The sequence below is a fragment of the Acinetobacter sp. NIPH 542 genome (assembly GCF_000369825.1).
Classification (GTDB): Bacteria; Pseudomonadota; Gammaproteobacteria; order Pseudomonadales; family Moraxellaceae; genus Acinetobacter; species Acinetobacter oleivorans.
Genome location: NZ_KB850209.1, coordinates 88,122 through 203,464 on the forward strand (window position 1 = coordinate 88,122; position 115,343 = coordinate 203,464).

The window sequence follows — 115,343 nt, forward strand, 5'->3', positions numbered from 1 at the left end:
CAGCTCTATATCACCATACTACCCAAGATGTGACTAAAAATTATTCATTTGAAGAGGGCTTGCAGCAGATTGAGCAGTTAATCATACAGTGTAAGCAAGCAAACTTATTTTCGACTAATCAAGAAATTCAACTTAAAAAAAATAAGAAAAAAGCGCTGTTAAATATGGGTAAAAAGCAGGCTGTAAATGCGACCCAAACTGTTCAGACTCATGATCGTGAAAAGCAACGCTATGTACAGCAGGGCAATGCGTTTTTAAAAGAACTTGGTATTACCGATGAAAAAGGCCAAATCATTCCAAGCATGGCGCGTAAATGGAAACAGATTAATAAATTTATTGAAATCTTTGCGAGCGCTTATGAACAAATTGATGCATCTCAACAAGAATTACGGATTGTCGATTTTGGTTCGGGGAAAGGTTATTTAACTTTTGCTTTGTATGATTATTTGCAAGAGCAGCAGAAAACCCCATTGATTACTGGTGTTGAATTGCGCCCGAATCTGGTTGAGTTTTGCCAGAATATTGCAGACAAAGTGCACTTTAACCATCTAGACTTTTTTGAAGGTGACGTACGTAGTTATCAGCCAGAAAAACTGGACGTTATGATTGCCTTACACGCCTGTGATATTGCAACTGACTTTGCCATTCATACTGGAATTCGTTTAAACGCTTCAATGATTATGTGTGCGCCGTGTTGTCACAAAGAGTTACGCCCACAATTACATAGTCCTGAAGTATTACAACCAATGCTACAGTTTGGTATTCATGCGGGGCAACAAGCCGAAATGCTAACCGATACGTTACGTGCGTTACTTTTAAAAGCGTATGGCTATGAAACTAAAGTTTTTGAGTTTGTATCGCTTGAACATACCAGCAAAAACAAAATGATTTTGGCGACGAAACGCAAAAACGTTTCTGAACCTGATGCCAAGATTATGGCTCAAATTCAAGCATTGAAAGAAATGTACGGTATTAAAAAACAAACGTTAGAGTTGCTATTACAAGATCAATTGCCGATCGAAAATATTGGCTGCAAGTGCTAGGGCGGTGAGCGGATGTATAAAATTAAAGAGGGTGGTTGGGAACAGCTCGAGAAAGATTCGAAATACATCCGTGAACAAGTTTTTATTCAAGAACAGGGAATTGCACCTGAAGATGAGTGGGACGACTTGGATGCCACAGTTTTGCATTTTATTGTTTATGACAAAGAACAGCCTATCGCTACAGCACGTCTGTTGCCACAGCATAGCGTAGGGCGTGTTGCTGTTTTAGTGCCTTATCGAAAGCAGGGTATTGGTAAAATTTTAATGCAGCATATTATTGACTATGCGCACCATCATAAACTGCCTTATTTAAAGCTTTCTGCGCAAACTTATGTGACAGCTTTTTACGAAGCTTTAGGTTTTCAGGTGCAAGGTGAGGTTTACCAAGATTGTGGTATTCCACATATTGATATGATTTTAGAATTAACTTGAGACTTCTTTTTAGAAATCTCAAGTTGGATTTATTTCATTGCATTCCAGCTTTCAATTGCTTGTAGCCCTGTTTCTAAGCCGACTTCATAGCTATAACGAAGCTTTTTCGGGTTAGTAGTTAAACGACCAGCCATATTTTTAAGAGGGGGTGGACAAACTTCTAAAATTTGCTGTTCTGGATTTTCACCACGAACAAAATCGACCGAAGCGTTATAACGAGCACAACGGCTACGTAAGCTGTTTGCAAAACCATAATGATGTTTAAACGCATATTTCGCGAGGAATTGATCGCCTCGACTACTCGCCTTAAAGTAATTTTTCGGACGTGTGCGTAAAACCAATAGTTTTTTTACATCACTTTGCTGCGCCGTCCAGCGAACGGGTAGAGCATCTGCAACACCACCATCAAAATAAGGTTCCCCCATAATGTCGACGGGATGACGCGTTAAAACTGGAATTGAGCTAGAAGCACGAAGTGCATTTAGCAAATTATCTTTACCAGCACGGAGATATTCCGCATGACCTGTTTTGGCATGCGTCAACACCATATAAAAATCAGGATTTTTGGCAAAAAGACTCTGTTGGTCAAGCGGGTGGTCTTGCTCACCAATTTCCCACATCCATTTTAAATCAAGTAAATCACCGCCTTTGAAAAAGCGTTTGTAATCGATGAATTCAGGACGAAGTGAGTGATCAACATAAAACGTTAGAGTGCGGCCTTGCTGGCCTGCCAAGTAGTTAGCCACATTGGTTGAACCAGACGATACACCAACGTATAAGTCAAAAGGATTGAACTGTTGTTGTAAAAATGAGTCAAGTACACCACTGGTAAAGGCACCACGCATGCCTCCACCCTCTACAACCAATGCGTTGCGGGAAAGATCTGTCATTTGAAAAATATCTGATTACTGAGTTGAGTGCTTATGTTCTTGCATGTCCATTTCAGGCATATCGTCATGTTGAGCGTGTTGCTCTGTAGAGTGTTCAGCTTTTTGCTGCATTTGCTCTTGTTGTGCTTTGCGCTGTGCTCCTGGCATATAGTCAGGTTCATTACTCATTGCTAAATAGAAAAAGCCAAGGAAAATCGCACTTAAAACACCAACGATCAGAACAAATTTCCAGCCTAGAACTGCTGACTCGGAAGAATTTTTATCGGACATAAGGATTTCTCGAATGTGCTGTAGAAGCACAAAAATGAAGTCTATTTATAGCATATTTAGGCCTAGGGCTGAAATCTTAAAGGTCATAAAGAAAAACCCATATAAATAAAATATATTTATATGGGTAAGGTTTATGCAGTTTTTAAATATTCATTACGTCTAAGTTATTGAATATTTTGCTTCTGCTCAGCTTTGGTTTTTAGTAATGCTGGTGGTGTGAATCTCTCACCATATTTGGTAGCTAACTCTTCGGCGCGTTTTTCTGCTTTCTCAATACCATATTGATTGAGGAATTGAATTGCTCCACCCGTCCAAGGTGCGTAACCAATCCCAAAGATAGAACCGACATTGGCATCAATTACAGACTCTAATACGCCTTCTTCATAACAACGTAAGGTATCTAGCGCCTGTACAAACAGAATGCGATCAATCATGTCTTGTTCAGAAATATCATGATCTTTTTGCCAACGGTTCAAGCCTTCCCAAAGGTGCTTTTTACCATTTTCCGGATAGTCATAGAAACCAGCTCCAGCTGCTTTACCTTTACGGTTTAACTCATGAATCATGGTGTGAACCACTTCATCTACAGAAGTTTTAGGTAAATCTTTTCCTTCAGCTTGCAGGGCTTTACGTGCTTCACTTGCAACATGCTCGGTTAAGGTTAAAGACACTTCATCTTGAATAGCGAGTGGTCCAACTGGCATACCAGCTTTCAGTGCTGCCATTTCAATACGTGCTGGGTGAACGCCCTCTGCAAGCAAACGCATACCTTCTTGAATGAATGTACCAAACACGCGACTGGTAAAGAAACCACGGCTATCATTGACAACAATCGGTGTTTTTCCAATTTGTTGTACAAAGTCGTAGGCTTTAGCAAGAGTCTCTGCGGAGGTTTTTTTACCTTTAATAATCTCGACTAACTGCATTTTGTCGACAGGGCTAAAGAAATGCAGACCGATAAAAGCTTTATCATCCTTACTTGCTTGAGCTAAACCTGTAATTGGCAGGGTTGAGGTATTTGATGCCATTACGCCATTAAGCGCTAAATATTGTTCAGCTTCTTGAGTAACTTTCGCTTTGAGCTCTTGATTTTCAAATACCGCTTCAATAATTAAGTCACAGCCTTGAAGGTCTTGAGCTGAAGCTGTAGCCGTAATGAGCGATAAAACATGATCACGTTTTTCTGCAGTCATACGGCCTTGTGAAACACGTTTATCTAAGAGTTTCTGTGAGTAAGCTTTGCCTTTCTCTGCATTTTCAACAGATACATCTTTAAGTACAACTGGAATGCCTTTAATTGCGGTTGAATAAGCAATGCCCGCACCCATCATGCCTGCACCCAACACACCAACTTTAGTGGCTTGCCATTTTGCAACGTCGGCAGGGCGGCTCGCACCAGACTTAATTGCATTTAGACCATGCCAAAAAGTGCCGATCATATTTTTAGAAATTTGGCCTGTTGTAAGCTGAGTAAAGTAGCGAGACTCGATACGCAGTGCAGTATCGACATCAACTTGAGCGCCTTCAACTGCGGCAGCCATAATCGCTTCAGGAGCAGGGTAGCAACCTTTAGTTTTGTCTCTTAACATGGCTGGTGCAATTGCAAGAACTTGTGCAACTGCTGGAGTTTTGGGATCACCACCCGGGATTTTGTAGCCTTTTACATCAAAAGGCTGTTGAGATTTTGGATTCGCTTTTACCCAAGCAATTGCTTTATCTAAAAGCTCTTGTTCATTTTCAGCTGTGTCATGAATTAAGCCTAAAGATTTTGCTTTATCAACACCGAACTGTTTGCCTTCCATTAAAAATGGAAATGCATTTTGAAGCCCAAGCAGACGTACCATACGCACAATACCGCCGCCGCCTGGTAACAAACCTAAAGTGACTTCTGGTAGGCCAAATTTACTTTTCGGGTCATTAATCGCAATACGGTGATGGCAACTTAATGCGATTTCCCAACCGCCGCCAAGTGCAGTGCCATTTAATGCTGCAACGACTGGAATGCCTAGCGTTTCAATTGTGCGTAAATGACCTTTTAGCTTTTCAACCATATTGAAAAAGTCAGTCGCATGTTCCGGCTGAACTTGAATTAGCTCATCTAGGTCACCGCCTGCAAAGAAAGTTTTCTTAGCTGAGCGGAAAATAACACCTGAAAGTTCTGTTTCTGCTTTAAGTTTCTGAGTCGCCTCATCAAGCGAGTCACGAAACTCAGTATTCATGGTGTTCGCAGATTGACCTGTTGAATCAAGCGTTAAAATGACAATATTGTCGGTATTTTTTTCGTATTGAATTGCACTCATCTTTTATATCCCTAATTTTTATACGCGTTCAATAATGGTGGCAATACCCATCCCACCGCCAACACAGAGCGTCGCTAAACCGCGCTTTTTATCTTGTCGTTCAAGCTCATCAAGTAGTGTGCCTAAAATCATCGCACCTGTTGCTCCTAACGGATGGCCTAAAGCAATCGCACCGCCATTTACGTTGACTTTTTCAGCAGGGACGTTGAGCTCATTAATAAAACGCATTACAACTGCCGCGAATGCTTCATTGACTTCAAATAGGTCAATATCATCAATTGTGAGGCCAGCTTTTTCTAAAGCTTTACGTGCAGCAGGAGCAGGGCCAGTTAGCATGATGGTTGGGTCAGTACCGACTAATGCAGTCGCCAAAACTTTAGCGCGTGGTTTTAAATTTTGTTCTTTTACTGCTTTTTCAGAAGCCAATAAAACTACAGCTGCTCCATCAACAATGCCTGATGAGTTACCCGCATGGTGAACATGAGTGATTTTTTGTGCTTCTGGATATTTTTGCAAAGCGACTGCATCAAAGCCCATTTGGCCCATCATTTCAAAACTTGGGTTGAGCTTCGTTAGGCCTTCGAGTGTGGTATTGCCTTTAATAAATTCATCTTTATCTAAAATCACCACGCCCGCGTGATCTTTTACTGGTACGACTGAGTGATTGAAATAACCATTTGATTGAGCCGCTGCCGCTTTTTGTTGTGACTTTACAGCGAAATTATCAACATCTTCACGGCTATACCCATCTAAGGTTGCAATGAGGTCAGCGCCGATGCCTTGTGGAACAAATGATGATTTAAGATTCGTTTCTGGATCTAGCGCCCATGGTCCACCATCGGAACCCATTGGAATGCGTGACATTGATTCAACGCCACCTGCAACGACTAAATGTTCCCAACCAGAACGAACTTTCATGGCTGCCATGTTGACTGCTTCTAAGCCTGAAGCACAAAAACGATTGATTTGCACCCCAGCAACATCATCATTCCAACCAGCTGCAATCGCTGCGGTTTTGGCAATGTCGCCGCCTTGATCACCAATAGGCGTTACGCAGCCTAAAACAATGTCGTCGACTTTCGATGTATCGAGTTGATGGCGCTGCTGTAATTCATTTAATAAAGTGGTGAGTAAGGTAATTGGTTTTACTTCATAAAGAGAGCCGTCTTTTTTTCCTTTTCCGCGTGGTGTGCGAATGGCATCAATAATATAAGCCTCGCTCATAACAGTTCCTTTTTTATTGCTTAAAATTTATTTGTGTTTTGAGTGTACTGGTTTTAATAGCGAGTGCAATGACGATAAGCGCACCAGTCAGGTGATGATTTTTGCCAATAGAAATACAAAAAAGCCCAAGTTGAACTTGGGCTAAATGTGAAACTTAAATAGATTGAAGAGTTAGTGATAACCGTGTAGCTGGCGATATAGGCCAGGGGTTACACCCGTCCACTTTTTAAATGCGCGGTGGAATGTACTCGTTTCACTAAAACCAACTTGTTGAGCAACGTCTTCAAGTGTTAATTCAGGGTTGAGTAACAGGTGAATTGCAGCATCGCGACGTAAAGCATCTTTTACGCCTTGATAGCTTTTACCTTCGGCAGCCAAGCGACGACGTAAGGTTTGAGGAGATAAATACAACATTGATGCAACGTCATTAAGCGTTGGCATTTCTTCACCAATCTGGCTTTTGAGTACTTCACGAATACGAGAAGTTAGCGAGTTGGTATTTTTGAATTTTACTAAAAGCTGAGCAGGTGCCGCTTTTAAGAATTCTTCTAGCGTTTTTTCATCTTGACGGATTGGCAAATCAAGATAATCAGCCGCAAAAGTTATTTCAGTACGCGGTGCATCAAACTGCATGACTGGTGCAAAAAATAATGCATCATATTCATCTGCATGTGCAGGGCGTGGGTAGCTAAAATGGACGCGCTCTAATGGCAAACGTCGTTCAATGAGCCATGATGCTAGACCATGCCAAATCATAAGCATACTTTCAGTAATGAAATGATCTGGATCTAAAGTTTTTGGAATGAGTGGAACTAGACGTGCTTCATGCTTGTCACGCTCTAGGCTGACAGACCATTCATCGCCAAATAATTTGTAAAATTGAGATGAAAGTTCAAGGGCTTGGCCCAATGTTTTTGCGTGAATAATCAACTGACACATAATGGCAAAAGTGCCCAGACGACGTGGTTGTACGTCAAATCCAACGTGTTCATCCTGTGTGACCATCCACAACATTTTTATAAAACGAGTGTATTGTTCTGGTGAGATTCGAGCTTTAGGTTGACGTAATAATTCCGCTTCAATGCCCACATGTGAAAGGAGCATTTCAACATCCATGCCAAGGCGCTTTACGCCTGTCAAAGCCGCATTCACGAAGTGGATGCTAATCGTATCGCGACTCATATTGAATCCTTCAGTCTCTTTGATGTTCACTTTAAATTGACCTAAATGACCGTCTAAAAAAATAAATTGGCGATTTACAACAGAGTAAAAGCACTTTTTACATGTTAAATTGCCGAAATGATCAAGGTAAATGGCTGAACATGACATTGTTTTAGAATATTTGCTTAACTAATATAAAAGAAAATATGAATAATAGTGGTTAAAAAAACGATGACGACAGCATTAAATGGACTTAAAGTTCTCGATTTCTCGACACTCTTACCCGGACCTTTTGCCACAATGTATTTAGCCGATATGGGCGCAGAAGTCATCCATATCGAATCTCCATCGCGTCCAGATTTAATTCGGATCATGCCGCCCTACGCAAATGGGCAAGCAACGGCACATAGTTATTTAAACCGAAATAAACAGTCAATTGTTCTCGATTTAAAAGATCCGGCAAGTATTGAATTAATTAAAGCCAAAATTTCCGAGTTTGATATTGTCATAGAGCAGTTTCGACCTGATGTCATGCGCCGTCTAGGATTAGATTACTCAACACTTGCCGAAATTAATCCGCGCTTAATCTACTGCTCAATTACAGGTTATGGACAAACAGGAAGCTATAAGGATAGAGCTGGGCATGACATTAACTATTTAGCTTTAGCCGGTATTGCTGGGTATAGCGGTCGACAAGACAGTGGTCCACCGCCACTCGGTATTCAAGTTGCAGATATTGCAGGTGGTTCACTTCATGCAGTTATTGCTATTTTAGCGGCGGTGGTTGAACGCGGGCGTAGTGGTATGGGGCAATATATTGATATTTCCATGACCGATTGTGTGGCTAGCTTAAATAGTATGGCTGCATCAGCCACACTTGCTGCACAGGTCGAGCAGGCTCCAGAACATGGAATGCTCAATGGTGGTATTTTCTATGACTACTATATGACCCAAGATGGTCGTTATCTTTCAATTGGTAGTCTTGAACCACAATTTATGTCAGGTTTATCAATTGCTCTTGATCTGCCCCTATTATTGCAAAAGGGCGCTTCATTAGATGCCGAAGATCGGAAAGAAGTTAAACAAGCCATTCAAGAAAAAATTAAAAGCAAAACATTTAAAGAGTGGCATGAAATTTTTGCAAACCTTGATGTGTGTGTAGAACCTGTTTTAAGTCTCACTGAGTCATTAAATTCGCCCTTAGCACAACAACGTGGATGGATTGTGGATGTTCCTTTGCAGAATAATACAGCAGATACAGAACCACAGTTGGCTTGCCCAATTAAGTTTTCAAGATCAAAAATGAGATATTCCTTTATAGGTCAAAAACTTGGTGAAGGACAATGGTAAAGAGGTGAGGCCATTTCTTAGACACTGTGTATTAAGATTATTATTAGATTAATCAATTGATTAACATTTTGAATAATTTCTTTACATAAAATTAGCGTACCCTTTATAAACAAAGACATAAAAGGTATGTAAACATGAAAACACATAAATCCTTGATGGCTTCCTGTTTATCCGTTTTATCAATTACTCTTTTCATACAGCACGCACAAGCTGCTGCTGCATTCGACCCAAATAGTCCGTGGATGTTGGGTGATTGGAACGGTCAACGCACCGCGTTACAAGCACAAGGTTATGATTTTTCTTTCGGATATACCGGCGAATACGCCGGTATTTTAGATTCAAAAAATACATCAACGCATGGTAGTGCTTATACGGGGCAACTTGCTTTAGGAACTCATTTTGATTTAAACAAAATTTTAGGGTGGCAAGATACAGAAGCTCAAATCACATTAACTTATCGTGATGGGCAATCGCTTTCTGAACATTCACCAGCTTTAGCTGGGCACTTAAGCTCGGTACAAGAAGTGTGGGGGCGTGAGCAAACTTGGCGTTTAACCGATTTGTGGATCAAGAAAAAATTTCTTGACCAGAAGTTAGACGTTAAAGTGGGTCGTTTTGGTGAAGGTGAGGACTTTAATAGTTTTGACTGTGATTTCCAGAACTTGGCGCTTTGTGGTTCGCAAGTGGGTAACTGGGTTGGTGAACAGTGGTATAACTGGCCAGTCAGCCAATGGGCTATGCGTGTTAAATATAACTTGCAACCAGACTTATATACCCAAGTGGGTGTATATGAATATAACCCGGAAAATTTGGACCGAGGCAAAGGTTTTAACCTAAGCACTGATGGTTCACATGGGGCAATTATTCCTGCCGAAGTAGTTTGGTCACCTAAATTAGGCGCTCAAAGTATGGCTGGTGAATACCGTTTAGGTTATTACTACAGCACTGCTGATGCCGAAGAAATTACAAATAAGGCTCAAACATCTCATAAGCAAGGTGTATGGGTAACTGCAAAACAAAAATTATTCCAGCCTGCTGATCAAACAGACCGTGGTTTGACTGGATTTGTGAACCTGACGTTCCACGACTCTGATACCAACAAAATTGATAACATGCAAAATGTAGGCTTAGTCTATAAAGGTTTGCTCAATCAACGTCCTCAAGATGAATTGGCACTCGGTGTTGCGCGTATCCATATCAACGATGATTGGAACGATGTCCAAAATAAAGAATACGACACTGAATACAATACCGAGCTTTACTACGGTATTCATGCGACAAACTGGCTAACTATCCGTCCAAATGTGCAATATGTCCGTCATGTTGGTGCATTAAAAAATGGTGATAACACTTGGGTAGGCGGTATTAAATTCTCAACTGCATTCTAAGCGTAATTACTCTGAAAACGGATTGTCGAGGGCTAAATCATTGATTGAATAATCCTGACCTTCCGTTTTTTCTTTATGCCTGAGTTTTGTTTTAGATGTATTGATAGGCCGATTTTTGATGAAAAGCTTGGCCTATCTTTCCGATAAAAATGATGATTGATAAGAGGTGGTTTATGACTCAACCTACTTCAAGATCAGGTTTAACGACTTTTACCGTAATTATTATTGGGTTATTAGCGTTATTCCTGTTAATTGGAGGTATTTGGCTCGCTACATTAGGCGGTTCAATTTACTATATTATTACTGGTGTATTACTCCTGATTGTTGCATGGCAACTCTATAAGCGCGCATCTACAGCATTGTGGGTGTACGCTGCTTTAATGCTAGGTACCATTATTTGGGGTGTCTGGGAAGTTGGAACAGACTTCTGGGCGCTTGCACCTCGTTTAGATATTTTAGGTATTCTTGGTTTATGGTTATTGGTTCCAGCCGTAACTCGTGGAATCAGCAACCTTGGATCAAGTAAAGTTGCCTTATCTTCAACTCTAGCAATTGCAATCTTGTTGATGGTCTATTCGATTTTCAACGATCCGCAAGAAATTAATGGTGAAATCAAGACACCTCAACCAGAAACTGCTCAAGCAGTTCCAGGTGTAGCAGAGAGTGACTGGCCAGCGTATGGTCGTACTCAGGCAGGTGTACGTTATTCTCCGTTAAAACAGATTAATGATCAAAACGTAAAAGATTTGAAAGTTGCTTGGACTTTACGTACTGGCGATCTTAAGACAGATAACGACTCTGGCGAAACGACCAATCAGGTTACACCGATTAAAATCGGTAATAACATGTTTATCTGTACAGCTCACCAGCAGTTAATTTCAATTGATCCGGCTACAGGTAAAGAAAAATGGCGTTTTGATCCGAAGCTTAAAACGGATAAATCGTTCCAGCATCTAACTTGCCGTGGTGTGATGTACTACGATGCAAACAACACAACTGAGTTTGCAACGAGTCTTCAAAGCAAGAAATCTGACTCTACACAATGTCCGCGTAAAGTCTTTGTTCCTGTGAATGATGGCCGTTTAGTTGCGGTGAATGCTGACACTGGTAAAGCATGTACTGACTTTGGGAAAAATGGTGAAGTGAACTTGCAAGAGTTTATGCCATATGCTTACCCAGGTGGTTACAACCCAACATCTCCTGGTATCGTGACTGGTTCAACAGTTGTTATTGCTGGTTCGGTAACCGATAACTACTCAAATAAAGAACCATCTGGTGTAATTCGTGGATACGACGTTAACACTGGTAAACTCCTTTGGGTATTTGATACTGGCGCAGCAGATCCAAATGCAATGCCGGGCGAAGGTACGAATTTCGTTCATAACTCACCAAATGCGTGGGCTCCTTTAGCATACGATGCCAAACTTGATATCGTTTATGTTCCAACAGGTGTAGGTACTCCAGATATCTGGGGTGGCGACCGTACTGAGTTGAAAGAGCGTTATGCGAACTCGATGTTAGCGATTAATGCTTCAACTGGTAAATTAGTGTGGAACTTCCAGACAACCCATCATGACTTATGGGATATGGACGTACCATCACAACCATCTTTAGCTGATATCAAAAACAAAGCTGGCCAAACTGTTCCTGCAATCTATGTGTTGACTAAAACAGGTAATGCCTTTGTTCTTGATCGTCGTAATGGTCAACCAATTGTTCCTGTAACTGAAAAACCAGTTCCACAAACAGTTAAACGTGGACCACAGACTAAAGGCGAGCATTATTCAAAAACTCAGCCATTCTCTGACTTGAACTTAGCTCCACAAGATAAATTGACTGATAAAGATATGTGGGGTGCCACTATGCTTGATCAGCTCATGTGTCGTGTATCTTTCAAACGTCTAAATTACGATGGTATTTATACTCCACCATCTGAAAACGGTACTTTAGTTTTCCCTGGTAACTTGGGTGTGTTTGAATGGGGTGGCATGTCAGTTAACCCTGACCGTCAAGTTGCTGTGATGAACCCGATTGGTTTGCCATTCGTAAGTCGTTTAATTCCTGCTGATCCAAACCGTGCACAAACTGCAAAAGGTGCAGGAACTGAGCAGGGCGTACAACCAATGTACGGCGTACCTTATGGTGTTGAAATTAGCGCATTCTTATCTCCGCTTGGTTTACCTTGTAAACAACCAGCTTGGGGATATGTAGCTGGCGTTGATTTGAAAACTCATGAAGTGGTATGGAAAAAACGTATTGGTACAATTCGTGACAGCTTACCGAACTTGTTCCAGTTACCAGCTGTGAAAATTGGTGTACCTGGTTTAGGTGGTTCAATTTCTACTGCCGGTAATGTTATGTTTGTTGGTGCAACTCAAGATAACTACTTACGTGCATTTAACGTTACTAACGGTAAGAAACTTTGGGAAGCGCGTTTGCCAGCGGGTGGACAAGCAACACCAATGACTTATGAAATCAATGGTAAGCAATATGTTGTGATCATGGCTGGTGGTCATGGTTCATTTGGTACAAAAATGGGCGACTATTTAGTGGCGTATGCCTTACCAGATAACAAATAAAAAGCTTTTATAGAAAGGGCCTGGATTTATCCGGGCTTTTTTATGTCGATTTATATTAAAGCTTATCAATAAAACCGTTATTAAATATGCAAAAAAAGCATTTTATTGATGAATGAAAGCTCGCTATGCTATCCGCCTTAATAATGAATCTACTAGCCATACGCCATGTATTTATATACCGATTTCGACCAGCAGCTGGTTAATGAACGAGTTGCTCAGTTCCGTGATCAGACTGAACGCTATTTAGCTGGCAAACTTTCTGAAGATGAATATCGTCCGTTACGTTTGCAAAATGGTTTATATGTGCAACGCTATGCGCCTATGCTGCGTATTGCTGTGCCGTATGGCTTAATGAATTCTAAGCAATTACGTAAAGTTGCTGAAGTTTCAACTACTTATGACCGTGGTTATGCACACGTATCTACACGTCAAAACATCCAGTTGAACTGGCCTGCACTTGAAGATGTGCCAGATATTTTGGCTGAACTTGCAACTGTACAAATGCATGCCATTCAAACAAGTGGTAACTGTATTCGTAACACAACAACCGACCAATATGCAGGTGTAGTTGCTGGTGAAATTGCAGACCCACGTCCAACATGTGAATTGATTCGTCAGTGGAGTACATTCCACCCAGAATTTGCATTCTTGCCACGTAAGTTCAAAATTGCTGTTTCTGCACTTGAAGAAAAAGATCGTGCGGCAACTGCATTCCACGATATTGGTGTTTATATCGTGCGTAATGAAGCGGGCGAAATCGGCTATAAAATTATGGCTGGTGGTGGTTTAGGCCGTACTCCAATCATTGGTAGCGTTATTCGTGAGTTTTTACCACGTGAAGATTTAATTGCTTATTTAGAAGCGGTTCTACGTGTTTATAACTTGCATGGCCGTCGTGATAATAAATACAAAGCGCGTATTAAAATTCTAGTTAAAGCATTAACTCCTGAAGTATTTGCACAGAAAGTTGAAGCTGAGTTTGAACATACACGTGAAGCATTGAAAATTCAGCCAGAAATCTTGAAAAAACTGGATGAAGAATTCACCCCGTTTGATTATCAAGATTTAGCCGATGAAGACTTTACCGCTTTATTTGCTGAGCATCCAAAATTCAAACAGTGGTTCAATATCAACACACATGCGCATAAAGTGAAGGGCTATCGTATTGTTACGATTTCTCTAAAACGTGCAGGTATCGCACCGGGCGATATGACCACTGAAGAAATGAACTTTATTGCAGATCTTGCTGATAAATATACATTCGGTGAACTTCGTACGACTCACGAACAAAACATTGCTTTGGCAGATGTGCCTCAAAAAGATTTGTTTGATGTATGGCAAGCGCTTGAACAGCAAAATATGGCACGTGCACATATTGGTTTTATTACCGATATCATTAGTTGCCCGGGCGGTGATTTCTGTTCACTTGCAAATGCAAAATCAATTCCAATTGCTGAAGCGATTACGCGTCGTTTCGATGACTTAGATAAGGTGTATGACCTTGGTCATTTAGACTTAAATATTTCTGGTTGTATGAATGCTTGTGGTCACCACCACGTAGGTAACATCGGTATTTTAGGTGTAGATAAAAAAGGTGCTGAATTCTACCAAATTACATTAGGTGGTAATTCCGACCATGATGCATCAATCGGTGACATCTTAGGGCCATCATTTGCAGCAGATGCTGTTCCTGACGTAATTGAAGAAATATTAAATACTTATCTTGATTTACGTACTGAAGGTGAGCGTTTTGTTGACACATATCGCCGTGTAGGAATTCAACCATTTAAGGAGCGTGCATATGCTTAATACAGCTCTACCAGTGCTTTATAAAGATGGCACGATCGCTGACAATACTTATCAAATCATTGCTGAAGATGATGTTATTCCTCAGGGTGACGTTGTTGTAACAACAGCTCAACTAGACCAATTAGCAAACATTCAAGGCAAAAAAGCTTTGTATGTGACGGTAAATGATTCACCTGAAAATCATACATTCCCATTAAATGAACTTGATGCAATTTTCATTGAGTTTGCGGGTTTTGGTGATGGGCGAGGCTACTCATTTGCAGCACTATTACGCCGCCAAGGTTTCCAAGGTGAGTTACGTGCAACAGGTGATGTGTTTAAGGATGTTTTAAACTACTTAAAGCGTTCTGGTTTTGATAGCTTTGTCGTAAAAGAAGGCAAAGACGTACAAGAAGCTGCGGCAGGTTTGCAAGACTTTACCAACCCATATCAAGCTTCAACTGGTGTGCCAGAAGCGAGTTATCAAACAGGTGCTCAATAAATCCTGAAATAAAAAATCCCGCAATTTGCGGGATTTTTTATATTGAAAATTATGTATCAAGTTGGCAGTTAACCATCCACTTTATACCAAATTGATCGGTAAACGCTCCGTATAATGCACCCCAGAACGTTTTTTCTAGAGGCATTTCAATTTGACCATTTACAGATAGAGCATCAAAAAGTTGTTTAGCTTTTTCTTGCTCATCCTTTTCAAGGTTAATTGCGATGTAGTGATTATTGCCTTGGGTAAAAACACTGTTAGGCGCACAGAATTGATCATTTGTATCTGATGCCATAAGTACAGTGTATTCATTGATAGGTAGAGAAACGTGAAGAATCAGATTTTTGTTCGCTTCAGATAATGTCACACCTTCTGATGGTGGCATATCACCATAGCGACTCAACATGGCGAACTCGCCACCAAAAACTGATTTATAAAAATTAAAGGCTTGCTCTGCCTGACCTTGGAAATTGAGGTAGTGATTGAGTTGCATTGTTATTGTCCATTGTTGTTTTCGTTTAAAAGAATAAGTTAAAACTTAAAAGTGATTTTGTGGGTCATTTTTTGTAGTTTTTTCATAAAAAATCCCACCGAAGTGGGATTTTAAAATAGTTAATTTTAATTAAATAAGTTCAATCGCAACGGCTGTTGCTTCACCACCGCCAATACAAAGTGCTGCAATACCTTTTTTACCACCGGTGCGTTTCAGTGCATGAATCAGTGTGAGAATAATACGAGAACCTGTAGAACCTACTGGATGACCTAATGCACAAGCACCACCATTAATATTGACTTTTTCAGCATCAAGTTTGAAGTCATCAATTGGGCACATGGTAACCATGGCAAAAGCTTCATTAATTTCCCACAGGTCAACTTCTTGAGCATTCCAACCCGCTTTTTTAAGAACTTTTTCAATAGCGCCAACAGGAGCAATTGTAAATTCTGAAGGATGTTGAGAGTTTGAAGCTGTTGCAATAATTTTTGCCAGTGGCTGTAAACCACGTTGAGTAGCAACCTCACTTGAAGTTAATACTAATGCAGATGCACCATCTGAAATAGAGCTTGCGTTTGCTGCGGTAATTGTACCGTCTTTTGCAAAAGCTGGTTTAAGTGAAGGAATTTTGTCGATCTTTGCATTTAAAGGTTGTTCATCTTGATCAACAACGACATCACCTTTGCGACTAGGCACGGTAACCGAAACAATTTCATCTTTGAAATAACCTTCGGTAATTGCTGTTTGAGCACGTTTCAAAGAGCGGATCGCAAAGTCATCCATTTGCTCGCGTGTATAGCCACGAGTATTTGCCATATCTTGAGCAAAAGAACCCATTAAACGACCAGTTTCAGCGTCTTCAAGTCCATCAAGAAACATGTGATCCTTAATTTCACCATGGCCCATACGATAGCCAGCACGTGCTTTTGGTAAAACATAAGGTGCATTTGTCATAGACTCCATGCCGCCAGCAACAACAATTTCGGCACTACCAGCTTTAATCATGTCTGTTGCTTGCATCACGGCTTTCATGCCAGAGCCACAAAGCTTATTAATCGTCACAGCACCTGTAGAATCAGGTAAGCCAGCTTTGCGCATTGCTTGACGAGCAGGACCTTGTTTTAAGCCAGCAGGAAGAACACAACCCATAATGACTTCTTCGACATCAGTAGGTTGTAAACCTGCTCGTGCGATTGCTTCTTTAATCGTTACAGCACCTAGTTCAGGCGCTGTAAGTCCTGATAGTGATCCTTGAAAACCACCCATGGCAGTACGAGCACCATTAACAATTACGATATCAGTCATTGTTGTAATCTCCGATTGTTCTTTATCTCAAATTAAGAAAACATTAAAACTTAAGCAGTATATTGCAAAATGGGGGATAGCTTGGATTCTGTATTAGACTGGAGAGTTCTAACAATTTTGAAGTTCTTCTAGGCGTACATGCCCCATTTTGCTAAGAACTAATTTAAAATTTTTAAGCTGATTATAAGAACAATAAGTAAAACTGCCGTTAGACTCACGTGGAAGTCCGGTATCTCCCTGAAATACGATACTATTTAATTTTTTGCCAAATTTTTGAAATTTCAAAGAGCCATAACGATGATTAAGTTCAATATTGGTTAATATTTCTTCATAGCTTTCTCTTTGTAGATTATGATTTTTGTCTACAAAGCTTATAAGCCTTGTATCCCAATTACTATTACATGTAGACAAATTAACACTTGGGCAAAGTACGACACTCTTATGTCGTAGAATTGCGTCGTATTTGGCTTTTTGTATATGAATTGTGAGTAGTTGAGGCGTGTTTTTGAATTCCATTGAAGCCATAAATTGGTGGTATAAAGGAAGGGCTAGGGTGAACATAATCATAAGAATTGCGAGCGTTATAATGAGTTCCATCAATGTGAAACCGGGAGATTTAAACATTAAAATTCCTTAATATATAAATAAATATTTTGATTTTATGTGTTCTATCAATGATTTATATGGCTTTTTATAATGAGGAAACACAAAATTAAATAAAGGTTATCAGGACGCTAGAATACTGGTAAAATCACCCTAAGCGAAAGAAAGAAGTTGTTCATATTTGCTAGTTGAGTAAAAAATTACCGAATTACAACGGAAATTGTAAGTAATTTTGTCAATAATTTACTTGATTAAAATTATCAAGCACTTGGAAAGTCTATCAAGTGTTTGTATGATTCAAATGTGAATAGCTTAAAAATAATACTGGGGTAAAAATATCTCAGGGGCCAATAAATTTAGGCTGAGCTTGAACAACAATTGTTATCTCTGGAGGATATCCATGAAATTGAGTCGTATTGCACTTGCTATGCTTGTTGCTGCTCCATTAGCTGCTGCTAATGCTGGCGTAACTGTTACACCATTATTGCTTGGTTACACTTTCCAAGACAGCCAACACAATAATGGTGGTGATAAAGGTAGTTTAACAAATAGCCCTGAGCTTCAAAACGATTTATTCGTTGGTGCTGCACTAGGTATTGAGTTAACACCATGGTTAGGTTTTGAAGCTGAATATAACCAAGTTAAAGGTGATGTTGATCCGAGCTACGGTGAATACAAACAAAAACAAATCAATGGTAACTTCTATGTTACTTCTGATTTAATCACTAAAAACTATGACAGCAAATTCAAGCCGTATGTATTGTTAGGTGCTGGTCACTATAAATATGATTTTGATGATGCTCGTTTAGCTTACCATGATGGTGAAGAAGGTACTTTAGGTAATGCTGGTATTGGTGCTTTCTATCGCTTAAACGATGCTTTGTCTCTTCGTACAGAAGCTCGTGGTACTTATAACTTTGACGAACAATTCTGGAACTATACAGCTCTTGCTGGTTTAAACGTAGTTCTTGGTGGTCACTTGAAGCCTGCTGCTCCTGTAGTAGAAGTTGCTCCAGTTGAACCAACTCCAGTTGCTCCACAACCACAAGAGTTGACTGAAGACCTTAACATGGAACTTCGTGTGTTCTTTGATACTAACAAATCAAACATCAAAGACCAATACAAGCCAGAAATCGCTAAAGTTGCTGAGAAGTTAACTGAATACCCTAACGCTACTGCACGTATCGAAGGTCACACAGATAACACTGGTCCACGTAAGTTAAACGAACGTTTATCTTTAGCTCGTGCTAACTCTGTTAAATCAGCTCTTGTAAACGAATACAACGTTGATGCATCTCGTTTGTCTACTCAAGGTTTCGCTTGGGATCAACCGATTGCTGACAACAAAACTAAAGAAGGTCGTGCTATGAACCGTCGTGTATTCGCGACAATCACTGGTAGCCGTACTGTAGTTGTTCAACCTGGTCAAGAAGCAGCAGCTCCTGCAGCAGCTCAATAATTTGAGTTCTTGAACAGTAAAAAAGCGACTCGTTAGAGTCGCTTTTTTTATTGCGATTTTTAAAATATTTAGTCATTTCTATGTCTCCTTAATAATAATGATTTTCGATCTTGGTCTAAATTATTTACCAATCACCTTTTCTCAATTGCTGTTTAGCATCTTGTCTATCTCTACGATGTTGAGCACGAGGTTTCTCTGTTTCATGCATTCCACCTTTGTGAAGTAAAGGGGAAAGCGCCACTTGATTACGGACTTTGATTTTTGGCATTTCTTTAATTTTCATGTTTTAACCTTTAATACATAAAACTTGTTTAAGTGTGTGAACAACTTCAATGAGGTCACCCTGATTTGCCATGACTTCATCAATATCTTTATAAGCACTTGGGATTTCATCAACAATACCACTGTCTTTACGGCATTCAATACCTTGGGTTTGTTCAATAAGATCTTGCTGGTTAAAAAGAGTTTTTGCCTTGCTTCGACTCATCTTGCGACCTGCTCCATGAGAACAAGAACAAAATGACTCAGGGTTTGCTTTACCTCTGACGATATAAGAGCGTGCTCCCATTGAACCTGGAATAATGCCTAATTCATCTAAGCCTGCTCGAATTGCACCTTTTCGGGTAATTAATAAACTTTCACCGAAATGTGTTTCACGGCTTACATAATTATGATGACAATTAATAGCCTCTTTGGTCATTTGAAAAGAGGGTAGAAGTGGGCGAATCGCTTCTAAAATTAAACGCATCATTTCTTTGCGATTTTCAAAAGCATATTCTTGAGCCCACTCTACAGCTTCTACATAATCATCAAAACTAGTTGAGCCTTCGGCAAAATAACTTAAGTCTTTATCTGGTACGTGGCCAAAGCGATGCTGAGCTTCTTTCTTGGCTAATTCAATAAAATAACTGCCAATAACGTTACCCAGTCCTCGGCTACCTGAATGTAGCATTACCCATATGTCTTGATTTTCATCAATACAGAGCTCGATAAAGTGGTTGCCGCCACCTAAAGTGCCCAATTGTTTTTGCCATGTCGCATCAAATTGTCGAAGCATTCGAACAAGACCAGGATGCTTTTTGATAATCGGCTCTAAGCTTTTCTCAAGTGGAATAATGCTTGAAGCTTTTGCCTTGACCTGTTTATGTAAAGCAAATCCGACTGGTACTTTACGTTCGATTGTATCTCGTAAACGACTTAAACTATCTGGCAATTGAGAAGCCTTTAGACTTAAACGAATTGCATTCATTCCACAGCCAATATCTACTCCTACAGCAGCAGGAATAATGGCATGTTTCGTCGGAATAACACTGCCTACGGTAGCGCCTTTTCCGACATGAACATCTGGCATAACAGCAATATGTGAGTATATAAATTGCAGTTTAGCCATTTTCTTGAGTTGTTCGATACTTTCACTATCTATATCTTGAGTGAAAATTTTAACGGGGACACCATACAGTGCCTCCTCATTTAATATTTTTTGTGTGCCCATACTTTTTCTCTTATTTTTGTCCGAGCAGGCATAAAAAAACCTAGCGAATGCTAGGTTTTAAATTTGAGCATTCGGACAAGTGAAGTGAATTTGTACACTTGTCCGTGAGCTGACATCGTGCCAAATTATTTAGTCTGTTTTACCTTGTACTGTTGGCATGATGTCCTCCTTATTTAAAAGTGCCGTTGAAAATCTGAACGGCATTTTACGCTTTTTAAATCAAAGATCAAGCTTTTGATCTTTGATTAACTTTAAATTACCTATTGAAACCGATTTTTAATCTTGTTCAGGTTTGACGTTCATTTGATCATAAGGGATCAGTTTGGTTTTATTTTTCCACTTATAGCCTAACCAGATAATTAAGAACAATGGCAAGCTAATATAGGTTGAAAGTAGGCCTAACCAGTCAATTTTTCCACCTAAAATGGCTTGATAGTTTTGTCCCAAAATAATGATTGAACATAGGATAAATGCAAACCAAGGGGCAAATGGGAAAAATTTGGCACGGTATGCTAAATCTTCTAGTTTATAACCTTGAGCAATATAACCTTTGCGGAAACGATAGTGCGAAATAGCAATTCCTAGCCAAACAATAAAGCCACACATACCTGACATATTGAGTAGCCAGTTAAATACTTGCTTTTCACCAATAAAAGTCGTCAAGAAACAAAATGCGGCGATAAATGTTGTGGCATATAGTGCATTCATCGGAACGCCACGACCATCAAGTTTTGCAAACCACCTTGGCGCACGGCCTTCCTGAGCCATTTTAAACAACATGCGAGTTGAAGAATACATGCCCGAGTTACCTGCTGACAAAATAGCGGTAAGAATGACAGCATTCATCAAACCAGCCGCGAAAGCAAAGCCAACTCTTTCATAAAGTAAGGTAAATGGAGAAAGCGCAATATTTTCAGTGGTAGCAGCTTGCAACAAATTTGGATCATCATAGGCAATGAGAGTGCCGATAATGAAAATACATAGAATATAAAACAGTAAGATTCGCCAGAAAATCTGTTTGATTGCAAGTGGAATCGTTTTCTTTGGATCTTTTGATTCGCCAGCGGCAACGCCAACCATCTCAGTTCCTTGGAAAGAGAATCCGGCAATCATTGCAACACCAATCATGGCCTGCAAACCACCTACAAAAGGTGCTTCTTTATAGGTCCAGTTTCCAAAAGCTGCAACACCTGGAGTTAGCATAATCTTAATGATCATTGCTAAACCAATGATAATAAAGGCAACGATGGCGATCACTTTTACCATTGAGAACCAGAATTCGCTTTCGCCGAATCCCTTTACTGTCATGGCATTAATCATAAAGATAACGATAAGGAACAGGGCACTCCAATAGAATCCTGGTATATCAGGGAACCAGAATTTCATAATAAACTGAACTGCAACAAGTTCGAATGCAACCGTAATTGCCCAGTTATACCAATAGTTCCAACCTAAAGCGAAGCCAAAGCCTTCTTCGACATAACGACTACCATATGTAAAAAAAGCCCCAGAAGTTGGATTATGGGTTGCAAGTTCACCTAAACTGGTCATTAAGAAATAAATCATAATACCAATAAGAGAATAGGCGAGTAGTGCTCCACCTGGGCCAGCATTTGCAATGGTCGATCCAGAAGCAAGGAAGAGGCCTGTACCAATGGAACCACCAATGGCGATCATATTCAGATGACGAGCCCCAAGCTTACGCTGGAGTTTTTCAGGAGCATGTGTTTCGCTCATGGAGATTCCTTACATAGTTTGTTATGCACAGGCATATAACACCTTAAAGCCTTGAAGATCAGTTTTAATCTGGCACTGACCAAAGTGCTTCTCAATTAAGATCGGATAGTTTAAAAAACGGTTTGCTACAATCCATAGCTCACCTGATGCCTTTAAATGTTTTTTAGCGTTTTGGCAGAGTCCTTCACTTGCATCATAGTTGGTATGAATACCTTGATGGAAAGGAGGATTACTGACAATGGCATCGAGTTCTGTTGGAGCGTCTGCAATACCTATGACAGGCTGCAATCTCAACTGGTCTGAACCTATTCCATTTCGACTAAAAGTCATTTCCGTTGACCGTAAAGCGAAAGCATCAATATCTAGGGCATGAATAATATTACTTGAATTTATTTTTGCCAAATAGCAACTGATAATTCCAGCACCACACCCGAAGTCGGCAATTCTACCTGATTTCACCTGATTAAGATAAGGGAGTAAAACAGCAGTTCCGACATCTAGATGATTTTGGCTAAAAACACCGGGAAGGGCACAAATCGTAAGCTCTTGGTCATTAACCTGAACAGTATAGGTTTTAAGCCATTTTTCTAGAGGTTTAATTTGTTCTGTTTTCTCAATCTTTAAGTGCCATAGCTGACAGTGACGTGCACTATCAAGTTTTAGTACTTTGCCAAAGCTTTGTAATTGTTTGGCGGCTCTTTCTACGCCACCTTTTTTTTCACCGACTAAAAAAACAGATTGATTTGTTTTTAGATGACTCATCACTACATGCAAAATGTAATTTAAAAGCTCTTTAGATTTTGGAACAAAAATGATTGCTTGGTCGAATTCTTGTGAGGGAAACTCAACTGAGAAGTGAGCTTTTGTTCCACTATTTATAAATCCTTGATAGTCGGCATGGTTCCATGTCCAGACTGACGCATCAGTTCCAGCTGGTAATTGACTGACTAAGGCATCATTCGGTGCATTAATTAACAAGATACTACCTTTCAAATAGTCTTGCTGTCTTAATACCACTTCACTTCTAGGATCCATGTACATCTCTCATGAAGAAGAATGCCCAGTGGGAGCTGGGCAGTAATCAAAATTAAAAGTTAGTTATTTATGCGTTTCAGGAAGCACAACATTTAAAATTAATGCTGCTATACCACCTGTTGCCACGCCAGAGCTAAAAATATTTTTAAATAATTCTGGAAGATGCTCTAAAATTTGGGGAACTTGAGCAACACCCAAACCTAATGCAAGTGAGATGGCAATAATTAATAATGCTCGGCGATCAAGGTGAATAGATGAAAGTATATTAATACCTGATGCAGCCACGGCACCGAACATCACCATAACAGCGCCGCCTAAAACTGCTTGAGGAACTGCTTGTATAACACCAGCTACCGCAGGAAATAGACCTAATAAAATAAGTAATCCAGCAATCCAGATACCTACATAGCGGCTAGCCACACCAGTGAGTTGAATTACACCATTATTTTGAGCGAAAACAGAACTTGGAAAAGTATTAAATAATCCAGCGAGTAAAGAGTTTGCACCATTTACTAATACACCACCTTTAATGCGTTTCATCCATTCAGGACCATTAACAGGTTGGTTAGAAAGTTTACTGGTTGCTGTCACATCACCAATGGCTTCTAAAGAGGTCACTAAATAAATGAATGCCATTGGAATGAATAAGCCCCATGAGAAGCTCAAACCAAAGTGCATTGGTGTTGGAATTTGTACGAGGGGCGCATCTTTAATACTAGAGAAATCTAGATGTCCCATAAATCCAGCAAGAATGTAACCAATCACTAGCGCGATTAAAATAGCTGAGCTTTTAATCCAAACCACTCGAATACGATTGAGTACAATAATAATCGCAAGTACGGTACATGACATAATAAGGTTGTCTGCACTTGCAAAAGTATGATCTTGCATGGCTTGGTAACCACCACCCATACTAATCAAGCCTTCTTTAATAAGCGTTAAGCCAATTAATAAAACAACAATACCTGTCACCAAAGGAGTAATTAATCTTTTTACCCATGGAAGAATCTGAGAAACACCCATTTCAATGAAGGAGCCGGCAATGACTACACCAAATATTGCAGCCATAACTTGGTTGACTGGTGTTCCTGCGGCAACCATTGCACTACCAATACCAATAATAGGACCAATAAAGTTAAAACTTGTGCCTTGAACAATCAGAAGACCTGCACCAAACGGACCAACTTTTTTACATTGTAGAAATGTAGCAATACCCGAAATCACCAAAGACATCGATAGAATCATGTTGGTTTCAGTGCGTGAAACGTCTAAAGCTAAGCAAATTAAAAGGCCAGGTGTAACAATTGGTACAATAATCGCAAGCAAATGCTGGAAAGCTGCTAAAAAAGCGATCAAAGGTTTTGGTCGATCATTTAAACCATAAACAAGGTCTAAATGGTCTTGAGAGTGTTGATTGGACATGGGTGTAGGTCTGCCGCAATTTTGCAAATTGGCGCTATTCTAATCGAGATAACTATCTTTACAAAACGAAATACAGGCTATTGGAAATTTTTTTGTCAATGTCAATAAACTGTCACTACTAAAATCTATAATTTTTCTGTATAATTTGCCCTCAAGTTTCAGGCTTATCGAATTCTATGTCAGATATCAAAAATCTCCGCAATATTGCAATTATTGCCCACGTCGACCACGGGAAAACCACACTTGTCGATAAATTACTTCAACAATCAGGTGCTCTTGGTGATCGCGCTGGTGAGATTGAGCGTGTCATGGATTCGGGCGCTATTGAAAGTGAACGTGGTATTACCATTCTTGCAAAGAACACTGCAATTAAATGGACCGATGCTCGTACGAATACAGAATACCGTATTAATATCGTCGACACCCCGGGACACGCCGACTTCGGTGGTGAAGTTGAACGTGTAATGTCGATGGTTGACTGTGTATTGTTATTGGTTGACTCTCAAGAAGGTCCAATGCCACAAACTCGCTTTGTAACTCAAAAAGCGTTTGCTCGTGGTTTAAAACCAATCGTAATTATCAACAAAGTTGACAAGCCAAGCGCGCGTCCAGACTGGGTTATTGACCAAGTATTTGACTTGTTCGACAACCTTGGCGGTTCTGACGAACAGCTAGACTTCCCAGTTGTTTATGCATCTGGCTTACGTGGTGTTGCTGGTCCTTCTCCAGAAGAATTGGCTGATGACATGACGCCATTATTCCAAACAATCGTTGACATTGTTGAACCACCAGCAGTTGATGCAGATGGTCCATTCCAAATGCAGATCTCTTCACTTGACTATAACAGCTTCGTAGGTGTTATCGGTGTTGGTCGTATTCAACGTGGTTCAATTGGTTTAAATACACCTGTAACTGTTATTGATAAAGACGGTAAGACACGTAACGGCCGTATCTTAAAAATTATGGGTTACCACGGTCTAGAGCGTGTTGATGTTGATTCTGCTCAAGCAGGCGATATCGTATGTATTACAGGTATTGATGAACTTCATATTTCTGACACGATTTGTGATCCGAAAAATGTTGAAGCTTTACCACCATTGTCTGTAGATGAACCTACAGTAACAATGACTTTCCAAGTAAACAACTCGCCGTTTGCAGGAAAAGAAGGTAAATTCGTTACTTCACGTAACATTCGTGAACGTTTAGACCGCGAATTAATTCACAACGTAGCATTACGTGTAGAAGACACTGACAGTCCAGACCGTTTTAAAGTATCTGGTCGTGGTGAACTTCACCTTTCAGTTTTAATTGAAAACATGCGTCGCGAAGGTTTCGAAATGGGCGTATCTCGTCCACAAGTAATCTTGAAAGAAGTTGACGGTGAAAAACAAGAACCTTACGAAAACGTTACATTTGACGTTGAAGAACAGCACCAAGGTTCTGTAATGGAACAAATGGGTAACCGTAAAGGTGAAATGACAAATATGGAAGTTGACGGTAAAGGCCGTATCCGTATTGAAGCAACTGTACCTTCACGTGGCTTAATTGGTTTCCGTTCAGAATTCTTGACTATGACTTCTGGTACAGGAATCATGACTTCAAGCTTCTCTCACTACGGTCCGATGAAACAAGGTACTGTTGCGAAGCGTCAAAACGGTGTGTTGATTTCTATGGTTCAAGGTACTTGCCTTGGCTATGCATTGTTCAGCTTGCAAGACCGTGGTCGTCTATTCGCTAAACCACAGTTAGAAGTTTACGAAGGTATGATCGTAGGGATTAACTCACGTTCAGACGATATGGTGGTTAACCCAACTAAAGCTAAACAGTTAACTAACGTACGTGCTTCTGGTACAGATGATGCTTTAACTTTAGTACCTGCAATTGAATACACGCTTGAACAAGCGCTTGAGTTCATTGAAGATGATGAATTAGTTGAAGTAACACCTAAGTCAATCCGTATCCGTAAGCGCTGGTTGACTGAAAACGAACGTAAGCGTAACAAATAAGTTATTCTTATCTTCGGATTAAAAAAACCGCTGATTTCGATCAGCGGTTTTTTTAATCGTTCTATTTAAAATTAAACTAAGCTTAAAATCATATTTTTCTTATAAGAGAATATGTTGTTAAAGTGTGAGATAGTTTTCTTTTTTTTGATAAAAATATTAAATTATCAATATCATGGCGAGTACTATCTAATTCGATAAGATGCCATTGAAAAAGAAAAATATGACGTGTTTCGGCCCCCGACATCTGGAGATGTTTAGATGAGTATTATTCAAGAATTTAAAGAATTTGCCATTAAAGGCAATATGATGGATTTAGCCATTGGTGTGATTATTGGTGGTGCTTTTGGCAAAATCGTGGACTCCTTAGTAAAAGATATTATCATGCCAATTATCAGTGTGATTACTGGTGGTGGTGTTGATTTTTCACAGAAATTTATTGTTCTAGGAGCTAACCCAAACAATCTGGAATCTTTAGATGCTTTGCAAAAAGCAGGTATCAATGTTTTAACTTATGGTAATTTTCTCACCATTTTAATTAACTTCCTAATTTTGGCTTGGGTAGTATTCTTAATGGTGAAATTATTAAATAAACTTCGCCGTGATAAGAATGAGCCAGAAGCTCCAGCTGCAACTCCTGAAGATATTCAGTTATTGCGTGAAATTCGTGATGAGTTGAAAAAGCAAGCTTAACAATATTATGAATTAATAAGAAACGGTACCGAGAGTGCCGTTTTTTATTACTTAGTATTTCATGTTGGACTAAAGATATTGATAAAATAGAAAGGCTACCGATAGGCTCAACTACGTACATTGTAAAAAGGATATAAATAAATGAATCAGCTTTTTGTGTATGGAACCTTATGCCCAAATAAAGCAAATGCTCATATTTTAGAGCAGATTGGTGGAAGCTGGACAAAAGCTAGTGTACGCGGTGTGATTCATATTTTAGATTGGGGTCCTGACAAAGGCTTAAAAGCGCTTGAGTTAGATTCGCAAGCGGATTGGGTAGAGGGTTATTTGTTTAGTACAGAAAAACTTGCTGAAAACTGGCAAATGCTTGATGACTTTGAGGGTTTTCAATACCAGCGTGTCATCGCAGATGTGATATTAGAGTCAGGTGAGTGTGTTAAAGCCTGGACATATCAACTGAATGCACAGGCTCAAGCTTCTGAAAAAAATAATTAAAATAATGGAATCAACGTAAGCTGCCCATTCGGAATTTAACTTCTAAAAGATGATAGCCAAACTGGCTTTTGATTGGACCTTGTAACACACGTTCAGCAGCTGTAAAAACAACTTTGTCGATGACTGGCACAAGTTGTCCTTTTTTGACTTCGCCAAGTTCACCGCCACGTTTTGCCGAATTACAGGTGGAGTATTGCTTGGCAATTTTTGCGAAGTCGGCACCATTTTGTAGCTTCTTTTTTAGCTGCTCAGCTAAGTCTTTATCTTTGACTAAAATATGACGGACAATTGCTGTTTGCATGTTGTCTTTCTCCAAAAAATTAAGGCTTTCTCAGCTTTTTAAGTGGTTGGCACTGTGGACAAAATACGCTGGCACGCTGACCAAGTTTTAAGTTTTCTAATGTGGTTTCACAGTTAACGCACATTTCTCCAGCACGACCATAAGCAAGTAGAGTTTGCTGGAAATAACCATTTTCACCCATGGCATTGCTGTAGTCGCGTAAAGTCGAACCACCTAAATCAATTGCTGACTTTAGAATTCGTTTAATCTCAACCACCAACTTTTCAATCTGTTGCATGCTTAAATCACCAGCAGGTTGTGCTGGGTGAATGCCAACATTAAATAAGCTTTCAGTTGCATAGATATTGCCCACACCAACCACTACATGATTATCCATGAGTGCAATTTTTATGCCGACAGCCTTATTCTTGAGTTTGGAAGCTAAATATTCTGCATGAAAATCAGTACTTAAAGGCTCTGGCCCCAAAGTATCTATGAGTTTGCCTTGAGTTTCAGGGTTAAGCCAAAGGATGCAACCGAAACGACGTGGGTCATGGTAACGTAACTGCTGATCTTCAAATTGAATAATCAGGTGGTCATGTTTTCTTAGTTCGTCATTTGGTTGGCACAGGCGAAAGCTACCTGACATGCCTAAATGCCAGAGCATTTGATCTTGTTCAAACTCTGCCAAAATATATTTTGAACGTCGATTTAACCCAATGAGACGTTGCCCAACGAGTTTTTGAACATCATCTGGGATAGGCCAACGTAAGCTCGGATTACGTACTTCAACACTTAGAACTTTTTGATTCAATAGAGGAAATAAACTGGTTTTGGTTGTTTCGACTTCGGGTAACTCAGGCATGCCAACTCGCAGAATTAACAGATATACTGGATTAATCAAGTATAACGTGTGGTATGTAATATTTCAGAGAATACTATGTCAGATATTTTACCATTAAGCTGGTTTCAACGTGAAACCTCCGAAGTGGCTTATGACTTAATTGGCTGCGTATTATGTAAGCGACAACCTGATGGTCAAGTCATCCGTTGCACAATTAGTGAAACAGAAGCTTATTTGGGTGTTCGTGATAAAGCTTGCCACAGCTACAATGACAAGCGCACAGCACGAACAGATGTAATGTATCGCTCTGGCGGTACGATTTATGTCTACTTAATTTATGGCATGTATGAAATGCTCAATCTGATTACTCAGACAGAAGGCATCCCTGAAGGGGTCATGATTCGTTCTGCATTTTTAAATGGTGCTTCAACAAAAAAAGAATATAAGCTTCTAGCTGGACCCGGCAAACTGACACGCTATTTGGGTATTGATCGGACTTTAAAAGGTCAAACCTTGGGAGAGGAGTCTGGACTATGGATTGAAGCAGCTTCAACGCAGGCAGAAGTGGTATTGACGCCACGGATTGGAATTGATTATGCCGAAGAAGCAAAAGATTGGCCTGAACGTTATTGCTGGAAAGACCATCCATCTTTGAGTCGATAATTCTAATCTGGCAATCAATTTTAGATATCGATGAAGAGTGTTCTAGATTTACAACAATGCAGATCGAATTCAATATCCAGACAAGACACCGCTTTTTGTTATGATAACTACAATATAAATAAAGGAAATAAGCATGTCCTTATTACGCTTAGACCGACTTCACTACTGTATTTTAATGAGTATGGGCTGCATTTCTAGCCCATTTGTTTGGGCAGATGACTCAGCTCAAAACATTGCTGTATTGCCAACGTTACATGTGGAAGCAACTCGTACAGATACCACCTATTTGCAGACGCCGGCTTCGGTTTTTCGAATAGATGCACCTCAAGTCGATACTTCTTCACAAGTAAATTTAACTGAAGTTGTGAAGGGTATACCGAGTTTACAGCTTCGCAATCGTGAAAATTATGCACAAGATTTACAGTTATCTATGCGTGGTTTTGGTGCACGTTCAACTTTTGGGGTTCGAGGCATTCGCCTATATGTGGATGGTATTCCTGCAACGATGCCAGATGGACAGGGTCAAACATCTAATATCGATTTAAGTAGTTTGGACCATGTTGAAGTTCTAACGGGACCTTTTTCATCGCTATATGGAAACTCATCTGGCGGTACAATTCTAACGTCTACTAAAGAAGGTCAAGGGAAAGACTCAATTGAGCTGAGCTATTCGGGAGGTAGCCACGATAAAAGCCGAGCAGGACTCGTGCTACAAGGGGGAGCAAAGGGTGCGAATGAACCGAGTTATGTTATTAGTTCATCATATTTCGACACAGATGGTTACCGAGAACATAGCGGTGCAGAAAAAGTATTAAATAATGCAAAACTCAGTTGGAATCTTGATGATGGTAGCAAAATCAACTGGATAACCAACTATGTCAAAATTCATGCAGACGATCCAATGGGTTTAGAGCGTAAGGATTGGCAAGAAAACCCAAAACAAATTGCTCCTTATGTAAAAAATATGGGGTTTAACGCGCGCAAAGATATTGAACAAACTCAAACAGGGGTGACATGGTCTAAGCCGATTAATGATCAAAATGAACTTTATGCCATGGCATATTTAGGCAACCGCCAAGTCACTCAATATCAGGCAATTCCTAATGGAGCTACCTCTCAGAAGCTACCTACTCATGCCGGTGCTGTGATTGATTTTGAGCGTAATTATTATGGTGCTGATTTCCGTTGGACAGGTAAAGAATTATTACCAAATACTACATTTAGTGCAGGTATTGCTTTAGACAATATGGATGAAGACCGTCAAGGCTATAATAATTTTGTAATGGTAAATGGTAAAGAATCTTATGGAGTTAAAGGTAATTTACGCCGTGATGAAGATAATACGTTGTGGAATATCGATCCATATTTACAAGCTTCATGGCAGTTCTTACCAACATGGCGTTTAGACACGGGTGTACGCTATAGCAATGTCCATTACAAATCTAAAGATAACTATTTAAGTAATGGCGATGATAGTGGTAAGACAGATTATAATAAAGTTTTGCCTTCCGCTGCTTTAAGCTGGCAAATTTTACCTGAACTGATGGCTTATGTGAGTTATGCCAAAGGATTTGAAACACCAACTTTTACTGAAATGGCTTATCAAACTGATACCTTAAAGTCAGGTTTTAACTTTGATTTAAAACCATCTACAAGTGATACCTATGAAACAGGCTTAAAGACACAAAACCTTCTCGGTGATTTTACTTTGGCAGTTTTCCAAACAAAAACTAAGAATGATATTGTTTCAGCGGGGAGCTTAGGTGGTCGTTCAACGTTCCGTAATGCTGATAAAACTTTACGTGAAGGCGCCGAGTTTGCATGGAATAAAAAGTTGTGGCGAGATTTAACAGCGACTGCAAGCTATACATATTTAGATGCAACTTTTGATGCAAGTGTTCCTGAAAAGCTTGGTCAAGACGGCAAAGTTCTCGCTTCAGCAATTACATCAGGAAATGCCATTCCAGGAATTGCTAAAAACCAAGCTTATGCCTCTTTGGCTTGGCAACCATCGCACGGGCTCTATGGTGGTGTAGATGTACAGTATATGGATAAAGTATACGTGAATGATACCAACAGTGACGCAGCGCCAAGCTACAGTGTAACCTCAGCTAATGTGGGTTATGCATGGGTAATGGGCGACTGGAAAGTGAATAGCTTTGCCCGTGTTGATAACCTATTTGATAAAAACTATGCAGGTTCAGTGATCGTAAATGATGGAAATGGACGCTACTTTGAACCAGCGGATGGACGTAACTGGAGTGCAGGTTTACGTGTAATTAAGCAATTCTAGGAATTAAAAATGGCAAAATTATTTGAAACGGTTAACTTTGGTTCACTACAACTGATCAATAGAATTGTAATTGCTCCAATGTGCCAATATTCGGCAACAGATGATGGTGAAATTACCTATTGGCATGAACAGCAATGGGCGAATTATGCATTGTCTGGCGCTGGGCTTTGTATTGTAGAGGCGACTGCTGTACAACCTGAAGGTCGGATTAGCTATGCTGACCTTGGGCTCTGGAATGATCAGCAACGTGACCAAATCAAAGCGTTGTTAGCTAAGGTTCATACACTTTCACCGATGCCATTTGGAATTCAGTTAGCACATGCAGGGCGTAAAGCATCTACTGAAAAGCCATGGTTAGGTAAAGGTCAGATTGCAAAAGATCAGCCTCATGGTTGGCAAACGGTTGCACCAAGTGAAAGTACTTTTTCTGTTCATGATGCAGCGCCCCATGCTTTGACCATTGCTGAGATTAAACAAGTTCAACAAGACTTTGCAGCGGCTGCAAAACGTGCTGTAGAAGCTGGGTTTGAGTTGATTGAAGTTCATGCTGCACATGGTTATTTACTTCATCAATTCTTATCGCCAATTGCCAATCAGCGTACTGATGAATATGGCGGTTCTTTAGAAAACCGTATGCGTATGACCCTTGAGGTTCTTCAGGCAATTAAACTCGCTGTACCAGAAGGTTATCCTGTTGGGGTTAGACTGTCAGCGACTGATTGGTTAGAGAGCATCGAGCACTGGGATGTTGAATCTACAGTTGGCTTATCAAAAGCTTTAGAGCAGTTGGGTGCAACCTATGTGCATGTGTCTAGTGGTGGTTTGCACGAGCATCAATCTATTACGATTGGGGCAGGTTACCAAGTTCCATTTGCTGAACAAGTCAAAAAGCATGTGTCTATTCCGGTCATTGCTGTAGGGTTAATTACTGAGCCAGAACATGCCGAACAAATTTTGGAAAACCAGCAAGCTGATGCTATTGGTCTTGCTCGTGCAATGTTGTACGACCCAAGATGGCCTTGGCATGCAGCAGCGGCTTTAGGGGCAGAAGTTAAAATTGCACCTCAATATTTACGTTGCCAACCTCATGGATTAAAGCAGCTTTTTAACTCTTTTTAATTGTATTGGGCAAAGTCATCTTTGCCCATTTTTCTTTTGCTAAGTGAGGACGGTCGGTGGTTTTTCAGGTTATTTTACCTATCTTGATATTGCTATTGATGGGCTATGTTTGTGTCCTCATCAAATTGGTAATGCCTGAACAGATCAGGGCTCTTAGCGCATTTGTAATTAAAATTTCTTTACCAGCTTTTTTAATTCATTCTTTGGCAAATAAAAACTTACAAGACATTTGGCACCCAGCTTATTTTCTTGCTTATGGCGGTGGGTCTTTAATTTTATTTTTCTTGGCTTTCATTCTCTATCGAAAATATTTTAAAAATAGTTTAACTCATAGCGCCGTTATTTCGATGGGCGCATCTATGTCCAATACTGGATTTATGGGAACAGCTATTTTAACCATGTTGATAGGTAATCACGCTGCGATTTATATTTCTTTAACACTCATCATTGAAAATTTATTGATTGTGGCGCTGATGCTCATTCTGGCCGAAGCGGGTTTACATCAACAACAAAATCTTTTACCGCTTTTAAAACAGACTTTCTTAAACTTACTCAAGAATCCTGTCATTATCGCGATTTTGGTTGGAATGGGATGTATTCTTTTCGATGTTAATCTTCCTGCGACGCTTGATCAGTCTTTAGAGTTACTTGGACGTACAGCTTCACCTTTGGCCTTGTTTGCAATTGGCGGGAGTTTAGTGGGGATTGGAATCACAGCAGTAAATACAGAAAGTATTTTGTTGGCGATATTTAAAGTTATCCTCATGCCATCTGTTATTTTTTCTCTCTTTTTAATAACTCCAGATGTAAGTCGTGAGATGCTTTACGCAGGAACATTAATTGCTGCTTTACCAATGCCGATTGCTTTCGGAATTTTTGGACAAGCTTATGGATTAAATGAAAAAGCATTAACACCGCTTATGATTAGTACAGTTGTTGGTTTCATTGGGGTTAGCGGGCTTATTGCTTTGTGGTGGTAAAAGAAAAGCCCCTTACGGGGCTTTTCATTGACTATTTTTTTTGTGCTGGCTGTGCGGGAGCATTTGCAGCCTGTTTACTTTTTTCTGCAATAATCTTATCAACCGAGGCTAAAGACTCTTTAGCGTTAGGAACATTTTGATTGGCAAGTTCAGTAAAGATCTTTTTGGCCTCAGGTAAATTTTGCGGAATGATATTGCCATTCGCCATCATGGTCGCTAAAGCCATAGACGCAGGAGCGTAACCTTTTTGAGCAATCGATTGCAAAGCTTCGATACCTTGGCGTTTCATTAACGGATTTTTATTTTCCACACCTTGGCTAATATCATAAAGTGCTTTCACCTGAGTCGCTGGATAGTTACCCTTTCTAATTAAAGGCGCTAACTTTTGAAGGGCAATTTGATGTGACTGTGGTTTCTTCTGAGCAAATAAAATCGTCGCAATTTTCACAGTTGCATCATCAGAACCTTGAGCCGATGCTTTTTGAATATATTGACTGAATTTGTTGCTGTCTTTGGCAACCCCTAATTCACCAGTCTCATAAATTTGTGCCAGCGTGTAACTCGCTTGGGCGTAACCTTTATTTGAGGCATCTTCATAATATTTGAGGGCTTTAGAAGAGTCTTTTCCTGTACCTTGGCCCATTTGAGTCATATAGCCTAAGTTATAGATGGCTTGGGCATTCCCTGTTTGGGCTAGGCGTTGCATTTCTTGAAATGCGGCAGAGTAATTTTTTGCTGCGTAGAGTTGTTCAGCTTGTTTGAAAACATCGGTTTTAGCAGCAGTCGCCGTGTTATCAGCTGCAAAAATTGATGCACTTGAAAGGGTGATTAGGCTTGCGATTAGTAATTTCTTCATTTCTTTTTAACCTTTTACTTCGTAGCTACATCATTCCATTGATGCATTAAATAGTTTCATTTCTCATCATAAATATTGATTGCTGAAAGTAAACAGCCGATTTGTATATAAAGCGCTGCACTTTGGGCAAATTGTGGAGAAAAAAGACCCACTCACATTCATACAATGGAATGGGTAATATTATTATTTTGCTGACTGAAGTAATGCTTCAATTTGTTTGGCATCACTTGGAACACCAGAGAGTCTTTGGCCATCTTGCAAGAACAGGGTAGGTGTTCCATCAATATTTAATTTTTGACCTAAAGCGATATTTTTCTGAATTGGGCTTGAGCAACTTTTGCTATTAGTCGGCAATTTGCGGTTAAGCATGTAGTTTGTCCAAGCTTCTGCTGGATTTTTTGAGCACCAGATTTGATTTGAAACTTTTTCAGCATTTGGATGCAAACTAGTAAGAGGATAAAGGAACACATATACCGTTACGTTATCAACACCAACCATATTTTGTTCTAGGCGCTGGCAATATGGGCAATCTGGGTCACTAAAGACATAGATCGTACGTTCGCCTTTACCTTTTACATATTTAATGGCCTGATTTAATGGCAAACTTTTAACGTCAATTTTGCCCAGTTCGGCAATACGTTCTTCAGTCATATTTTTTTGTTGTTTGATGTCGACTAGGTTACCAACAAAAAAGTACTTAGCATCTTGGTTGGTATAGACAATGCGGCCGCTTGTGTACACTTCATAGATGCCTTGCACAGGAGATTGATAAACACCTTTTACAGGCAAATCTGGATAATTCGTCTTAAGATTTTGTTCAAGGGCTTTAACGTCAGCATGAGCAGAACCGAAAATAGCCAGACTCAACATGAGTGTAGCAAGTTTAGTTTTCATCTTTTTTCTCTTTAATTTCAACAGGGCTAATGATGGCATATAAAACTTAAAAAATTGACGTTCTAATCTAATGAAATCATTAGTGTTTTGTATCTATAAAAAAGCCCACTAACTTAGAAGTGGGCAGTTCGAGCTAATAAAAATTATTATTGTGGTCTTGCAACATCGCCACTTAAAGCTTCAGGTAACTCAAGAACTTGAAGCCCCAACTCTTGTAGAGCAGCAGGTTTAGCAACAACTAAAGCAAGATAGCCTTCATCATTTGCAATACTATTAACGACTTCAACATCGTTATTTAGTTGAGTTGCTGAAGCAGGTGCTTCACCTGTACCCTGAACCAGATGTAACCAGTGTTTTGGTTTTGCTTTAAACCAAAGACGCGCCACAATTTCCTGACCTAAGTAACAGCCCTTGTCATAATTGACACCTTCACGTTGATGTAAACGCAATTCTTGTGGCTGGAATTCATGTTCAGTTGCCTGTGTAATCCACGCTTGACCCGTCATAATGGCTTGTTTTTGCCATTCAGAAATATCAGTTTCAGTCGTATTGAACTCAGTTTGATGATTCACAACTTTTGGGAACACAGCGCCTTGTTCACTCAAGGTCATTTTCGAAAAAGCACCAAATTTTTTAATATGTTTGGTAAACTCTTCAGCTTGATCTTGAGCAACTACAATTTCAAAACTTTCAGGATTAATCTTTTTTAGCCATAAGCCAAAGTGAATACGACCTTTAAGATCACAGATCGCTGTATAGCGAGTTTCATTTTCAGCTAAACGTTCAGTATCTACAGTAACTTGGCCTTGTAAAAACTTCTGTGCATCTACACCGTTTAAAGCATATGAGGAGAAAGCGAGCAGACTCATGATTAATCTCAAATTCAATATGTTTCTTTATGATTGCTGACTATTTTGCTCCATTTTTACTAAAAAATCAGCCCTAGTTTTCGTAATTTGATTTCGCCTGAAAAAAGTATTTTGTTTGAAAAAACACCAAAAATATACGTTCGGATAAATCGGAAGGTTTAAGCTAATAAGCATAATTTCGATAATTTAAAAGAAATTAAAATAAGGAGAATATGATGGCAACAGGAACAGTAAAATTTCATCGCGTGTTTAAGGCTCCAGCCGAGCGAGTTTACCGTGCATTTTTAGACCCAGATGCTTTAGTCAAGTGGTTACCGCCGCACGGCTTTACTGCCAAGGTTCATAGTTTTGATGCAAGTGTTGGTGGCTCATACAAAATGAGTTTTACCAATTTTTCGACAGGTTCAACACACGCTTTTGGTGGAACATATGTTGAATTAGTTCCAAATGAATTAATTCGATATAACGATCAATTTGATGACTCAAATTTACCAGGCACTATGCAAGTTACTATTACATTAAAAAGCGTATTGGTAGGTACGGAAGTACATATTACGCAAGAAGGCATACCTGAAGTGATTCCTGTAGAAGCATGCTACTTAGGGTGGCAAGAATCCCTATCTTTGCTTACTTTATTGATTGAAGCAGATATCCCTGACCAATAAACCTTCTAAAATTTTAATGAAATATTTAAAAAGTGAGTGGAGTTAAATCTGCTCACTTTTCTTTTATAAGATCTATCTAAAATGTAAAACTTACGCAGAGAAAGATTATGGATATACACATTAAAAGAATTTATGAAAATGCTGAGCCTAGTGATGGAAAGCGAATTTTGGTTGACCGTTTATGGAGTAGGGGAATTAGTAAGGAGAATGCCCACTTAGATTTGTGGCTAAAAGAAATAGCACCATCGACCGAGCTTAGAAAATGGTTTCATGCTGCAACACCAGATCATTGGCAGGAGTTTAAACAGCGCTATTTAAAAGAGCTTGAGACCAATTCCGCAGTTCAAGAGCTACAACACATCGCAGTAGAACATACAGTTACGCTTTTATATTCAGCAAAAGATGTGGAAAATAACCATGCAATTATTTTGAAAGAATATTTATTAAGTAAAAACTCAAAATGAATGTATAAATTTTTTTTTGGTAAAAGTCTTTTATTTAAAACTTTAAAAAATGAATCATATCTCGCATAATATACTTTTTGAGATTTTTTTCATGTCTTTGCCAAACTGCCCACAATGCCAATCAGAATATACTTACCAAGATGGCGACTTATTGATTTGTCCTGAATGCTCAAATGAGTGGAAAGAAGGGGATACATCGCTTACTGAAGAACAAGAAATTATTAAAGATGCTAATGGAAATGTATTAGCTGATGGCGACAGTGTAACTGTCATTAAAGACTTAAAAATTAAAGGTTCATCTTCAGTCGTAAAAGTAGGCACGAAAGTAAAAACGATTCGTTTAGTTCCAGATGCAAGTGATGGCCACAATATCGATTGCAAAATTGATGGTATTGGTCAGATGAAGTTAAAATCTGAATTTGTAAAAAAAGCTTAAATTGTTAATTTTAATTACATTTCAGTAGAGATATGCACTTATATCTCTACTTTTTAAATTTCTAACATCATTATAATTTTATTACGAAAAAGTATAAAAAATGGGCTATTCAAAGAATGATAGCCCATTTATATTGTCATAAATAACAAATAACTTTCGTCCAGAATAATAACGAAAGTCATACCCACACCAACAAAAAAATGAGGTTTTTATGGCAGGATGGTACGAAATTTCACTAGCGAGTGATGGACAATACCGCTTTATTTTAAAAGCAGGAAATGGTGAACCTATTCTAAATAGTGAGCTATATAAGGCTAAAGCTTCTGCGGTAAATGGTATTGAATCAATTCAGAAAAATAGTGGTGATGACGCACGATATGAGCGTTTAACTGCAAAGAATGGGAAACCTTATTTCAATTTAAAAGCTGCAAATCATCAAATTATTGGCACAAGTCAATTCTATGCGAGCGAAGCTTCACGTGATAAAGGAATTGAGTCTGTTAAAACCAATGGTTCATCGACAACTATTAAAGACTTAACGGTTCAGGCATAAAAATTGAGTTAAAAAAGCAGCTTCTAAAAGCTGCTTTTTTATTTGTCTATTTATTAACGCGCTAACTTAGCTAAAAGTTCTTCTTTCGTTAAATTGCTCGCTTCAGCATCGCGGCGGCCTTTATATTCAAAAGTACCAGCATCAAGACCTTTTTCACCAATCACAATACGGTGCGGAATACCCATCAATTCAAGGTCAGAGAACTTAACGCCTGGACGTTCGTTACGATCATCAAGCAACACATCAAAACCTTGAGCTTGAAGTTCTGCATAAAGTGCTTCTGCTGCTTCAAGAGTGCGTGGTGATTTGTGCGCATTCATTGGAACAATTGCAATTTCAAAAGGTGCAATGGCTTGTGGCCACATAATACCTTTGTCATCGTAGTTTTGTTCAATTGCAGCTGCAACAACACGAGTTACGCCAATACCGTAGCATCCCATGGTTACTGTAAATGGTTTGCCATCTTCACCTAGAACTTTACAGCCTAAAGCTTCAGAGTATTTAGTACCAAGCTGGAAAATATGGCCTACTTCAATACCGCGTTTAATTTGTAGTGTGCCTTTACCATCTGGAGATGGGTCACCTTCAACGACATTACGCAAATCAAAAACTTCAGTAATTTGTGCATCACGTTCCCAGTTTACGCCAACAGCATGTTTATCAGCTTCATTTGCACCAGCAACGAAATCTGAAAGAACAGATGCAGCGCGGTCAACAATTACAGTTAAGCCTTTTTCAACTAAACCTTGTGGACCTGTAAAGCCAGCAGTTAAACCAAATGCTTGAAGTTGTGCTTCAGTTGCAAAAGTAAGAGGGGCAGCCACTAAAGGATGCTTCTCAGCTTTAATCTCATTCAGTTCGTGGTCACCACGTACAAATAGAGCAACAACAGGAACATTACCTTTTTCGTCAGCAACACCTTGAACCAATAAAGCTTTAACCGATTGCTTTGGATCAGCATTTAAGAACTGACATACATCATCAATCGTTTTCTGGTTTGGTGTTTCAATCAATTTGAATTCTTGTGTCGGTGCTGCACGTTCACCCACTAAAACAGCCTCAGCCATTTCAACGTTTGCTGCATAATCAGATTCAGTTGAAAATGCGATGTCATCTTCACCACTAGCAGCCAATACGTGGAATTCGTGTGAAGCTGAACCACCAATAGAACCTGTGTCGGCTTGTACTGGGCGGAAGTCTAGACCTAAGCGGGTGAAAATACGGCTATAGGTGTCGTACATTACGTCATAAGTTTCTTGTAGCGATTCTTGAGTTGCATGGAAAGAATAAGCATCTTTCATGATGAACTCACGTGAACGCATTACACCAAAACGTGGACGAATTTCATCACGGAATTTGGTTTGAATTTGATAGAAATTTACAGGAAGCTGCTTATAACTTTTAAGTTCGTTACGTGCCATATCTGTAATAACTTCTTCATGCGTTGGCCCAAGTACGAATGGGTTCGTATGACGATCTTTAAAACGTAATAACTCAGGACCATATTGTTCATATCGACCCGATTCTTCCCAAAGACTTGCGGGTTGAGTCACGGGCATGAATACTTCCATTGCGCCTGAGCGGTTCATTTCTTCACGAACAATCGCATCTACTTTTTTAAGCACACGTGTTCCCATCGGCAGCCATGTATATAAACCAGATGCCAATTTACGAATCATCCCCGCACGTAACATGAGCTGGTGTGAAATCACTTCAGCATCATTTGGGGTTTCTCTCAACGTTGCAAATAAAAAGCGGCTTGCGCGCATGGAAAAAGTCCTAAAAGTTAAGCGTTATAAAAACGCAGATTATACGATAATCGCTGCATTATGACATGAATCGTCGAGTTTGACGCAGCATAAAGTTTTTCAAGTCATCTAGATAAGTGAAAATGACGGGTACAACCACAAGAGTCAATAGGGTCGAGGTAATTACTCCCCCAATTACAGCGTGAGCCATTGGTGCGCTTTGCTCACCGCCTTCGCCAAGACCTAAAGCTAAAGGAACCATCCCCATCACCATGGCACTTGTTGTCATTAAAATTGGACGTAAACGAGTTTTGCCCGCTTGTAAAATAGCATCGTAACGGCTTGTCCCCTGATCCATTGCTTTTTTAATAAAGTCGATAAGCAAAATCGCATTTTTAGTGACGAGCCCCATCAACATAATAATGCCAATAATTGAAAATAGGTTTAGGGTACTTTTGAATAAGAATAAGGCAAGAAAAACACCAATGAGTGACAATGGTAAAGAGGTCATAATTGCAGCAGGATGAATAAAGCTATTAAACTGAGAACCTAAAACAATATAGATAAACACAATTGAAAGGGTGATGGCTGTTAATGCATATCCAGCAGATTCAGCCATGTCAGCATTTGCTCCTTGAGTATTAAATGTATATCCAGCAGGTAGTTTAAATGCCTTTTGCATTTTATCGATGTCTTGACCAATGTCGCCGCTAGGTCGTCCTGAGGTATTTGCCTCAATCAGTACTTCACGTTCAAGATCACGTCGGTTAATTTGTGAAGCACCGAGTTTTTCTTCGGTTGTTGCAACTGCGCTAAGTGGAACTAATATATTTTGCCCAGTCGCATTGGTCTTATTGGAATTGAGATATAGGTTCTGCACATCTTGTGGAAGCATACGTTTATTTTCATTTAAACGTACATTCACATCATAATTTTCGCCATCGCGATCTTCCCAAGTTGTGACATTGTCACCCGCAATTAATGGGCGAATCGCATTGGCAATTTGAGAAACTGATAAACCTAAGTCACTTGCCAGTACACGATTAATATGGACACCCAGAGTCGGCTTTGGTTCTTTCAATGAGCTTTCTAAATCAACTACACCTTTAATTTTTTCCATTTCAGCAATAAAACGATCTGAAATTTTCTGTAGCTCATTTAGGTCAGATCCTTTAATAGAGATCATGATTGGCTTTTGCCCGCCAGAGACAGAATCTTGTGCTGCGGCAACAGAAGTCACTCGAATACCTGCTACACTTTGCAAACGATCGCGGAACTCATTGTTGAGTGTATTCAAATCTGCGCTACGTTCTTGTTTTGGCTTTAAGGTCACACCTAAACCTGCATGGTTTTTACCAGAGTCTACTTCACTGTTGACCACGCCATAAGTAGAAACCACATCGGGAAATTGTCTAATAATTTTATCGACTTGATGTAATTTCGCTTGGGTATATTCCAAGGATGCATCTACAGGAGTTTCAAACTGAATACGAACTTCACCTTTATCTGGGGTAGGTACAAATTCAGTCCCAATGAGTTTAGACAGTCCTAGTGCAGCAAATAGTGAAACAATTGCAATAATGACTGTGATAAAACGGAAACGTAAAGCCAGCTTTAAGAGCTTTTCATAAACATGAGTCAGTCGATCTAACACATTAGAAATATGGTTAAAAAAGCGTTGTAGCCAATTATCTTTTTTCTTGATTGGATCTTTCCAGTGAGCAGAGAGCATTGGATCGAGCGTAAAACTAATAAACATTGAAATTAAAACGGCTGTACTCACCGTTACGCCAAACTGATAAAAGAAACGTCCAATCAACCCGCCCATGAAGGCAACTGGTAAAAATACGGCTACAATGGTAAGCGTAGTTGCGAGTACGGCTAAACCAATTTCTTTTGTGCCTTCTAGGGCAGCAGTCACATGATCTTTGCCAAGTTCAGTATGTCTTACGATGTTTTCCCGAACCACAATTGCATCATCAATTAAGAGGCCAATACTGAGCGATAGGGCTAATAACGTCATCATATTAATGCTGAAACCAAAAGCCCAAATGAAAGTTAAGGTTCCTAGCAAAGTAATCGGTAAGGTTAAGCCTGTAATAACGGTAGAGCGGAAAGAACCTAAAAATAATAGAACAATTAAAACTGCTAAGGCAGCACCTTCAATAATGGTACGGGTCACATCTTTAATTGAAGCGCGAATTCCTTTGGAGCTGTCGGCCACAACTTTGTAGTTTAAACCCGCAGGCATTTGTGTTTTTAATTTCTCTAAAGTTTGGTAGGTTTTATCAACAACCTGAATTACATTGGCATCAGAACTCTTTAAAATATCGACAGAGACTGCTGTTCTTCCATTATAAAATGCGCTTGATTGTAGTTCGGCTTGAGTATCTTCAATCGTTGCAACTTGCTTTAGAAAAATTGGTGAACCATTTTTATTGGCAATCACCAAATCACCAAAAGCAAGTGGATGAATGACCTTTGATTGAATCTGTACAACCAGTTCAGAATTCTTTTGTTGTAAGGTTCCTGCGGGAACTTCAATATTTTCATTTTTTAACGTATTGATGACCTGATCAATGCCAATGCCATAACTTTGCAATTGCTCAGGAAGAATTTTTATTCGTATTTGCCGTTTGGCATCCCCCAATAAATTCACATTACCGACACCAGACACTGTTTTAAGCTGCGGCACGATACGTTTATCTACATATGAACTTAATTGGGCCAAACTCATGCTATTTGATTCAAATACAACTGACATGATCGGGCTAGAAGAAGGGTCGTAGCGTTGTACAATCGGTGTATCAATTTCATCACGAAATTGGGCTGTGACTGGAGCAATTTTGTCACGAACATCTTGTGCTGCAAGGGCCGATGAAGTATCGAGATTAAACTCAGCCACAATCATCGAAAAACCTTCACTTGAGCGTGAAGTGATTTGTTTAATCCCTGAAATTGTATTGATCTGATCTTCGAGTTTCTTTGTAATATCTGATTCGACAGCTTCAGGTGAAGCACCAGCATATTGCGTAGTCACTACTACGAATGGGAAATCGACGTTCGGAAACTCTTCAACCGTCATACGTTTCCAAGAAGCTAACCCGAGTACCATTAAGCTGATCATCATCATAATAGTAAAAACGGGGTATTTCACACTGATTCGAGTAAACCACATATGCTATTTGCTACCTTATTTATTTTTTTCGGTTGTAACCGTCACTTTTTTATTAATGTCGGAATCTTCAAATTGAATACGGCTTACTAGATCTGTGCGTTGTAGGCCATCAATTAAAGCAATATTGTCGTTATAGCGCTGTTCAATTACTCGAATTTTAACTTTTTGAATGGTGTGATTACGTACCACCCATACAAAAGGATCATGTTGCATATTTTGAATGCTGTCTAAAGGAATCGTTTGGCCTTGCTGAGTGTCATTACGGAGAATATTTCCATTAATGAAAGCACCAATGCTTAACGAATCAATTTTTTCTTTAGGAACGGCAAAGAATTCGATTTGTCGGCTGTCTTGATCAGCAACAGGTGAAATACGCGTAAGCGTCGCATTTAATTGCTTAGAATTTCCTTGAATCTGATATTGAATGCTGCTACCGACTTTAAGAGCAGACTGCTGTTCAATTGGTAGCTTGGCTTGTATTTCAAGTTGGTCTGGATTTACGATTTCAAATAAGGTTTGACCAACTGATACGGTCTGACCAGGTTCGACTTGTCGTTTAGTAATGACGCCTGAAATTGGGCTGGTAATAATGCCGTCTTGATCAGCCTTACGAGCAATATCAACATTCGCTTGTTGGGCCTTTACACTTTCAAGTTGTCCTTTATAGTCAACCTGACTCTGTTCAAACTCGACACGAGCAATAAACCCCTGATTAAAAAGTCGTTGCTTTCGGTTCATTAAATTGCGTGCAAGTTCAGCTTGTGACTGAGCTGATGCGAGGTTGGCGCGCGCTTGTGCTAAACGTGCAACATTGTCCTGATTATTCAATCTCACTAAAACTTGGCCTTTTTGTACCTGTTGACCAACATTTGTAGTTACAGTCGTCGCTGTGGCGCTCACTTGAGCCTGAATTGAACTTTGCTGAACCGCACGGATGGTTCCCGTAAATGCAGTTTGAGAGTCAAGTGCTCCTTCTTTAACTGCAATTAGGTCTTGGGGAATGAGTTCAATTTTTGCTGGAGCTGATGCCGTTGTTTTAGTCGTTTCTTGCTGATTACATGCAGCTAAAATCAAACATAAACTAATAATACTCAGTTTAAAAATAGTGGAAGGGGTGAGATGCATCTTGTGCATACAGCATCATCCTATAATTCAAATTTTATTTTGCCCCTATTCTTGATAAACCTTTACAGTTATTCAAGCTTTTTTAAACGCTCGATAATGTTTTCATACTCGCTATTGGTACGTTTGTAAGTCTTGGAAAGTGTTTCAAGTGTCTGTTTGACTTTGTAAATATTATTTAGATTGTTTTCAATCAAAGTCTTATGTCGTTCAGGAATGACTTCTCGCTTTCTGAAATATTCCATTTCTTGACGCTTAAATAAAATTTTGTCTTGTTGTAACTGGTCGAGTTGTTCCTCTTGATAGTTAATTTGCTTCTTTATAGCAAGTAATGCTTGATCTCTTTTAAGCATGGCTGTCTTACTATTGCTATAAGCATTTTTTAATTTGATATCTAGTTCTCTATGCCGTGCCGATAATGCTCGTTGACCTGATTGATTTAAATCAGCCTCGGCACTATAAGAGTGATTTCTTTTAATCACTTGCATATTTTGATCTAGAACTTCATAACCGTAACGAATGTGAGCAGGAGTGACAGATGTACTGATATTGGCAGTACCGTGTTGATCATAATAACGATACCAGACCACTTTAGAAGTATCTGCTAGAGCCAAGGTTGTTGAAAAACAGAGCGAACCGAAGGAAATAATGCCTATAGATACAGACAAGCAGTTCCTATAAAAGGCATATTTCATCCGATTATTCATTGAAAATCCCCAAAAAAAGAAAGCTAAATCGCTTATTTTTAAATAATTAATCTTTAATATATTAGTTATTATTTAGCTGAATAAAAATATAGTCATTATAAAAAAAATGATAATTTTAATTAAAGTGTGATGAGGTTAAAAGTTATTGTTTATAAATGAGAAAGTAGACAAAAATGCCTCATTGAAAATAGACTGTGAGATATGTTAAAAATGCGTATAAATGCGTAAAAACAAATTTAAGTTAAATTGCATTTATATTTTATATTTATGGGGATGGAAGATTAAATGGAAGATGCATTCCAAAATCTGAAAGTAATGGTAATTGATGACTCAAAAACCATTCGCCGAACAGCCGAAACTTTATTACAGCGAGAAGGCTGTGAAGTAATTACTGCGGTGGATGGATTTGAAGCTTTGTCCAAAATTGCAGAGGCAAATCCAGATATTGTTTTTGTCGATATCATGATGCCTCGTTTAGACGGTTATCAAACTTGCGCTTTGATTAAAAACTCTCAAAATTATCAGAACATTCCCGTTATCATGCTCTCTAGTAAAGATGGTTTATTTGATCAGGCAAAAGGGCGTGTGGTAGGTTCAGATGAATACTTGACGAAACCTTTTAGCAAAGACGAATTGTTAAACGCGATTCGTAATCATGTAAGTTCATAATTAAGTAATTTAAGGGCAAAGAAATGGCACGTATTCTTATTGTTGATGACTCACCAACAGAAACTTATCGTTTTAGAGAAATTCTAACCAAGCACGGCTATGATGTACTTGAAGCATCTAATGGTGCAGATGGTGTAACTTTAGCAAAAGCTGAACAGCCTGACTTAGTGTTAATGGATGTTGTTATGCCTGGTGTAAATGGTTTTCAGGCAACACGTCAGATTACCCGCGATGAAGACACTAAGCATATTCCTGTTGTTATTGTGAGTACTAAAGATCAGGCAACTGACCGAGTATGGGGCAAGCGTCAAGGTGCGATCGATTATCTGATTAAACCTATCGAAGAAAAGCAATTGATTGATGTAATTAAACAATTTCTAAATTAACTCATCCATCCATAAAAACATAAATAACGGGATTATCTGCCCGTTTTATAGGATCGAGTATGGCAGCGAATGGATTTATCGAGTTACTTCGTTTGTCTAAACGGGGTAATAAGAATTACGCTTCAGTTCAAAATGAAGCACAGCGATGGTCAGGAATTGCTTTTGAAATGAGAGGGCAATACTTCGTCGCACCACTTGGGGAAGTGTCAGAAGTTATCTATCCACCGAAATATACGCCAGTTCCAAATGCTCAAAGTTGGGTAAAAGGTTTAGCGAACATTCGGGGAAGGTTGCTTTCAGTTTCTGATTTGGCTCATTTTATTTCAGGGCAACGAAGTACATTTTCGTCTGCCCAAAAAGTGTTATGTATTAGCCATCACGACCAGTATGTGGGGTTGGTTGTGGATCAGGTCTTGGGGATTCAGCACTTTAATAAAAAAAGTTTTTTTTCTCAAAGCTTAGACTTAGAGGAAAACCTAAAAGATTATTGCCAAGGTTATTTTCACCAACATAACCAGCATTGGCATGTCTTTTTATTTAGTCGTTTATTGCAAAACCCACATTACATGAATGCATCGACAAAATTTATAAACTAATTTTTTACGCTGTGAAAAACAGAGTATTTTCTGGGGAGAAGCTATGGGCTTTAAGCTTAAAAAGAAAGGCGGCAATCGTGTTGCGTCCGAAAAATCGGGTCTCAATTTTATTGCAAAAATCCAGTCAGGAATTGAGCAATACGCCAGTTTATTTGGGGAAAGTGAAAAGTCCAAGCCTATCCTTTATGTAGCGTTGTTATGTTTGGTATTTGCTTTAACTTCGCTCGTTTATTTATTTTATAGCGTACCTCGACATAACGAATTAACACGTAGTTTGGGTGAGTTGCGTTTATTGTCACAAACGATTTCTAGACAGGCTACTGAAGCAACGGCTTCTGGTTCACCTAAAGCTATGAAAGACTTAGCTGAATCAAATAAACTTTTTGCAGAAAATATCAAAGATGTTGAAAATATTCATGGTACATCTTCAAAAGAATACAAAAAGGTTGCAGTTCTGTGGAAAGCTTTGTCGTATGACATTAACTTGATCTCGTCACATCAAGACGTAATTAATCAGTTATATAACATGAATATCTCGATTAGTGATTCTATTCCAGAGATTCAGGCTGAATATAACTTGATGGTTGATAAGATGGTTCGCGAAAAAGCACCAAGTAGTCAGGTGATTATTGCTAAGAACCAAGTATTTATTGCAGAACGTATTTTGCGCTCTATTAACACTGTTTTGGTTGGTACTGAAAACTCTCAGACCTCAGCACATGACTTTGGTGTGGATATTGAGACGTTTGGTGTGTATTTAAATGCACAGCTAAACGGAAATGCTGAATTGGGTGTTGCTAGAGTTGAGTCTCCGGAAGTACGTGAGTCTTTGGAAGGTATTAAATCTGAATATGATAAAGTTTTAAAATCTGCAGCGGCATCAGTTCTTAAACATACAGATCAGATTGTAAACGTACGTCAGTCATCAGGCGAGATTTTGTCGGAATCTGATGAAATGTTATCTGTATTGGGTGATCTTTCTAAGCAAACACAATATGGTTGGAAAGCATTTGCTTTAGTTGCACTTCTTACATTATCACTTCTAGGTTTAATTACTTCAGTCTTAAAGCTTTTATCACTTCGTAGTAAAGCAGATAAACAACGTGTAGCTACCTTACAAGAAGAATATGACCGTAACCAAAACGCGATTTTACGTTTACTAGATGAAATCGCCGACTTGGCAGACGGTGACTTGCGTTCATATGCAACAGTATCTGAAGACTTCACGGGAGCAATTGCCGACTCGATTAACTTCGCGATTGACCAATTACGTGATCTTGTATCCCGAATTCATGAAACTTCTCAGGAAGTTGCTCGCTATACGCATGATACACAGAATATTACTAACCAGTTGGCAGAAGCATCAGAGCATCAGGCACAAGAGATTGCTGGCGCATCAACCGCAATGAATGAAATGGCGCAGTCAATTGACCAAGTATCTTCAAATGCATCGGAGTCTACCGAGGTAGCAGAACGTTCGGTACAAATTGCTTCTAATGGCGCACAAGTGGTAAACCGTTCAATTGAAGGTATGGACACGATTCGTGAACAGATTCAGGAAACTTCTAAACGTATTAAACGTTTGGGTGAGTCTTCACAAGAAATTGGTAACATCGTATCGTTAATTAACGACATTGCGGACCAAACAAACATTCTTGCATTAAATGCGGCAATTCAAGCATCTATGGCAGGTGAGGCGGGACGTGGTTTTGCCGTGGTTGCAGATGAGGTACAGCGTCTTGCAGAACGTTCAGCATCGGCAACTAAACAGATTGAAACTCTGGTTAAAACAATTCAGACCGATACTAACGAAGCTGTTATTTCAATGGAACAAACAACAACTGAGGTTGTACGCGGAGCGAACTTAGCAAAAGATGCGGGTATTGCCTTGGATGAGATTCAAAAAGTATCTGGTGACTTGGCAAACTTAATGGCCAGTATTTCTGATGCAGCAAAACTTCAGTCTGCATCTGCGAGTCATATTGCGACAACCATGACCGTCGTACAAGAAATTACTTCGCAAACGACAACTGCAACATTCGATACAGCACGTTCGGTTTCTGAATTAGCAAATATGGCAGAGTCATTACGTGAATCGGTAACGGACTTTAAATTACCTGATTAAATTGGGGACGAGGATAGCTGTTTCTATAATAGCTATCCTTTTAAAAAGTATTAACAACGCTAGGTAAATATTGGGGACACAGCTATTTATCTGGTGTTGACTCTGTCGTTTTTCTCCATTTAGGAGACAAGCAAAAGAAGCCTTTGCTATGAAAGAAATATTAAAAACTTTAACTGAAGCAATGATGCTACCGGAAGATAGCTATTCTCAACAAGATACTGAATTTCTTGATATCTTCATTGAAGAAATTGAAGAAATTTTTGTTGAATTGCAATCTTTGATTCATGAATGGATGCAATCTAAAAATGTGGCTACGCTGACTGAGATCCGTCGCCATTTTCATACCTTGAAAGGTTCAGGGCGAATGATTGCAGCGAAATCCTCTGCTGAGCTTGCTTGGACTGTAGAAGATACGCTCAATCGGATACTCAATGAGAGTCTCACATTAACTCCTAACATCCAACAATATGTTCAGTTGGTATTTAAGTTCTATTTCTTTAAATTAGTAGATGACTTTAAATCTAAAAAGGAACATGCAGTAGATTTTAGACCTCTTATTTTATTGGGACAACAATTACAACAACAGCAAAGTTTAGAGCCTGCTTTAGAAGAACTTTTATTATTGTCTGATACTCTCACTGCGGAAACTAAGACTGGTTTAGAGGTGAATGATTTAGAGCCAGTATCAGATAATTTAACCCTAGAAACCACGATAGAAAGTGAACATAATCTTGCTGAAACCTTAGTTTTATTTATGGAAGAAGCGGAAGAGCACTTAGCGACCATTGATCAATTTTTAGAACAAGAAATACATCAGCACGAAAGTTATAATGCGCTCATTCGTGCATTACATACATTGCGCGGTAGCTCGGCAATGGCTCAGGTAGAAGCAATTTTTGATGCTAGTACGAAGGTTGAGCATTTATTCAAAATCTTATTACAAGAAGAACTTTCTTCTCATTCAGAAGAGATATTACTACTCCGTGATTATCGTCAGTTTATTCGAAATTGTTTAGATCTATTAGCTGCGCATTGCTCTAATGACCAATTAGATTCAAATCTGAAACAGTTTAACCAAGTTTGGGATGCTTATATGGAGCAGCATGGGGAGCATTCAAGCCCACTCATTCCTCCACATGGTCTAGTATCTCAGCTGTTACAGCTCGATGTTTTAGAATTACTTGATGCAGAGTTGGATTTTGAGAAGGGAATTCGTTCTGAGTTTCCTCACTATCTTGAACGATTAAGTGAACAAGCTGACTTGTTACTGCAACATACTCAGTCTCAGGCCATGGTTGGTTTATATGAATATACGAACCAACTAAAAGATAGCTATGACGTATTGCTTGATCGACCTGATTTATTGCAATCAGATTATGTTTTTGAAATTTATCAGAAAGCACATCAACAATTAATTCAGTTATTTGACGCATTAGCTGCGGGTCAAAGAGTTAGTATTATTGAGCAACACCAAAATGTTTTGGAAGAGCTAAAACTATATACCCAACATATTCCGAGGCTTAATTCTGAACCATTAGATAATCAGGATGTTGTTGAGTCATTATTTAGTGTTGATGTAGAACAAACATCAGATGAATCTCCGGCATCTATCGAAAGTGTATTAACTGATCATGTAGCAATGAGTCAGAGTATGCATTTAGATCGCCAATTCATGACTACTGAGCACGTAAATCGTTATTTTGATCCAGAACTGTTAGATATTTTTCTTGAAGAAGCCGATGAGTTGCTTGAAGGAATGGATACAGATCTTAATATTTGGGTTAATGATCAAGAGAACTTTGCTGCTCTTAATAACCTAATGCGTTATTTGCATACCTTAAAAGGTGGGGCAAATATGATTCAGGCAAATTATATTGGTTTAATTGCACATGAATTAGAAAGTATTTATGAGCGCATAATTCAAAGACAGTTGGTTGCTTCATCTGCTCTTATTGATTTTATCCGTCTGGTTCAAGATGATTTAGCTGACCGTCTACAAATAGTACGTGATCAGCACCTAGATTATGCTGCTTCTCATACTATTCAAGCGCTTAAGAATGCCGGTAAGGTATATGAGTCACTTGGCTCTGTTGTTAAAGAGATGCAAGCAGAGTCTGAAACAGATGTTATACCGGCATTAAATGTTGAAGTATTACAGCAAGAAGCTATACATGATACTGCGTTAAATCTCGATGAGTTAACTTCTAATTTTGAGCAGATTGTTGAGTCTAATACTCGACTTGTTGAGCACACAGAATTACAATTTTTTGATGCAGAAGGCTATACAGACAGTATTCAAGATCAGGATATTGATTCTGTTGTCGAGCAGACATTTATGGAGGAAGCGGCCGAACTGTTAGAGATGGCCGATCATCTGTTAAAGCAATGGTTTGAACAGCGTACCAATCGTAGTATCTTGCTTCAGCTACAAAGAGCAGTGCACAGTTTGAAGGGTGGTTCCCGTATGTTGGGACTAGAAACTGTGCAAGCAATTGCTTATCAACTTGAGAATGCTTTTGAAAAATTTGCGCTTTATCATTTTAGTTCAAATATTTATGACAACCTATTAGAGAGTGCAATTGTCTGGTTAAAAGAGGCAATTTTTAAGCAAAATTATCAACATTTCGATGGTTTACAGCATAGTCTAGAAAATATTCAGTTTATTGAAACGGCAATTCAAATTCCGAGTAAATTGACTAGAACTGATCTATTTGGCACCGAACCTGTAATGAGTTTTGTGCAAGGTGATGGTACAGAACCACCGCCAATGATTGGTGCATGGGAACAAACGCAGCATCTTGAACAAAACAATGAGATGATTCGTGTTTCAGCAGATTTAATCGAGAAAATGATTGATTTATCTGGTGAAAATTCGATTAACCGTTCACGAATTGAAATGGATCTAAGTCAATTTGGTCATACGCTCGTGGAAATGGAATTAGCCATTCAACGACTTGCAGATCAGTTACGTCGAATGGAAGGCGAATTAGAAACTCAGATTATTGCAAAACACGGTATTGAGCATTCTCGTTATACAGAATTTGATCCTCTAGAGATGGATCAATATTCTTCACTGAATCAATTATCGAAATCACTTGCCGAATCTGCGTCCGACTTAGTCGATTTCAAAAATACATTATCCGAAAAAATCAGAGATACCGAAAGTTTACTCGTACAACAATCACGTATTCAGGCCGAAATTCAAGAAGGGCTAATGCGAACACGATTGGTACCATTCTCTCGATTGCTACCTCGTTTACAACGAATTGTGAGACAGACTTCTACTGCGTTAGATAGACCAGCAGAACTTTTTGTTAATAATACCGAAGGTGAGCTAGACCGGACAATGCTAGAGCGTTTGGTTACGCCGCTTGAGCACATGCTTCGAAATGCAATTGACCATGGTTTAGAAGATCGTGTGCAACGTGAACAAGCACAAAAACCAGAAACTGGACGTATTGAACTAAATATTCACCGTCAAGGTACCGATGTTGTTGTTACGTTTAAAGATGATGGTCGAGGTATTGATATTGAGAAGGTCCGTCAAAAGGCTCTCTTGTCTGGTTTGATTAATTCTGAACAAGTATTAGAACATCAAGATATTTTGCAGTTGATTTTCCATCCAGGGTTAAGTACAGCCGATCAAGTCACTCAGATTTCAGGTCGTGGCGTAGGGCTTGATGTTGTACAAAGTGATATTAAAGCTTTGGGCGGACATGTGACTGTTGACTCTGTTTATGGGCAAGGAACAATTTTTACCATACGTGTTCCAACCACAGTAGCTGTTAGTGATGCCTTGATGGTTAAAGTTGCTGATCAACAATTTGCAATTCCGTTAGCTCAAATCGATCGAATTGTTCGAGTTTCACCAACTTCATTAGAACAGTATTTTGGAAGTGCACAAGAGTTCTTTGAATTTGAAAATAAGCGCTATCCATTACGCTATTTATCTGAATTTGTTGGTAATCAACCGATTCCACGTTTAAGTGGGATGATGTATTCGCTACCAGTATTAATGATTAAGGCCAATAATGGGCAAACCATTGCATTATTGGTTGATCAACTTATTGGTTCACGTGCGCAGATTGTAGTTAAGCCAATCGGGCAGCAGTTCTCTAGTATTGGTGCGATTGCAGGCGCAACTATTTTAGGTGATGGTCAAGTTTGTCTAATTTTAGATGGACAAAATATTGCTCGCCAAATTCAGTCTACTCGTCGACATAAGTCGCTCAATGAGACTGTCTATAGACAACGCGAGTCTGACGAACGCCGTCTCATTATGATTGTAGATGACTCTGTTACAGTCCGTAAGGTGACGACTCGTTTACTCGAACGCCAAGGCTATGACGTAGTCACTGCTAAAGATGGTATTGATGCAATTGAGCAGTTGGAAAATATTAAACCAGATCTGATGTTGCTTGATATTGAAATGCCGCGAATGGATGGTTTTGAGGTACTTAACCTCGTACGACATCATGATCTACATCAACATATGCCAGTCATTATGATTACATCAAGAACTGGCGAAAAACACCGTGAACGAGCATTTGCTTTAGGGGTTAACCAATACATGGGTAAACCTTTCCAAGAAGAAGACTTACTTCACAATATTGATGCTTTTTTCACGACACGTGAAGAGGAACTTGCCTAATGAAAAATCAGATAAGTACATCATTAATTAATGAAATGGATCAGCAAGAGCTTCAACACTTAATTACTGTTTCAACTGGTTTTATTGATGCATATATTATTGAATGTGATCAGCAAGTGCCGATGCTATTGCCACAAAACATCGTGTTATCAGCGATGGATGTCAAAAATGGCATTAAGCATATTGAATGGCATGACGTAAAGCTTCCGGTCTATTCATTGCACAATGAAATTGACTCGCGAGCGGTGGCATTAGTTATTGAAAGTGAAGATATCAGCCAACGTTTTGCACTCATCTGCAAATCGATGCCAGCTTCAGTTCGTTTACGTATTTCTGAAGTCGTAGATGAAAATGAAGATATACAAGATACTTTGCAGCACCCAAGTGTATTTAAATATGTGCGAATGGAGAATCAACGCTACCACGTACCTAATTTGCAATATATCCAAAACTCGCTTCATCTATAAAAAAAAGGAACTCATTTGAGTTCCTTTTTAATTTTTATTTAGCTAATAAATTTTCTAAAATTTGCTCATAAATATCAGTCAGGGGATCGAGGTCATGCACGTCAACATGTTCATTAATTTGATGAATTGTTGCGTTAAGAACCCCTAATTCCAATACCTGTGCACCTGTCGGAGCAATAAAACGTCCGTCAGAAGTACCACCACTTGTTGAAAGCTCAGTTTCAGTGCCAGTTACATTTAAAATAGCAGTTTGAGCGGCATTAACGAGTTCACCGATTGGAGTCAGGAAAGGTAAACCAGACAAATTCCAAACGATTTCATATTTTAAACCGTGTTTATCTAAAATCTCATGAACACGTTGTTTAAGCTGTTCAGCTGTCACTTCTGTTGAATAACGAAAGTTAAAAGTAACTTCTAAAGTACCCGGAATTACGTTGGTTGCACCAGTTCCAGCATGAATATTTGATATCTGAAATGATGTTGCTGGGAAATATTCATTTCCATTATCCCAAACGGTTTGGCATAGCTCTGTTAAAGCGGGTGATGCCTCATGAATTGGGTTAAGTGCTAAATGTGGATAAGCAACATGACCTTGTTTACCTTGGACTTTTAATACTGCATTAAGCGAACCACGACGCCCATTTTTAACAATATCACCTAGTTTATGAGTACTTGAGGGTTCACCTACCAAACACCATTTAATTTTTTCGTTACGTTCTTCAAGAGTCTCAATAACTTTGACCGTACCGTTAACAGCAGGGCCTTCCTCATCTGAAGTAATCAGAAATGCGATAGAACCTTTATGATTTGGATGTTTTGCTACAAAACGCTCAGATGCGACAACCATAGCTGCCAAAGCTGTTTTCATATCTGCCGAACCGCGACCATATAATTTTCCATCGCGGATTTCAGGTGCAAATGGATCTGAATTCCATGCTTCTAATTTACCTGTCGGAACGACATCAGTATGACCTGCAAAACAAAATACAGGCTCTTCAGTTCCGCGGCGTGCCCAGAGATTATCTACATCACCAAAACGCATTGGTTCAATATGAAAACCAACTTGGCGTAAGCGGTCTGCCATGATGGTCTGACAAGTATGATCAACTGGAGTAACAGAAGGTTGTTGTAAAAGTTCTAGGCTAAGCGAGAGAGTATCTGAATGGTTCATACCGGAAATTGCGTGCTGATCAGGTGAAATATAGTCCGATATAATAGGCGAATCTCTACGTGATGGGTACGTAAAAAATAAAAAAACCTTATCGGAACGATAAGGTTTTTTAGTGATAACTCTAACTTACATTTTATCTTGTGTTTTTTCAGCAGTATTTGTTACAGCATCACCTGCTTTAGAAACATCTTTACCAAAACCCTTAAACGTATTACAGCCTGTTAAAACAACAGCAATCATGACAGAAGCAGCTAAAACTTTTTTCATCATTTTCTCCGTTTAAATTTAATAATGAAGTAAATTTAGATTAAAAAACAAACGGAAAAAGAAACATGACTGTTTAATAGTAAAAACGTTATAAAATGTTTCTAGAATCTTAAATTTATTGTTAATTATTTAAATTTCTGGAAGTTGGACATAAATTTTAAATATGAAGGGTGTCTAAACATATAAAACAGAACTTCCTGACCATTTTTACAATATAAACCATCTGTCCACCAATGTGCTGGGGCGGAACTAGGTTGTTTATTTGGACACAGCCATTCCTGTCTTTCTAATCGATAAAAAGAAGAATGGGGAATTGTGGTGCCCCAATACCCTAAACGACGCTGTAAATTTATCCATTCAGGTAAGGGCTGTTGTAAATTTAAATCTTGAGGAAGATAAAGTTGACCCTTTAAAACCGAAAAACGTTGTTGAATTTCGAAGTCTAAGGCTTCAGGAAACTGAAATTGTTTGTTAGTAAAGTGATAAAGCTTTTTGCTTAAAGTATCCTGACGGTTTAAGCCAATCCATTGTTCTAAATGTAAATCTGCCTCACCGAGATAATATTTTAAGGCTACCTCCCAATGTTCAATTTCTTGAGTTCCTTTATTTAAAATTAAAAAATCTAGTTCTCCTAAAGTTTTTGCTCCCTCAATTTTTTGAATACTATGTCCTAATAGTTGATAGGAGTGATACTGATCCTCTTGCAACCAAAACCAGAGTAGATGCTCAAAGCGTAAACCTAAGCGTGTACTTTTAAGCTGGGATAGAAACTGAATTAAAGGCTCTGGAGTTTGATCAAGCTCTTTCAAACGCGGCAAATAGTTTTGAAAATGAACTTCCCAAAACTCACTTGTATGTAGCTTAAAAAGATGTTGTATACATAGACTTTTTGGTATTTGACAAAGTAAATTTGGACTAGCAATACAAAAAGCGAGCTGTCGCACTATAGGGTGTTGAAATTGAAGCCATGGCTCGAAATAGGACGTTTTAACTGACGCAATATTCATACATTTAATACTCGAAGTAATTCATCCTAATTTCATAACGGATCAACAAAAAATATTAGAAAAACACTTTATACTAACGCTAACAGCAGGTTAAGGTTTATATATGCGAACATTGTTCTGGCGCTCTTTAGTCGTGATTTTTATCACGCTAGGCATTATTGGAGCAATTTTACCAGGTATGCCAACAACAGTGTTTTTGATTCTGGCTGCTTGGGCTGCGTCAAAAGGCTGGCCACAAATGGATAATTGGTTGTTAAATCATCCTAAATATGGTCCAACGCTACGTGATTGGCGAGCCAATGGCACAGTGCCTCGTAAAGCGAAGTGGATTGCAAGCATAATGATGGCGATTAGCGGAATTATCATGCTATTCACTTCAGCACCACTTTTAGTCAAGGTTTTTACTGATCTTACTATGTTCATCGTTGCAGTTTGGTTATGGCTACGGCCTGAGCCAAAATAAAAGATTGATAATCTTTTATTTTGGCGCAAGACAAGTGGTGAAACTGCGCGTAGATAAAAGAAGATTGATAATCTTTTATTTCCAGTGCAAGTGAAGTCCTTACAACAAGTTTTTAATTAAGCTCAATGTATTTGAGTTGATATAAGAGAATAAGTTCAATGTCTCAATTTAAGCTCGAAGATGCTGATGTTCTTATCGATTTAGCAAAACAAACATTAACTTTGCCTAAACATAATAAGTTTTATGTCATTTCTACAGGAAAGAATGGAATTGGTGAGCAGGAAAATACGGGTAGAACACCACGCGGATGGCATAGAGTAGCAAAGAAGATTGGTGCCGAGTCCCCACAAAATGCAGTTTTTATTGCACGTAAGCCAACGGGGGAGGTTTATAGCACTGAGTTAGCTACCCAATATCCTGAACGAGACTGGATACTTTCCCGTATTCTTTGGTTAGATGGCCTAGAAGAAGGTTTTAATAAAGGCGAAGGCCACGATACCATGCAGCGTTACATTTACATTCATGGAACTCCAGACACGCAACCAATGGGGGTGCCAATGTCACATGGCTGCGTTCGAATGCGTAATGAAGAAATCATTGAGCTATTTGATTTAGTTGCTGAAGATGCATTAGTTTATTTATCCGAACAATCTTTAGCCTGAGAGCAAGTTTTATCTAATCTTGATGAGCTGTGTAAATGTGGTAAATATTGAAATAAGTGTTTAAATAAAATACAAAAAATTGTTTTTTACTTAATAATGACTTATTTTTAATCATTCATTCGCATTTTTTTAAAAAGAAGTCGAAAAGCGTTTGACACCTGTTAAAGATTCTCTATAATGCACCTCACAAACGATGAAGACGTTAAGGGCGCTTAGCTCAGTTGGTAGAGCGTCTGCCTTACAAGCAGAATGTCGGCGGTTCGATCCCGTCAGCGCCCACCAAGCCTTTACGTTAAGCTCTCAAGTGCAGCGGTAGTTCAGTTGGTTAGAATACCGGCCTGTCACGCCGGGGGTCGCGGGTTCGAGCCCCGTCCGCTGCGCCACTTAAGACTTAACATCGTTTACCCCACAATTTCGACATTGTGAAAGTGCAGCGGTAGTTCAGTTGGTTAGAATACCGGCCTGTCACGCCGGGGGTCGCGGGTTCGAGCCCCGTCCGCTGCGCCACTTTTCAGTTCGGGTTGTGTTTGGAAGAAGGTTTGAAATGTAAAAGTTTTAAATCAAAAAATTAATGAATAATTAGTTTTCTTCTGGGGCGCTTAGCTCAGTTGGTAGAGCGTCTGCCTTACAAGCAGAATGTCGGCGGTTCGATCCCGTCAGCGCCCACCATATATGTGACCATACTTTATTTTAAAGTATTGTAGTGCAGCGGTAGTTCAGTTGGTTAGAATACCGGCCTGTCACGCCGGGGGTCGCGGGTTCGAGCCCCGTCCGCTGCGCCATTCTCTTGATTCCCTTGTCTAGAGAATGTAGAGTATAAAGATACATTCGCTATCTTTTCTCATTAAGGGCGCTTAGCTCAGTTGGTAGAGCGTCTGCCTTACAAGCAGAATGTCGGCGGTTCGATCCCGTCAGCGCCCACCATTATTTCTTTCAGAAAATTTAATTTCCTAAATTAATTCTTCCATAAATATCTTTTGCTTACATGTAAACATATTTACTATGTGACTAGATATATTTTTCAATTTTCTATTCTAAAAAAATAAAGTTTTACTCCTTCGAGTTATTTTTCTATTGATTTCAATTTTTTAACTTTAGTACTTCTATACTTATGCCTTCGATGGGTTCCTGATCCTCATTAAATTTATTTCATTTGAGACTAAATATAAGAATTTAATCTGCAATTTATTATCTTCAGCTTAGATCGACTTTATATTTGTACTGCTTGCTAATATTTTGGCAAATAAAAAAACTGCTATTTTTTTGAATAGCAGTTTTTCGACTAAATTACTTTTAATATTCGTTTAGAAGCCATCCACTCGCATACGCGAAATATTCACGTAACCATGCATTGTAGCGAGTAGCTAAAGGTGTTTCGGCTGCTACTCCATAAACTTGGGTATAGCCCTGTTTCTTTGCAATTGCTACTGCTCTAGGAATATGAAAATCACTTGTCACAATAGCAATTGGTTGGTTTAAGTTAATGTGCTGCTGTGCTAATAGTGGTTGACTATTTTTCAAATTAAGCTCAGTGCTGGTACTTTTATCTTCAAGAATCATCCGTTCTTTTGCAATATGATACTTTTGCTGAAGATAACGAGACATCACTAATGCTTCGCTTTCTTTTTCTGAAAAGTCTAAACCACCTGTTAAAACAACTTTTGCTTGCTGTTGTTTAAGCGCTAAAGGGGCAGCTGTATCTAAACGTTTTGCAAGAATTTTAGATGGTTGGCCATTTTCGACACCGCTTCCTAAGACAATAATTGCTCTTACTGGAGGAATATTATCTGAAGTATCTTTATTTTCTTTAATAAAACTAAAGAAATAGCCTAAGCCAATTAGCCATATCCAGAAGCATAGCCACCCAAAACGCCAAAATGTATGTAAGCGATAGTGGTAGAAGAAAAAGCGTTCTAAATGATAATAAAATAAAGAATATAGGCAGAAGAAAGTACCTAAAATGAAAGGAATAATTGTGCCTACATTAATTTTATTGAGACAAATTAAAACTAATCCATCTAGAAATAAAATCGAACCAATGATTGCTAGGAAAATACGGATCCACTTACTGACTTGCATTGTGCTTAGAGTTGCAATTTAAATTGCAGACAGTGTATGCAAAATCATTCTGAATGCAATAAAAAACCGAGTAAAGCATTTAAGCTATTACTCGGTTTTTTTGTTTTTATTAATCTTTAATAAACATCACGGCGGTAACCACCTTGTTGTCTTAAATCATCTACCTGTTCTTCACCCAGAATTTCGATAAGTGCTTGATCAACTCCGCTTGCCATACCATCAATACTACCGCATACATACAGAATAGCACCGCGTTCTATCCAGCTTACTAATTCTGCTGCATTCTGACGGATTACATCTTGAACATACATACGTTGTTCTTGATCTCTCGAAAATGCTAAATCGAGGCGTTTTAACATTCCTGTGGTTTTCCATGCCTCAATAGTTGATTCATAGAAGAAATCACAGGCTCTTTGACGTTCACCAAAGATTAACCAGTTTTCAGTGTAATCATGACGTGTACGGGTGTGTAATAGGCTCATTAAGCCAGCAATACCTGTTCCGTTACCAATACAAATAATAGGGCGGTTATCATCAATAAGATGGAATGATTCATTGGTACGAATACGCAAGGCAATTTCATTATTAACTTGCGTATGTTGAGTAAGCCAACCCGAACCTAAACCTAAGTTACCAGACGCATCATATTGTTGGCGTACAACCAAACGAAGGACTTGCTGAGAAGGAATACTCGCAATCGAATACTCTCGCGTTGGTAGAGTAGGGAGCTGCTCTAATAAATGGTCCAGATTCGCAAATGGTTCAATTTCGCCCGTTAAATCTTTATTCCAAAGAGCTTTTTCGATTGAAATCTGTAAAGAATCAACTTTTGTGTTTTTAAGAATATGATGCTTCTGCAAAAAGTCGTGAATACGTTCAGGGCTATTGCCAGGTTGAATTTCAGCAATATCACCCGCTTGCCATAGTGCTTCGTGCTTTGCATTAAGCTCAATATTATAAGCAGGTTGACCTAAGCTATTTGGATTGAGTAGGTCACGTTGTTGCAGTACCCATGTATCAAATACTTTTTCTAAATTTACCGCATGCAAATCTAATTTAGTTGCTTTCGCGAGTGCCTGATTCCAGTTTTGAATATCGGATAAGTTTGCATTATCAACTTCAATTGTACTAAAGAGGGCATGAGCACCATTAGTTTTAAGCCAGAGGTCTACCACATGCCCAAAGCTACAATAAGTATCAGGATATTCTTTAGAACCTAATGCCAAAACAGCATAGTTAATGTGTTTAAGATCTAGATCTGCTTTTAAAAGCTTTTTAGCAAAGCTTGTGGCGAGATCTGGTGCATCACCAGTACCATAAGTACTGATCACAAATAGAACTTGCTCATGCTGCTCTAAATCAAACTGTGTTAGCTGCTGTACAGGTATAACCTGAACAGGTTGATGAGCTTCTTGTAAACTTGTTGCTGTACTCCAAGCGAGTTGTTCGGCTACACCTGTTTGAGTTGCATAGGTAATAAGCCAAGGTTTCGCATTTAGATCAATGTATTGTCCAGCTAAAGACTGACGAGCCGCCTGTGTTAATTTTTTCTGTTTACGGCGTTTAAGATAAAGCATCCATCCTGTAACCAAGAACAAAGGCATTGCCAATGAAGCAAGCATGGCAGCAAACTGATAAATTGGTCCAAAGAAACTACCACGATGCACTGGTAACATGCTGCTCATGATCTTTTGATTAAGCTTTTTATCTTCGTAAAGCTCCATCTTTTCGATATTACCAGTTTGATAATTATAGATGGCTTGGTTACGTGCACGCTCATGTTGCGGCGTAGCATCGACAAAGCTTAACTCAACTTTTCCATCATCTTTTTTCGGTAAGTTCAATGTTAGTGTCGAATAATCACGCCCGACCTGACTATTGAAGCCACTCCATGTTTGATTAAGTGCTGTAATGAGCTGAGTATTATCTAATTGAGGCTCTGATTTTTTATCCTTATTACGGTCAGATTGTTTACCTTGTTGCATTCCACGATTTTGAGGAGTGGCACCATGACCCTGTGGTTTAGGTTGTTCAACTCCCATCACTTTGAACATGCCACTACGCCACCAGTCATAAGACCAATATAGACCTGTACACGCGAAAAGAAGATAAAAAACAATGACCCACGTACCTACAACAGCATGTAGATCCCAAATAAAATTTCGGCCTTTCAACTTCGGCTTAACAGCGAGCCATTGACGAGCAGAATGCTTTTTAGGCCAACGTAAATATAACCCACTGAGTACAAAGTAAATTAACATGAGTGCGCATGCACCAGTAATTTGTTTACCAACTTCACCAGCTGTTAAATTACGATGAATTTGCTGTATGAGTAACAACAACTTTCGGCCTTTTACATCTGGCAGAACCTGAGCATTATATGGATTAACCATCATATTGTAGCCACGGCGTTCACCCTCTTTTTCAATATTCACAACAGAAGAAGAGGTGGGGTCCTTGGCAATCGTAATGCTATTAATTTTAATTTCAGGCTGAGTTGTATTGAAATGTTGATATAGCTGAGCAGGAGTTAATTTTGGAGAGTTTTCAGCTTGAACAACATAACTATCAGAATTCACCCATTTTAAAATTTGTTGATCATAAGAATAAATTGCACCTGTTACACCCATAATGGATAAGATGAGGCCAGCAGTAATACCCAGAAACCAATGAATTTGAAATAAAATTTTTTTAAACATGGTCGAAAATGTAAATATGATGGAGATCTTGTAACGAAGTATAGCCGAAGATTGGGGAGATAATATGGATTTTGGAGATAATATTAATTTTCATTATCATTTATTTTTACTTTAATAAAAAAACCTCCATCAGGAGGCTTTTTATAGAATCTAGAATTACAAGGTTTTTGGTTCACCTACAGATTCTTTTAAGTGAGTGCGAATCGTGTTGAACGAGAAGTTCTTAGAATCCATGCGCTTAGGTAGAATATAAGCACCTTGCTGCTCTTGACCTTTTGGATCTTTCACTTTGAAATTAACCAAAATGAAATCAGGTGCGTTGTACCATTCGTAGATATTTTTCCATCCAATAGTACCTACGCCTTCTTGATGGCCCATTTGCTGACGCATAACGATGCCATGAGGCTGTACACCTAAACGAATACCTTTGATTTCCTGTACTGGAAATTCATTCATTTTGCGTTTAACGTACCATTCTAATCCGTATTTACGACCTAGGTAGTAAAGTACTACAGCGACAATAGCAACCCAGCAAAAAACAGTAGAGTAGTTCTTAATAAAAATAAGACCTAATATAGCTAGGGCTAAAACGACACCCATAATTGCCCAAATTTTTGTGCTGATTTTATTAGTGCTGCGCCAGATAAGAAGCTGTGCATTACGTTGTTCAGCTTCTGACACGTCATATGGAACGGGCTGAAGCGTATAAGCGTATAAAGTTTTCGCGGTCATAGTGCAAATAACAAATTGTAAACTGTTTTAAGTTTAGCACTAATTGGCATAAGTCAGGAACGGATATTATGCCAATTTCATACTAATTTCCGACTCAAATTTATAACGATGCAAGCTCGCTGGCATCGTTATCAAGATCATGACTTAGACGTTGTTTTAACATACTAAAACGGTTCAATACACCAAGCATGAGCGAGAGCTGCTGTAAAATAATGAGTGATTTTTGGTCATCTTCATCATTTTGGCTTAAACGTTGACGTATCGTTTGGAGCATATTTTGTGCTGTAAGATCAGGCATTTCGTCTCTTAATAGCGCACCTTGAATATCATCAAGGGCTTGGTCTAATAGTTTAAGGACAGCTTGATCCTGAATGTTTTCTCGATGTGCTCCAAGTGCCGCGATATAACTTAAAAATGTATGGTTTAAACATAAAAATTCAAAAATATCGGATTTACGAGTCGGGTCAAAGTCTGGTTCAGTTGCTAAAGTTGAAATAAGTGAAGCAACTTCAGCATCAGTATTATGTGCAGCTCGACGTACAATTCGGTAATTTAGCGCATGATTACGGCCTTCATGATATTGTTTGACAACTTCGGCTAAATAATTACATTGAGCTTGTAGTGAGCGTCTGATGTTACGAGGCAAACGTCGGAATTTCCAGTCAGGCCAAATAAAGGTCACCCCAAACCAAGCTAAAGCACATCCCATTAAAGTATCTACAAATCGAGGAATGGCAGCAGCCATTGCTGAACCATCTAGATTAAAGTTAATTAATGCCAAAATGGTGATAAAGGCAGTTGCCTGTGCATATTGTTTACTGCGTAATTCAAAAAACAGGACTCCACTTAATATCAACATGAATAGTTGTCCTTCCGTCGAAGGAATTAAGAAGATAATCGCAAGTCCAACAACAATACCCACTAACGTCCCAACAATTCGTAGGCGTAAGCGGCGCTTGGTCGCGTTAAAGTTGGGTTGGCTTACAAATAGAGCTGTAAGCATAATCCAGTAACCATATTCAATATGGGTCATTTGAATAAACACATATCCAATAAACAAAACAATTGAGACACGAATTGCATGGCGGAACAGCACAGATTCAGGAGTTAAGTTTTGTTTTATTCGGATGACGATATCATTCCATCCTTGTAAATCATCATCTTTCAGCTGGTTCTCGGCTTGTTTTACTTTATCAGATTGAATGTGTTGTTCAGTTTCCAAGTTGAGTAACTGGGAATCGATAGACTTTAAATTTTGGTATAAAGCGAAAAGAGCATTTACCCATAAAAGGTCATAATGCTGATCACGACGTAACTTTTCTAAAGAGAGGCGTAGGTTTTCAAAGCTTTGTTTAAACCTTTTATTATGGTTATAAGGTTTACGTTGCAAAATACATTCGTTTAACTCTTGGCAAGCTTTACCTTGAACTGCCAAAATTCGTTGGAATCTAAATAAAATATCACTGTGTTGAAAAATTTTGGCTAATTTTTGATAGTCAATATGGGCTGAGTCAGCACGTTCATGAATATCTTGAGCAACAAAATAATAATGTAAGCTTCGGCGGGTATCTTTTTGTCCACGGTCGCCTTTTAAACGAGTCAGTAAAGCTGTTTTTAAGTCATTAAAAATCGTAATTAACTTACCGTTTTCTAACGACAGCTCGATCATACTTTGCTGATAGCTGGCAGGGGTCATATCTACATCAAAAAAATTTGATTTTGCAAAAAGAAAATCACCTAAAGATGCATAAGATGCAGCCAGTTTGTCTTGTAGTTGTCGAACCGGAAATAATAAAAAGCTAATAGTAGCAATAAGGCCGTACCACGCAGCACCTGCAACTAAAAGAGCAGGTTGGATATACCAATGATCAAAAAGGTGAACACCTAGCATGGTATAGACTGAAACAACTAAACAGCCATAAGAGATGGTTGCGTAACGACGTCCTAATGAACCGAGTAAAATCCAGCCAATACATGATGCAATTAACCCTAAAGCAAAAGCCATAGGGTAGGGGAAAAGTAGTTGTACTGAAGCAGCGGTAACGAAGAACCCAATATAAGTATAAATCAGGTTCATGATTCGCACGGAAAAGCGATCATCAATATCACTTAAACCTGCTGCGACTACACCTAAAGTGAGTGGAATGGTTGCTAATTGATAGCCTAAAAAATAAGGCACGAAAGCAGTTCCTGAAAAGGCTATCAGCATTCGCACGTTATACATAAATGTTGTGTTATAAGTCGCTCTTTTTAGGCGTTTAAACCAAGATTTCAAAGGAAGTCCTTGCTGATCAACCTGAGTGATAAAGGATTTGTGTATTTCTACACCAATGTTGCACAAATCATACGATAGACAGTGTAAGCTTGTCTGTATGCAAATGATTGAAAAATGAAATATCGTTATGTCTGAACAAACAGCCCAGCGTCAATACTCTATTGGCTGGATTATGCTGCTCGCTTTGCTTACGGCTTTAGGGCCATTATCCATCGATATGTACTTACCTGCTTTGCCACAAATGGCTCATGATTTTGGGGTAAGTACGCAAATGGTGGCAAATACATTACCAGCTTACTTTTTTGGTTTAGCTGTTGGACAGTTGGTTTATGGTCCTCTAAGCGACCGTATTGGTAGAAAAAAACCACTTTACTTTGGCCTCGCGCTTTACGCGGTCGCAAGCTTATTTTGCGTATTGGCGACAAATGAATGGGGCTTGATTGCTGCTCGTATTTTGCAAGCTTTAGGTGGCTGTGTTGGTGTGGTCATGGCTCGTGCAGCAATACGCGATAAATTAGACGTTCAAGGCTCGGCACAAGCTTTTTCAAGCATGATGATTGTAATGGGGCTTGCACCAATTTTGGCACCTATGATTGGAGCATGGATTTTAATCTGGTTCCCTTGGCAAGCTATTTTTATTGCCCTTTCAATTGTCGGCGTCATATGTTGGTTGTGTGTACATTTCTTTTTTAAAGAGACCTTGGCAACTGATAAAAGGCTTAAGCTTTCACCATATCAAGTAGTGACCCTCTATGGGGCTATTTTCAAAGATACGAGCTTCCGTTTACCTATGTTTGCAGGGTGTTTAACAGGAGCAGCGCTATTTTGTTATATCAGCTCGGCACCAGCAGTTTTCATGGACCAGTACGGACTCAATCAGCAAGAGTTTGCTTACGTATTTGGACTAAATGCTTTTGGCATTATGCTGATGTCATCTTTAAATAAGCACTTAACAACACGTGTTGAAATCACTAAACGTTTAAGAGCTGGTTCAGTGGTACAAGTAACAGGAGCAAGCATTGTATTAATTGCTGGTTTAATCCCAGCAGCGCCTTTATGGCTTGTTATGTTAGGGCTATTTTTAGCGATTTCAGGCATTGGTTTAACAGGACCAAATGCAATGGCGTTGGCAATGTCTAAGCAAGGCGCTCGCGCAGGGACAGCGAGTGCAATCATGGGAAGTATGCAATTCGCTTGTGGCCTTTTAGGTGGTGTATTACTTAATTTCCTTATTTGGTCTGCGTCGCTCAATATGGGGGTGATGATGGTGCTATTTACACTGAGCGGTTTTATTGTCGTATTAAAAGCGACGAAACAAGTAGCAATAAAGCCATTCTCATAAGTTTAAGAGAATGGCCACTTATATATTATTCGTCTAGAAAAACTGCGAAATTTTCAACTGGTTCTCTAGGGGTAATAAAGGTATTTACAATCTGGTTGGGATCAGCATGGCCTAACGCAATTGCACATACGAGTTCTTCATCATCTGATGCACCCAAGATATCTAAAACAACAGGGTGAAAATGGTTCCAAGCTGCTTGTGGGCATGTATCTAAACCACGTGCCTTAGCAGCAACCATCACGTTCTGGATCATCATTGCGATATCCATTTTAGACCCGATTCCCATCGTTTTATTTACAGTAAAGAAAAGACCGACTGGAGCATCGAACAGTTTGAAATTACGTAACTGCTGTTCCGCCATTTTTTCTTTTTCGCCTTTTTTGATTTCAAGTAGACCATAGAGTCCCCAACCATTTTCACGGCGGCGATCAATAAATGGCGATATCCATTTTTCAGGATAATAGGCAAAGGTTTCTTTATATTTTTCTGCAAGCTCTGGGTTTTTTGAAACTTCAATTTGTGCTGCACAAACACGCTCTACCATTTCATCACGCTTATTGCCTGTTACCACATAGACTTTCCATGGTTGAGTATTTGTTCCAGAAGGTGCTCGACTTGCGACTTGTAATATATCTTTAATGACTTCTGACTCAATTGGAGTATTTAAAAAAGCGCGGACAGAATGTCGAGAAGTGATAGCTTCATCAACGAGACGAACTTGTTCCAGATTCATGAGTACTCCTACATCTTTTTCTTAAATATTTCATACTTTTTGAAGCTTACTTTCATACTTTGAAAGTACTTCATTTATAAGCAAAAAATATTAGAAAAGAGATATGCTTACAGGTATGATAATTTAATTAGTCTAGACATATTGTCTGATTAATTATAATTCGAATATGCCACTTTAGATTTAAATAGACAAAATAGGGTGATTTTGTCGGTTATAAAAATAAAAGCATAACAATGAGTGGGTGAAAAATATTCAATTGAAATAAAGGTATAATATGTTTAAAAACAGTACAAAACGGATAGTTTTATATAAAATATGGCCATTTTTTATATAAAATTTTAATGAAAAATATACACAAAACTTTAAATTTCTGCATAATACCGACTTTTTTACGCAGGTATGATTTCTCCATACTCACGTTAGGAAATGCTGGCTGCAAACAAAATTCTTTTACAAAAAGGATTTAGATGCAGAAATGGAGAAATACACGAGGTATAGGAGCTTTACATGAGTTTACCACTCATCAACAAGCAGTTCATGAAACAAGGATTGGCGATTACCATTGCAACCATGAAAATGAACGTAACTCAAGCAGCTACTAAGCCACAAAAAATACAACAGCTTAGTACAGGTCTAAACGCACTCTTCTTTGATCTTGAAGAAAAGGGCGCAGATAGTCGCGTTATGGCGATGGCTCGTTACAGTCTTTGAAATTTATATCCAGTTTAGACATTTGTTCAAAAGTATATGTAAATATGCTTATTGGCTTAAATCCAGATTTTGTAAAACTCGCTTAACTGATGGGAATCATGAGACGAGTTTATTTAGCGGTGGTCATTTGTTAGTTTCCAAGTTTGTAGCTGAGTCGATGCATACTGTTTTTCCGAAAGCGGAAAAGTTCAGTAGCGCAATGATATTCTTTTATCTGAAGGTCGCTTTCTCTCATGCAACCTTCAAAGGCTTAGTGTTGGGCATGATGTTGCTTAAACTTGTGACGGTAATTGCTATTCAATTGACATTAAAAGTTTTTTCTTGAATTTACTGAAAAGTCCCGGTTTCTAGGGGCTTTTTTGTTTATTGCAGTATTTTGGCATGTGCTTTTAGCACATTAGCAAGGAACGTAAGCGGACCGAGTATGAATGAACAACTCAATGCCACACTGATGTCGTGGGTAAAATTTTTTAATGACCCTTTATGGGACTTTTTGGTTATTTTCTTGCTAGCTGTAGGTATTTTTTATACGGTCTTAACAGGAGCTGTGCAAATTCGCATGTTCTTGCAAAGTATCCGAGTGATGAAAAGTAGTCGTACAGAAGGGGAAGATGAGCATGGTCTTACACCTTTTCAGGCGTTTGTAACTGGCCTTGCAAGCCGTGTTGGGGTAGGTAATATTGCTGGTGTAGCAATTGCTATCGCAATTGGTGGTCCTGGTGCAGTGTTCTGGATGTGGGTAACTGCTGTTCTTGGTATGAGCTCTGCTTTTATTGAGTCTACGCTTGCTCAGCTATTTAAAGTTAGAGATAGTAAGAGTAAACAGTTCCGTGGTGGACCAGCCTACTATATTACTCAAGGTTTGCGCAGTAAAACCTTTGGTGTGGTCTTCGCACTTGCATTGATCTTTACCTACGGTTTCGTATTTAACTCAGTTCAAATCAACGCGATTGCTAATGCATCTTCACATGCTTGGGGTTGGGATAAAGCCAATGTTATTGCTCATTTAGGTGGCGTTGATCTAGAAATTTCATGGGTTGGTATTGCGCTTGTCGTTATGGTTGCATTGGCAATTTTTGGTGGTATTAAGCGTATCGCTAAATTTGCTGAGATGTTTGTACCTTTAAAAGCAGGTCTTTACCTATCTGTTGCTCTCTATATTGCAATCAGTAACTATGCGATTTTGCCTGATATTTTAAAGCTGATTGTGACTGAAGCTTTCAATTTTAATTCTGCAGCAGGTGGTTTCTTTGGTGCGGCAGTGTCAATGGCAATGATGCAAGGGATTAAGCGTGGCTTGTTCTCTAACGAAGCTGGTATGGGTTCTGCACCAAATGCAGCGGCTGCGTCTGATGTAAAACATCCTGTAAACCAAGGTTTGGTACAAATGCTCGGTGTATTTGTAGATACGTTCATTGTATGTACAAGTACTGCAATCATTATTTTGGTTTCTGGTGTTTACCAAGATGCAGGTTTTGTCGGTGTTGAATTAACTCAACGTGCTTTAGAAACTCAAGTTGGGCATTGGGGATCTGACTTCCTTGCTGTTCTATTATTCTTATTCTGTTATTCAGCTGTACTAGGTAACTATGCCTATGCAGAAGGTAATGTGCAGTTTATTAATAACAACCCGAAAGTCATGTTCATCTTCCGTATTTTTGTATTGGTGATGGTGTACTTCGGTGCAATTGGTAGTGTTCCACTCGTTTGGTCTATGGCTGACTTGTTTATGGGTATCATGGCAACCATTAACTTGATTGCAATCTTACTGTTAACGCCGATGGCACGCACATTGTTGAAAGATTACCGTGAACAATTGAAAAAAGGCATTAAAGAGCCTGAGTTTAAAATTGATAAATATCCGGAATTGAAAAAGAAAGTTGATTCAGATATCTGGTAAGTTACAAAAGGCCTCTTATAAATAAGGGGCCTTTTTCATAAGCGGGATAAATAAAATACTTGAGTCTAAATTTTAAACATGACAAATTAAATAAATTCAATACAGCTTTTAACGAGACTAACAACTAAAATTGCAATCCGAACTTAAACCTCATAGTGCGAAGATAGGCCATGAAACAGCTTAAATTGTGGGTTCTCGGACTCTCTATGGTGTTGGCAGGATGCCAGACCACTACACACTTATCTGCTGCGCTCAAATCACCAACAGCAGAGGCTTATGCTCGCTCTGTTGATCAGCCATTTGCACGAATTAAAAAACAGCAAAAACGTCCTGTGGTTGCGCTCGTATTGGGTAGCGGTGGAGCACGAGGTTATGCTCATATCGGTGTCATTGAGGTTTTGGAACAACATGGTATCCGACCAGATTTTATTGTAGGTACCAGTGCCGGTAGTATTGTTGGAGCACTTTATGCCAGTGGTAAAAGTCCTGCTGAATTACGGGATACTGCTTTAAAAATGAAAGCTGGCGATGTGCGTGATATTAGTATTGGACTAAAAGGTTTTTTTGATGGTAAAAAAGTAGAAAACTACGTTAACCAGCAAGTAAACAACATCCCACTCGAAAAAATGAAAATCCCAATGTATGTGGTTGCAACCGAATTAAAGCATGGCACTAAAACCGTATTTAACTATGGTAATACGGGGCAAGCGGTAAGAGCATCTGCTTCGATTCCAAGTATGTTTGTACCTACTAAAATTGGAAAATCAGAATATGTAGATGGCGGGTTAGTGAGCCCTGTGCCAGTTGAAGTCGCACGAGATTTAGGCGCTGATGTCATTATTGCCGTTGATATTTTAGCTCAGCCGATTTACACAGAAACATCGAATGTCTGGGGACTGTTTAACCAGAATATTAATATTATGCAAGGTCGTTTGGCGGCAGAAGAATTACAATATGCGGATGTTGTTATTCAGCCAGATTTAAGAGAAAAAGCGCATATTTTTGATGTGAAAGGCCGTGAAGCTACCATGAAATCTGGTATCGATGCAGCCAATGCCAAACTTTCCGATATTCAGTTTGCTATTGATGAAAAAATAGCTGAACAGAATATGTCTACTGAAGGGTTAAGTGCACAAACTCAATAATTTGATGTTAATTATTTGAAAATTAATTAAAAAGCCTGAGTAGGGCTTTTTTTTATGTGAATTTAAATCCTTAATTTTTGGAATAAAAATTTTTGTATATTAGGTATATGTTGGATATGCTGAAAACTCTGATGACCAATATAAAATATTGACGTCATTTTTAAAAAATAATTGATTTGTAATGTATTGAGGCTGACTAGATAAATGATACAGCAACAGGTTAAAAATGGGTTTCCAACATTAGATGATGTTCATGCTGCCGCAGAGCGTTTAGAAGGTTTAGTCGTAAAAACTCCTTTTGTTTTCTCAGAAACCATTTCTAAAACCTTAGGGGCTGAGATGTGGCTGAAATTTGAAAACTTACAATTTACAGCTTCTTTTAAAGAACGGGGTGCACTGAATAAACTGTTGTGTTTATCTGACCAAGAAAAACAACACGGTGTTATTGCAGCTTCGGCAGGAAATCATGCGCAAGGCGTAGCGTATCATGCTCAGCGCACAGGCGTAACAGCAACTATTGTAATGCCGAAATCGACACCTAATGTAAAAGTACAACGAGTGCGTGAATATGGGGCACGAGTCATTTTACATGGACAAGACTTTTCTGAAGCTGCTGCTGAAATGCACCGTGTTGCACAAGAAGAATCTTTAACAATTATTCATCCATTTGACGATGCAGAAATTATTGCAGGTCAAGGAACTATTGCGCTCGAAATGCTCGCAGCTGTTCCTGAACTAGACATTTTAGTTGTGCCAATTGGCGGTGGTGGTCTAATTTCTGGTATTTCGATTGCTGCTAAAGCTATCAATCCCAAAATTAAAGTGATTGGGGTGCAATCGGTTGTATATCCAAGTATGGCGAAACTTCTGTGCAATTATCAGCATGCCGTTTCAATGGGCTCTACCGTTGCAGAAGGTATTGCGGTAAAAACTCCGGGCGAGCTTACAACTCAAGTTGCTAAACAATACGTTGATGACATTGTTGTTGTTACTGAAGACATGATTGAAGAGGCAATTGCACTGTTACTTAATATTGAGAAAACAGTGTGTGAAGGGGCTGGTGCGACAGGTATTGCTGCAATCATGTCTCGTCCTGATCTATTTTTAGGTCATAAGTTGGGTGTAGTGCTGTCTGGTGGCAATATTGATACACGCGTTATGGTCTCTGTATTGCAACGTCATTTAACGCGTACAGGGCGTATGGTTCGTATTCGTGTTGAATTACCAGATAACCCAGGTGCTTTAGCCCGTTTAACTGCAATTATTGCTGAGCAAGGCGGTAATATTTATGAATTGCGTCATGAACGCTTTGCAGCGACAAGCCGTGCCAAAGAAAGTGCCGTGAGTGTCGATGTTGAGCTTAAAAGCGCTTCAGACCTAGATTTACTCATTCAGGCAATGCAGTTGGAAGGCTATATTGTTCGTAAAGAAGAGATTTAATCTCTGATATTGCTGTGTTATAAAAGCCGTATATGGCTCTATTGAGAGTCATATACAAGGTAATTTAAATGGATTAAATTGCCAAAAAGGGATTAATTTACAAAAAAACGATCAAATCCTTCAATGAAACGGGAAAAATTGACAATTCTCTAAACTTTGCCCTTCACAATTTTAAGGTTTAGGTTTTAGTATTCCTTCCATTGTAAATTTGAAGAAATATAAGGATATCCACGCTCAATGTTCAAATCATTTTTTCCATCACCACGGTATTTTTTTATATCTGTAGTTATTTGGCTCGCGCTAAATATGGTGCTCTGGTATACGGGGGGAGATCACTGGGGAGAGTATTTAGGCTTTCCTCATGGTTATGCAGATGCTGAGTTGCCTATTGGGGTAAGCCGTTTTTGGTCACCTGCATTTTTATGGTTCTATCTCTGGTTTTTAGTCTCCACAACACTTTTTGCTGGTTTTTGGAAAATTATTTCCAATAATCCATGGCAGCGATGGTCTATCTGGGGTTCAGCATTTATTTTATTTAATATCTGGTTCAGTGTTCAAGTTGATGTAGTAATAAATGCTTGGTATCAACCATTTTATAATTTGATTCAAAAAATGGTATCAAGTGGTGGTGGAGAGGTTGCTCAGTTATATACTGAAATGCTGACGTTCATATATATTGCAATGGTTTATGTAACAATAGGGGTTATAAATTTATTTTTTGTAAGCCATTATATTTTTAGATGGCGAACAGCAATGAATGAATTTTATACTCAATACTGGGCTAAATTGCGACTTATTGAAGGGGCTTCTCAGCGTGTACAAGAAGATACAATGCGTTTTGCCAAAACTTCAGAAAGTTTAGGTGTTAGTTTTATCGAAGCAATTATGACTTTAATTGCCTTCTTACCAATTCTTTTGCAATTATCGTCGCATATAAAAGTTTTACCTGTTGTAGGAGAAATTCCTCATGCTTTAATGATTGCTGCAATTGGTTGGGCTGTTTTAGGAACAGTCATACTCATGTTAGTTGGATATAAACTACCAGGATTAGAGTTTAATAATCAAAAAGTCGAAGCGGCATATCGTAAAGAGTTAGTATATGGGGAAGATTATTCAGATAGGGCTGATCCGATAACACTAAAGGAATTATTCAGTAAGGTTAGGCTAAACTACTTTAGATTGTATTTTCATTATGCTTATTTTAATTTAGTTCGTATATGGTACCTTCAATTAGATAATCTTTATGGCATTTTTATATTAGCGCCTTCAATTGCTGCAGGTGTTGTTACTTTAGGTGTTATGATGCAAATTCTTAATGTTTTCCAACAGGTTCGTAAGTCGTTTCAATATCTTATTACGTCTTGGCCAACAATTATTGAATTACTTTCGATTTACAAGCGTTTAAAAGCTTTTGAATCAACATTGCATAAATAAATGAAAACCCGCGAAAGCGGGTTTTTTATAAGCATTGGATTAATGGGTTGTATTATAAAAATTAAGGATAGGGCCAACCAATGACTGTTGTGATTTATCTAAGGTGACTTGAATCTCTTTATAGTTAAAAGTGTCTTCATCATCATATTTAGCAATACCATGCGTTTTATTGTTCACTTGTGGAATTTGATAACTAAAAAAAGCCACTTTTTTAGAAGGATGAACAATATTGATGATTTTTTTAGGGTCTTTATAGCCACCGAATTCATTTTCAAGACTTTCTTTTAACAGTTCAGGAAAATAAAGCGTTGCATTTGGTAGTCCACAGCCAACACAAAATGAAGAATCATAGAGTTCTATTGCTTGTTTTTGATCTGTACTCATTATTAGAGCAAAACCAGTCCCATTAGCGCCTGCATTTGCTTGTACATCTTGCCAGTTTTTGGGAACAAGTACTAAACCTGTTTCAGGTAATGCAAGAAGCTTGAGTTGTTTTGCATGTTGAGTATCGAGTTTAAAATTAAAACGACAACTTTTAGGTGTACAGGTTTCAAAATCTTTAAGTAAACCATTCTCTGTTGGGCTTTGTGCTGTAACCCCATAAAACGGGACTGTAACGCCGTTTAAAAACTTTGCCTCTCCTAGAGCGTAGAATTGATTATCTGCTTTGCGGGTTGCAGCAGAGCTATAAAACTTTGGGAAATGGGGAGTAAAGCTTTTTACTTCTGCATAAGCAGTTGAAGTTAGGCTGATCAATGCTGTGCATAATAGAAAATTTAATTTTTTCATTTTTAGAAAGTAATCAATTTAAATCTTATATAAATCTAACATATTCTTTTAAACTGTAAGGTAATTCAAAATTTAAAACTGTTTTTAACCTCATAATAAAACAGACCAGCAGAGACATGAAAAAATGAAAAAAATCCTTTCAATTTGCTGTTTATCAGTCATCAGTTCTTATGGTTTTGCTCAAGACATAAAAGGTATTTCATTTTCACACCAAGAATGGGAAATCTCTTGTGGCAATACGGGTACATGTAAAGCTGCAGGCTATCAAAATGAAGACAATGGTGATAATCCAGCTTCAATTTTATTAACACGTAAAGCAGGGCCAAAACAACCTGTACAAGCTGAGTTTGCTTTATCAGACTATGAGCAAAGTTTGCCAGCCAATCAGCTTAAAAATATTCATTTTTATGTAAATGGCAAAGATTTAGGCGCTGTGACTATAGATGGTACCGATTTGCCATTGATGGGGAAATTGAATAATTCACAAGTCAACGCTGTACTACAGCAGTCTAAACAGAAAACTGAAATTGTATTTAAAAATGCTCAACATCAATGGAAAATTTCCGATGCAGGAATGACCGCTGTGCTATTAAAAATGGATGATTTTCAGAAGCGTATTGGGACTGTTGGTGCTTTGGTTAAAAAGGGAAGTGCCAATGAAGCTAAAGTACTTATGCCTGAGCCAAAACTACTTGTTAAACGCATTAAAACTACAGACAAACCTTATTTAACGCTACAACCGAAAAGCAAGCAGTATCAAGCAATACACCGTAGCTTGATGGCAGCTAATCCGAATCCTAAAGAAGACTTTTGTGAAGGAATTTATGGCGGTAATAGTGATGGAGCTGAACCACAAGAAATCGAGCTATATAAACTAACCAATAAGAAAGTTTTGGCGACTACATTGTGTTGGAGAGGGGCTTATAACGAAGGGTATGGGGCATGGGTGCTCGATGAGTCTTTGACTGGTAAAGCAACGTTTGTGACAGAAACAGCTTCTGATTTCGATAGCGGTATTATTAGTAGTGCTCAAAAAGGAAGAGGCATAGGCGATTGCTGGGCAAGTGAAGAATGGGTATGGGACGGCAAGAGTTTTGTACACACAAAAGATATGTGGACAGGGATGTGCAAAGGCTTGGCAGCAGGTGGGGTGTGGGAGCTTGATCGAATTGAAGCTATTGTAAAATAATGCATTGAATATATAAGAATAGTCTAAGGAAGTAAGATTTTGAATTATAAAATTAATTTAAAAATGGTTGCTTTAGCAGCTGTATTAAGTTGTTCGGCCATATCTGTTTTTGCTGCGCCATTACAAATTTTGGAATTTAAGAAAGGGCAATTGAGTTCAACAGAGCAAAGTCAATTGTGTGAACAAATAAAAGATTTATGCCAGCAAGGCGCGCAATGGCGTAGTCTAAAAACTCCAGACCAGAATTTATGGATATTATCGAGCCGTAATGATATCGCACAGTTTAAAGCTACATCTACAGGTTTTAAATTAGTCAGCAAATGGAATATTGTGACAACAGGAAGCGAAGATGGCTTTCATAAACAATATATATTTCCTAAGCTTTTTCCACTCACTCAACAGCGTTATGCAATTGCAATAATTGATCAGTTTTCTGAAATGTACTCAGGAGGTGGTGCGAATATTGAACGAGCTAGTTTTTATGAGTTAACAGAGTCTGGAACGACACATCAATTTATTGCGAATTATCCATTTAGTTTTAGTCGTATGATCAGAGCTTGTTTTTCTGAGCAAGATTATGAAAGTTCTCAAGGAAATTGTCATGATGAGGATAGTCTCAGTCTAGATATTCGTCCGATTAAACCTATGTTGTGGCAATTCCGCTATCGTTATAGTTTAAGCGTATCACCTGCCTCAGATTCAGGTGAGAAATCATATAATGGCAGTAGAAACTTAAATATTGATTTAAATAAAGCACCAGAACAGCCCAATATTCCAGAAGCATGGAATTATGCGGGAATGGGTTAATTATTAAAGTAATTGTTAAATTTGAAGAAATAGACGATTTACAGAGTCATAACAGGTAACACGACTAGCTCTGTGATACAAAGAACAGATTGTTTATTGGAGCTAGACCTATGTCACGTCAAGTTTATGCGATTGCCCGCCGTAAGTTTTCACATTTGAGCCGTTCAGTCTGTATGGCAGTTGCTGTACTGGGTACAACACAAATTGCGATGGCGGGTCCAACAGTTGATCAGTTAAGTGACTGTTTAGTTAAGGCTACAACGGCTTCAGACAAGACTACGGTGCTTCAATGGACATTTACGGCTTTAGCTGCTCATCCTGATTTAAAAGCATTTAGTAATGTAACACCTGAGCAAAAGGATCAGTTAGATCAAAAACTGGCACAGGTTTTACAACGTGTGATTGTGGAGCAATGTTCTACCCAAACTAAAGCTGTGATTCAGGCTGAAGGTGTGAAGGCAGTTGGGGAGGCTTTCCAGCAATTAGGCCAAAGTGCTGGCGAAGATATTGTTAAAGATCCCGCAGTTAAACAGCAGCTGCAGGGCACATTGCGCTATATCGATTTAAATAAATTAGTGACGACGTTTTTAACGCCAGAAATTTGGAATAAGTTGGGAATCACAAGATAAAAAATCTTTTTTTCTATTTTAGTAATAAAGCCTGCTATTTAATCAGCAGGCTTTATTTTAATTAGGATGAAGAGGTTTATTTAGATCGTAATCTTAGCGCCTAAAACTTTTACAAATTGTGCTAACCAAGCTGGATGTGCAGGCCAAGCTGGGGCAGTCACCAAATGACCATCTGTAACTGCTTCAGTCACAGCAATATCTGCATATTGTCCACCTGCCAATTTTACTTCGGCAGCACATGCTGGATAAGCTGAACAGAGGCGACCTTGTAATACATCTGCCGCTGCGAGTAACTGAGCGCCATGGCATACGGCTGCTATCGGTTTTTTCACTCTATCGAACTCACGTACAATTTCGACAACACGTTCATTCATACGTAAGTACTCTGGTGCTCGGCCACCCGGAATAACTAGACCTACATAGTCTTCGGTATTAATGGCATCAAAATCATAGTTAATCGCAAAGTTGTGGCCACGTTTTTCGCTATAAGTTTGCTCGCCTTCAAAATCATGAATAGCCGTCGCAATATGATCGCCGTTCTTTTTATTTGGGCAAACAGCATGCACGGTATAACCTAAACCAGTTAAGAACTGAAAAGGTACCATGGTTTCATAGTCTTCTGCATAATCACCGACCAACATTAAAATCTTTTTAGACATGATTTATCTCTCTTTTTAAAATATAAGTTATCTAAATTCTTAATTTAAATTAGCACAGTCACTGAGTAATTTTTTAGGAAAAAAGTGCATTCTTTAGTCGAAGGATGCTTTAGACGGATATAAAAAAGCCCCGATAAATCGAGGCTTTTTTTGAGTTGGCTAGTCAAATTAACCAATTAATTTTTTCATTAATTCATTTACTTGAGCAGGGTTAGCTTTACCCTTAGAAGCTTTCATGACTTGACCAACAAGACCGTTAAAAGCTTTTTCTTTACCAGACTTGTACTCTTCAACCATTTTTTCATTAGCTGCAAGTACTTCTTTAATGATTGCTTCAATTGCACCTGTGTCGGTTTCTTGCTTTAAACCCTTTTCAGCAATGATGTCATCGGCAGATTTACCTTCCGATTCCCACATAAAGCCAAACACTTGTTTAGCAATTTTACCGCTAATGGTGTTGTCAATAATACGTGCAATCATGCCACCTAACTGTTCAGCAGAAACAGGTGAGTCAGCCAAATCTAAGCCCGCTTTGTTTAATGCGCCTGAGAATTCGCCCATTACCCAGTTTGCAGATACTTTACCTTGTGCAGCACCGCCAGCAGCAGCCACAACAGCTTCATAGAAGTCTGCCATTTCGCGTGAAAGCGTAAGTACATGTGCATCATATTCAGTTACAGCAAAGTCTGCGATAAAGCGTGCACGGCGTGCAGCAGGCAACTCTGGAAGTGCAGCGCGAGCAGCTTCAATTTGCTCATCTGCAATAATCACTGGTAACAAGTCTGGATCTGGGAAGTAGCGGTAATCATTCGCTTCTTCTTTCGAACGCATTGAACGTGTTTCCATTTTATTTGGATCGAACAAACGAGTTTCTTGGTCGATGCTTCCACCGTATTCCAAAATTTCCATTTGGCGTTCAATTTCAACATTGATCGCTTGTTCAATGAAACGGAATGAGTTGAGGTTTTTAAGCTCACAGCGCGTACCAAACGGTTGACCCGGACGACGTAAAGACACGTTACAGTCTGCACGGAATGAACCTTCAGCCATGTTACCGTCGGAAATACCTAACCAACGCACAAGTGTGTGGATTGATTTGATATATGCCACTGCTTCTTCAACTGAGCGCATGTCTGGCTCAGAAACGATTTCAAGTAAAGGGGTACCAGCACGGTTTAAGTCAATGCCAGACATGCCTTCAAACTGGTCATGTACAGATTTACCAGCATCTTCTTCAAGGTGAGCACGAGTTACGCCAATACGTTTTGTTGTGCCATCTTCAAGTTGAATGTCGATGTGACCCAAGCCCACAATCGGGTTATCCATTTGGCTAATTTGATAGCCTTTTGGAGAGTCAGGGTAGAAGTAGTTTTTACGTGCAAACACAGATGCTTGGTCGATGTAAGCATCGATACCCAAACCAAAGCGGATAGCAAGATCAACCACTTTTTCATTCAAAACAGGCAATACACCCGGCATTGCCAAGTCTACAAGGCTCGCTTGTGTATTTGGGTCTTGACCAAATTCAGTCGATGAGCCTGAGAAAATTTTAGAATTGGTTGCAAGCTGAGTGTGAATCTCGATACCAATAACGACTTCCCAACCGTCAATCAATTTCAACTTTTGAGCTTCAGCCATTATGCATTCTCCTCAGCAATTTCCGCACGTTGAGTATGGAAATCGGTGTTTTGTTGGTATTGATGAACAATCGACAACAATTGTGATTCTGACCAGTAGTTACCAATTAATTGTAAGCCTACAGGTAAGCTGTCTTTATCAAAACCAACAGGAGCATTAATTGCTGGTAAGCCTGCTAAGTTCACTGCAAGTGTATAGATATCGCCTAAATACATTTCAGTTGGACTTAAGTTCGCACCAATTTTATATGCAGTTGTTGGTGCAGAAGGAGCTGCAATCACATCTACATTTTCAAATGCTTTTAAGAAGTCTTGTTGAATTAAGCGACGTACTTTTTGAGCTTTTACATAGTAAGCATCGTAATAACCCGCAGAAAGCGCGTAAGTACCAATTAAGATACGACGTTGAACTTCTGGACCAAAACCTTCTGAACGTGAACGCTTGTAAAGATCCATCAAGTCAGCCGGGTTTTCACAGCGGTAGCCATAACGAACGCCGTCATAACGTGACAAGTTAGATGATGCTTCTGCTGGCGCAATCAGGTAATACGTTGGTACATAGGCTTCAGTCATGTTGAGGTCAATCTCAACAAGCGTTGCACCCATTTCTTCAAGCTTTTTCAAAGATTCTTCAACACGAGCTTTTACGTCTGCATCTAAGCCTGCAACGTTAAAGTACTGTTTAGGAATACCAATACGTAAGCCTTTTACAGATGTGCCATTTAAGTTCGCAACGTAGTCATCAACTTCTTTTTTAACCGAAGTCGAGTCTTTTGCATCGTGACCTGCAATTACATTCATCAGGTAAGCACAGTCTTCAGCAGAGCGTGCCATTGGACCTGCTTGGTCTAAAGATGATGCGTAAGCAATGATACCGAAGCGAGATACACGACCATAGGTTGGTTTTAAGCCTGTTAAGCCACAGAAAGAAGCAGGTTGGCGAATTGAACCACCTGTATCTGTACCCGTAGCGAAAGGCGCTAAATCAGCCGCTACAGCCGCAGCAGAACCACCTGATGAGCCACCAGGAACATGGTCAAGTGCCCATGGGTTACTCGTTGCGCCTACATATGAGCTTTCTGAAGTTGAACCCATCGCAAACTCGTCCATGTTCACTTTACCTAAAGTGACAAGACCAGCTGCTTTAGTTTTTTTAACAACAGTTGCATCGTAAGGAGAGATGAAGTTGTCTAGAATTTTTGAACCAGCAGTTGTTTTAATGCCTTTGGTACAAAAGATATCTTTATGAGCAAGTGGAATACCCGTTAGAGCAGTTGCATTACCTGCTTTTAAAGCAGCATCGGCAGCATCAGCTTCCGCGAGCGCCTGTTCAGGTGTAACCGTCACATAGCTTTTTACCAGTGGGTCAATTTTAGCAATACGTTGCAAATAATGTTCAGTCAGTTCGCGAGATGAAAACTTCGCTTGGCTTAAGCCCTCAGCAAGTTCACGAATTGATAAGCGATGTAAATCAGTCATGAGTAAAATTTCTTTACATTCAAAATAGGGAAGATGGGTTAATTGAGTAAAAGTTATTCAATCACGCGAGGAACAAGATACAAACCATCTTGAGTTGCAGGTGCAACTGCTTGGTATTCATCTCGATGATTGCTTTCCGTTACCACATCAGCACGTAAAGGTTGAGGATTGTCAAAAGGACTTTTCAAAGGTTCTACGCCTTCCGTATCAATGCCTTTTAAGGTTTCCATCATGCCTAAAATTTTATTTAGACTTTGAGCATATTCAGCAGATTGCGTATCATTGAGCGACAATCGAGCAAGATTGGCGATTGCTGAAACTGTTTGTGCATTTAAATCTGCTGAATGCTGTGCATCCGATGTAGACATAACATCACCTAATCAGTATTAAAAATTTTCAAAATATCGTGCGTTATAATAAGCGATTGACTTGTTCAAATCATCACATTTAGTTTAAAGTTGCCACCTTGCATCCACATGAAAGTTTAACTGAGAACGAACCGTGATTCTAAAACGACTAATTGGCTTGTTTTCGCCGGATCTAGCCATTGATTTAGGTACAGCAAATACACTTATTTATGCACCAGGCCGCGGCATTATATTAAATGAACCAACAGTTGTGGCAATTCGTCACAGTGGTTCACAAAAAATTGTTGCTGCTGTAGGTCTAGATGCTAAGCAAATGCTGGGCCGTACGCCTGCGAATATTTCTGCAATTCGTCCAATGAAAGACGGTGTAATTGCGGATTTTGAAGTGACTGAAACCATGTTGAATCAGTTTATTGGTAAAGTTCACGAAAAACGTTTGTTCCCACCTGCACCTCGTGTAGTTGTATGTGTACCATGTAAATCAACTTTGGTCGAGCGCCGTGCGATTCGCGAAGCAGTATTTAATGCTGGTGCCCGTGATGTTCGTTTGATTGAAGAACCTATGGCTGCTGCAATTGGCGCAGGTATGCCAGTTGAACAAGCATGTGGTTCTATGGTTGTGGATGTTGGTGGTGGTACAACTGAAATTGCAATTATTTCATTGCAAGGTTGTGTCTATGCTGACTCTTTACGCATCGGTGGCGATGTTTTTGATGAGCAAATCATCAATTATGTTCGTAAAGCTCACGGTTGTGTAATTGGTGAAACCACTGCTGAAATTATTAAAAAAGAAGTAGGTATGGCTGTTTCTGATGGCACAACATTAGAAATTGAAGTACGTGGTCGTAACCTTGCAGAAGGTGTGCCTCGCGCAATTACTGTAACTTCTGACGAAATTACTCAAGCAATCTCTGATCCATTACAAAATATTGTAAGCGCAGTAAAATCTGCACTTGAGCAAACTCCTCCAGAACTTTCTTCTGATATTGCCGAGCGCGGTATTGTGTTGACAGGTGGTGGTGCATTACTTCGTAACCTCGATAAATTATTAGCTCAAGAAACTGGTTTACCAGTTGTGGTTGCTGAAGATCCTCTTACTTGCGTGACCCGTGGTGGTGGTAAAGTATTGGAATTCTTCGACAACCCGAACCATGACATGCTTTTTGTTGGTTAAGTTTAAGGATTAGGCGGTGCAACCGAATATTTTTTCAAGACAGCCGCCATCTTTCCGCTCGTTCATTATTGCGGTCATTACATGTTTGGTTGTGCTGTTTTTTGATTGGCGCATGCCGTATGTAATTCAGCCAGCAAGGGATGTCTTGTACGCTGCATATAACCCAATTTATGCATTGGCCAGTTATCCAGTACTGTCGAGAGAATGGCTGAATCAACAAACAAAATCTGAAGCACAACTGCGTCGTGAAAATACTGCGATGCAGGCTGAGCTTTTACAAGCTCAGGTTCGTTTACAGAAGCTTTCTGAACTGTCAGCTGAAAACACCCGTTTGCGAGGTCTTCTTGATACTCCATTAATTATTGATGGACGTATGGAGATCGCCGAAGTAATTGGGACAGATGCAGACCCATTGCGTCATATCATCATTGTTAACCGTGGCTCTATGGACCATCTTAAGGTCGGTCAAACGGTTCTGGATGATAAAGGAATTATGGGACAGATCATTAATGTATATCCTCATAGCTCACGTGTAATGTTGTTATCAGATAAAGAACATTCACTTTCAGTACGTCTTGAACGCACTGGAATGCGGGCGATTGTTTCTGGTACTGGTGATTTGGGTCGTTTGAAAATGGAATATGTCCCGACGAGTGCGAATATTCAAGTGGGTGATAAAGTGTTTAGCTCAGGTTTGGGTGAACATTTCCCAGCAGGATACGCAGTGGGTACAGTTGCCAAAATAAGACGTCATAATTCGGGCGAGTTTGCAGAAATTGATGTTACACCAGCCGCACAATTAGCAACAGGTCATCATGTAGTCGTACTTTTCTCTGATTCTTTAGCGAAGGAGCAACCATATGCCGATCGCTAAATTGAAACGAGAAAAACGAAACGATCCATTATGGGGAATTATCCTCTCTGTAATTGTCGGCTCCGTGCTCATGGTTTACCCGCTATCCTATGATATTTCAGGTTGGCGCCCATTATTCATGTTAATGATTATGCTATTTTGGGTGGTATGTCAGCCAACATGGTGTGGGGTCTGGTTTGCATTTGGAATGGGAATTTTTACGGATTTATTGCTTGATGCACCTTTAGGCCTCAATGCTTTAAGTTTTGTAATTGTGACTTTTCTTACCCGTTTTTTAATTCGCGAGCGCCGTATTTTAACCTTTGGTAATTTATGGACAATTGCAACTCTGGTCATTATTGCTCATTTAGCGTTTATGTGGGTAACGCAGACCATGGGTGGAATTCATTTTTCGATTGCTAGGCATTGGCAACCATTGATGACAAGTATCATCACTTGGCCAATCGTCTATTATTGTTTGGCAAAATGGCGCATATAGTTTTAGCATCTAGCTCTCCTCGTCGGAAGGAGCTATTGCAGCAACTGGGTTTGGATTTTGAAATTTATAGTCCAGATATTGACGAGTCCGTTCATGAAAATGAGCTGGTTCACCATTATGTTGAACGGTTAGCTAGAGAAAAAGCACAAACTGTATTGAAGCTTTTTCCAGACGCAATCGTTATTGCTGCCGATACAAGTCTTGGGCTTGATGGCCAAATTATTGGCAAGCCTGAATCGAAAAATCATGCTTTTGAAATCTGGAAACAATTATCTGGACGTTGGCATGATGTGTTTTCTGGATTATGTATTGCTACGCAACAAAAAATGTTAAGTCAGGTGGTGCAAACTCAAGTTGAGTTTCAGCGTCTGACTACGCAAGATATGGAAGATTATTGGACTACAGGTGAGCCTGTGGGGAAAGCGGGTGGATATGCAATTCAAGGAATTGCTTCTCAATATATTCCCCAAATTCAAGGAAGTTATAGTAATGTGGTAGGACTTCCTTTATACGAATTTGCACAGTTATTAAAAAGAGTAAAGACATAAGAGGTTGTTATCATTCTTAATTGAATAGCATTGTCGATGAACACTAGGCAAAGTTAACAGCTTCTCTGACTCTTTAATAAAAATTTTATAATGCTTTGAGTTTATGTATGTCAGAAGAATTACTTATTAATGTCACGCCTATGGAGTGTCGGGTGGCATTAATCGAAAATGGAACTGTTAATGAGCTGTATGTCGAACGTACAGTCAAACGTGGTCTAGTCGGCAATATTTACAAGGGTAAAGTCGTGCGGGTGCTTCCGGGCATGCAAGCCGCCTTTGTTGATATTGGTTTGTCTCGAACAGCCTTTTTACATATCAATGATATGGTTTGGTCTCGTTCACAGCCTACCCCAAATGTTTTTGAACTCTTACATCCTGGGCAAACGCTCACTGTCCAAGTAATGAAAGATATGTTGGGAACAAAAGGCGCCCGTCTGAGTACTGATCTTTCAATCCCTTCTCGTTATCTGGTTCTCATGCCATATGGAAATCATATTGGTGTGTCTCAGCGTATTGAGTCTGAAGAAGAGCGAGAGCGACTACGTAATATTATCGAAGGTATTCAATCTGAACATAATTTGCCGGGTAGCGTGATTGTACGTACAGCTGCTGAAGGTGTAGATGAGGCAGAAATTGCACAGGATATGTGCTATCTGAGTAAATTATGGGAATACATTCAACGAAAACAAATTGATGTTGCTGTTCCTTCCTTAATTTTTGAAGAGCTACCATTACCTCAACGTATTATTCGAGATTTGGCTAGCGACGAAACTGCAAAGATCTATGTCGATTCGAGAGAGATTCACGCTAAGCTTCTTGAGTTTGTTGAAGAATTTGTCCCGAATATGCAAAGTCGACTCATTCATTATCCGGGCGAGCGACCACTATTTGATCTTTATAATGTCGAAGAAGATATTCAAAAAGCCTTACAAACCCGCGTAGCTTTGAAGTCAGGCGGCTATCTGATGATCGATCAGACTGAAGCGATGACAACGATTGATGTTAATACGGGTTCATATGTTGGTGGTCGTAGTCTTGAGGACACCGTTTTTAAAACCAATATGGAAGCGACTCAAGTTATCGCGCGTCAACTTAGACTGCGTAATTTGGGTGGTATTCTCATTATTGATTTTATTGACATGCAAGAGGCAATTCACCGTGAAGAGGTGATGCGTCAGTTTGAAAAAATGCTTGAGCGCGATCATGCCAAGACCAAAATTACTCAAGTGTCAGAACTTGGGCTGGTCGAAATGACGCGTAAACGCACACGTGAATCGTTAGAACATTTGCTGTGTGAGTCGTGTCCAACCTGTCAAGGACGTGGTTTTGTCAAAACAGCAGAGACAGTGTGTTACGAAATATTTCGTGAGATATTACGATATACCCGTGCATTTGAGTCAACGAGTGGCTTTACTGTTGTTGCCCATCCTTCTGTGATTGACCGATTATTAACAGCAGAAGCGCCAGCAGTGGCAGATTTAGAGCATTTCATCAACCGTGTCATTAAATTTCAAGTCGAAAATTTATATACGCAAGAGCAATACGATATCATTTTAAGTTAAAGTTGTAACAAGATATCGCTTAATCCTTGTTACAACTGAAATTTTACTTTCATTCATGAATTTTAAATACTACTTACATACAGTAGCCGTAGACGTTCTCCCTATTTAACGTCTTAGCAAACAATAAGAGGTATAACCCATGAATGTAAGTGAAAACTTAATTAGCAACGGTCTTAAACATGTTTTAGAAAGCACGCCAGTAAATAGCTGCTATATGTTGAATGACCAAGGTAAAGAAGTACCGATCACAACTGCAATGATTCGTTCAGTATGTCATCAGTTGCTTAACCAGTGCCGTACAATCAAAAAATAAGGGGCCAATTTAAAGCCCCTTAGTTTTCTAACTTGCTGAATGATGTTTCAGCTGCTTCTCTGCAATAATTTCTTCAAACCGTTGAATCTCATCTTCTAAGTGAGTCAAAAGGTTTTGCATTTTTGGCAAAGCATTTCGACAAGCTGTTAATCCAACTTCAAGCTTATCTAAATAACTTGTCATGGTAATGTTTAGAGCTTGTCCATCCATGACAATTGAAGCAGGGTAGAGAGCATCTAATTTCGCGCCATTCCAATAAAGAGGCTCACGTGGTCCCGGTACATTGGAAATGACTAAATTGAACGCCTGACGCTTAGGAAGCATTCCTGACATGATGTTTAAACCTGCCGGACCATAAACAACCGCACTATAGTTTAAAATTTCATTCGCAGTCATGCGGCTAAAGCGTTGCTTTGAATTTTGCATGCTGCGACGAATGATTTCTAGACGTTCTAACGGTTGGTCTTTATGAGTTCCTAAATTTGCCAGAATCATGGTAATTCGGTTACTCATATCAGAATCATCGGTGCGTAATGAAGCTGGCACCATGGCAATAAGCGGTTTTTTAGGTAAGCTATTTTGACTAATCAAATATTCACGTAAAGCACCAGAACATACTGCGAGTACAACATCATTAATTGTTACGCCTAACACTTTTGAAATCTTTCTAAGACGACTCAGTTCAAATGATTGGGCTGCAAAACGACGTGAAGCACTCACTCTTTGGTTCAAAATCGACACTGGTGCCTGAAAAGTAGAAACATAATCAGGATTTTTGCCCATTTCTTTAAATATAGTCTGAGATAGCTCTTGCATGACTTTAGGAGCGATATCGAGTTGAGACTTAATGCCGCCTAAAATACTCTTAATTTTACTTGTGCTTGGAGTTGGTACTTTTAGTCGTTTAGTTCTTTTGCTCTCAACACACCATAAAGGAACAACATGTTTTTCTTCTGGTGTCTTTGAAAGTGATTTCTCAATCAAACGCATCCCTGCAACACCGTCGACCATTGCATGATGGATTTTAAAATACATGGCAAAGCGATTGCCTTCGATTCCTTCAATAATGTCACAAGTCCAAAGAGGTTTTGCACGATCAATTAATGAACTATGTTGCTGTGAAATATAAACCAGAAGTTCACGAATACGGCCAGGATGAGGCAGAGCAATGTGGCGAAAGTGATGATCGATATCGAACTCTTCATCTTCATCCCAAAATAAGCCATTTAAACGGTTATTGAACGGAGGAATAGGAATGCTTTTTGAGCGTTTAATATCTTCAACTAAATCATGTACAAAAGTTTCAGGTGCATTTTCAGGAATTTCAAATAAAAATAATCCACCGACATGCATGGGTTGCTGTCTTTTTTCAAGTGACAGAAAAATGAAATCAATTGGGTGTAATGGACGCATAAATCATTGTGCCTCATGCATTTTTCTAAGAAGCCCTTATCTGAGCTCTTATTAGAATTATAGAACCGTAAAATTAAGTATATAGCGTTTAGAGTAGATAAAATATGACTTTGTGTACGGAACATGACATAAAAAAAACCACTGATTTAGCAGTGGTTTTTTGATAACAAATTACTTTTTCATATTACCTGCGTGTAATCCACACTCTTTTTGAGTCGCTTCTTCCCACCACCAGCGTCCTTCACGCTCATGTTGGTTCGGTAATACAGCACGTGTACATGGTTCACAGCCAATAGAAACAAACCCACGTTCGTGAAGAGGGTTATATGGAATTTCCATCATACGGATGTAGCTCCATACTTCAGCACTTGTCCAGTTTGCTAAAGGATTATATTTAATGAGTTGCTTACCTGGACCAGAGAAACCTGCATCAGCTTGTACTACTGGAATTTCTGTACGTGTACCAGGGCTTTGATCTTTACGTTGGCCCGTAATCCAGCCATCTAAAGTCGCAAGTTTTTTACGCAAAGGCTGAACTTTTCGGATACCACAACATTCTTGGTGCCCATCTGTAAAAAAGCTGAATAAACCTTTTTCGTTTACCATGTTTTGAACAGCTTCAGATTCAGGGAAACAAATTTCGATATTGATATTGTAGTGTTTACGAACAGTCTCAATAAACTGATAAGTTTCGGCATGCAGTCGACCAGTGTCGAGACTAAAAACACGGAACGGCTTACCCAAACGTGAAGCAATATCAATTAAGACAACATCTTCTGCTCCCGAAAAAGAAATTGCGATTTCACCTTGCTGGCTTAAGGCAAGCTCTAAAATTTCTCGCGGGCTTTTGGTCGCATATTCGGCTGCAAGAGCATCTACGATATCAATAGTCGGAATAACGGTCATGTGTGTTCCTGGCAAAAGGCTTGGGCGCATTGAGTTATGAAAAATATTCTAATGGATAGTGAATAAAGTGCTTAGCACTTTAATTTCGATCCTTATGAATAAAATTGATTTGATCAATAACAACGCAAAACTGAAAATCTTAGTGGTATGATACAGCAATTTTTAACCAACGTTGGAAGCATTCATGGAAATCGTATGCCTAGATCTTGAAGGGGTTTTAGTTCCTGAAATCTGGATCAATTTCGCTAAAAAAACAGGGATCAAAGAACTCGAGGCGACAACTCGTGATATTCCGGATTATGATGTTTTAATGACTCAGCGTCTTAATATCTTAAAACAACACGGTTTAGGCTTAAATGACATTCAAGAAGTCATTGCCGAGATGGGGCCATTACCTGGTGCAAAAGAGTTTGTTGAATGGGTGAGTACCCATTTCCAACTCGTGATCTTATCAGATACGTTTTATGAGTTTGCGCATCCTTTAATGAAGCAATTAGGGTGGCCAACAATTTTCTGTCATAAATTAGAGACTGATGAAGAAGGAATGATCACGGCTTATAAATTACGCCAACCAGATCAAAAACGTGAATCTGTTAAAGCACTACATGGTTTAAATTTCCGTGTAATCGCAGCGGGTGATTCGTATAACGATACAACGATGCTTGGAGAAGCTGACCACGGTTTCTTATTTGATGCACCTGCAAACGTGATTGCAGAGTTCCCACAGTTTCCAGCTATCCACGGATATGATGCATTAAAAGAAGCAATCCGTTCAGTTTCAAAGCGTAGCATTCCAGCATAAGCGATAAATAATAAAAAAAGGCGCTTAAAGCGCCTTTTTTATATAAATCAATTTTGAAACTTAGAATTTATAACCAAGTTTTAAACCATAAGCGATTGCATTGTTGTCAGAGAACTCTGCAACATAGTCATCACTACCTGCTTGTGCACCTGTTTGAGCTTTGGCATCACCTAACCAGAAGTATTTTACGCCGCCAGCAATAAACGTTTGTGGAGTAGGACTATATTGAACACCTAAACCTACGTTCCAGTAACCTTCTGTTGGACCTAAAGTTGTTATAGGATTACCTGCACCAGAGTCCCAACCTACAGATACATTACCAGCCCACTTGTCGGTAAGTTTACGACCTACACCAGCGTTTACAGACCATTGGTCATCAGAGTATTCAACTAGGTTAAAGCCATTTGGACGTCCAACAAGACCACCTACAGCTTCTGAGACTTTGCCAAATTTATATGGTTGAATTGAGAAATCTTTCCAATTCACCCAACGTACATTGGCAAACGCAACTGTATCAGCCATGATGCCTGTTTGGAAATCAAGGTTAACAGACTGTGGTGTTGTAATTGTAGTTTTACCAGATGAGTTAATTGCTTGAAGTTTAGAAGCTGGAACATCTAAACCAGCAAGTACTGAAGTAAGACCAGGGAAATTTAATATAGATAAATTTTCGTTAATATCCACTTTATGATCAATTTCAGAACGGTAAGTTACAGATGCTTTAAGTGCAATTTCAGGAATTTGATAAGCTGCACCTGCTAACCAACCCGCGCCTGTTGTTTCTTTAATATTTGCATCATAACCATTATAAAGGCTATAAGCTTGACCTCGTAAACTTACATTACCTTTAATTGTTTGTAATACAGGACCAGCGTAGAAATTGAAGTTTTGAGTCGGTTGGAAACCAAAAACAAAAGATAAGTTTTGTGTATCAACTTTAACTTTAGTTGCACCCTTACCTAAATAATTATTTGCTGCATTAATAGCATTTTGAGTATTTTGTAGTGCTGTTAGTCCTGCACCTACAGTTGTATTTCCACCTTTAGCAACTTGTTGTAATGCGCCTAAGATCTCTGTTTGAGTTGGTTTTGTAGGATCACCACCAGTAGCATTCGTCACAGCTATAAGAGCTGGTGTAAATTCTGATCCAGATGCTTGAACTAACTTGTTAATTGAACTGGTTGCTAAGTCACTTAATGCTTTTTGACTTAAAATAGTATCAGTGCCTGGATTCGAAACGAATACATTATTACCTGAATATTCTGCATCTGCTCCAAATGGTTGATCATAGAGTAGACCGAAAGAGAATTTATCATTGAGTTGTAGTTTTAATGCCGCACTTGGGAAATAATAATCATTACCCATGTCACTAATATCACGGCGAGTTGCGCTTGATCCTGCTTCTTTACCCGCTACATCTGGGTCTAAAACAGAAATACCAGCTTCAAAGTAGTTACCAGGCTGCAAAAATGCAGACATTGATTGTCCAGAGCGATCCAATGCTGCTGCAAAAACCCCAGTTGCAGGCAGCGTTGCTAAAATCATTGCAGTGCTCAGATGTTTTAATTTCATTTTAATCTTTCCTTGAACTTCAAGACATTTTTTTAAAAGTAACAGAGTTAAACCGTTTAAACTGTGTTGCCTTCAAAGCTTCTAATTACAACTTATAAAAGCTTTGATAACTCCATGTAACAAAAATAGCATAATTACAATAAGAGTAAATCTGTTATATGAACTGAGGAGTACTCACTTTTTATACAAATAGTGCCAATAATGAATGAAATATGAAGGAATATTTTTATTAGTAAATTATTTTAATTCATTGATATTTATATTTTTTAACTATTATTGATGATGTTTGTTTTAGTGACATTTTTGTCACAAATCCAAGAAAAATGGTCAAAGATTTTTTTGTAAAAATATGAATTAATCGATTATGAAATGAGTAGTAGTTGTCATTTTTAGTTGATAAGTCTAGTTTCTCTACATCTGTATATTATTGATTAACTTTTATATTCTTAATTTTATAAAAAAGTTTACCTTAGTTTTTTTACCATTTGATCTATTTTTTTTGCGTTTTTGCCTCTCTGTTCGGGAGTAACTATGAGAGAGAATAGCCAAAAATATAAAGATAGATTCGGCTATTTAATTTTTAGAGCTCAAACACAGCATTAGAGTGGATATAGTTTTTCATCAAATTGCTCAAGCTTAGGAAATTTTAGTGGTTCAAGCTTGTCTAGATGAGTGAGGTAGGTTACGTAGTCGTCGATAAGGGTTTCTCGTGCTTCTTGACTAATATAAGGTACGTGATAAGCAATGAATGGTGGTAAAACTTCAAAACCGGCATATGCCAAAGTACCACGTTGAATCGATGATAAATAATTTTCAATTGGGCCGTGAATTGAGTTCTCTCCAAACATGTGTGTTCTACCACCGAGTGTTAAGCACAACATCGCTTTTTTACCTGCCATGCCGCCGTGGTCATAAAACCGCTTACCACCATAAAACAAGCCCGAGACGAACACACGATCAATCCAGCCCTTTAAAATTGCTGGAACAGATGTCCAATAAAGTGGGAAATTTAAAATAACTAAATCAGCTTTTTTTACTTTTTCAATTTCTGCTTGAATAACTGGAGCTAGAAGTTGATTTTTGCTGGCATTTCTTTGTTCGAGGGCATAGTTAAAATAATCAGGTTGGTTAAGCTCTAGAAAATCCTCTTTGGACGCAACAGGGTTAAATTGCATCGCATATAAATCTGAAATCTCTACTGTGTGCCCCAATTTTTCTAAGGTTTGCTTGGCTGTACTTTTTAGAGCAGTGGTAAAAGACTGTGGTTCTGGATGAGCATGGACAATCAGAATGTTCATAAGGTGACCTGTATTCTTTTCAGAAATTGTGCTGTCTAGTGCAATTCAGCGGATTTTGTTTTGAATAACTATGCATCAATTTAAAAGCATGGCATAGTTCATGAACTGACAGTTTTTACCATTTCGCGCCATTTTATTTTGCTCAATGGGTGCTCATGAATCCAGAATTACCCGGAACTTATATTAACTTATTAGTCGAGACTGTTAAGCGGTGGGGTGTCTCTGGTGAGCAGCTTTTAGATGGAAGTGGAATAACCTTAGAAGAATTAAAAAAGCCCTACTGGTATGTTGAGTTGAACATGTTAAATGAGCTTGTTGAACGGGCGATCGAGTTATGCAAAGAGCCAGCATTAGCTGGGCATTTAGCTTTAAGTATGACGGCTTCATGTTATGGTTCAGTCGGAATGGCTGCTATAGTTTCTCCAAATTTAGGAGAAGCGCTGAAAATTCTTGAACAGTTCATTGGCTCACGTTGTAAGGTTTTTAAACCAGAATTAAAACAAGACGATAATGATGCATGTTGGTCAATTCATCAGCCCGTCAATGCATTTCAGTTGAGTCCAAATGCCAACATTTTTTTGTTAGTTGGTTTTGTTCAAATTGCAAAAAAATTAACAGGGCTTTCTCATTTAGGAAAAGTTGAATTACAAATGCCAGAACCGGTAGGTTTTTCCCAAATAGGTCATCAACTGGTTGTCACTTGTTTATTTAATCAAAAGTGTAATCGTTGGATATTTCCAAAAGAGTATTTAGCACAGCCTGTATTAACGGCGGACCCAATGCTAGCGCCGTTGTTAAATGCACAATGTAAGCGGGATATAGAGAAATTAAAGTTAAAAAGTGGCTGGAAAGGGCAAGTCAAACAAGTTGCTGAAAAATTGCTTTTGAATGGGGAGATTCAGGCACTGAAAGTTGGGCAAGTGGCTCATATCATGAATATGTCAGAGCGAACCCTGCAACGCTATTTAGCTCTTGATCAAACTAGTTTTACCTTTTTAGTAGACTCACTGAAAAAAGAGCAGGCCCAGAAACTTTTAGCTCAAAATAACATGTCGATTGAAAAAGTGGCTTTAATGCTGGGTTATGCCGAGACTTCTCACTTTACCCGTGCATTTAAGCGCTGGATGGGTGTTACGCCTAAATATTTCCAAACCCAACAGAAGATGGATGATTTAAGTTAAAAGGCCATAAATTTATGGCCTTTCATTTATCATTTGAGTTAATTAAGTAGATTGTTCTGGCTTAGATGAGAGTGATTCAATTACTTCAAAATAGCTAGGTGGTGCTGGAACATGGCCACGATCTCTCAATAAACGATGCATACGCGGCAATTTGAAGTAGGGCACCGAAGCCATTAAATGGTGCTCCATGTGGTAATTGACATGAATAGGGGCCACAAAGCTTCTAGCAATCCAACCTGCACGTGTCGTACGGGTATTGGTTAAAGCGGTATTGCTCGTTTGCATCCCTGCATGTTCGGCCATGGAGCGAATTCTTAAAAATAATGGGAATGGTGTTAAATAAGCTAAAGGCCATAACCAATAAAACCGTTGTTGACCAAAAGCTTTTAAAACACCATAAAGAGCTACATTGGTTGCAATGGCTCCGCTACTGTTTTTTATAATACTTTTAGCATAGTCAACGAAGTCTTTATTACTTCGGTCTAGCCAGACTTGATCATTTGCAACCGTCCATTTCATTAAATCGAGATCCATTAACACTCGACCAAAGCTAAACTTTAATCCGGTCATACCCGTTAAGTCGCGTAAGAATTTACGAGTAAGAGATTTTTTGCTTACAGGAAAGCCAGAAACTAAAGAAAGATCTGGGTCATCTGGCGTAGAGGTTTTTGCATGATGACGTACATGATGTACGCGATATTTTTGTAGATCATTCCAGATCGGACGGGCGCATAGCCATTCACCTACAAAGTCATTTATTTTTTTATTTTTGAACAAGCTTTTATGCGATGCATCATGCATCAAAATTGCTAGGCATAACTGGCGACCAGCTAATATTGCTAAGGCAAGCATACAAGCAAGTAATTTGCCCCAGCTCGGTAAGTAATCCCACATCATGATTAAACTGGCAAATGTTCCGCCAATAACAGCCCATGTACTTGCAACAGCCCAAGCACCATATGCATCTGAGGGTTGTGTGAGTTCCTGTATTTCTTCTCTGCTAAAGAGATCGGTCACACTGACTTGTGTATTCATTTTTATTCTCCCAAATCAGATTTTGGTATCCATATTTTATATTACCAATATAATCATAAAATTTCAAAAAGTGTAATATTTGTTTGTAAAAAAATAAATCGCCCTTTAATGGGCTAATTCATTTTCATAAAGTTTCTGCCAAAGTTTTTGTCCAATCGAATCGAGCTGCTGTACATTCTGAGCAAACTGATTGCGGGCATGTTCGTTAACAAATGGAGGGGGTAGCAGAGGATCATTCATGAGTAAGGTAATCGTTTCACGTCCTAATAACAAAGCTTGAGTGGCAGCCTCGTTTAAGGATAAATTTTTATAATTCAAAAGCCATTCTTGAATATCTTGACTATACATCTCATAATTTTCTTCAAGTTGCTTTGTATCCCATAAAGAAGGAATTAACGAAACTGTTTTTGAGTCAAATCTTTGAATAATAGAAATTTTGGCTTCATTTTCAAGCCCTGCTAAAACGAGTTCTTCAAATGTTTTTTCAAAGCTATAAGCTAAATTGTCTGGACGTATATAAATTCCAGTTTCGAGCTCTCTAAAGCCAAATTGATGTAAAGCGTGTTCTCTCTTTTTTAAAGCGGTCCGATCTATACGCCCTAATGTCCCCGTAAATACTGCCAGATAATTCTGTTGCCATTCTTTGGTCTGTTTAATGCCATTTTTACGATTCAAAATGACTTTTGCCCAGTCTTTGGTTGATGGCGAAAGTTGATAAATACCGCGCTCAACGCTTTCTATCATGCCTTCATTTAATAGCCGAGTCGTAGCAACACGAATACCGTTGTCACTCATATTAAAGAGTTTAGCGGCGATCAATATTTGTTTAATGGTGAGCTGAGGATAAGCGGAGGAAAGAAATAAATCGATAATAAGATGACGTGCATTAATTTTGGTATTTTTCATTCAGATAGAATTTTTGATATGAGTTGCATGTAAGAAAAATAATATCATGTTTTTGTAATGTCTTTTTAAGATCATTTTTAGGGTCAATAAGCGTAAAAATCTTTAGCTATGAAATAAGAAATTTTGTAGTTCTTAACCAAGTTCATCTTTTTACGATAGTTAACCTAAGATTGTCATGATGATGTGATACATTATTCCCCTTTAAATAAACCGCCTTTTGCTAAGGGCAATAACCACAAATGCTAGAAATGATCTGATATTGGGCATGAACTAGGCCAAAACTATGGTTTGTACATGATATAAAACAAATTTTTAGACTTTTCTGGTGATTAACTTTTTGAGCAAGTGATGGAAAATTTTGAAGTTATAAAAGCACTGTTTTTAGGCTTTGTCGAAGGCTTAACTGAATTTTTACCAATCTCGAGTACAGGCCATTTAATTTTATTTGGTCATATTATCGATTTCCATTCAGACGGCGGTCGTGTATTTGAGGTCGTAATCCAGTTAGGTGCTATTTTGGCAGTGTGCTGGTTATACCGACAAAAAATTGTTAACTTGATTAAAGGCTTCTTTAGTGGTGATGTGGAATCACGTCATTTTGCTATCAGTGTGCTTATTGCATTCTTCCCCGCAGTTATTATTGGGGTTTTGGCAGTAGACTTTATTAAAAGTGTTTTATTCAGCCCAATTGTGGTGGCGATTGCCTTAATTGTCGGGGCACTTATTATTTTCTGGGTTGAATCTAGACAATTTGAACATAAGACACTCGATGCAACCAAAATTACTTTTAAACAAGCGCTTTTAGTTGGACTTGCTCAGTGTGTTGCCATGATTCCGGGAACTTCACGTTCAGGCGCAACAATTGTGGGCGGAATGTTTGCGGGCTTATCGCGTAAGGCTGCTACAGAATTCTCTTTCTTCCTTGCTATGCCAACCATGTTGGGTGCTGCAACTTTTGACTTGGTTAAAAATGCTGACGTACTGACCGCCGATAATATGATTAATATTGGGGTAGGTTTTGTTGCTGCTTTTATTGCCGCGTTGTTTGTTGTAAAAGCATTGGTTCTATTTGTAGAGCGTCATACGTTACGCGTATTTGCTTGGTATCGAATTGTACTCGGTGTAATCATTTTGATTGCAGCAATGTTCTTTAATTTATCGGCTTAAATAATCTGATGAAGTGAAAACCTAGAATGCTCTAGGTTTTTTTATGCCTAAAAATTGATTTGAATTGCCTATTTATACAAAGTAAACGTAAGACAGATGTTTTCATTTTAGGTTCATTGTTATATTGATTATTAGATTACTTCTCACAATAAAATTATGCCGCAAAATCATCTTACAGAACATTTGGTCGATGCATTTTTGCACTTGGCTCCAGCAGAAGGTCTCTATCCTACTTTTATCTCTAACATTACTTTGATGCGTGTAGATCATTCCACACCTCCTGTTGCTGTGCTGCAAGAACCCTCAATTGTTTTAGTGATACAGGGATTAAAGCGAGGATATATTGGTAAGGAAATCTTTCAATTTCAACAAGGGCAGTGCTTATTTATCTCAATTGCAATACCGTTTGATTGCGATACTGTTGTTGAAAATAATGACCCCATGTTGGCGATTGCAATAAAATTTGAACCACCAATGATGGCTGATCTCATTACTAAAATGGATAAACAGCTACAAGTGGTTACTGAAGATGCTCACTCGGAAGATTTAAAATTAAGCTGTGGGCTTAGAGTGATTGACATGAATGCGACCATTTCAGAGGTTGCTCTCAGATTGCTCAATTTACTTCGCTCTAAACAAGATACTTTTATATTGGGTGAGCAAGTTAAAAGAGAATTGGTTTATCGTGTGGTGCAGGCCTCAGGTGGCAATCTAGTCGAGAGTTTATCGGCTATAGCAAGTCGTAATGGCGTGATTTACACCATTTGTGAAATTATTCGGCGTGATTATTATCATAACTTAACGGTTCAAGAGTTGGCGAAACAAGCAGGCATGAGCATCTCGCTTTTTCATCAAACTTTTAAAAAGGTGACGAATTATTCGCCCTTACAGTACATCAAAATTATTCGGTTACATAAGGCTCGTGAGTTGATCATGAACAATAAAATGGGTGTAGCAGAAGCCGCCTATGAAGTGGGTTATGTCAGTGCTTCACAATTTAGCCGAGAATTTAAGCGACTGTTTGGCGTTCCACCCAAGTCCTCAATTATTTAACGTAGATTAGTATTTTGAAATATAAATCAAACATGGAGTATTTTATGACCCTTCCAACAACCATGAAAATTATTGAAATTACGGCTCCTGGTGGACCAGAGGTTTTAAAAGTTCAAGATGCTAGTCTTCCAGTACCTCAAGCAGATGAAGTCTTAATTGAGGTAAAGGCTGCTGGAATTAACCGTCCTGACGTTTTGCAGCGTATGGGATTATATCCAATGCCTAAAGGTGTTACTCAAATACCCGGACTTGAAGTCGCTGGTGTCGTGGTTTCTGTAGGTGAACAAGTAGATCAATTCAAGGTTGGTGATAAAGTTTGTGCTCTAACAAATGGCGGTGGTTATGCAGAATATTGTGCCGTAACTGCAACTCAAGTATTGCCAATACCTGAAAATTTATCTTTTACGCAAGCTGCTGCAATTCCAGAAACATTTTTTACGGTTTGGGCAAACCTATTTGATATTGGCTGTTTAAAGAAAGATGAAACTGCACTGATTCATGGTGGGGCAAGTGGTATTGGAACCACAGCTTTAGCGATTTGCCAAGCTTTAGGAATTAAAACTTTTGCTACCGTTGGTAGTGAAGATAAAGTTGAAGTACTCTCTAGCTTCACCACAGCAATTAACTATAAAACCCAAGATTTTGAGCAAGAAATTTTGAAACATACTCAAGATCAAGGTGTTGATGTCATTTTGGACATTGTGGGTGGTTCTTATTTCACGAAAAATTTAAATCTATTAAAACGTGATGGCCGACTTGTCATTATTGGTTTTATGGGTGGTCGAATCGCAAAAGAATTTGATTTACAAAAACTGATTTTAAAACGTGCCACAATTACGGGTTCAACAATGCGAGCACGTAATAGCCAAGAAAAAGCAGAGATTGCACAATCTTTGCATGAGCATGTATGGCCATTATTGGCTCAAGGTAAATGTTTACCGCAAATCTATAAAACGTATACTTTTTCAGATGTACAAAGTGCTCACGCATGTATGGAGCAAGGTGATCATATTGGAAAGATCGTTTTAGAAATGAATGCGTAACACTGTAATCATTGAAGTTTGGGCGAACGACAGGTTCGCCTAAACTGAATTTTATAATTCTAGATTCTGCCTATTTCTCTATAAAAATTGCCAAATTCTATTGGCAGATTGCACCAGCTCCATAACTTCACCTATAAATTGAGTAAGAAATAACAATTGGTTCTTACCTTATTATTTCTTTCCATACTGATGAAAAAGGATAGTAACAATGAATACCGCAAATATTGATGATAAAAATCCTACTCCAGATTTGGCTGAAGATAATGCCTTTTTCCCATCACCTTATTCACTAAGTCAATATACTGCTCCTAAAACCGATTACGATGGCACGACTTATTCAACGCCGTATGTGGGCAATAAAAAAGTTTTAATGATTGCAACTGATGAACGTTATATCCAGATGCAAAATGGTAAGTTCTTTTCAACAGGTAACCATCCTGTAGAAATGCTTTTACCGATGTTTCATTTAGATAATGCAGGCTTTGAAATTGATGTTGCGACACTTTCTGGGAACCCTGCTAAACTTGAAATGTGGGCGATGCCAAAGCAAGAACAAGTTGTATTAGACACCTTCCAGAAATATGCAGATAAATTAAAAAATCCATTAAAGCTAACTGATATTTTAGAAAACGCAGTGGGGGAAAACTCACCATATGCGGCTGTATTCATTCCAGGGGGGCATGGCGTATTAGCTAAAATTCCACATAGCCTTGAGGTGAAAAAAGTTCTTAAATGGGCAGTTGAACAAGATAAATTTATTATTACATTATGTCATGGTCCAGCTTCATTACTTGCTGCGGCAGTAGATGAACAGCCAGAAAACTATATTTTTAAAGGTTATCAAATTTGTGTATTCCCTGATTCATTAGATAAAGGAGCAAATATTGATATTGGTTATATGCCTGGAGCTTTACCTTGGCTAGTAGGTGAAAACCTTGAAAAACTTGGTGTAGAAATTTTAAATAAGGGCATTACAGGTCAATGTCATAGAGACCGTAAATTGCTAACTGGTGATAGTCCGCTTGCTTCTAATAATTTAGGAAAACTTGCAGCTGAAACATTGTTGGCTGAAGTGAAGGATTAAGTGATGAAATATGTGCGCCCTGCGGGACTCGAACCCACGTCGGTCGCTTAGGAGGCAACTGCTCTATCCAGTTAAGCTAAGGGCGCATAATTTTATGATTATAAACAAAAAAGCTATTGCGAAGGCAATGGCTTTTTTACGTTTTAGTTATTAAAAACTTTTGCCATAGTGAGCAATAAAGATAAAGTTGGAACATTCAATGGTTTTGAACACTTATGTCTTATAAAAAAACAGTTTAGAAAGCTAAAAAATCACAAAAAATTCATGTTGATCTTTCTACGATCTGAAGCAAAACACGAAAAGGTTTAAGACAAGCAATCGAGTAGGTGAAGTTATTCCTAGAAGGTTGTTTGTTAAAAATCAGATTTGACTATCGTATAATTCAAAAGGGCATAACATGAAAAAAATTGATGAACAGGACTTATCTAGAATTATTGAAATGGCATGGGAAGATCGCACTCCATTTGAAGCAATTGAGCGAGAATATGGCTTAAGTGAAAGTGAAGTTATTCGTTTAATGAGATATAACCTGAAAACCAATAGTTTCAAACTCTGGCGCAAACGTATGGCAGGGCGTAAAACTAAGCATCAGCAATTACGTTCGCCAGAAATTGAACGAGCTTACTGTTCGCGTCAGTATAAGTATGCATAACGTCTAGTTTTATTGTCGAAGAGATTTTAATACTTACAACGCGTAATTTTCTAATGATGAATAAAAAAGCCATTGTCGAGACAATGGCTTTTTAAATTTATTTATTCTTCCGGATTCTCAATGGAATCTAGTTTTTTAGGATTTAAATAGTCAAAAAGTACGAGCATTGCCGTAATCCAAATAGGGATCATCATTACTGACTCTTTGAAGCCTTGAGTCCACATAATATAGAGAACCACAGCAATAAACGCTAAAACTAAGTAATTACTAAAAGGTGACCATAACGCTGGAAAAGATGTCTTAATATTCGCGTGCTTAACAAAGCGTCTGTACTTCAAATGTGTAATTGATATCATTGCCCAGTTTAGAACAAGTGCACCAACCACGACGTACATAAGATGTCCAAGAGCATCTTCAGGTACAAAGTAATTCAAAAGAACACAACCAAAGATTAATAAAGCAGAAAGCAGAACAGCGGGAATAGGAACCCCTTGTTTATTGGTTTTTGCAAAAACTTTTGGTGCATTCCCTTGTTGAGCGAGACTGTAGAGCATACGGCTATTTGCAAACATCCCACTGTTATAAACAGATAGAGCAGCAGTTAAAATAATAAAGTTCAGTAAGTGTGCCGCCCAACCAATTCCCATTTGGCTAAAAATCATAACAAATGGACTTTTGTCGAGACCGCCGAGATCTAATTGGTTCCATGGCACTAATGAAAGTAAGATTGCTAATGAACCGATATAGAAAATCAAGATACGGAAAACGACTTGGTTAATTGCTTTTGGAATGGTTTTTTTCGGATCTTTTGCTTCTGCTGCGGCCATACCAATCAGTTCAATACCACCAAAGGCGAACATCAAGAAAGCCAACATATAGAATAGGCCGCTAAAGCCATTTGGAAAAAATCCACCATGAGACCAAAGGTTACTAAATGAAATGCTTGAACCTACATCTGCTGTAAAGAGCAAATAAAGCCCAAACACAATCATAGAGATAACCGCAGCAACTTTAATAATAGCGAGCCAGAATTCGGACTCCCCATAAAATTTGACGTTGGTTAAGTTAATTGCCGTAATCACGACAAAGAAAAATAAGACAGAAGTCCACGCTGGAATATGAGGCCACCAATAATTAATATATTTGGCTACCGCGGTGAGTTCGCTCATCGCAACCAGAACATAGAGTATCCAATAGTTCCATCCGGTTAAAAATCCGGGAAATTTCCCCCAATATTTATACGCAAAATGGCTGAACGATCCTGCAACAGGTTCTTCAACAATCATTTCTCCCAAGTGACGCATAATCAAAAACGCGATTAAGCCGCCAATGGCATATCCTAAAATAATGGATGGTCCCGCAGATTGAATCACTTGCGCCGAGCCTAAAAATAATCCGGTACCAATTGCTCCACCCATAGCAATTAATTGGATATGTCGATTTTTTAGTCCTCGTTGCAGTGTAGAAGATTCGTTGGTCAAAGGTCTTCACTCACAATGAATAAGTAAATTATTCTAATAGATGGAGTTATTTTAGCCTAGACTACAAATTAATAAGCTGTGACTGAAAAGTAATATTAAAATATATTTAAAATCATTGGTTTACTTTTAATATTTCAATATAGAGTGAAAAGTGCTCTAAAAAATATAATTTCATATAGACTTTTTTTCATGGATTTTGCTTAGATTAAGTCATTGCAAGCATATTGCTAAATTCTCAAAATATGCTCGCGTCAATACGATTGATGTATAAAGCAGATCGCTATCTCTTGGCCTTAAAACAATTTAAGATGCAGAGAAGGGTAAACAAGAATGCTTGTTTTGATATAGAAGAACATAATAGTAAGGATAACAGTTGATATGAGCTCAGTACCGCAAATTAAAATTCCAGCAACTTATATGCGTGGTGGAACCAGTAAAGGTGTCTTTTTCAAGCTTGATGATTTGCCGGAAAAAGCTCAAGTTGCAGGACAAGCAAGAGATCAACTCTTACTACGTGTCATAGGTAGCCCAGATCCATATGGAAAACAAATTGATGGGATGGGCGGAGCCACTTCGAGTACCAGCAAAACTGTTATTCTCGCTAAAAGTTCTCAGCCAGATCATGATGTTGATTATTTGTTTGGTCAGGTTTCAATTGATCAAGCTTTTGTAGACTGGAGTGGTAACTGCGGTAATTTGACTGCTGCTGTTGGTTCTTTTGCGATTTCAAATGGCTTGGTTGATGCAGATCGTATTCCAGAAAATGGCCTATGTACGGTTCGAATCTGGCAAAAAAATATTCAAAAAACCATTATTGCGCATGTGCCTATTACCAATGGTCAAGTTCAAGAAACTGGTGATTTCGAGCTGGATGGGGTGACATTTCCTGCCGCTGAAGTTCAAATTGAGTTTTTAGACCCAGCCGATGATGGCGAAGAAGGCGGTGATATGTTCCCTACAGGGAATATTGTTGATGAATTAGATGTTCCTGATATTGGTCGTTTCCAAGCGACTTTTATTAATGCTGGTATTCCAACCATTTTTTTAAATGCAGAAGATTTGGGTTATCAAGGCACTGAATTACAAGATCATATTAATAGCGATGCAGCAGCACTGGCACGTTTTGAAAAAATTCGTGCGTATGGTGCGGTACAGATGGGTTTAATTAAAGATATTTCAGAAGCAGCTGCACGTCAGCACACACCAAAAATTGCATTTGTTTCTAAACCGAAAAACTATACCGCTTCGAGTGGTAAGCCTGTTTCAGAGAGTGATGTTGATTTACTGGTCCGTGCTTTGTCGATGGGTAAATTGCACCATGCCATGATGGGAACAGCAGCAGTTGCGATTGGCACTGCTGCTGCCATTCCGGGTACATTGGTGAATTTAGCGGCTGGTGGTGGCGAACGTGAAGCAGTACGTTTTGGGCATCCATCTGGAACATTACGTGTTGGCGCTCAAGCTGAACTTGTTAATGATCAATGGGCGGTTAAAAAAGCCATTATGAGTCGTAGTGCACGTGTGTTAATGGAAGGTTGGGTGCGTGTTCCAGGTGACAGTTTCTAAACTTTATCTAAATAAAAGCCTCTCAATATGTAGAGGCTTTTTTACGCCTACCTTTAAAAACTCAGCAACCACTTTTTACAGTGAATCGTGTATGATGTAGCGCATGAATGCTTCATTACATTCAATAAAATTTCTCTACTGATTTTATCGAGGCGACTGTGTCATCACTCTCTCAAGTTAATGCGGATGTTTTAAAACAAGCTCAACAACGTATTCAACAAGATTTATTGACGACATTGGCCGCGTTCTCAATTCCAGAGCCTTTAAAAAGTGCAGTACACCATGCAGTTATGCTTGGTGGAAAACGTGTGCGTCCAGCTTTATGTTATGCCACTGCCTCTTTACAGCCAAATCCAAATTTTGCGGCCGCTCGTCGTGCTGCGGTTGCAGTCGAACTCATTCATTGTTACTCACTAGCGCACGATGATTTGCCTTGTATGGACAATGATTTACTGCGTCGTGGTCAGCCGACTTGTCATGTTGCATTTGGTGAAGATACTGCTTTGCTTGCAGGCGACATTTTACAATCGATGGCTTTTGAGGTTTTAGGTAGCCGTTTGTTTGATGAACAAGGGCAGGGTACTGATGCCGCGATTGTATTAAAACAAATGCAGATTTTAGCAACTGCCAGCTCTAAAATGGTCTCTGGACAGGTTTTAGATTTACAAGCTGAAGGCAAGCAAATTGCTCAAGACGAACTAGAAAATATCCACCGTAATAAAACTGGTGCGCTCATTCAGGCCGCAATTATGATGGGTGCAGTCACCATCTTTTCTGGAACAGATCAGGCAATTCCAAAATTGCGTCAATATGGACAGACGATTGGACTGGCTTTTCAAGTGTTAGACGATATTCTCGATATTACATCGAGTACCGAAGCTTTGGGTAAAACTGCTGGTAAGGATGAGCAAGTGCAAAAATCGACATACCCAGCCTTAATGGGTCTCGAACAAGCACAGATCTATGCCAAAGAATTGCACGATCAAGCTTTTGAGGCTTTAGCTCATTTTGGTGATAATGCAAAAGAATTAGTTGATATCTCACAATTTCTTTTAGCGCGTACGAACTAATAATATTAAATCAATATTCATAACTTCTATTCATGCGAAATGAATAAAGGAGAAAAAAATGAATGGTGAACAACTCCATCAAAAAGCAATTGAAATTGCGCGTAATCTTCCCTTTAGTCAACAGACTCATCCTTTTGGTCCAGACTATGAAGTTTTTAAAATTTTAGAGAAAATGTTCATGCTGACGACAGAAGTTGCAAGCGTCAAAATGATTAATGTGAAGTGTGATCCGTATAAAAGTCAGGAATATCAGGAACTCTATTCATTTATTATTCCGGGTTATCACATGAATAAAAAACATTGGATTTCGATTACACCGCATAAGAACTTAACAAGCGATTTACTGCAAGATTTAATTCATGATTCTTATGATTTAGTCGTAAAGAAATTACCTTTGAAAGATCAGAAAAGATTAAAAAACCAATAATATAAAAAACGGCGACATGATAGTCACCGCCTTGATTTTAATTACTTATTTGAAGTAATTGAATTAATTATGCTTTCCCATAATACCGCGAATTGTATTTAAAACATCGGCAGGTAAAACCACAGTTTTAGCATTATTAGATTTCGCCATATCCTGCATTGCTTTTACATATTGTTCACCCAAAAGGTAAGCAACCGGAATCTCTTTATCGCCAACTGCACTGGTCACCATTTCAATTGCACGTTGAGAAGCTTCAGCTAACACGACTTGTGCTTCTGCATCACGGCGAGAAGCTTCTAAACGACCTTCTGCACTTAAAATAGCAGCCTGTTTTTCACCATCGGCTTTGGTAACAGCAGCACGACGTTGACGTTCTGCGGCAGCTTGCTCTTCCATGGCAGCTTGCATGGTATGAGACGGTTGAATGTCCTGAATTTCGACTGTTTTTAAGGTAATGCCCCAATCTGAAATATCGTCAGAAATAGCAGCTTTTAACTTAGCCTTAATATGATCTCGTGAAGACAATGCATCATCTAGATCCATTTCACCGACAATAGAACGTAATGAGGTTTGTACAAGGTTTTGAATCGCCCATGTATAGTTTTCGATACCGTAAACTGCTTTTTCTGGTGTGGTTAAATTAATATAGGCAACAGCATTCATGAGCAATACGGCATTGTCACGTGTAATCACTTCTTGCGACGGGATATCTAGCACAATATCTTTCGTGGTAATTTTATAAGCTACTTCATCGATATAGGGAATTACAAAATTAAGTCCCGGATTAAGAGTAGTGTGATATTTACCTAAACGTTGGACAATCCATTTGTAGCCCTGAGGAACGATACGAACCCCTTTAAAAATGGTAACACCTACAAAAGCCAAAAAGGCTAAAACAATAATAGTACCGACTGGCATGAAAATACCCTCTCTTTATCTTTAATGTTTATGAAGTACTGTGGGTTTGAACAATTAAGTCATTACCCGAAATGTCAATAACTCTGACACGATCGCCCACTTTAACAGGAGTGGTACTCCGACAATTCCACTCATCGGCCCCTAAAATAGGCATTGGAAAGCGAACAATAATTTGATCATGGTCTAGACCAGTTTGAATAACCATTCCAATTTGACCAATAGTTGCTTCACGGGGGAGGCCCGCTTTCGTTTTATCAATTGATAAGGGTTTAATAAACTTGAACCAAAGAATGGTGCATAGCACTGATAATATTATCCACAATACAATTTGCGTTGTGAGGCTAATATCTGGAAATAACCAATAGAGAATGCACACCATAATGGCGGCAATACCAAACCAGAGTGCGGCAAAGGCAGGTAGAATCAGTTCAGAAAGAATAAGTAAGATACCCAATACAAACCAGTGCCAAGGTTGTACAACAAACTCCATAGATCTGCTCTTTTATATATCTTTATGATGGGTAAAAGTGACTAATATCACTTTTACCACTGTAGCAGATGATAGGAAATGTGGATAGAAAAAAACCACTTCAATTAAAATTTAGAACGTGGGGCGGGCTTAAATGCTGCTGGAGATTTTTTGAAGGTTGCAATTGCACTTTCAATTTGGCGAATTTGAGCTTGAGCAGCTTTTTCACCTTCCAAAATTGCCTGATTACTTGATTTGAGATCAAGTGTACCTAAATGACCCACTTTAGGCTGAATCACAACATTGGCTTGCTTGAGTTCTTCATTAATACTTTGTTGGCCCATAATATTAATGGTTTGATCTAGTAATCCCCACATATTGGCTGGGCGATTACCTGCTGGACGCGCTGAAATATCAACGGCAATCACAATATCTGCACCCATATCACGAGCTGTTTTAACGGGAATTGGGCTAACTAATCCGCCATCAATGTATTTTTGATTGCCAATTGTGGCTGGCACGAACACATTTGGAATACTGCAAGAGGCGCGTACTGCTTGGCCTGCATTACCTTTAATAAAGTCTGCCTTTTGACCATTATCAAGACGAGTTGCCACAGCCGCAAAACGGATTGGGAATTTCTCAATCGGTTTATTGCCAACATTACGGTTAACGTAGTCTTGTAACTTTTGTCCAAGAATAATGCCTTGACGGTTAAGCGTTAAATCACGGATATCGGACTCTTGTAATTTCAGAGCCAGACTTTGCAATTGATAAGGCGTTTGTCCACTTGCGTAGATACTTCCAACAAAGCTACCAGCGCTGGTACCCGTTACAATTTTAGGCTTAATTCCATGAGACTCTAAAACCTTGATCACACCAATATGTGAAAATCCTTTTGCTCCACCGCCACCTAAAGCAAGCGCAATTACAGGTTCACGGGCTTTAATTGAGGTAGTCGGCGTTGGTGTTTTGCTAAATTTATCACAGCCAAAGAGTGCTAGAGAGATAAATCCAATACTGGCAAATTGAGCAATTTTCATCTTTAAAAATAATCTATGTCGAGATAAATTAAGAAGGGCCATAAGACCAGATTCGCTCAATTTTTGCTAGGTTTTTTTCAATAGATTTTGTAAAGGTTCGGCAAGCCAATTGCGATTTTTGGGTGAAATTTTTCCTTTATAACGCTCAAAAATCTTGGCGAGATCTTCATCATAGTTACCACTTGGGTCTAAGTGACCTAAGCAATGAATCGTCTTACGGTCATAATCAAAAGAAAACATCACAATGGGAATATTGGCTTTTGCGGCAATATGGTAAAAACCACTTTTCATTTTTTTTGCTTTTTTACGTGTGCCTTCGGGTGCCATCCCAATCCAGATCTTGTCATATTTTTGAATAGTTGCAACCACTTGTTCGGTAAGTCCATTAGCTGTATCACGTTTAACAGGAATGACTCCAGCCCAGTCTAATGCCCGCTTAAACGGTGGTTTAAAGAGGGCATCTTTACCCAATACTGTAATTTGGATACCTAATCCGAAAATCGCAAGAAAGCCATACCATCCATCAATATTGGAAGTATGGGGTGAAATAATTGCTACCGCTTTTGGAAAATTAGGAACTTCGCCTTCAATTGTCCAACCTTGCGCTAAAAAAAGTTTCTTAAATAGTGCCCGGCTTAAAGCAGTACCACGTTGGGGTACCAAATCAGGTAAATTAGGGAAATGTTGATCCATATTTTTTTAAATTTTAACTTGTCCTAGTTTTATCTTAATCTTTTGAAATATATGCTTCATTGGCAAAATGTAAGAACAACATGACATTTGATGTTATTCCTCATTAAAGAAATAAAAAGTAGGTATATATGTTTCGGCAGCAAAAGCTTTATCTTCTGCTATTTTCCTTATATTGGGCACAAGGGCTACCTGTCGGTTTTATGACCCATGCTTTACCTGTTATTTTAAGGGCACAAGGTGTGTCACTCGCTCATATTGGTGGTTTTGGGCTGCTTATGTTGCCTTGGTCAATTAAGATCTTTTGGGCGCCGTGGGTTGATCGACATGCACTTTCTCGTTTGGGGCACTATCGTAGTTGGATTTTACCTACTCAGTTTTTGACGGTAGGTGTGCTGTGTATTTTGTCTTTTTTCCCTATTCAGGCTTTAGACCAATCTCTTTATTTATTTGCCTTTTTTATTTCGCTTCTTTTAATGAACTTAACTGGGGCAACACAAGATATTGCGACCGATGCTTTGGCCGTCAATTTGTTAAAGCATGACCAGCAACATTGGGGAAATACATTTCAGGTGGTTGGTTCCCGACTCGGTTTTATTGTCGGTGGAGGTGCCGTACTCTGGTGTTTAGACTGGTTAACATGGCAACCCACTTTCCTGTTATTAGCAGCCTTAGTGTTTTTAAATACTTTACCCGTTTTATTATTTAAAGAACCTAAACATGCAGGTTATTCAGGTCATCAACTTAAACCTAGCCAGCAAAATTTAGTCATAAAGATTAAAGCCTACTTGAGTTATTTCTCTCAAAATAAAGAGCTTCGTTCTTGGTTAGTTGTCCTTATTACTTTTAAAGTAGCAGATGGTTTAGCTGGACCATTACTTAAACCTTTAATGGTCGATATGGGGCTAAGTTTTACTCAAATTGGCGTTTATATCACTATGCTCGGTGCAGTGGCAGCACTGGCAGGGGCAGCAATCGCTGGTGGAGTGCTTAAATATTTCTCTAGACCCACTACTTTAATTATTTTTTCAGTATTTAAAATCATGAGTTTAGCTGCCTATGCCTATTTAGCTTATGCTTACGAACAGAAAATTCAACTCAATATCTGGGCTATCTATACAGTCAATGCTTTAGAGGACGCATTCTCGGCCATGTTGTTGGTGGTTATGTTGACCTTAGTCATGCACTACAGTCGAAAAGAATATGCAGGTACAGATTTTACCTTTCAGGTTTCAGTCATGGCGACTGTGAGTGGGGGGCTTTATAGCTTGAGTGGTGTGTTTGGAGATGCTTTCGGTTATTTCCATTATTTGATAGCTATTGTCATTATTGGCACTGTTACTTTGCTCCCTATTTCTCTCTGGAAACATGCAAAACTACAAGAAAAATAATGTTAACTAAATGAAATAAAGAAATTTAATATCGATTAAGGAGTGATCTAGTCATAATCTACTACCTTTGTCTATGTTTTTAAAAATGTATGTTTTTAGCTATTTAAATGCTCTATTAATTGTGCCATCTTGTTTGGGTAGCAAATGGAAGCTAACTGGAGTAAAAATGGATTTCGTTAACAAGAAAAATCATGTGAATCAATTAAAATGGGTAGAAAAATGTTCAAGTAGATTGGATATTAGCCTAAAGTCTAAAAAAGAATAATGAAATAACGATTTAATCATTCTATAAGATAAGAGAGTTGTGTAGGATTCGTTACAACATGAAGTTAAGGTAAAAATCTGTAAGTCAAAGTATGTTTTTTATGTCTTTGGTTATTGGTTTTGGTCTTGCATAACGTTGAAATTGGTTTTGGTTGCGGTAATAAAATTAATGTAACCAAAGTGGAGGAGAGTTGATTTTTTAGCCCCTTAATTTAATGGCGTAAATCAACTTGGCATGGATAGGCAACATAAAATATATTTTTTGGAGTTTTTGATGGATCTATTCCTTAATCGTAAATCTTTCGTTGTTAAAAGTTTAGCTCTTACAGTTACAGCTTTAATGATGAGTGGGGCACATGCTGCGACTTCCGACAAAGCGGAAATTCAACAGCTTCGTAAAGAAGTTGAGGCTTTAAAAGCTTTAATTCAACAACAAAGCCAAGTGCAGCAACAACAACAGCAAGTACAGCAACAACAGCAAGTACAGTTAGCTGAAGTGAAAGCACAACCAGTTGCTGCACCAGTTTCGCCTTTAGCATCATTAAAATCTAAAGCTGGTGCTGATGTGAACCTATATGGTTTTGTTCGTGGCGACGCTAACTATATTATTGAAGGTGCGGACGGTGACTTTGCTGATGCAAGTAAGTCAACTGGTGAAGCAAAAGATAAATTGCGTGCGACTGCTAAAACCACACGTCTTGGTTTAGATTTTACTGCTCCTGTAAGTGGTGCAAAAGTAGGCGGTAAAATTGAATTAGACTTTGCAAGTAGTGACAATAACAAATCTGAAAACGTACGTATTCGTCATGCTTACTTAACGTATAACAACTGGTTGTTTGGTCAAACAACGTCTAACTTCTTGTCTAGCCATGCACCAGAAATGATCGATTTCTCGACCAACATTGGTGGTGGTACAACGCGTATTCCACAAGTACGTTATAACTATAAATTAGCTCCTGCAACTCAGTTATTTGTTTCAGCAGAAGAAGGGAATAGTTCGGCAACAGGTGACTCAGTTAAATACAGATTACCTGTATTAACAGCTAAAATTACTCAAGGCTACGCTGCAGGTAATGGTAATGCTTCTGCTCGAGCTTTTGTTGAAAACTATAAATCAGATAAAGGTGATGACCAAACAGGATGGGGTGTTGCTGCTGGTACCGACTTTAAAGTATCTGATCCTTTAAAACTTTTTGCTGATGCATCTTATGTTGTAGGTAACAGTAACTACTTATATGGTAGTAATTCTGCTTATACTTTAGTTAATGATAATATTGAACAAAATGAATTTGTAGCAGTACAAGTGGGTGGAACTTATAAGATTTTACCTAACTTACGTGCTACTTTAGCGTATGGTGCTCAATTCGCTGATGACGGTACTGACTATGCAAAAGCAGCTGTAAAATCTGGAAGTACGACTGCAAATGAGAAAGTTCAGCAAGCATGGCTTAACGTAATTTACTCACCAGTTAAACCAATTGACTTGGGTATTGAATATGTCAACGGTAAACGTGAAACCTTTGCTGGTGATGACTACAAAGATAACCGTGTTGGTTTAATGGCTAAATATAGTTTCTAAGAACAATATTTAGTTAAAAATCAAAAAAGACGAGGTTAAATTTAACCTCGTCTTTTTATTAGAAAAATTTTGAAATAAGTATTTTTTAAGATTTATGTATTAGATCATTTTTTATTTAAGTCATTTTTAAGTTTCAATTTCTACAGTAAAGCATCATAAAAAGATTGTAGTTCCCCCAAGATGCTGAATTTTTTTTCTACCTTAAAAAATAAACAGATTTCACTGTTTATGTTTAATTTCATTATCGCCATTTGGTTAGGTGCAGTTTTAAATATTGGTTTTTATAACAAAGTACATCTTTTGACTCCATATTTTGGAGTAAAGGCTATTCTATTTTTAGCTGCTACAGTGCTTATTGTTGTTGCTGCGTATTATGCGCTTTTACAAATTTTAAACTGGAAATGGACGGCCAAACTTTTTGCAATTTTGCTGGTTTTCATTGGTGGTTTTAGCTCTTACTTTGTAAATACGTTAGGTGTAATCATCTCGCCTGATCAGATTCAAAATATGATACAAACAGATGTATCTGAAGTTTCTGATCTAGTTTCATTACGTTTTGGACTTTGGACAGTTTTCTTTGTTGTTTTACCTATTTTTTTGATTACTCAAGTAAAACTTAAAAAAGAAAAAATATCCCATTTGTTGTTGAAAAAAGTCGGTTCAATTATCGCTTCTTTTGCAATTGTTGGTATTCTGCTTTTTACATATTATGTGGATTTTGCAGCTATTTTTCGGGAACATCGTGATTTAAAAGGCATGATTTCTCCTCAAAACACTATTTCTTCTTTGATGTCTTATTATCATAAAAAGGCACCTAAGAAGAACTTACCATTAATACATTATGGTCAAGATGCTCATCAGGTTCAGTCAGTACAAAAGAACCTGCCTAAATTAATGGTGCTGGTTGTCGGTGAGACAGCTCGTGCGGAGAGTTTTTCACTCAATGGGTATGCTAAAAATACGAATCCAGAGCTTTCTAAACAAGATATTTTGAATTTCTCTCAGGTAAGTTCATGTGGTACAGCAACCGCTGTTTCAGTTCCATGCATGTTCTCGGGCATGCCACGTGTTGACTATGATGAGCAATTAGCAAGTCATCGTGAAGGCCTATTAGATATTGCAAAGCGTGCGGGTTATCAGGTGACTTGGATTGATAACAATTCTGGTTGTAAAGGCGCATGTGATCGTGTTGAGCAATATCAAATTCCAGAAAAGTTAAAGCAAAAATGGTGTAAAGATGGCGAATGTCTTGATGGTATTTTAATTGATAGCTTAAATGAATATTTAGCTACTATTCCTAAAGAAGACACGCGTCCACGTTTAATTGTTTTACATCAAGTCGGCAGTCATGGCCCAGCCTATTACAAGCGTGCACCTGTGGAATATCAAAAGTTTAAACCGACTTGCGATACTAATGCGATACAGGGTTGTTCTCCAACCGAATTAATAAATAGCTATGATAATTCAATCGTATATACAGACCATGTATTAAGTCAGATGATTAATAATTTAAAAGAAGTATCGAAATATCAAACAGGTTTATGGTATTTATCTGATCATGGCGAATCAACTGGCGAACATGGTTTATATTTACATGGTTCACCTTATGCAATTGCACCGACTCAACAAACACATGTACCAATGATTATGTGGTTCTCTGATAACTGGAAACAGCACAATCTTGCGCAAGTGAGTTGTTTAGGCCAACAAACGAAACAAAAGTTAAGTCAGGATAATTTATTCCCAAGTTTGTTAAGTATGCTGGATGTGAAAACTCAGGTCATTAACCCTCAACTGGACATGTTGCACTCATGTGCCCATGTGAATTAAAGCGAGCCTAGAACATGACAAAAATCTTAATGATTGAAGATGATTTTATGATTGCTGAGTCAACAATAACGTTGCTGCAATATCATCAATTTGAGGTGGAGTGGGTCAATAATGGCTTGGATGGTCTGGCTCAATTAGCTAAAAATAAGTTTGATATCATTTTATTAGACTTAGGTTTGCCGATGATGGATGGCATGCAGGTTTTAAAGCAAATCCGTCAAAGAGCTGTCACTCCAGTTTTAATCATTTCGGCACGAGACCAGTTGCAAAACCGCGTGGATGGATTAAACCACGGTGCAGATGATTACTTAATTAAACCATACGAGTTCGATGAGTTACTTGCCCGTATTCATGCGCTATTGCGCCGTACTGGAGTAGAAGCTCAACTTGCGAATCATGAGCAACTTTTACAAAATGGCGATCTGGTTTTAAATGTTGAACAACATATTGCAACCTTTAAAGGCCAGCGTATTGATTTGTCGAACCGTGAATGGGCGATTCTTATTCCTTTAATGAGCCATCCAAATAAAATCTTTTCTAAAGCAAATCTTGAAGATAAGTTATATGATTTCGATAGTGAAGTGACCAGTAATACGATTGAAGTATATGTACATCACTTGAGAGCTAAACTTGGAAAAGACTTTATTCGAACTATTCGAGGGTTGGGTTACCGTTTAGGGTAATCCTCACTTCAATTTTGGAACTTTATAAAAGTGCATTATTCATTAAAGAAACGACTGATTTGGGGCACCTCAATTTTCAGTGTCATCTTAGGTTGTATATTAATTTTTAGTGCGTATAAGGTTGCACTTCAAGAAGTTGATGAAATTTTAGATACTCAAATGCAGTATTTAGCAGAACGAACAGCTGAGTATCCTTTAAGAACAGTAAGTAGTAAGTTTGATTTACATAAAACTTATCATGAAGAAGATTTGTTTTTAGATATTTGGGCCTATAAGGATCAGGCTCATTTATCTCACAGTTTACATCTGTTGGTTGCACCTGTTACACAAGCTGGTTTTTACTCTCATAAAACTAGCCAAGGCGTAGTGCGAACTTATGTTTTGCCTTTAAAAGATTACCAGATTCAGGTTAGTCAACAAGAACGAGTTCGTGAAGCTTTCGCTTGGGAACTTGCAGGAAGTATGTTCATTCCATATTTAATTATTCTGCCATTTGCAATTTTTGCTTTGGCTGCAATTATTGGTCGAGGCCTAAAGCCGATAGATGACTTTAAAAATGAGCTGAAGGAACGTGATTCGGAAGAGTTAACTCCCATTGAAGTTTCGGACTATCCTCAAGAGTTATTGCCAACTATTGATGAAATGAACCGTTTGTTTGAGCGTATTTCTAAAGCTCAAAATGAGCAAAAACAATTTATTGCAGATGCTGCTCATGAATTACGAACTCCTGTCACAGCTCTAAATTTACAAACCAAGATTTTAATCAGTCAGTTTCCTGAGCATGAAGCGTTGCAAAACTTGAGTAAAGGATTAGCGCGTATTCAGCATTTGGTTACCCAGCTTTTGGCTTTGGCTAAGCAAGATGTCTCTTTAAGTGTGATTGAACCGACCAGAACTTTTCAACTCAATGATGTCGCTTTAAACTGTGTTGAGCAGCTGGTTAATTTAGCTATGCAAAAAGATATTGACCTAGGGTTTGTCCGTAATGAACCTATTGAAATGCATAGTGTTGAGCCAACAGTACA

At 38.7% G+C, this 115,343-nt stretch carries 105 protein-coding genes and 7 tRNA genes (2 of these 112 cut by a window edge); 65 read left to right on the forward strand and 47 right to left on the reverse strand.

What is annotated here, in order from left to right; translation table 11 throughout:
- Together F886_RS18665 and F886_RS18670 are read left to right on the forward strand one after the other, a co-directional pair.
- Positions 1-1,043 carry the 3' portion of a class I SAM-dependent methyltransferase gene (locus F886_RS18665; RefSeq protein ID WP_005309689.1) on the forward strand. The gene continues 169 nt to the left of window position 1, outside the view, so 1,043 of the gene's 1,212 nt are visible here — the last part of the coding sequence; the start codon falls outside the window, past its left edge; the stop codon is at positions 1,041-1,043.
- A gap of 12 nt (positions 1,044-1,055) precedes the next feature.
- Entirely contained in the window at positions 1,056-1,475 is a 420-nt protein-coding gene (locus tag F886_RS18670; RefSeq protein ID WP_005309691.1) for a GNAT family N-acetyltransferase, read from the forward strand.
- A gap of 29 nt (positions 1,476-1,504) precedes the next feature.
- On the opposite strand, the gene F886_RS18675 is transcribed toward F886_RS18670, so the two are convergent.
- From F886_RS18675 to F886_RS18695, 5 genes are all read right to left on the reverse strand, one after another.
- The gene (locus F886_RS18675; protein WP_034591603.1) at positions 1,505-2,365 is read right to left on the reverse strand and encodes a patatin-like phospholipase family protein; all 861 of its coding nucleotides are present in this window, start codon (positions 2,363-2,365) and stop codon (positions 1,505-1,507) included.
- A 15-nt stretch (positions 2,366-2,380) separates the two neighbouring features.
- Entirely contained in the window at positions 2,381-2,635 is a 255-nt protein-coding gene (locus F886_RS18680) for a hypothetical protein (RefSeq protein WP_004789195.1), read from the reverse strand.
- Positions 2,636-2,799: 164 nt separating this feature from the next.
- Entirely contained in the window at positions 2,800-4,935 is a 2,136-nt protein-coding gene (locus tag F886_RS18685; protein ID WP_005309700.1) for a 3-hydroxyacyl-CoA dehydrogenase NAD-binding domain-containing protein, read from the reverse strand.
- Positions 4,936-4,953: 18 nt separating this feature from the next.
- A complete protein-coding gene (locus F886_RS18690) occupies positions 4,954-6,159 on the reverse strand; it encodes an acetyl-CoA C-acetyltransferase (protein WP_005309703.1) in 1,206 nt (401 codons plus the stop codon).
- A 171-nt stretch (positions 6,160-6,330) separates the two neighbouring features.
- A complete protein-coding gene (locus tag F886_RS18695) occupies positions 6,331-7,341 on the reverse strand; it encodes an AraC family transcriptional regulator (protein ID WP_004789200.1) in 1,011 nt (336 codons plus the stop codon).
- 210 nt (positions 7,342-7,551) lie between these two features.
- Between F886_RS18695 and F886_RS18700 the strand changes: the two genes are divergently transcribed.
- The 5 genes from F886_RS18700 (at position 7,552) to F886_RS18720 (ending at position 14,927) form a co-directional block, all read left to right on the forward strand.
- Positions 7,552-8,670 carry a CaiB/BaiF CoA transferase family protein gene (locus F886_RS18700; RefSeq protein ID WP_005309708.1) on the forward strand — a complete coding sequence of 373 codons (1,119 nt, stop codon included), beginning with the start codon at positions 7,552-7,554 and terminating at the stop codon, positions 8,668-8,670.
- Positions 8,671-8,825: 155 nt separating this feature from the next.
- Positions 8,826-10,058, forward strand: coding sequence for a carbohydrate porin (locus F886_RS18705; RefSeq protein ID WP_081402332.1), 1,233 nt, complete (start codon positions 8,826-8,828; stop codon positions 10,056-10,058).
- A gap of 173 nt (positions 10,059-10,231) precedes the next feature.
- On the forward strand, positions 10,232-12,637 hold the full coding sequence (locus F886_RS18710) for a glucose/quinate/shikimate family membrane-bound PQQ-dependent dehydrogenase (protein ID WP_004789203.1): 2,406 nt from the start codon (positions 10,232-10,234) through the stop codon (positions 12,635-12,637).
- Positions 12,638-12,802: 165 nt separating this feature from the next.
- The gene (locus F886_RS18715) at positions 12,803-14,446 is read left to right on the forward strand and encodes a nitrite/sulfite reductase (RefSeq protein WP_005309715.1); all 1,644 of its coding nucleotides are present in this window, start codon (positions 12,803-12,805) and stop codon (positions 14,444-14,446) included.
- Entirely contained in the window at positions 14,439-14,927 is a 489-nt protein-coding gene (locus F886_RS18720; RefSeq protein ID WP_005309719.1) for a DUF934 domain-containing protein, read from the forward strand. Before F886_RS18715 ends, F886_RS18720 begins: the two co-directional genes overlap by 8 nt.
- 49 nt (positions 14,928-14,976) lie before the next feature.
- On the opposite strand, the gene F886_RS18725 is transcribed toward F886_RS18720, so the two are convergent.
- The 3 genes from F886_RS18725 to F886_RS18735 form a co-directional block, all read right to left on the reverse strand.
- Positions 14,977-15,420, reverse strand: a complete 444-nt coding sequence (locus F886_RS18725; RefSeq protein WP_005309721.1) for a VOC family protein — start codon at positions 15,418-15,420, stop codon at positions 14,977-14,979.
- A 129-nt stretch (positions 15,421-15,549) separates the two neighbouring features.
- Complete coding sequence (locus F886_RS18730; RefSeq protein ID WP_005309724.1) at positions 15,550-16,725, reverse strand: thiolase family protein; 1,176 nt, start codon at positions 16,723-16,725, stop codon at positions 15,550-15,552.
- 108 nt (positions 16,726-16,833) lie between these two features.
- Positions 16,834-17,349, reverse strand: coding sequence for a GspH/FimT family pseudopilin (locus F886_RS18735; RefSeq protein ID WP_005309727.1), 516 nt, complete (start codon positions 17,347-17,349; stop codon positions 16,834-16,836).
- 379 nt (positions 17,350-17,728) lie between these two features.
- Between F886_RS18735 and omp38 the strand changes: the two genes are divergently transcribed.
- On the forward strand, positions 17,729-18,787 hold the full coding sequence (gene omp38, locus F886_RS18740) for an outer membrane protein Omp38 (RefSeq protein WP_005309730.1): 1,059 nt from the start codon (positions 17,729-17,731) through the stop codon (positions 18,785-18,787).
- A gap of 124 nt (positions 18,788-18,911) precedes the next feature.
- Here the strand turns inward: omp38 and F886_RS20415 are convergent, their stop codons facing one another.
- From F886_RS20415 to F886_RS18760, 5 genes are all read right to left on the reverse strand, one after another.
- Entirely contained in the window at positions 18,912-19,070 is a 159-nt protein-coding gene (locus F886_RS20415) for a hypothetical protein (protein ID WP_005309734.1), read from the reverse strand.
- Positions 19,071-19,073: 3 nt separating this feature from the next.
- Positions 19,074-20,279 (reverse strand): RtcB family protein, encoded by a 1,206-nt coding sequence (locus F886_RS18745; RefSeq protein ID WP_005309737.1) that lies wholly within the window; start codon positions 20,277-20,279, stop codon positions 19,074-19,076.
- Positions 20,280-20,555: 276 nt separating this feature from the next.
- Positions 20,556-22,016, reverse strand: coding sequence for an amino acid permease (locus F886_RS18750; RefSeq protein WP_005309741.1), 1,461 nt, complete (start codon positions 22,014-22,016; stop codon positions 20,556-20,558).
- A 21-nt stretch (positions 22,017-22,037) separates the two neighbouring features.
- Positions 22,038-23,051 carry a class I SAM-dependent methyltransferase gene (locus F886_RS18755; protein WP_005309743.1) on the reverse strand — a complete coding sequence of 338 codons (1,014 nt, stop codon included), beginning with the start codon at positions 23,049-23,051 and terminating at the stop codon, positions 22,038-22,040.
- A gap of 63 nt (positions 23,052-23,114) precedes the next feature.
- Complete coding sequence (locus F886_RS18760; RefSeq protein WP_005309746.1) at positions 23,115-24,473, reverse strand: uracil-xanthine permease family protein; 1,359 nt, start codon at positions 24,471-24,473, stop codon at positions 23,115-23,117.
- Between the two features lie 176 nt (positions 24,474-24,649).
- Between F886_RS18760 and typA the strand changes: the two genes are divergently transcribed.
- The 3 genes from typA (at position 24,650) to F886_RS18775 (ending at position 27,664) form a co-directional block, all read left to right on the forward strand.
- On the forward strand, positions 24,650-26,479 hold the full coding sequence (gene typA / locus F886_RS18765; RefSeq protein WP_004789229.1) for a translational GTPase TypA: 1,830 nt from the start codon (positions 24,650-24,652) through the stop codon (positions 26,477-26,479).
- Positions 26,480-26,737: 258 nt separating this feature from the next.
- Complete coding sequence (mscL, locus tag F886_RS18770) at positions 26,738-27,169, forward strand: large conductance mechanosensitive channel protein MscL (protein WP_005309751.1); 432 nt, start codon at positions 26,738-26,740, stop codon at positions 27,167-27,169.
- Between the two features lie 141 nt (positions 27,170-27,310).
- Complete coding sequence (locus tag F886_RS18775) at positions 27,311-27,664, forward strand: gamma-glutamylcyclotransferase family protein (protein WP_005309753.1); 354 nt, start codon at positions 27,311-27,313, stop codon at positions 27,662-27,664.
- Positions 27,665-27,674: 10 nt separating this feature from the next.
- On the opposite strand, the gene F886_RS18780 is transcribed toward F886_RS18775, so the two are convergent.
- Positions 27,675-27,965: a peptidylprolyl isomerase gene (locus tag F886_RS18780; protein WP_005309756.1), complete on the reverse strand. Its 291-nt coding sequence runs from the start codon at positions 27,963-27,965 to the stop codon at positions 27,675-27,677.
- Between the two features lie 19 nt (positions 27,966-27,984).
- On the reverse strand, positions 27,985-28,809 hold the full coding sequence (gene mutM, locus F886_RS18785; protein ID WP_005309759.1) for a bifunctional DNA-formamidopyrimidine glycosylase/DNA-(apurinic or apyrimidinic site) lyase: 825 nt from the start codon (positions 28,807-28,809) through the stop codon (positions 27,985-27,987).
- A gap of 75 nt (positions 28,810-28,884) precedes the next feature.
- Here mutM and F886_RS18790 point away from each other — a divergent pair, with 75 nt between their 5' ends.
- The 4 genes from F886_RS18790 (at position 28,885) to F886_RS18805 (ending at position 33,843) form a co-directional block, all read left to right on the forward strand.
- Positions 28,885-29,451 carry a DNA-3-methyladenine glycosylase gene (locus F886_RS18790; RefSeq protein WP_005309762.1) on the forward strand — a complete coding sequence of 189 codons (567 nt, stop codon included), beginning with the start codon at positions 28,885-28,887 and terminating at the stop codon, positions 29,449-29,451.
- Between the two features lie 133 nt (positions 29,452-29,584).
- Positions 29,585-31,744, forward strand: coding sequence for a TonB-dependent receptor family protein (locus F886_RS18795; RefSeq protein ID WP_005309767.1), 2,160 nt, complete (start codon positions 29,585-29,587; stop codon positions 31,742-31,744).
- Positions 31,745-31,753: 9 nt separating this feature from the next.
- Positions 31,754-32,863 (forward strand): NADH:flavin oxidoreductase/NADH oxidase, encoded by a 1,110-nt coding sequence (locus tag F886_RS18800; RefSeq protein WP_005309771.1) that lies wholly within the window; start codon positions 31,754-31,756, stop codon positions 32,861-32,863.
- Positions 32,864-32,919: 56 nt separating this feature from the next.
- A complete protein-coding gene (locus F886_RS18805; protein WP_005309774.1) occupies positions 32,920-33,843 on the forward strand; it encodes an AEC family transporter in 924 nt (307 codons plus the stop codon).
- A gap of 31 nt (positions 33,844-33,874) precedes the next feature.
- Here the strand turns inward: F886_RS18805 and F886_RS18810 are convergent, their stop codons facing one another.
- The 3 genes from F886_RS18810 to F886_RS18820 form a co-directional block, all read right to left on the reverse strand.
- Entirely contained in the window at positions 33,875-34,699 is an 825-nt protein-coding gene (locus F886_RS18810) for a tetratricopeptide repeat protein (protein WP_005309777.1), read from the reverse strand.
- Positions 34,700-34,882: 183 nt separating this feature from the next.
- Entirely contained in the window at positions 34,883-35,593 is a 711-nt protein-coding gene (locus F886_RS18815) for a DsbC family protein (RefSeq protein ID WP_005309781.1), read from the reverse strand.
- A gap of 146 nt (positions 35,594-35,739) precedes the next feature.
- The gene (locus F886_RS18820; protein ID WP_005309784.1) at positions 35,740-36,462 is read right to left on the reverse strand and encodes a CAF17-like 4Fe-4S cluster assembly/insertion protein YgfZ; all 723 of its coding nucleotides are present in this window, start codon (positions 36,460-36,462) and stop codon (positions 35,740-35,742) included.
- A gap of 212 nt (positions 36,463-36,674) precedes the next feature.
- On the opposite strand from F886_RS18820, the gene F886_RS18825 reads away from it, so the two are divergent.
- The 4 genes from F886_RS18825 to F886_RS18840 all read left to right on the forward strand — a co-directional run bounded on the left by F886_RS18825 (position 36,675) and on the right by F886_RS18840 (position 38,580).
- The gene (locus F886_RS18825) at positions 36,675-37,127 is read left to right on the forward strand and encodes an SRPBCC family protein (RefSeq protein ID WP_081402325.1); all 453 of its coding nucleotides are present in this window, start codon (positions 36,675-36,677) and stop codon (positions 37,125-37,127) included.
- A gap of 107 nt (positions 37,128-37,234) precedes the next feature.
- Complete coding sequence (locus F886_RS18830; RefSeq protein WP_005309789.1) at positions 37,235-37,591, forward strand: DUF488 domain-containing protein; 357 nt, start codon at positions 37,235-37,237, stop codon at positions 37,589-37,591.
- A 91-nt stretch (positions 37,592-37,682) separates the two neighbouring features.
- Positions 37,683-38,027: a zinc ribbon domain-containing protein YjdM gene (locus tag F886_RS18835; protein ID WP_005309792.1), complete on the forward strand. Its 345-nt coding sequence runs from the start codon at positions 37,683-37,685 to the stop codon at positions 38,025-38,027.
- A 211-nt stretch (positions 38,028-38,238) separates the two neighbouring features.
- Positions 38,239-38,580 carry a YegP family protein gene (locus F886_RS18840; RefSeq protein ID WP_005309794.1) on the forward strand — a complete coding sequence of 114 codons (342 nt, stop codon included), beginning with the start codon at positions 38,239-38,241 and terminating at the stop codon, positions 38,578-38,580.
- Between the two features lie 53 nt (positions 38,581-38,633).
- Here F886_RS18840 and F886_RS18845 read toward each other — a convergent pair whose 3' ends face one another.
- From F886_RS18845 to F886_RS18860, 4 genes are all read right to left on the reverse strand, one after another.
- Positions 38,634-40,349 (reverse strand): proline--tRNA ligase, encoded by a 1,716-nt coding sequence (locus F886_RS18845; protein ID WP_005309797.1) that lies wholly within the window; start codon positions 40,347-40,349, stop codon positions 38,634-38,636.
- A gap of 58 nt (positions 40,350-40,407) precedes the next feature.
- Positions 40,408-43,506, reverse strand: a complete 3,099-nt coding sequence (locus F886_RS18850; RefSeq protein ID WP_005309800.1) for an efflux RND transporter permease subunit — start codon at positions 43,504-43,506, stop codon at positions 40,408-40,410.
- A 15-nt stretch (positions 43,507-43,521) separates the two neighbouring features.
- Positions 43,522-44,631 carry an efflux RND transporter periplasmic adaptor subunit gene (locus F886_RS18855; protein WP_081402334.1) on the reverse strand — a complete coding sequence of 370 codons (1,110 nt, stop codon included), beginning with the start codon at positions 44,629-44,631 and terminating at the stop codon, positions 43,522-43,524.
- A 68-nt stretch (positions 44,632-44,699) separates the two neighbouring features.
- A complete protein-coding gene (locus F886_RS18860) occupies positions 44,700-45,335 on the reverse strand; it encodes a hypothetical protein (protein WP_005309804.1) in 636 nt (211 codons plus the stop codon).
- Positions 45,336-45,620: 285 nt separating this feature from the next.
- On the opposite strand from F886_RS18860, the gene pilG reads away from it, so the two are divergent.
- From pilG to F886_RS18890, 6 genes are all read left to right on the forward strand, one after another.
- On the forward strand, positions 45,621-46,004 hold the full coding sequence (pilG, locus tag F886_RS18865; protein ID WP_000389061.1) for a twitching motility response regulator PilG: 384 nt from the start codon (positions 45,621-45,623) through the stop codon (positions 46,002-46,004).
- Positions 46,005-46,027: 23 nt separating this feature from the next.
- A complete protein-coding gene (locus tag F886_RS18870) occupies positions 46,028-46,390 on the forward strand; it encodes a response regulator (RefSeq protein ID WP_004789266.1) in 363 nt (120 codons plus the stop codon).
- Positions 46,391-46,449: 59 nt separating this feature from the next.
- The gene (locus tag F886_RS18875; protein WP_005309806.1) at positions 46,450-46,986 is read left to right on the forward strand and encodes a chemotaxis protein CheW; all 537 of its coding nucleotides are present in this window, start codon (positions 46,450-46,452) and stop codon (positions 46,984-46,986) included.
- Positions 46,987-47,029: 43 nt separating this feature from the next.
- Complete coding sequence (locus tag F886_RS18880) at positions 47,030-49,111, forward strand: methyl-accepting chemotaxis protein (RefSeq protein WP_005309808.1); 2,082 nt, start codon at positions 47,030-47,032, stop codon at positions 49,109-49,111.
- 148 nt (positions 49,112-49,259) lie between these two features.
- Complete coding sequence (locus tag F886_RS18885) at positions 49,260-53,762, forward strand: hybrid sensor histidine kinase/response regulator (RefSeq protein WP_005309810.1); 4,503 nt, start codon at positions 49,260-49,262, stop codon at positions 53,760-53,762.
- Positions 53,762-54,229: a hypothetical protein gene (locus F886_RS18890; RefSeq protein WP_005309813.1), complete on the forward strand. Its 468-nt coding sequence runs from the start codon at positions 53,762-53,764 to the stop codon at positions 54,227-54,229. The genes F886_RS18885 and F886_RS18890 overlap by 1 nt, the downstream gene beginning before the upstream one ends.
- Positions 54,230-54,263: 34 nt before the next feature.
- Here F886_RS18890 and dapE read toward each other — a convergent pair whose 3' ends face one another.
- The 3 genes from dapE to F886_RS18905 form a co-directional block, all read right to left on the reverse strand.
- Positions 54,264-55,400, reverse strand: coding sequence for a succinyl-diaminopimelate desuccinylase (dapE, locus tag F886_RS18895; RefSeq protein WP_005309814.1), 1,137 nt, complete (start codon positions 55,398-55,400; stop codon positions 54,264-54,266).
- Positions 55,401-55,526: 126 nt separating this feature from the next.
- On the reverse strand, positions 55,527-55,670 hold the full coding sequence (locus tag F886_RS18900) for an entericidin A/B family lipoprotein (RefSeq protein WP_003655297.1): 144 nt from the start codon (positions 55,668-55,670) through the stop codon (positions 55,527-55,529).
- 122 nt (positions 55,671-55,792) lie between these two features.
- A complete protein-coding gene (locus tag F886_RS18905; protein ID WP_005309817.1) occupies positions 55,793-56,674 on the reverse strand; it encodes a DUF1853 family protein in 882 nt (293 codons plus the stop codon).
- A 103-nt stretch (positions 56,675-56,777) separates the two neighbouring features.
- Between F886_RS18905 and F886_RS18910 the strand changes: the two genes are divergently transcribed.
- From F886_RS18910 to F886_RS18945, 8 genes are all read left to right on the forward strand, one after another.
- Entirely contained in the window at positions 56,778-57,137 is a 360-nt protein-coding gene (locus F886_RS18910) for a YbaN family protein (RefSeq protein WP_005309821.1), read from the forward strand.
- Between the two features lie 158 nt (positions 57,138-57,295).
- A complete protein-coding gene (elsL, locus tag F886_RS18915; RefSeq protein WP_005309824.1) occupies positions 57,296-57,799 on the forward strand; it encodes a cell wall-recycling L,D-carboxypeptidase ElsL in 504 nt (167 codons plus the stop codon).
- A 206-nt stretch (positions 57,800-58,005) separates the two neighbouring features.
- A tRNA-Val gene (locus F886_RS18920) sits at positions 58,006-58,081 on the forward strand.
- A gap of 24 nt (positions 58,082-58,105) precedes the next feature.
- Positions 58,106-58,182 (forward strand) — tRNA-Asp (locus F886_RS18925).
- Between the two features lie 47 nt (positions 58,183-58,229).
- Positions 58,230-58,306: transfer RNA gene (locus tag F886_RS18930), tRNA-Asp, on the forward strand.
- 86 nt (positions 58,307-58,392) lie between these two features.
- Positions 58,393-58,468, forward strand: a tRNA-Val gene (locus F886_RS18935).
- A gap of 36 nt (positions 58,469-58,504) precedes the next feature.
- Positions 58,505-58,581, forward strand: a tRNA-Asp gene (locus F886_RS18940).
- Between the two features lie 66 nt (positions 58,582-58,647).
- Positions 58,648-58,723 (forward strand) — tRNA-Val (locus tag F886_RS18945).
- A 369-nt stretch (positions 58,724-59,092) separates the two neighbouring features.
- Here F886_RS18945 and F886_RS18950 read toward each other — a convergent pair.
- The 4 genes from F886_RS18950 to yccS form a co-directional block, all read right to left on the reverse strand.
- Complete coding sequence (locus tag F886_RS18950) at positions 59,093-59,878, reverse strand: YdcF family protein (RefSeq protein WP_005309828.1); 786 nt, start codon at positions 59,876-59,878, stop codon at positions 59,093-59,095.
- A 116-nt stretch (positions 59,879-59,994) separates the two neighbouring features.
- Complete coding sequence (locus F886_RS18955; protein ID WP_005309831.1) at positions 59,995-62,577, reverse strand: PepSY domain-containing protein; 2,583 nt, start codon at positions 62,575-62,577, stop codon at positions 59,995-59,997.
- A gap of 156 nt (positions 62,578-62,733) precedes the next feature.
- Complete coding sequence (locus F886_RS18960) at positions 62,734-63,309, reverse strand: SdpI family protein (protein WP_004789292.1); 576 nt, start codon at positions 63,307-63,309, stop codon at positions 62,734-62,736.
- Positions 63,310-63,409: 100 nt separating this feature from the next.
- Positions 63,410-65,584 carry a YccS family putative transporter gene (gene yccS, locus F886_RS18965; RefSeq protein ID WP_034591608.1) on the reverse strand — a complete coding sequence of 725 codons (2,175 nt, stop codon included), beginning with the start codon at positions 65,582-65,584 and terminating at the stop codon, positions 63,410-63,412.
- 127 nt (positions 65,585-65,711) lie between these two features.
- Between yccS and F886_RS18970 the strand changes: the two genes are divergently transcribed.
- Positions 65,712-66,926, forward strand: a complete 1,215-nt coding sequence (locus tag F886_RS18970; protein ID WP_005309840.1) for a multidrug effflux MFS transporter — start codon at positions 65,712-65,714, stop codon at positions 66,924-66,926.
- A 25-nt stretch (positions 66,927-66,951) separates the two neighbouring features.
- Here F886_RS18970 and F886_RS18975 read toward each other — a convergent pair whose 3' ends face one another.
- The gene (locus F886_RS18975; protein WP_005309843.1) at positions 66,952-67,659 is read right to left on the reverse strand and encodes a nitroreductase; all 708 of its coding nucleotides are present in this window, start codon (positions 67,657-67,659) and stop codon (positions 66,952-66,954) included.
- A gap of 507 nt (positions 67,660-68,166) precedes the next feature.
- On the opposite strand from F886_RS18975, the gene F886_RS18980 reads away from it, so the two are divergent.
- The 6 genes from F886_RS18980 (at position 68,167) to sbmA (ending at position 74,289) form a co-directional block, all read left to right on the forward strand.
- Positions 68,167-68,370, forward strand: a complete 204-nt coding sequence (locus F886_RS18980) for a hypothetical protein (RefSeq protein ID WP_005309845.1) — start codon at positions 68,167-68,169, stop codon at positions 68,368-68,370.
- 157 nt (positions 68,371-68,527) lie between these two features.
- Entirely contained in the window at positions 68,528-68,695 is a 168-nt protein-coding gene (locus F886_RS20315; protein ID WP_107881224.1) for a hypothetical protein, read from the forward strand.
- A gap of 99 nt (positions 68,696-68,794) precedes the next feature.
- A complete protein-coding gene (locus tag F886_RS18985; protein WP_005309848.1) occupies positions 68,795-70,270 on the forward strand; it encodes an alanine/glycine:cation symporter family protein in 1,476 nt (491 codons plus the stop codon).
- Positions 70,271-70,440: 170 nt separating this feature from the next.
- Positions 70,441-71,415: a patatin-like phospholipase family protein gene (locus F886_RS18990; protein ID WP_034591610.1), complete on the forward strand. Its 975-nt coding sequence runs from the start codon at positions 70,441-70,443 to the stop codon at positions 71,413-71,415.
- A 204-nt stretch (positions 71,416-71,619) separates the two neighbouring features.
- Positions 71,620-72,855 (forward strand): threonine ammonia-lyase, encoded by a 1,236-nt coding sequence (locus tag F886_RS18995; protein WP_005309854.1) that lies wholly within the window; start codon positions 71,620-71,622, stop codon positions 72,853-72,855.
- A 237-nt stretch (positions 72,856-73,092) separates the two neighbouring features.
- Positions 73,093-74,289 (forward strand): peptide antibiotic transporter SbmA, encoded by a 1,197-nt coding sequence (sbmA, locus tag F886_RS19000; RefSeq protein ID WP_005309857.1) that lies wholly within the window; start codon positions 73,093-73,095, stop codon positions 74,287-74,289.
- Positions 74,290-74,328: 39 nt separating this feature from the next.
- Here the strand turns inward: sbmA and F886_RS19005 are convergent, their stop codons facing one another.
- Entirely contained in the window at positions 74,329-75,078 is a 750-nt protein-coding gene (locus tag F886_RS19005) for a DUF4850 domain-containing protein (RefSeq protein WP_005309860.1), read from the reverse strand.
- Between the two features lie 124 nt (positions 75,079-75,202).
- Here F886_RS19005 and F886_RS19010 point away from each other — a divergent pair, with 124 nt between their 5' ends.
- From F886_RS19010 to F886_RS19020, 3 genes are all read left to right on the forward strand, one after another.
- The gene (locus tag F886_RS19010) at positions 75,203-76,267 is read left to right on the forward strand and encodes a DUF1176 domain-containing protein (RefSeq protein WP_005309863.1); all 1,065 of its coding nucleotides are present in this window, start codon (positions 75,203-75,205) and stop codon (positions 76,265-76,267) included.
- A 63-nt stretch (positions 76,268-76,330) separates the two neighbouring features.
- Positions 76,331-77,074 (forward strand): hypothetical protein, encoded by a 744-nt coding sequence (locus tag F886_RS19015; RefSeq protein ID WP_081402336.1) that lies wholly within the window; start codon positions 76,331-76,333, stop codon positions 77,072-77,074.
- A gap of 110 nt (positions 77,075-77,184) precedes the next feature.
- Positions 77,185-77,703: a hypothetical protein gene (locus F886_RS19020; protein ID WP_004789310.1), complete on the forward strand. Its 519-nt coding sequence runs from the start codon at positions 77,185-77,187 to the stop codon at positions 77,701-77,703.
- An 80-nt stretch (positions 77,704-77,783) separates the two neighbouring features.
- Here F886_RS19020 and F886_RS19025 read toward each other — a convergent pair whose 3' ends face one another.
- The 4 genes from F886_RS19025 to gatC all read right to left on the reverse strand — a co-directional run bounded on the left by F886_RS19025 (position 77,784) and on the right by gatC (position 81,846).
- On the reverse strand, positions 77,784-78,362 hold the full coding sequence (locus F886_RS19025) for a DJ-1/PfpI family protein (protein ID WP_005309870.1): 579 nt from the start codon (positions 78,360-78,362) through the stop codon (positions 77,784-77,786).
- Between the two features lie 168 nt (positions 78,363-78,530).
- Entirely contained in the window at positions 78,531-80,000 is a 1,470-nt protein-coding gene (gatB, locus tag F886_RS19030; RefSeq protein WP_005309873.1) for an Asp-tRNA(Asn)/Glu-tRNA(Gln) amidotransferase subunit GatB, read from the reverse strand.
- On the reverse strand, positions 80,000-81,478 hold the full coding sequence (gatA, locus tag F886_RS19035; RefSeq protein ID WP_005309876.1) for an Asp-tRNA(Asn)/Glu-tRNA(Gln) amidotransferase subunit GatA: 1,479 nt from the start codon (positions 81,476-81,478) through the stop codon (positions 80,000-80,002). Before gatA ends, gatB begins: the two co-directional genes overlap by 1 nt.
- A 53-nt stretch (positions 81,479-81,531) precedes the next feature.
- Complete coding sequence (gene gatC / locus F886_RS19040) at positions 81,532-81,846, reverse strand: Asp-tRNA(Asn)/Glu-tRNA(Gln) amidotransferase subunit GatC (protein ID WP_000107699.1); 315 nt, start codon at positions 81,844-81,846, stop codon at positions 81,532-81,534.
- A 133-nt stretch (positions 81,847-81,979) separates the two neighbouring features.
- Here gatC and F886_RS19045 point away from each other — a divergent pair, with 133 nt between their 5' ends.
- The 6 genes from F886_RS19045 to F886_RS20135 all read left to right on the forward strand — a co-directional run bounded on the left by F886_RS19045 (position 81,980) and on the right by F886_RS20135 (position 86,795).
- The gene (locus tag F886_RS19045; RefSeq protein ID WP_004789315.1) at positions 81,980-83,020 is read left to right on the forward strand and encodes a rod shape-determining protein; all 1,041 of its coding nucleotides are present in this window, start codon (positions 81,980-81,982) and stop codon (positions 83,018-83,020) included.
- A 16-nt stretch (positions 83,021-83,036) separates the two neighbouring features.
- On the forward strand, positions 83,037-83,894 hold the full coding sequence (gene mreC / locus F886_RS19050) for a rod shape-determining protein MreC (protein ID WP_004789316.1): 858 nt from the start codon (positions 83,037-83,039) through the stop codon (positions 83,892-83,894).
- A complete protein-coding gene (gene mreD, locus F886_RS19055) occupies positions 83,881-84,372 on the forward strand; it encodes a rod shape-determining protein MreD (protein ID WP_004789317.1) in 492 nt (163 codons plus the stop codon). Before mreC ends, mreD begins: the two co-directional genes overlap by 14 nt.
- Positions 84,360-84,920: a Maf-like protein gene (locus F886_RS19060; protein WP_005309883.1), complete on the forward strand. Its 561-nt coding sequence runs from the start codon at positions 84,360-84,362 to the stop codon at positions 84,918-84,920. Before mreD ends, F886_RS19060 begins: the two co-directional genes overlap by 13 nt.
- A 107-nt stretch (positions 84,921-85,027) precedes the next feature.
- Entirely contained in the window at positions 85,028-86,482 is a 1,455-nt protein-coding gene (rng, locus tag F886_RS19065) for a ribonuclease G (protein WP_005309885.1), read from the forward strand.
- A gap of 139 nt (positions 86,483-86,621) precedes the next feature.
- The gene (locus tag F886_RS20135) at positions 86,622-86,795 is read left to right on the forward strand and encodes a PA1571 family protein (RefSeq protein ID WP_002116397.1); all 174 of its coding nucleotides are present in this window, start codon (positions 86,622-86,624) and stop codon (positions 86,793-86,795) included.
- Positions 86,796-86,822: 27 nt separating this feature from the next.
- On the opposite strand, the gene F886_RS19070 is transcribed toward F886_RS20135, so the two are convergent.
- Together F886_RS19070 and F886_RS19075 are read right to left on the reverse strand one after the other, a co-directional pair.
- Complete coding sequence (locus F886_RS19070) at positions 86,823-88,208, reverse strand: WS/DGAT/MGAT family O-acyltransferase (protein ID WP_005309889.1); 1,386 nt, start codon at positions 88,206-88,208, stop codon at positions 86,823-86,825.
- Between the two features lie 171 nt (positions 88,209-88,379).
- The gene (locus F886_RS19075; RefSeq protein WP_004789321.1) at positions 88,380-89,114 is read right to left on the reverse strand and encodes a phosphoadenylyl-sulfate reductase; all 735 of its coding nucleotides are present in this window, start codon (positions 89,112-89,114) and stop codon (positions 88,380-88,382) included.
- 184 nt (positions 89,115-89,298) lie between these two features.
- Between F886_RS19075 and thrH the strand changes: the two genes are divergently transcribed.
- On the forward strand, positions 89,299-89,916 hold the full coding sequence (thrH, locus tag F886_RS19080) for a bifunctional phosphoserine phosphatase/homoserine phosphotransferase ThrH (protein ID WP_003655338.1): 618 nt from the start codon (positions 89,299-89,301) through the stop codon (positions 89,914-89,916).
- Positions 89,917-89,976: 60 nt separating this feature from the next.
- Here thrH and F886_RS19085 read toward each other — a convergent pair whose 3' ends face one another.
- Together F886_RS19085 and F886_RS19090 are read right to left on the reverse strand one after the other, a co-directional pair.
- Positions 89,977-91,488 (reverse strand): OmpP1/FadL family transporter, encoded by a 1,512-nt coding sequence (locus F886_RS19085; protein ID WP_005309892.1) that lies wholly within the window; start codon positions 91,486-91,488, stop codon positions 89,977-89,979.
- 599 nt (positions 91,489-92,087) lie between these two features.
- The gene (locus tag F886_RS19090; protein WP_005309895.1) at positions 92,088-92,786 is read right to left on the reverse strand and encodes an NAD(P)H-dependent oxidoreductase; all 699 of its coding nucleotides are present in this window, start codon (positions 92,784-92,786) and stop codon (positions 92,088-92,090) included.
- 155 nt (positions 92,787-92,941) lie between these two features.
- On the opposite strand from F886_RS19090, the gene F886_RS19095 reads away from it, so the two are divergent.
- Positions 92,942-93,967, forward strand: coding sequence for an AraC family transcriptional regulator (locus F886_RS19095; RefSeq protein WP_005309898.1), 1,026 nt, complete (start codon positions 92,942-92,944; stop codon positions 93,965-93,967).
- Between the two features lie 42 nt (positions 93,968-94,009).
- Here F886_RS19095 and F886_RS19100 read toward each other — a convergent pair whose 3' ends face one another.
- Both F886_RS19100 and F886_RS19105 read right to left on the reverse strand, forming a co-directional pair.
- On the reverse strand, positions 94,010-95,002 hold the full coding sequence (locus F886_RS19100; RefSeq protein WP_005309901.1) for a fatty acid desaturase family protein: 993 nt from the start codon (positions 95,000-95,002) through the stop codon (positions 94,010-94,012).
- Between the two features lie 105 nt (positions 95,003-95,107).
- Positions 95,108-95,908, reverse strand: a complete 801-nt coding sequence (locus tag F886_RS19105; RefSeq protein ID WP_005309904.1) for a PaaX family transcriptional regulator C-terminal domain-containing protein — start codon at positions 95,906-95,908, stop codon at positions 95,108-95,110.
- A gap of 348 nt (positions 95,909-96,256) precedes the next feature.
- On the opposite strand from F886_RS19105, the gene F886_RS19110 reads away from it, so the two are divergent.
- The 4 genes from F886_RS19110 to hchA all read left to right on the forward strand — a co-directional run bounded on the left by F886_RS19110 (position 96,257) and on the right by hchA (position 100,255).
- Positions 96,257-97,075 carry an undecaprenyl-diphosphate phosphatase gene (locus F886_RS19110; protein ID WP_005309907.1) on the forward strand — a complete coding sequence of 273 codons (819 nt, stop codon included), beginning with the start codon at positions 96,257-96,259 and terminating at the stop codon, positions 97,073-97,075.
- Between the two features lie 156 nt (positions 97,076-97,231).
- On the forward strand, positions 97,232-98,128 hold the full coding sequence (locus F886_RS19115; protein ID WP_005309910.1) for an AraC family transcriptional regulator: 897 nt from the start codon (positions 97,232-97,234) through the stop codon (positions 98,126-98,128).
- Between the two features lie 32 nt (positions 98,129-98,160).
- On the forward strand, positions 98,161-99,171 hold the full coding sequence (locus F886_RS19120) for an NAD(P)H-quinone oxidoreductase (protein WP_081402327.1): 1,011 nt from the start codon (positions 98,161-98,163) through the stop codon (positions 99,169-99,171).
- 208 nt (positions 99,172-99,379) lie between these two features.
- Complete coding sequence (gene hchA, locus F886_RS19125; protein WP_005309917.1) at positions 99,380-100,255, forward strand: glyoxalase III HchA; 876 nt, start codon at positions 99,380-99,382, stop codon at positions 100,253-100,255.
- A gap of 13 nt (positions 100,256-100,268) precedes the next feature.
- On the opposite strand, the gene F886_RS19130 is transcribed toward hchA, so the two are convergent.
- A tRNA-Arg gene (locus F886_RS19130) sits at positions 100,269-100,341 on the reverse strand.
- 311 nt (positions 100,342-100,652) lie between these two features.
- On the opposite strand from F886_RS19130, the gene F886_RS19135 reads away from it, so the two are divergent.
- Entirely contained in the window at positions 100,653-100,907 is a 255-nt protein-coding gene (locus F886_RS19135; protein WP_003655360.1) for a TIGR03643 family protein, read from the forward strand.
- A gap of 101 nt (positions 100,908-101,008) precedes the next feature.
- Here the strand turns inward: F886_RS19135 and F886_RS19140 are convergent, their stop codons facing one another.
- Positions 101,009-102,388 (reverse strand): amino acid permease, encoded by a 1,380-nt coding sequence (locus F886_RS19140; protein ID WP_004789335.1) that lies wholly within the window; start codon positions 102,386-102,388, stop codon positions 101,009-101,011.
- Between the two features lie 378 nt (positions 102,389-102,766).
- Between F886_RS19140 and prpF the strand changes: the two genes are divergently transcribed.
- The 3 genes from prpF to F886_RS19155 all read left to right on the forward strand — a co-directional run bounded on the left by prpF (position 102,767) and on the right by F886_RS19155 (position 105,451).
- Complete coding sequence (gene prpF, locus F886_RS19145; RefSeq protein WP_005309923.1) at positions 102,767-103,954, forward strand: 2-methylaconitate cis-trans isomerase PrpF; 1,188 nt, start codon at positions 102,767-102,769, stop codon at positions 103,952-103,954.
- A gap of 158 nt (positions 103,955-104,112) precedes the next feature.
- Positions 104,113-105,024: a polyprenyl synthetase family protein gene (locus F886_RS19150; protein ID WP_005036411.1), complete on the forward strand. Its 912-nt coding sequence runs from the start codon at positions 104,113-104,115 to the stop codon at positions 105,022-105,024.
- A 58-nt stretch (positions 105,025-105,082) separates the two neighbouring features.
- A complete protein-coding gene (locus F886_RS19155; RefSeq protein ID WP_005309926.1) occupies positions 105,083-105,451 on the forward strand; it encodes an MmcQ/YjbR family DNA-binding protein in 369 nt (122 codons plus the stop codon).
- A 63-nt stretch (positions 105,452-105,514) separates the two neighbouring features.
- Here F886_RS19155 and F886_RS19160 read toward each other — a convergent pair whose 3' ends face one another.
- The 4 genes from F886_RS19160 to F886_RS19175 form a co-directional block, all read right to left on the reverse strand.
- Entirely contained in the window at positions 105,515-106,369 is an 855-nt protein-coding gene (locus tag F886_RS19160; RefSeq protein ID WP_005036413.1) for an SPFH domain-containing protein, read from the reverse strand.
- Between the two features lie 28 nt (positions 106,370-106,397).
- Entirely contained in the window at positions 106,398-106,859 is a 462-nt protein-coding gene (locus F886_RS19165; RefSeq protein ID WP_005309929.1) for an NfeD family protein, read from the reverse strand.
- Between the two features lie 104 nt (positions 106,860-106,963).
- Positions 106,964-107,881 carry a patatin-like phospholipase family protein gene (locus tag F886_RS19170; RefSeq protein ID WP_034591625.1) on the reverse strand — a complete coding sequence of 306 codons (918 nt, stop codon included), beginning with the start codon at positions 107,879-107,881 and terminating at the stop codon, positions 106,964-106,966.
- Between the two features lie 66 nt (positions 107,882-107,947).
- Positions 107,948-108,574 carry a lysophospholipid acyltransferase family protein gene (locus tag F886_RS19175; RefSeq protein WP_005309935.1) on the reverse strand — a complete coding sequence of 209 codons (627 nt, stop codon included), beginning with the start codon at positions 108,572-108,574 and terminating at the stop codon, positions 107,948-107,950.
- A 128-nt stretch (positions 108,575-108,702) separates the two neighbouring features.
- Between F886_RS19175 and F886_RS19180 the strand changes: the two genes are divergently transcribed.
- The 6 genes from F886_RS19180 to F886_RS19205 all read left to right on the forward strand — a co-directional run.
- The gene (locus F886_RS19180) at positions 108,703-109,962 is read left to right on the forward strand and encodes an MFS transporter (RefSeq protein ID WP_005309938.1); all 1,260 of its coding nucleotides are present in this window, start codon (positions 108,703-108,705) and stop codon (positions 109,960-109,962) included.
- A 73-nt stretch (positions 109,963-110,035) separates the two neighbouring features.
- Positions 110,036-110,227, forward strand: a complete 192-nt coding sequence (locus F886_RS19185; protein ID WP_034591627.1) for a hypothetical protein — start codon at positions 110,036-110,038, stop codon at positions 110,225-110,227.
- A 273-nt stretch (positions 110,228-110,500) separates the two neighbouring features.
- On the forward strand, positions 110,501-111,805 hold the full coding sequence (locus F886_RS19190; RefSeq protein ID WP_005309941.1) for a DcaP family trimeric outer membrane transporter: 1,305 nt from the start codon (positions 110,501-110,503) through the stop codon (positions 111,803-111,805).
- A 180-nt stretch (positions 111,806-111,985) separates the two neighbouring features.
- A complete protein-coding gene (locus F886_RS19195) occupies positions 111,986-113,635 on the forward strand; it encodes a phosphoethanolamine transferase (protein WP_005309944.1) in 1,650 nt (549 codons plus the stop codon).
- A 14-nt stretch (positions 113,636-113,649) separates the two neighbouring features.
- The gene (locus F886_RS19200) at positions 113,650-114,318 is read left to right on the forward strand and encodes a DNA-binding response regulator PmrA (RefSeq protein WP_005309947.1); all 669 of its coding nucleotides are present in this window, start codon (positions 113,650-113,652) and stop codon (positions 114,316-114,318) included.
- A gap of 30 nt (positions 114,319-114,348) precedes the next feature.
- Positions 114,349-115,343 carry the 5' portion of a two-component system sensor histidine kinase PmrB gene (locus F886_RS19205; RefSeq protein WP_005309951.1) on the forward strand. Its footprint extends 340 nt past the window's final position, so 995 of the gene's 1,335 nt are visible here — the first part of the coding sequence; the start codon lies at positions 114,349-114,351; its stop codon lies off the right edge, out of view.

Excerpts from the sequence above, each read along its gene's own strand:
- F886_RS18990 (WP_034591610.1), top strand. The coding sequence starts at position 70,441 with ATGAAACAGCTTAAATTGTGGGTTCTCGGACTCTCTATGGTGTTGGCA.
- F886_RS18725 (WP_005309721.1), bottom strand. The coding sequence starts at position 15,420 with ATGCAACTCAATCACTACCTCAATTTCCAAGGTCAGGCAGAGCAAGCC.
- F886_RS18735 (WP_005309727.1), bottom strand. The coding sequence starts at position 17,349 with ATGTTTAAATCTCCCGGTTTCACATTGATGGAACTCATTATAACGCTC.
- F886_RS18680 (WP_004789195.1), bottom strand. The coding sequence starts at position 2,635 with ATGTCCGATAAAAATTCTTCCGAGTCAGCAGTTCTAGGCTGGAAATTT.
- F886_RS18690 (WP_005309703.1), bottom strand. The coding sequence starts at position 6,159 with ATGAGCGAGGCTTATATTATTGATGCCATTCGCACACCACGCGGAAAA.
- F886_RS18810 (WP_005309777.1), bottom strand. The coding sequence starts at position 34,699 with ATGAAGAAATTACTAATCGCAAGCCTAATCACCCTTTCAAGTGCATCA.
- F886_RS19190 (WP_005309941.1), top strand. The coding sequence starts at position 110,501 with ATGGATCTATTCCTTAATCGTAAATCTTTCGTTGTTAAAAGTTTAGCT.
- mutM (WP_005309759.1), bottom strand. The coding sequence starts at position 28,809 with ATGCCTGAGTTACCCGAAGTCGAAACAACCAAAACCAGTTTATTTCCT.
- F886_RS19020 (WP_004789310.1), top strand. The coding sequence starts at position 77,185 with ATGTCACGTCAAGTTTATGCGATTGCCCGCCGTAAGTTTTCACATTTG.
- F886_RS18820 (WP_005309784.1), bottom strand. The coding sequence starts at position 36,462 with ATGAGTCTGCTCGCTTTCTCCTCATATGCTTTAAACGGTGTAGATGCA.
- F886_RS19075 (WP_004789321.1), bottom strand. The coding sequence starts at position 89,114 with ATGACCGTTATTCCGACTATTGATATCGTAGATGCTCTTGCAGCCGAA.
- omp38 (WP_005309730.1), top strand. The coding sequence starts at position 17,729 with ATGAAATTGAGTCGTATTGCACTTGCTATGCTTGTTGCTGCTCCATTA.
- gatB (WP_005309873.1), bottom strand. The coding sequence starts at position 80,000 with ATGGCTGAAGCTCAAAAGTTGAAATTGATTGACGGTTGGGAAGTCGTT.
- dapE (WP_005309814.1), bottom strand. The coding sequence starts at position 55,400 with ATGAACCATTCAGATACTCTCTCGCTTAGCCTAGAACTTTTACAACAA.
- sbmA (WP_005309857.1), top strand. The coding sequence starts at position 73,093 with ATGTTCAAATCATTTTTTCCATCACCACGGTATTTTTTTATATCTGTA.
- F886_RS19090 (WP_005309895.1), bottom strand. The coding sequence starts at position 92,786 with ATGAACATTCTGATTGTCCATGCTCATCCAGAACCACAGTCTTTTACC.
- F886_RS19195 (WP_005309944.1), top strand. The coding sequence starts at position 111,986 with ATGCTGAATTTTTTTTCTACCTTAAAAAATAAACAGATTTCACTGTTT.
- F886_RS18890 (WP_005309813.1), top strand. The coding sequence starts at position 53,762 with ATGAAAAATCAGATAAGTACATCATTAATTAATGAAATGGATCAGCAA.
- F886_RS18900 (WP_003655297.1), bottom strand. The coding sequence starts at position 55,670 with ATGATGAAAAAAGTTTTAGCTGCTTCTGTCATGATTGCTGTTGTTTTA.
- F886_RS18730 (WP_005309724.1), bottom strand. The coding sequence starts at position 16,725 with ATGACTGATATCGTAATTGTTAATGGTGCTCGTACTGCCATGGGTGGT.
- F886_RS19095 (WP_005309898.1), top strand. The coding sequence starts at position 92,942 with ATGAATCCAGAATTACCCGGAACTTATATTAACTTATTAGTCGAGACT.
- F886_RS18985 (WP_005309848.1), top strand. The coding sequence starts at position 68,795 with ATGAATGAACAACTCAATGCCACACTGATGTCGTGGGTAAAATTTTTT.
- prpF (WP_005309923.1), top strand. The coding sequence starts at position 102,767 with ATGAGCTCAGTACCGCAAATTAAAATTCCAGCAACTTATATGCGTGGT.
- F886_RS18800 (WP_005309771.1), top strand. The coding sequence starts at position 31,754 with ATGGCAAAATTATTTGAAACGGTTAACTTTGGTTCACTACAACTGATC.
- F886_RS18960 (WP_004789292.1), bottom strand. The coding sequence starts at position 63,309 with ATGACCGCGAAAACTTTATACGCTTATACGCTTCAGCCCGTTCCATAT.
- F886_RS18760 (WP_005309746.1), bottom strand. The coding sequence starts at position 24,473 with ATGTCCAATCAACACTCTCAAGACCATTTAGACCTTGTTTATGGTTTA.
- F886_RS18825 (WP_081402325.1), top strand. The coding sequence starts at position 36,675 with ATGATGGCAACAGGAACAGTAAAATTTCATCGCGTGTTTAAGGCTCCA.
- typA (WP_004789229.1), top strand. The coding sequence starts at position 24,650 with ATGTCAGATATCAAAAATCTCCGCAATATTGCAATTATTGCCCACGTC.
- F886_RS18910 (WP_005309821.1), top strand. The coding sequence starts at position 56,778 with ATGCGAACATTGTTCTGGCGCTCTTTAGTCGTGATTTTTATCACGCTA.
- mscL (WP_005309751.1), top strand. The coding sequence starts at position 26,738 with ATGAGTATTATTCAAGAATTTAAAGAATTTGCCATTAAAGGCAATATG.
- F886_RS18975 (WP_005309843.1), bottom strand. The coding sequence starts at position 67,659 with ATGAATCTGGAACAAGTTCGTCTCGTTGATGAAGCTATCACTTCTCGA.
- F886_RS18980 (WP_005309845.1), top strand. The coding sequence starts at position 68,167 with ATGAGTTTACCACTCATCAACAAGCAGTTCATGAAACAAGGATTGGCG.
- F886_RS18670 (WP_005309691.1), top strand. The coding sequence starts at position 1,056 with ATGTATAAAATTAAAGAGGGTGGTTGGGAACAGCTCGAGAAAGATTCG.
- gatC (WP_000107699.1), bottom strand. The coding sequence starts at position 81,846 with ATGTCTACATCGGATGCACAGCATTCAGCAGATTTAAATGCACAAACA.
- F886_RS19180 (WP_005309938.1), top strand. The coding sequence starts at position 108,703 with ATGTTTCGGCAGCAAAAGCTTTATCTTCTGCTATTTTCCTTATATTGG.
- F886_RS19120 (WP_081402327.1), top strand. The coding sequence starts at position 98,161 with ATGGAGTATTTTATGACCCTTCCAACAACCATGAAAATTATTGAAATT.
- F886_RS18705 (WP_081402332.1), top strand. The coding sequence starts at position 8,826 with ATGGCTTCCTGTTTATCCGTTTTATCAATTACTCTTTTCATACAGCAC.
- F886_RS18855 (WP_081402334.1), bottom strand. The coding sequence starts at position 44,631 with ATGCATCTCACCCCTTCCACTATTTTTAAACTGAGTATTATTAGTTTA.
- F886_RS18775 (WP_005309753.1), top strand. The coding sequence starts at position 27,311 with ATGAATCAGCTTTTTGTGTATGGAACCTTATGCCCAAATAAAGCAAAT.
- F886_RS18970 (WP_005309840.1), top strand. The coding sequence starts at position 65,712 with ATGTCTGAACAAACAGCCCAGCGTCAATACTCTATTGGCTGGATTATG.
- F886_RS18955 (WP_005309831.1), bottom strand. The coding sequence starts at position 62,577 with ATGTTTAAAAAAATTTTATTTCAAATTCATTGGTTTCTGGGTATTACT.
- F886_RS19170 (WP_034591625.1), bottom strand. The coding sequence starts at position 107,881 with ATGAAAATTGCTCAATTTGCCAGTATTGGATTTATCTCTCTAGCACTC.
- F886_RS18875 (WP_005309806.1), top strand. The coding sequence starts at position 46,450 with ATGGCAGCGAATGGATTTATCGAGTTACTTCGTTTGTCTAAACGGGGT.
- F886_RS18780 (WP_005309756.1), bottom strand. The coding sequence starts at position 27,965 with ATGCAAACAGCAATTGTCCGTCATATTTTAGTCAAAGATAAAGACTTA.
- mreD (WP_004789317.1), top strand. The coding sequence starts at position 83,881 with ATGCCGATCGCTAAATTGAAACGAGAAAAACGAAACGATCCATTATGG.
- F886_RS19025 (WP_005309870.1), bottom strand. The coding sequence starts at position 78,362 with ATGTCTAAAAAGATTTTAATGTTGGTCGGTGATTATGCAGAAGACTAT.
- F886_RS20415 (WP_005309734.1), bottom strand. The coding sequence starts at position 19,070 with ATGAAAATTAAAGAAATGCCAAAAATCAAAGTCCGTAATCAAGTGGCG.
- F886_RS19155 (WP_005309926.1), top strand. The coding sequence starts at position 105,083 with ATGAATGGTGAACAACTCCATCAAAAAGCAATTGAAATTGCGCGTAAT.
- F886_RS19015 (WP_081402336.1), top strand. The coding sequence starts at position 76,331 with ATGGTTGCTTTAGCAGCTGTATTAAGTTGTTCGGCCATATCTGTTTTT.
- F886_RS18695 (WP_004789200.1), bottom strand. The coding sequence starts at position 7,341 with ATGAGTCGCGATACGATTAGCATCCACTTCGTGAATGCGGCTTTGACA.
- rng (WP_005309885.1), top strand. The coding sequence starts at position 85,028 with ATGTCAGAAGAATTACTTATTAATGTCACGCCTATGGAGTGTCGGGTG.
- F886_RS18715 (WP_005309715.1), top strand. The coding sequence starts at position 12,803 with ATGTATTTATATACCGATTTCGACCAGCAGCTGGTTAATGAACGAGTT.
- F886_RS19110 (WP_005309907.1), top strand. The coding sequence starts at position 96,257 with ATGGAAAATTTTGAAGTTATAAAAGCACTGTTTTTAGGCTTTGTCGAA.
- F886_RS18815 (WP_005309781.1), bottom strand. The coding sequence starts at position 35,593 with ATGAAAACTAAACTTGCTACACTCATGTTGAGTCTGGCTATTTTCGGT.
- F886_RS18905 (WP_005309817.1), bottom strand. The coding sequence starts at position 56,674 with ATGAATATTGCGTCAGTTAAAACGTCCTATTTCGAGCCATGGCTTCAA.
- F886_RS19200 (WP_005309947.1), top strand. The coding sequence starts at position 113,650 with ATGACAAAAATCTTAATGATTGAAGATGATTTTATGATTGCTGAGTCA.
- F886_RS18880 (WP_005309808.1), top strand. The coding sequence starts at position 47,030 with ATGGGCTTTAAGCTTAAAAAGAAAGGCGGCAATCGTGTTGCGTCCGAA.
- F886_RS18685 (WP_005309700.1), bottom strand. The coding sequence starts at position 4,935 with ATGAGTGCAATTCAATACGAAAAAAATACCGACAATATTGTCATTTTA.
- F886_RS19005 (WP_005309860.1), bottom strand. The coding sequence starts at position 75,078 with ATGAAAAAATTAAATTTTCTATTATGCACAGCATTGATCAGCCTAACT.
- F886_RS19175 (WP_005309935.1), bottom strand. The coding sequence starts at position 108,574 with ATGGATCAACATTTCCCTAATTTACCTGATTTGGTACCCCAACGTGGT.
- F886_RS18790 (WP_005309762.1), top strand. The coding sequence starts at position 28,885 with ATGTCAGATATTTTACCATTAAGCTGGTTTCAACGTGAAACCTCCGAA.
- F886_RS19165 (WP_005309929.1), bottom strand. The coding sequence starts at position 106,859 with ATGGAGTTTGTTGTACAACCTTGGCACTGGTTTGTATTGGGTATCTTA.
- hchA (WP_005309917.1), top strand. The coding sequence starts at position 99,380 with ATGAATACCGCAAATATTGATGATAAAAATCCTACTCCAGATTTGGCT.
- F886_RS18755 (WP_005309743.1), bottom strand. The coding sequence starts at position 23,051 with ATGGATCCTAGAAGTGAAGTGGTATTAAGACAGCAAGACTATTTGAAA.
- pilG (WP_000389061.1), top strand. The coding sequence starts at position 45,621 with ATGGAAGATGCATTCCAAAATCTGAAAGTAATGGTAATTGATGACTCA.
- F886_RS20135 (WP_002116397.1), top strand. The coding sequence starts at position 86,622 with ATGAATGTAAGTGAAAACTTAATTAGCAACGGTCTTAAACATGTTTTA.
- elsL (WP_005309824.1), top strand. The coding sequence starts at position 57,296 with ATGTCTCAATTTAAGCTCGAAGATGCTGATGTTCTTATCGATTTAGCA.
- F886_RS18750 (WP_005309741.1), bottom strand. The coding sequence starts at position 22,016 with ATGAGCGAAACACATGCTCCTGAAAAACTCCAGCGTAAGCTTGGGGCT.
- F886_RS18710 (WP_004789203.1), top strand. The coding sequence starts at position 10,232 with ATGACTCAACCTACTTCAAGATCAGGTTTAACGACTTTTACCGTAATT.
- F886_RS19070 (WP_005309889.1), bottom strand. The coding sequence starts at position 88,208 with ATGCGTCCATTACACCCAATTGATTTCATTTTTCTGTCACTTGAAAAA.
- F886_RS18745 (WP_005309737.1), bottom strand. The coding sequence starts at position 20,279 with ATGGGCACACAAAAAATATTAAATGAGGAGGCACTGTATGGTGTCCCC.
- F886_RS19185 (WP_034591627.1), top strand. The coding sequence starts at position 110,036 with ATGTTTTTAAAAATGTATGTTTTTAGCTATTTAAATGCTCTATTAATT.
- F886_RS18835 (WP_005309792.1), top strand. The coding sequence starts at position 37,683 with ATGTCTTTGCCAAACTGCCCACAATGCCAATCAGAATATACTTACCAA.
- F886_RS19100 (WP_005309901.1), bottom strand. The coding sequence starts at position 95,002 with ATGAATACACAAGTCAGTGTGACCGATCTCTTTAGCAGAGAAGAAATA.
- F886_RS18950 (WP_005309828.1), bottom strand. The coding sequence starts at position 59,878 with ATGCAAGTCAGTAAGTGGATCCGTATTTTCCTAGCAATCATTGGTTCG.
- F886_RS19135 (WP_003655360.1), top strand. The coding sequence starts at position 100,653 with ATGAAAAAAATTGATGAACAGGACTTATCTAGAATTATTGAAATGGCA.
- gatA (WP_005309876.1), bottom strand. The coding sequence starts at position 81,478 with ATGACTGATTTACATCGCTTATCAATTCGTGAACTTGCTGAGGGCTTA.
- F886_RS18995 (WP_005309854.1), top strand. The coding sequence starts at position 71,620 with ATGATACAGCAACAGGTTAAAAATGGGTTTCCAACATTAGATGATGTT.
- F886_RS18720 (WP_005309719.1), top strand. The coding sequence starts at position 14,439 with ATGCTTAATACAGCTCTACCAGTGCTTTATAAAGATGGCACGATCGCT.
- F886_RS18795 (WP_005309767.1), top strand. The coding sequence starts at position 29,585 with ATGTCCTTATTACGCTTAGACCGACTTCACTACTGTATTTTAATGAGT.
- F886_RS18700 (WP_005309708.1), top strand. The coding sequence starts at position 7,552 with ATGACGACAGCATTAAATGGACTTAAAGTTCTCGATTTCTCGACACTC.
- thrH (WP_003655338.1), top strand. The coding sequence starts at position 89,299 with ATGGAAATCGTATGCCTAGATCTTGAAGGGGTTTTAGTTCCTGAAATC.
- F886_RS19085 (WP_005309892.1), bottom strand. The coding sequence starts at position 91,488 with ATGAAATTAAAACATCTGAGCACTGCAATGATTTTAGCAACGCTGCCT.
- F886_RS18845 (WP_005309797.1), bottom strand. The coding sequence starts at position 40,349 with ATGCGCGCAAGCCGCTTTTTATTTGCAACGTTGAGAGAAACCCCAAAT.
- F886_RS19115 (WP_005309910.1), top strand. The coding sequence starts at position 97,232 with ATGCCGCAAAATCATCTTACAGAACATTTGGTCGATGCATTTTTGCAC.
- F886_RS18860 (WP_005309804.1), bottom strand. The coding sequence starts at position 45,335 with ATGAATAATCGGATGAAATATGCCTTTTATAGGAACTGCTTGTCTGTA.
- F886_RS19010 (WP_005309863.1), top strand. The coding sequence starts at position 75,203 with ATGAAAAAAATCCTTTCAATTTGCTGTTTATCAGTCATCAGTTCTTAT.
- F886_RS18850 (WP_005309800.1), bottom strand. The coding sequence starts at position 43,506 with ATGTGGTTTACTCGAATCAGTGTGAAATACCCCGTTTTTACTATTATG.
- F886_RS20315 (WP_107881224.1), top strand. The coding sequence starts at position 68,528 with ATGCATACTGTTTTTCCGAAAGCGGAAAAGTTCAGTAGCGCAATGATA.
- F886_RS19160 (WP_005036413.1), bottom strand. The coding sequence starts at position 106,369 with ATGCCAGTCGGTACTATTATTGTTTTAGCCTTTTTGGCTTTTGTAGGT.
- F886_RS19060 (WP_005309883.1), top strand. The coding sequence starts at position 84,360 with ATGGCGCATATAGTTTTAGCATCTAGCTCTCCTCGTCGGAAGGAGCTA.
- F886_RS18830 (WP_005309789.1), top strand. The coding sequence starts at position 37,235 with ATGGATATACACATTAAAAGAATTTATGAAAATGCTGAGCCTAGTGAT.
- F886_RS18840 (WP_005309794.1), top strand. The coding sequence starts at position 38,239 with ATGGCAGGATGGTACGAAATTTCACTAGCGAGTGATGGACAATACCGC.
- F886_RS18675 (WP_034591603.1), bottom strand. The coding sequence starts at position 2,365 with ATGACAGATCTTTCCCGCAACGCATTGGTTGTAGAGGGTGGAGGCATG.
- F886_RS19105 (WP_005309904.1), bottom strand. The coding sequence starts at position 95,908 with ATGAAAAATACCAAAATTAATGCACGTCATCTTATTATCGATTTATTT.
- F886_RS18870 (WP_004789266.1), top strand. The coding sequence starts at position 46,028 with ATGGCACGTATTCTTATTGTTGATGACTCACCAACAGAAACTTATCGT.
- F886_RS18885 (WP_005309810.1), top strand. The coding sequence starts at position 49,260 with ATGAAAGAAATATTAAAAACTTTAACTGAAGCAATGATGCTACCGGAA.